Here is a 115,343-nt window from a genome sequence, read left to right as displayed (position 1 = left end):
CGTGCTGAACTAATGGGCCACCCGAGGGTGCTTTAGTATAAACGTTTTTCTTTTCATCTATAGTATGTGGCGCATGGTCGGTGGCAATCACATCAATTCTATCATCTAAAAGGGCCTCCCATAATGCTTCTCTATCCTCTTCACTTTTAACCGCTGGATTCCACTTTATTAAAGTTCCCTTTTTATCGTAATCTTTATCGGTAAACCATAGATGATGAATACAAACTTCAGCTGTAATGTTCTTATCCTTTAATGGCAATTTATTACTAAATAAATCGGTTTCAATACCTGTTGATAGATGAAAAACATGCAATCTTGCTCCCGTTTTTTTTGCCAATTCAATAGCTTTTGAAGAAGACAAATAACAAGCCTCTGCACTTCTTATCTCTGGATGGTATTTTATAGGTATATCATCCCCAAACTTATCTTTATAAATGTCAAGATTTGTTTTTATAGTGGCTTCATCTTCACAATGTACAGCTATTAACAACTTGGTTTTAGAAAATATATTTTCTAAAACTTCGGGATTGTCAACTAACATATTTCCTGTAGATGAGCCTAAAAACAATTTTAATGCCGCTACTTGTTTAGGGTCTACTTTTAAAATTTCATCTAAATTATCATTAGTGCCACCAAACATAAATGAGTAGTTTGCTGATGATGTTTTAGAAGCGATCTCAAATTTTTTCTCTAGTTCTTCTATAGTCGTTGTTTGCGGATTGGTATTTGGCATTTCTATAAAAGAGGTGATACCGCCAGCAATAGCTGCTTTAGACTCTGTTTCTATAGTCGCTTTTTGTGTTAAGCCAGGTTCTCTAAAATGTACTTGGTCATCGATCACCCCTGGCAGTACATATTTGCCTTCAGCATCAAAAACAATAACGTCTGCAGATTTCGCACTTATAGAGTCGTTAATTTCCTTTATATAATCTCCTTCAATTAAAATATCGCCTTTTAATATTGTTCCTTCATTAACAATATGGGCATTTTTTATGAGTATGGTTTTCATCTTCATGGCCTTAATACTTCCTTAAAATACTTCTAAATTTCATAGACATAACTCCAAATATCGCTTCAGAAATAATGCCTTTGCTTAGTTTGGATTCCCCTTTAGTTCTATCTGTAAATATAACTGGAACTTCAGTAATTTTAAATTTTTTAAGGTAGGTTTTAAATTTCATTTCTATTTGAAACGCATAACCAATAAACTTAATTTTATTCAAATCTAAAGCGTTCAAAGTCTCTCTTTTGTAACATACGAAACCAGCTGTTGTGTCATTAATTTTCATACCAGTAATAATCCTCACGTATTTAGATGCCAAATAAGACATGAGGACTCTTCCCATAGGCCAGTTAACGACATTCACTCCCGTTACATATCTAGAACCTATAGACATATCCGCGCCATCTAACGAGCAAGCATCATATAGTTTTATTAAATCTTTAGGATCATGGGAGAAATCGGCGTCCATTTCAAAAATATACTTATAAGTTCTGGCTAGACACCATTTGAATCCGTAGATATAAGCGGTACCCAAACCTTGCTTCTCCTTTCTAGAAATCAAAAACAGTTTGCCTTGAAACTCATTTTGGAGTTCTTTAACCTTCATCCCTGTTAAATCTGGAGAATTGTCATCAATTATAAGCAGATGAATATCTTTTGATTGCGAGAAGACGGCTCTAATAATAGCCTCAATATTCTCAATTTCATTATAAGTTGGTATGATGACAATGGCGTCCTGCATATGGTAATGTAAATAAAACCTACTTTTTTGGCAAATGTACATTATTTATAAGACTCTTTTTTTTAAATATTCCTTAATAATTACATACAATGTGTGAATATTTATAATAATTTTATGGCATGCTTCGAGATGCCACTTCATACGAATTGTTTACCATTTTAATGGTTATTGGCCTTGTTTTTATTGCCATTGCCAAGTTAGTTTCTCCAAAACGTTTTGATGACTTTATAATTGTTTTAGGAAATTCTAAATACCTAAAAATATATTTAAAAGAGCAAAAATTTTTTGACAAATTTGATGCCTTGCTTTTTATAAATTTAGTTATTTCAGCGTCCATTTTTGGATTTTTAATTTATGCTTTTACTATTAAAAACACAGAACCATCAATCAATTTAATGTTTAAATTGGCTGTAGGTATTGGTGTTTTTATATTAATTAAAGTGCTATTTGAACGTTTAATAGGAAGCCTATTTGAAATTGACAAATTAATAGATGACTATCTTTTTCAAAAAATAACCTATAAAAATTACTTAGGTATTTTATTGTTACCCATAAATGCGCTTTTGTTATTCAGTATTAGCCCTAGTTTAAAAATTCTGTATATCATCATTATTTTAATGTTAATTGTTAATATAATTGGCGCGATTACAACAATTAAAGCCCATCAAAGTTTACTAAAAAGAAACTTCTTTTATTTTATTTTGTATCTTTGCACACTTGAAATCGCACCTTATATCATTTTATACAAAGTATTTAATGCCTAAAAACTACTCACGCCCATGAAAGTGAAAACCATTTTGGTATCTCAACCAGAACCGAAAATAGAGAATTCGCCATATTTTGATCTTCAGGAAAAACAAAAAGTTAAAATAGATTTTAGACCTTTTATTCATGTTGAAGGTGTTTCTGCTAAAGATGTAAGACAGCAAAAAGTAGATTTAAATAACTATACAGCTATTATCTTAACTAGCAGAAATGCTGTTGATCATTTTTTTAGAGTTGCTGAAGAAATGCGTTTTAAAATTCCTGATACTTTAAAATACTTCTGCCAGTCTGAAGCAGTTGCTTTTTATTTACAGAAATATGTAGTGTATAGAAAGCGTAAAATATATGTTGGGAAAAGTTCTTTTTCTGAATTGTCGCCTTTAATCAAAAAATATAAGGACGAGAAATTTTTATTACCAAATACAGATAAGGTAAAACCAGAAGTTCCAGACACCTTGAATGCTTTAGGGGTTAATTGGAAGCAAGCTATTTTTTATAAAACCGTTATTAGTGACCTCACAGATTTAGCAGATGTTTACTATGATGTTTTGGTGTTTTTTAGCCCTTCGGGAATAGATTCGTTATTTCATAATTTTCCAGATTTTAAACAAAACGAAACACGCATTGCGGCCTTTGGTCCTACAACTATCAAAGCTGTGGAAGATAAAGGGTTACGAATTGATATTCCAGCACCTACGCCAGACACCCCATCTATGACAATGGCTTTGGAAAAATATATTGAAAAAGTAAATAAAGCCAATAAATAATACTAGTATTATTTATCCTAATAAAAAAGAGCGATTTCTCAAAATAGAAATCGCTCTTTTTACTTTTTTAAAAGGCATAACGTTGTGGGCCTCCACGTCTAATTTCTTCACTACAATGTGATTCAAATTTTTTAAAGTTTTCTCTAAAAGCATTCGTTAATTTAAAAGCCATTGTATAATAAGCCTCATCATTGTTCCATGTTGCTCTTGGACTTAAAACGCTTGCAGGTACGCCAGGACATTCTCTGGGCTGCGCGACTCCAAATACAGAATGTATATGATAGTTATCATAAGAATATAGTCCTAAATCGCCATTTAATACGGCATGAATCATAGCACGGGTATATTTTAACTTCATACGTGTTCCAACACCATAAGGCCCTCCTGTCCAACCTGTATTAACCAACCAAACGTTAACTCCTAAGGCTATCATTTTTTTACTTAACATATCAGCATATTTAGCAGGATGTAATGGCATAAAAGGGGCTCCAAAACATGCTGAAAAAGAAGGTTGTGGTTCTACAATACCAGCTTCTGTACCTGCAACTTTAGCTGTATAGCCAGATATAAAATGATAGGCTGCTTGGCTAGGTGTTAATTTTGAAATAGGAGGCAACACACCAAACGCATCTGCCGTTAAAAAGAAAATGTTTCTTACATTTTTACCAATAGATGGTTTTTGAATATTTTCAATAAAATCAATGGGATAGCTTACTCGTGTATTTTCTGTAATAGAAGTATCTGAAAAATCTACATACTTATTAGCATCTAATATCACATTTTCAAGAATAGCTCCTTTTTTAATGGCATCATATATTTCAGGCTCATGCTCTCTAGAAAGATTGATCACTTTAGCATAGCAGCCTCCTTCAAAATTAAAAACCTTATTATCTGATGTCCATCCATGTTCATCATCACCAATTAAGCTTCTATTGGAATCTGTAGATAAGGTAGTTTTCCCTGTTCCCGAGAGTCCAAAGAAAATAGCAGTGTCGCCCTCTTTACCTACATTAGCACTACAATGCATGGGTAGTGTTTCTTTAAAAACTGGGAGTATAAAATTTAATGCTGAAAAAATACCTTTTTTAATCTCCCCTGTATAGCCCGTACCCCCAATTAAGGCTATTTTTCTTGTAAAATCCAAAATAGCAAAATTATGTTGTCTTGTACCATCTTCTTCAGGATTAGCCATAAAACCTGGAGCATTAATCACTGTCCATTCTGGTTCAAAAGCTTCAAGTTCTTTGTCTGTCGGTCTTAAAAACATATTATATGCAAATTGATTACTCCAAGCATATTCGTTTATAACTCTGATACTTAATTGATAATCCTTGTCTGCACATGCAAAACAATCTCTAACAAAAAGATTTTTGTTTGATAAATAGCTAGAAACCTTCTTGTAAAGTTTTTCAAATTTATCTGAATCAAAGGGAATATTTACCGAACCCCACCAAACTCTATCTTTTGTAAGATTATCTTTTACAATAAACCTATCTTGAGGGGAGCGCCCTGTAAATTCACCTGTATTAACAGCCAATGCACCAGAAGAAGCTTCAACACCTTGCCCCGAAGCTATTGCTATGTCATGAAGTTTTTCTGGTGATAATTGATAGTTTACATGTGCATTTTTGATTCCATGGTTTTCCAACGAAATCGTTTTCGTAAATTGGTTGTAGTTTGCCATAATATTTCATTAATTGAATTATTATGCAAAATTAAATGATTCCATTATAGATTTCGGTATAAAAAATGAAATTATTCATTTTTTTTTATCAAATCCACAAATAAAATTCCCCAAGCAATTATAAAACACAATCCACCAAGTGGTGTAATAAATCCAATACTTTTAAAATTGAAGGCTGTTAAGGTATTTGTTGCCAAACCATAAATAGATCCTGAAAAGAAGATAACACCCATAACAATCAAATAATAAATAATATTTTTTGTTTTATCTGACACAAGAGACGTTGTGCCTATAAACAGTAAAAAAAGTGCATGATACATTTGATATCTTACCCCAGTTTCAAAAGTTTGCTGCATTTCTGGGGAGATCAATTCCTTTAAAGCATGTGCTCCAAAGGCACCCAAAATAATACTCATAATTCCTAAAATAGATGCTGTAATTAATATTCTCTTGTTCATATTATAATGTTTAGACCGTATAATGTTGTGACCGAATACAAAGTTAATTAATAAGGTAATAATAGATTGAATAACATGGTTTCAATTTAAAATCATATGTTTAAATTTATGTTTTAAATTATAACAAAACTTTAAATGAAACCTAAAATTACAAACATTGTTATTGATGGAATTGATAAAAAAATATTACGTTCACTTATGCAAGATGCTAGAACACCTGTTCTTGAAATTGCAAGATTAGTTGGAATTTCTGGTGCTGCCATTCATCAACGTTTAAAGAAATTAGAAAAATCCGGCTTGATATCTGGTTCTCAATGCATTATTGATTATAAAGTTTTAGGCTATACTACTTTGGCTTTTGTTGGTGTTTACTTAGACAAAACCATGAGTCATTTAGATGCTGTAAAACTTCTAAAAAGAATTCCTGAAGTTTTAGAATGCCACTTTACTTCTGGCAATTGGAGTTTATTTATAAAAGTAATAAGTAAGAACAATGCACATTTAATGCATATTTTAAATGAAGATGTTTTAACCATTTCTGGGGTTTTAAGAACGGAAACCTTTGTGTCTTTAGACCAACAGATCGATAGACAATTGCAGATATAAAAAATCCCAAACAGAAAATTGTTTGGGATTTTTTATATCTATGCTTACTGTCTTTTCAGAAATTCATTACATCTTCATTAACCAAGAACGCACATCAACTTCTTTCTTGATAATATCGCGTAAATCTTCAATTTTAACACGTTGTTGCTCCATAGAATCTCTATGACGAATAGTCACTGTATTGTCTTCTAAAGTGTCATGATCGACGGTAATACAAAATGGCGTTCCGTTAGCATCTTGCCTTCTGTAACGTCTTCCTACGGCATCTTTTTCATCATAATCCACATTAAAATCCCATTTCAAATCGTCTATAATTTGTTTGGCGATTTCTGGCAAACCATCCTTTTTAACCAATGGCAACACTGCGGCCTTAATAGGTGCTAAAACTGCAGGTAATTTTAAAACCGTGCGTATTGTATTATTCTCTAATTCCTCCTCCACCAATGAATTGGAAAATACCGCTAAAAACATACGATCTAAACCAATCGACGTTTCTAAAACATAAGGCGTATAGCTGGCATTATCTTCATGGTCAAAATACTGTAATTTTTTTCCAGAATATTTTTCATGTTGGGATAAATCAAAATCCGTTCTTGAATGAATACCCTCTAATTCTTTAAATCCGAATGGGAATTTAAATTCAATATCAGTAGCGGCATCTGCATAATGAGCTAGTTTTTCGTGATCGTGAAAACGATAATTTTCTGTTCCCATCCCTAACGATAAATGCCATTTCATTCTAGTTTCTTTCCAGTGTTCAAACCATTCCTTTTGAGTACCTGGTTTAATAAAAAACTGCATTTCCATTTGTTCAAACTCGCGCATTCTAAATATAAATTGTCTAGCGACAATTTCATTTCTAAACGCTTTTCCAGTTTGTGCAATACCAAAAGGAATTTTTAATCGGCTTGTTTTTTGCACATTTAAAAAGTTCACAAAAATACCTTGAGCAGTTTCTGGACGTAAATATAAATCCATCGCATTTTCTGCAGATGCTCCTAGTTTTGTGCCGAACATTAAATTGAATTGTTTAACCTCGGTCCAATTTCTAGAACCGGTTAAAGGGTCTGCAATTTCTAACTCTTCTATTAAGGCTTTTACATCTGCCAAATCTTCATTTTCTAAAGATTTAGCCATTCGTGAAAGTGTTGTATTTATTTTTTCCTGGTATTCAACCACACGCTGATTGGTTGCTAAAAATTGGCTTTTATCAAAAGTATCTCCAAAACGTTTTTCTGCCTTTTCAACTTCCTTATCTATTTTAGCTTCAATTTTTGCGCAATAGTCTTCAATCAACACATCGGCTCTATAACGCTTTTTAGAATCCTTATTATCTATTAATGGATCATTAAAGGCATCCACATGTCCAGAAGCTTTCCAAGTGGTTGGGTGCATAAAAATAGCGGCATCGATGCCTACAATATTATCGTGCATTTGCACCATGGCTTTCCACCAATAATCGCGTATATTTTTCTTTAATTCCGCTCCATTTTGGGCATAGTCGTAAACGGCACTTAACCCATCGTATATCTCACTGCTTTGAAACACATATCCGTATTCCTTTGCATGAGATATTACCTTTTTAAATTTATCCTCTTGATTTACCATGCTGCAAAAATAAAAAAGCGATTCAAACAAATGGAAGTCTTTGTTAAAAATTATGTTCTTAATTCATTTATTTTTTGACTAAGTTTACTGAAGCTCAATTCTATTCATTAGTCATGCTGAAATCTTTAGTCAATTTATTTTTTCCGAAAGTATGCTATGCTTGTCTTAATTATTTACATGATAATGAAGATACTATTTGCACAAGTTGCCGGCACAATTTACCCATAACGAATTTTCATTTTAATAATGATGATAGTGTCACCAAAATATTTTACGGCAGGGTTAAGGTTGCCTATGGTACAGCTTTATTTCGATTTGAAAAGAAAAGTCTTGTGCAACAGCTTATTCATGGATTAAAATATAAAGGTTATGAGCAAATTAGTCCATTTTTAGGAGATTGGTTGGGTGGCGAATTAAAAACTATAAAGAATTACGAAGATATAGACATCGTGATACCCGTTCCTCTTCATAAAAAGAAATTAAAAAATAGGGGCTATAATCAAGTAGCTGGTTTTGGCAAACAAATTGCAGAGTGCTTACATGCAGATTATCGAGATGATGTTCTTTTAAAAATAACCGATACCACATCACAGACTACCAAAAATCAATTTACAAGATGGAATAAAACCGATGAATTATTTACTATTAAAAACACCTTTTTAATTGAAAACAAACATATTCTTTTGGTAGATGATATTGTAACAACTGGAGCCACTTTAGAAGCCTGCATTACTACTTTAAACCATGCAAAAAATATTAAAGTAAGTGTTGCTTGTATGGCAATCGCTTGATTTATTTTAAAAAAAACCTCGAATATGTTCTAAGCATATTCGAGGTCTTTTATAGGTTTTAGATTTAAACTTAAGATTTTACTCTACTAAGTTTTGTTTCCCCCATGTCTGTTTTAGTTGAAATTTCGTCATCACTAAGAAGTTCCCCTGTAACATTTATTACCATATCACCATTGAAAGAAAGTGTATAAGAAAACTTTTTTCCATCAATTTTTCCATTCTCTATTGGTGTATCACCAAATTCTGTTTTTAAAGCACCTGTAAGCTTATCGCCTTCAGCTTTAAAAGTATAATTTAATTCAAATACGCCGTTTGGAGATTCTGCTGTTCCTTTCCAGTCTCCAGTAATCTTACTTTGCGCAAATGTGGAAAAACATCCCGCAAGAAATAATAAAATAAAAAATTTTTTTGTCATAATTTAGTTTTGTTTAATTGGAATTTGAAATTTATAAAATAAATTCGAATTTTGGTAAAAAATTAAACCTCAAATAAATAATTATTCTTTGAGGTTTAAAAAATCCTTGATTTACTCTACTCTGGTAAGTTTCATCTCACCTCTTTGAGTCTTGATTACAATTTCATTGTCACTTACTAATTCACCATGGTTTTCTATGGTCATGTCTCCAAAAGACATGGTATAAGAGAACTTTTTACCATCAACTTTTCCGTCTTCAATTTTATTCTCACCTCTTGGTGTTACCCAAGTTCCAGTAAGTTTATCACCTTCGACTTTAAAAGTGTAATTTAATTCTATGGTACCATTTTGTCCTTCACGAGTACCTTTCCATTTGCCATCAATTTTGCTTTGAGCAAAAGTGGCCATACTTCCCACAAAGAATAGTAGGATGAAAATTTTTTTTGTCATAATTGTTTTAGTTTAATTGTTGGTAAAATGAATTTTTAATAATGTATAACTTTTCAATCTTTTATTAGACTCCATTCATACGAAATGGTTTAATTGTATAAAATTTAGACTGTTAACATCTAGATTTCAAAAAATCATATAATAAGTGAACGATATAATTAATATGGTATAGCAATCTAGTTATTATATTTTATTTGTTATTTTTATATGTTTTTTAAACTATAATCCAGACTCACTCGTGTTATTAATATATTGCTACAATAAGCTCCATGTTTCTAAAAATTTATTAAAAATCTTATTTCTGTTATTAATAATTACTTCATGTGGTAAAAAAGAAACAACCATGGCCGAGTTAATTAAAAAAACTGGAGAAGAACAATTCTTTGCACATAAAAATTTTTATGCAGCATCAGCTAGAGCCGCTTATTTTGATAGTATTTCTAAAGTAGTTCCTGAGAATCAAAAAGATGGTTTTAATTTAAAAAAAGCAGAGTCTCTTTTATATGCCGGAAAAACAAAAGAAGCCATTAAGGTTTTAGAAACCCTTTTGGAAAAAAGTAATCATGGCTTGTTAAGATACACTTTAGATTCAGAAGAAGAATCAAAAATAGCGCCTTTGCTAGCTCTGTCATATATGCGAATGGGAGAACAAGAAAACTGTATACATCATCATGATGCTTCAGCTTCATGCATTGTTCCCATTGCCCCCAATGGGTACCATCATATGCAAGATGGTTCGAGAAAAGCGATTGCTTTATATGAAAAGATATTAAGTGAAAACTCACACGATTTGGTAAGTCGTTGGCTGTTAAATATCGCCTATATGACATTGGGTGAATATCCTTCTGGTGTTCGTAAAGAATGGTTAATTCCTGAAAGTGCATTTCAATCAGAATATCCATTAAAAAAATTCGATGATATAGCTCCCAAATTAGGCTTGAACGTTAATGAATTATCTGGAGGAGGTATTGTTGATGATTTTAACAATGATAATCTGCTAGATGTCATGGTTTCTAGTTGGTTTCCTAATCAGCATTTAAGATATTTTGTAAATAATGGGGATGGCAGTTTTACTGAAAAATCTGAAACAGCTGGTATCATGGAAACTGGTGGTGGATTAAATATGATACAGGCCGATTATAATAATGATGGTTTTTTAGATGTATTTATTTTAAGAGGTGCTTGGATGGGTGCGATGGGAGAGCATCCCAACTCCCTTTTGCGGAATAATGGAGATAACACCTTTACAGATGTAACTATTGAAGCTGGGTTGCTTTCCTTTAATCCTACACAAACTGCAACATGGGCAGATTTTAATAACGATGGATGGATAGACTTATTTATTGGAAATGAATCAGAAAAAGAAAGTATACATCCCTGTGAATTGTACATAAATAATGGGGATGGGACTTTTTCTAACAAGGCTTTGGACGCAGGTGTTTCTGTTAGTGATGCTCAACAATTCTACTATGTAAAAGGGGTAACAAGTGGAGATTTTAATAATGATGGATGGATGGACATATATGTATCAACACTTCATGCTACGGATAAGAACCTATTATTTTTAAATAACGGTATCGACAAAACTGGAAATCTTACTTTTAGTGAAGTTGGTGAAAGTGTAGGATTGGGAGAAAAAATTTCTAGCTTTCCTACATGGTTTTTTGATTATAATAATGATGGATTGTTAGATATTTTTGTGGCTGGATATGATAGAAATGGCTTCTTTCCAATTGCATCTGATATTGTCCATGAATATTTAAAAGAACCATATAATGCAGAAAACATGCGTTTATACAAAAACAATGGTGGTACTTTTACTGATGTATCTGCTGAAGTCGGGCTTAATCGAATTGGATATGCTATGGGTGCTAATTTTGGTGATTTGGACAATGATGGTTATGTAGATATATTTCTTAGTACTGGCGAAGTTAGTTTTCAATCGACTATTCCAAATAAAGTTTTTAGAAATAATTTAGGAGACACTTTTCAAGATGTGACTACTACTGGAGGATTTGGAAACATACAAAAAGGTCATGCCGTGTCTTTTTCTGACATTGATAATGATGGCGATCAAGATATACATGTTGTTATGGGTGGTGCTATGGAGGGTGACGTATTTTTCAATTCAGTTTATAAAAACCCTTATCAAGATGATAATAAATGGGTGTCGATTAGGTTAGAAGGCACAAAAGCAAATCGATCGGCCATTGGTAGTAAACTAGAAGTAACTATTCTAGAAAATGGGAAACAACGAAACATCTATCATACAATAAGTTCTGGAGGCAGTTTTGGTTGCTCCACCTTAAGAGCCGAAATTGGTTTAGGCAAAGCTTCAGAAATAACCCAATTAAAAATCACTTGGGCTGGTAGTGGCGCTCAACAAGTATTTAAAAACATTCATTTAAATTCCTTTTATAAAATTCTGGAAGGCAATCCGCAACCACAAGTAGTAGATATAAAACCTTTGAATATTTAAAAAATTTATTAATGTTTACAACGTTATATAAATCAAACTTAACCCTTACGTTATATCTTTAAAATTATGTAGGTTTGTGCAAACGTTTCTTTTGGCAATGAATAAGACCCTTTCGAATTTTATTTTAATAATTTTTATAAGCTCACTTTTTATTAATTGTGCTAATCGTGGCACGCCACAAGGAGGTCCTAAAGATCTTGACCCACCTCAGATTACAAATGCTGAGCCAGAAAATTATTCTATACATTTTAATGGGAAAGAAATTAAAATTTATTTTAATGAATATATTAAAATAAAGGATTTACAGAAGCAACTTATTATTTCGCCTCCCATGAATACACAACCAGAAATAACGCCTTTGGGAAGCGCCAGTAAATACATTACCATTAAAATTTACGACACGCTACAACCCAATACTACATATGCATTCAATTTTGGAAATAGTATAACCGATAATAACGAAGGTAATCCGTATCCATATTATAAATATGTGTTTTCTACGGGCGATTATATAGATTCACTTTCAGTTAAAGGGAGCATCTTAGATGCCGAAAAACAAGCTCCAGATACGTTTGTATCTGTGATGTTATATGAAGTAGATTCTACATTTACCGACTCCATTATTTACAAAAAACCGCCTAAATATATTACCAATACTTTAGATAGCACAACTACTTTTTCAATAGACAATGTAAAGGAAGGCAAATACATGCTAGTTGCCTTAAAAGATGAAAATAACGATAATAAATTTCAGCAAAAAACGGATAAAATAGCGTTCCACAAAAGTTTTATTAACGTCCCAACAGATTCGCTATACACCTTAAAACTTTTTAAAGAAGAAACCAATTTTAATGCAACCAGACCACAATTGGTTTCGGGTGAAAAAATTGCTTTTGGCTATGAAGGCAGTTATCAAGACATGCAAATTACTTTAAAATCTGATGTCCCGGATGGTTTCTCTTCTAGAATAACAAAAGATATTAAAACCGATACGCTTTATTATTGGTATCAACCAAAATTAGAGATGGACTCTTTGGTTTTTAATGTTTCTAAACAAAGTTTTGACAAAGACTTTGTTGTGAGATTAAAAAATAACAAAAGAGATACTTTAGTGATTAATGCAGACCCTAAAGGAAATATTGGATATGATCAGGACTTTAAAATTTCTGGAACAACCCCCTTTAAATCGTTTGACATCTCTAAAATAGCTATTATAGATAAAGATTCTACCGAAGTTGTTTTTACTTCAACATTTGATACGATTACAAACTCTCTGGCCTTAAATTTTAAAAAAACCGAAGATAATAATTATAATATAAGCATATTACCAGAAACTTTTACAGATCTTTTTGGAGATTCAAATGACTCGTTAAATTACAAATTAAATACGCCTAAAAAAAATGCTTTTGGCAATGTAAGAATACGGTTAACAAATGCCACTTATCCTATTATTGTGCAATTAACTAACGAAAAAGGGGAGGTTAAATATGAACAGTATTCTACAAAACAAGATGTTTTAGATTTTTTAAATGTAGCACCGGGCAATTATCTTGTTAAAATAACTTTTGATAAAAATGGCAACGGTCAATATGATTCCGGAAATTTTCTTAAAAAAATTCAACCCGAGGAGTCCATTTATTTCAATTTAAACAAAGGAGATGCCATTAAAGCAGATTGGGATTACGAAGACGCTTTCGATTTGATTAAAAGGTAAATTCATCTCTATCGTCCAAAAACCGTAATTTATTTCTATAGAAATTAATATGATTCCTTTCTAAAGTCACAATCTCTGTATGTTCTTTATTGGGCTTTATTGGCGTAATATTATTTCCTAATACATCGTAAACAGCAGAATGCCCACAATGCTCATTATGGTCTTTATCTTCTCCAACTCTATTTACACCAATACAATAACTCATATTTTCGATAGCACGGGCTTTTAATAATGTATCCCAAGCCATGACTCTAGGTTTTGGCCAATTGGCAACATACATCAAAACATCATAATTTTCAGTATTTCTAGCCCAAACAGGAAAACGTAAATCGTAACAAATTAACGGACAGATTTTCCAACCTTTATAATCGATAATAACTTTTTCTATACCAGAAGCAAATACTTTATCCTCACCTCCCAAAGTAAACGTATGCCGTTTATCATAATGTGTGATGGCACCTGAGGGTTCAACAAAAAGCAGTCGGTTATAAAATTTGTTGTCTTCTTTAATAATTAAACTTCCCACAATAGCCGCATGGGTTTCTAAAGCTGTTTTCTGCATCCACATAACGGTTTTACCATCCATGGGTTCTGCCCATTGTACAGCATTCATTGAAAAACCTGTTGAGAACATTTCAGGAAGTATAATAATATCTATCCGGTCACTAATGGCTTCAATTTTCTCAGAGAAATTTTTTCGATTTTGTTTTGGATCTTCCCAAATCAAATCAGACTGAATTATGGCTATGGTAAGTTTATCTTGCATACTCTAAAAATACTTAATTTAAACCTCATCACATGCAAATTATTAATGGTTTTTTAAAGATGCTCAATAATCGTTTTTAAGCCTAAAACATCAAACAATATTCATTTTTTTCAATAAAAATGATGCATTCATGTTTTTACAAACGCCTTCTTTCAGCTTATAGTCAAAATAAAGTTCATCATTAATAATTTCGGCATCAAAATAATAGTTCTTAACTTCATCTAGCTCTTTTTCAATTTCACATAAGCTTAAATCATGTGTTGCAATAATTCCTGTAGCGTTTGAAGCCACTAATTTCTCGACAAACTTGCGTGAACCAATGGCTTTATCGGTGCTGTTCGTCCCTTTCAAAATCTCATCTAAAACGATGAAATAAGGTTCTTTTTGAATAGCATCTACAATGTATTTTAAACGTGTTAATTCTGAAAAGAAATAAGAACTATCATCTGTTAAAGAATCTGTAGTTCGCATACTTGTAATTAATTTTACAGGCGAATAACGACTTGTTTTTGCACAAACGGGCAAACCAACATTTGCCATAACAATGTGTAAAGATATGGTACGTAAAAAGGTGCTTTTTCCAGCCATATTAGCTCCTGTTACAATAAAAAACTGCTCGTTTTTAATAGTGACGTCACTATCCACTCGCTTCTCTTTTTTAAGTAATGGATGCCCCAATCTTTCAGCTTGAATCACTATCCCATCATTTACGATCTCTGGAAACACAAAATCCGGGTGATTAAAAGTAAAGTTTCCCAAAGAATTATAAGCATCGAAAAAAGAAACGACTTCAAACCAATCGGTTACTTTATCGGCATGTAGTTTTATCCATTCTTCTATGCGATAACTGTTTTTGATATCAGACAGGAAAAGGCCATTCCCAAAAATGGCTGAAATTAAATTATTTCTATTATCTAAAGCGTCTAAAGATTTTGAAAGTTCAGAAAAAATACCAGATGCTTTTTTACCTTCTTGCTGAATTTGTTGTTGCTTTTGTTGTAGTAATTGAGAAGAAAACGATTCATTTTCTATCAAATCTAAAAGTAAAGCATATTGTCTAAAAGTATATTTTAATTTATCTGTGTTTGATGAGAGTAAATTTATTTTTTTCACATAAATGCTTGAAAGACCTAACCCTAAAAGCAACCAATAGCCAATAATGGCTTGATTTACTATGATATTAAAAAATATCAATCCGAAAATAAATATCGAAACGATAGAAAAAGCTTTTGGCAACCAATTCATGATTTTTGGTAAAAATGATTGATGGTTTTTCAACCACTTTATAGTTTGTGTCGCTGGTGTTTCAACCAATACAAAACTAGATTTAGCAGCATAAAATTGTCGCCATTCGGGTTTAGAACTTAATTCTTTTATGGCTTCCTGTCTTGAAAGAATATCATCTGTATTATTTGCTTTTAAAGCATCTGCTAATTCTTGAGTGCCTTCTTTAATCGTAGTTCTATTGATGAACTGAAAAAACGAAGCACGTCCAAATAAATCGATATCCAAACTATAAAAGTGATTGGGGTCTTGAAAGGCTAAGCCATCATTCCTATCGTGGAAATTACCGGAAGCAATGCTAATTTCTGCCTCGTTTATTTTCACCAAGGCTTCATTAAAAAGTCTTTCGGCTTTAGCATCATTGTATTTAGACAACAAATAAAGAAAGATAGTAATGCCTATAACTGCTATAAAAACAGCAATTTGCCACGTACTAAATGTGACATATATGCCAACAACTGTTATTACAAAAGCCAAAAGCCTGTAAATACTTAAAGTTGTCATTTTTTTATAAAACTTCTGTGCGCTTGCTTTATAGATTTCTAAATGCTTTTGGTAGTATTCTAAAGGATTCTTCATTTTTTTGTTTTCATAATGACTGAAATAAAAAAGCCCCGAAAAATTCAGGGCTTTGTAATATTCTAATAGTTTTAATCTCTTCCTCCTGCAAACACCCTAAATCCCCAATATACGAGATTCGCTAAAGCACCAATGGCAGCAACCAAATACGTTCTAGCCGCCCATTTAAGTGCATCTTCAGAACCTGCATATTCTTCTTGAGATACCATGTTTTTATTTTTTAACCAAGCTAACGCACGGTTACTTGCATCGTATTCTACTGGCAACGTGATAAAGCTAAATACCGTTGCGAAAGCCATCATGACCAAACCGGCAACAGCTACATAATATCCTAATCCCATACCAGCAGCAGCTCCTAACATCAAGCCACCAAAAACGACCCATTGCGACATCCCAGAGGTGACACTCACAATAGGAACTAAAGCAGAACGCATTTTTAACCATTCGTAAGCTTTAGCATGTTGCACGGCATGGCCACATTCGTGAGCCGCTACTGCCGCAGCCGCTGCATTACGTTGATGGTAAACCGATTCACTTAAGTTAACCGTTTTGTTTTTTGGGTTGTAATGATCCGTTAATTGCCCTGGCGTTGAAATAACCTCCACATCGTAAATACCGTTATCAGACAGCATTTTTTCAGCAATTTCTTTACCACTCATACCATTACGCAATTGCACTTTCGAATATTTTTCGAACTTACGCTTTAACGTACTGCTCACTAACCAGCTAACAAGTGCGATGGCACCAAGTAATATATAATATACTAACATGTTTTTTCTAAATTAAAATTTCGAAATAAATATAGCAATAATAACGCCAAATTCACAATATGAAATTTTGTCAGATAAAAAATATTAGGATACCGAAAATTCTAAATTGAATGCTTCTGCTATTTCTTTATAAACTATTTTTCCTTTTACGATATTTAATCCTTTATTTAAAGGCTCACTGTTTTCGCAGGCTTGTTCCCAGCCTTCATTAGCTAATTTAATAACATAAGGCAAGGTCACATTTGTTAATGCTACAGTAGAGGTGTAAGGAACAGCCCCTGGCATATTCGCTACACAATAATGCACTACATCATCAACAATATACGTTGGTTGTTCATGTGTGGTTGCTTTAGTGGTTTCAAAACAGCCGCCTTGGTCTACCGCTACATCTACAATCACCGTACCTGGACGCATGTCTTTAAGCATGTCTTTGGTAATTAATTTGGGAGCTTTAGCACCTTTGATTAATACCCCACCGATAATTAAATCGGCATCCTTAATATGTTTTCTAATATTATATTCGCTTGAAAATTCGGTCACTACATTAGGTGGCATGATATCGCACACATAACGTAATTGTTTCATATTTACATCTAACACCGTTACATTAGCACCTAAACCAGCTGCCATTTTAGCCGCTTGTATACCAACAACACCCGCTCCTAAAACCAATACTTTTCCAGGGGCAACACCAGGCACGCCTCCCAATAAAACACCGCGTCCTTTTATAGGTTTTTCAAGATATTTCGCCCCTTGTTGAATAGACATTCTACCTGCCACTTCAGACATTGGTATTAATAATGGTAAAGTACCATTAGTATCTTCCACGGTTTCATAAGCAATACAAATAGCATTACTTTCTATCATGGCGTGTGTTAAGGTTTCACTAGAAGCAAAATGGAAATAAGTAAACACCACTTGATTGGGTTTAATTAAATCATACTCCATTTCAATAGGCTCTTTCACCTTTACAATCATGTCCGCTACATCATAAACTTCTTCAATAGTGTCAAGAATTGTGGCACCTGCATCTAGATAGTCTTTATCAAAAAAACCACTGCCAAAACCAGCATTTTTTTGCACATAAACTGAATGATTTCTTTTTGTAAGTTCAAATACACCAGAAGGCGTCATGCCTACTCTGTTTTCATTATTTTTAATTTCTATGGGAACACCAATTTTCATTTGTTAAATTTTATTTGTTTTTAAATGATTCGGATACAGTTTGCCAACAACCCTCCTGATAAGTGTCAAGATTTGTTATAGCGAATTTCATAATTATTAAATATTTAAAATAGTCACTTGTGGTGCAAAATTAAAATATTGAATTGAAAATAATGAAATATATAATGGATTTTATGGATTTTTTTTGACGAAAAGTTAAAATCACTAAAAAAACAATAAAGCCATTTGTTTTTTAGATGTTTTTGGTGTATTTTATTTTGAAATAAATAAGAAAAAATGCTGAAACCAATGTAATGGCATTTGCCATAATCATAGACGGACTTTCTTTATAAAAACCGTACACCAACCAAATAAAAACTCCCGTAAAAAACATCAAGAGCATAGGTAGTGATAAAGCGGAAACGTCTTTGGTTTTCCATGTTTTATACACTTGGGGCAAAAAGGCTGCTGTGGTTAAAAATGCCGCTACAAAACCAATGATTTCTATAAAATTCATATATAATTTATAAGGTGGATTCCTGCTTTACTCCTTTAGTATTATTTAACAATATTGTGTTCGTGAATCTTCGATTTTGCAGGAATGACAAAATTTATACGATCGTTGCAAACACTTAGTACGAAGCCATCTACCTATTCGAAAATTCACCATTCCTATTAAACAGATGGCTTCGTGCCTCGCCATGAGGTTAGCCTACAATATTCACTATTTTCCCTGGGACTATAATCACTTTTTTAGGGGTACGTCCTTGTAATTGCTCTTGGGTTTTTTCGTTTGCCATCACCGCTTCTTCAATTTGTTGCGCATTAAAATCCATGGGCAATTCTAAGGTGAAACGCATTTTTCCATTGAAAGAAATCGGGTAATTTTTACTGCTTTCTACCAAATGACTGGCATCAAATTTTGGAAATGGTGCCGTTGAAATGGATTCGTTATGTCCTAATTGATACCATAATTCTTCTGCAATATGTGGTGCATACGGTGACAATAAAATCAATAACGGTTCTAGAATTTCTTTTGAAGTACATTTTTGAGCCGTCAATTCATTAACGGCAATCATAAAGGTTGATACCGAGGTATTGAATGAAAAATTCTCGATGTCTTCCTGTACTTTTTTTATGGTTTTGTGAAGCGTTTTTAAATTATCTCTTGTTGGTTCATCATCGTTTACATTTAAGCCATCATCACCAACATAAAGTTTCCAAAGTTTTTTAAGGAATCCATGAACTCCTGTAATACCAGCCGTATTCCAGGGTTTGTATTGCTCTAAAGGCCCTAAAAACATTTCGTAAAGACGTAAACTGTCGGCTCCATATTCTTCACAAATTTGGTCTGGGTTGACGACGTTGTATTTGGACTTGGACATTTTTTCGACTTCGCGACCGACTTTGTAAATTCCTTCTTTCGAATCAAATCCCACATTTTTAAAATCAGAATGCCAACTTTTAAACGAATCAATATTTAATTCATCAGAAGAATTAACATATTCTACTGGCACATGAGTTGATGCAATAGGTGTAATTAAAATTAGTTCATCATTATCTAATCTCTTTAGCAATTCTGAATCTATATCATAGCGAACAATATTTTCCAAAAATTCATCTTTACCAGTAGACAATACTTGATAGTATAATTCCTTAGGTATTATAATTCGCTTTCTGTCAATAATAACATTACTTCCATCCTTTTCAATCAAAGAGTAAAAAGTATAATATACAAAAGCACTCGTCCCCAAAATCATCCCTTGGTTAATCAGTTTTTTAGCAAACTCATCAACAGGCACTAAACCTTTATCAAACAAGAATTTTTGCCAAAAACGAGCATATAATAAATGACCTGTAGCATGCTCGCTGCCTCCGATGTATAAATCGACATCTTTCCAATAGTTAAGGGCATCTTGACTTGCGAATTCCTCGGTATTATGCACATCCATATAGCGGTTAAAATACCAAGAACTTCCTGCCCAACCTGGCATGGTGTTCAATTCTAAAGGAAAGACATTTATATTATCAATCAATTCATTAGAGACAACTTCCGCCTTGAGGCGGTTCCAAGCCCAAACGGTGGCATTTCCCAACGGTGGCTCACCGGTTTCGGTTGGTAAATATTTTTCAACTTCCGGCAAACGAATTGGTAAATGTTTGGCATCAATCATATGCGGCATCCCATCTACATAATACACAGGGAATGGTTCGCCCCAATAACGCTGACGACTAAATACGGCATCACGCAAACGATAATTGGTTTTACCTTGTCCTTGACCCAATTTTTCTAATTCTGAAATAACTTTTTTAGTCGCTTCTTTATATGATAATCCATTTAAGAAATCGGAATTTGCAATAATGGTGTTGTCTTTATCGGCAAAGGCTCCTTCAGAAATATCAGCACCCTCAAAAATATTAGGAATTGGGATATTAAAGTGTTTTGCAAAATCGTAATCACGTTGGTCACCACATGGCACAGACATCACGGCACCTGTTCCGTAACCCGCTAATACATAATCGCCAATCCACACGGGGATGGGTTCTTTGGTAAACGGATGTTCTACATACGCGCCTGTAAAAGCACCTGTAATGGTTTTTACATCAGCCATGCGATCGCGCTCACTACGTTTGGCGGTCGCTTCTATATAATTTTCAACCTCAGCTTTTTGTTCTGGAGTTGTTATTTGAGAAACAAGTTCGTGTTCTGGAGCTAGCGTCATAAAACTGACTCCGAAAATAGTATCGGGACGTGTTGTGAAAACCGATATAGTTGTTGGTTGTTGGTTATTGGTTGTTGGTTCTTCAACTTTGAACTTTGAACTTTGAACTTTGAACTTAACAGATGCTCCAACCGATTTTCCAATCCAATTACGTTGGGTTTCTTTTAAAGATTCTGTCCAGTCTATTTTATCCAATCCTTGAAGTAAGCGTTCGGCGTAAGCTGAAATTCGCATGCTCCATTGGGTCATTTTTTTTCGGATAACCGGATGGCCACCACGTTCGGACACGCCATTGACTATTTCGTCATTCGCCAACACGGTTCCCAGTGCAGGACACCAGTTTACTTCGGTTTCGGCTAAATAGGTTAATCTGTATTGTAATAATAGTTGTTGTTGTTTTACCGAATCAAAAGCATTCCATTCTTCGGCGGAAAAGGGTTCAATAGCATCATCACAAACAGCATTGACTTTTGAGTTTCCTTCGGTTTCAAAAATGTTGATTAATTCCGAAATATCTTCTGCTTTATCGGCATCCTTATTATACCAAGAATTGAATAATTGAATGAAAATCCATTGCGTCCATTTGTAATAATTGGGGTCGGATGTACGAACTTCACGAGACCAATCAAATGAAAACCCGATCTGATCTAATTGGCGACGGTAGGTTTTAATATTTTCTTCAGTCGTCAATGCAGGATGTTGCCCTGTTTGAATAGCATATTGTTCAGCTGGCAAACCAAAACTATCATACCCTTGTGGATGCAACACATTAAACCCTTGATGACGTTTATAACGCGCATAAATATCGGACGCAATGTAACCTAAAGGATGCCCAACATGTAACCCTGCGCCACTTGGGTAAGGGAACATATCTAACACATAATATTTGGGTTTATCGCTATTATTTTCTGCTTTAAACGTTTGGTTTTCGGCCCAATATTTTTGCCACTTGGCTTCTATCTCGTTGAAATTGTAATTCATTCTCATTCTAAATATTAACGCCATTGCGAATAAAGGGAAGCAATCTGCTAATTCCATAAGATTACCACGTCGCTTCTCTCCTCGTAATGACGATTTTAAAAATGCAAATTTACGTTTTAAATAGAAAACAGTAAAGGTTTGCCTATAATTAATCAAAGTCATTTTTAACGGAATTAATAACTTAGATTAATATGCCTTTAAAATGCAATTCGTAGTTTTGCAACTTAAACAATTCTTCCTTTTGATAAACAATACAACCAAAGCCCATTTAGCTTTATTAGGAGCCAATACTATTTATGGTGCCAACTATATTATAGCTAAAGGTATTATGCCCGAAAAAATAAATCCGACTGCCATGGTAATGATTCGTTTGGGTGTTTGTTCACTTTTATTCTGGATCATTAAATTCTTATTTGTAAAAGAACGTATAGACCCTAAGGATTTCTTAAGACTTGCTGCCTGTGGTTTATTTGGTGGTGCAGCCAATCAATTATTGTTTTTTCATGGTATTAGTTTAACATCACCTATTGATGCTTCTATTATTATGACTATTACGCCCGTTGTTGTTTTGGTTTTTAGTTTACTTATTTTGAAAGAAGCTATTACAAAAAATAAATTATTAGGTATTACTATAGGTGGTATTGGTGCCATCACACTTATCTTATATGGGAATACGGCTACTGGAACCAGTTCTTTCTCAGGAAATTTGTTAGTGTTTTTAAATGCTTCCTGTTATGGTCTTTACCTAGTGCTGGCAAAAACGTTAATGAAAAAATATCAAGCTATTACCGTAATCAGTTGGGTATTTTTATTTGGTTTAATTTTGGTGTTTCCGTTTGGAATTAATGATTTACTTACCACTAATTTTGAAGCCTTCACTTTAAATACCTACTTTGTTGTTGGTTTTATTGTTTTGTTCACCACCTTTTTAGCCTATCTATTTAATGTGTATGCACTTAATTATGTTTCGCCATCCATAAACAGTAGCTATATTTATTTACAACCCGCTGTTAGTTTTATTATGGTTAGCATTTTTGCTTATACATTAATGGACGACACCTATTCTAAAGATATTAATTTGATTAAAATATTAAGTTGTTTATTAGTGGTTGTAGGAGTTTATATGGTTAGCAGACCACAAAAAACAACTGGTTAATAAACAGACAATAAAAAGCATATCTTAAAGTTTAAAGTTTGAGATAAAAATGATAATGGAAATTTATATGGTAACGCCTGTTTTCTTTAAATAAGATTCCCACTTTTGCGAAAAAGACAATTTTATTTGGAATTAAAAGACTTGTGTCTTTTAAAGTTTCTTTTCATTTTCTTTATTATTTTTACAACTTCAACAGCACCATACTATGAGTTCATCATTTGAAAAAGACCAAAGACGCCGACTTATTTCCTCTTACTTTTCAGTAGTGTTAAGTATCGCTTTGGTGCTTTTTTTATTGGGATTATTAGGATTATTGCTTCTTAATGCCAAAAAAGTATCAGACCATTTTAAGGAACAAGTCGTGCTTACCATTTATTTGAAAGAATCGGCTAAAGATGTTGAAATTAAACAACTTGAGAAAAGTTTGGCTTTGGCAGATTATGTAAAAAGCACAGAGTATGTTTCGAAAGAACAAGCAGCCGAACTTATGAAAGCTGAAAATGGTGAAGATTTCATGGATTTTGTGGGTTATAATCCACTGCAAAATTCCATTGATGTGCATTTAAAAGCTGATTTTGTAACCTCAGAACAACTTGAAAAAATTTCTGAAGAAGCCAGTTCTAAAAACTTTGTAGACGAAGTCGCTTACGATAACGATTTGGTTAATTTAATGAACGATAATGTAAAAAAAATAAGTTTTTGGGTATTGGTTATTAGTGGAATTTTCACTCTAATTGCAGTGTTGCTTATCAATAGCTCTATAAGATTGGCCGTCTATTCTAAACGATTCACCATAAAAACGATGCAAATGGTTGGGGCAACCAAACAATTTATTAGACGTCCTTTTGTTTGGAAAAGTGTCCGTTTAGGAATTATTGGAGCGGTAGTTGCTTTAATTGGCATGGCGATTGTTCTATATTATTTGAATAAAACATTCAGTGAATTACAACTACTTAGCAATCCTCTATTAATTACACTTTTATTTGTTGGTGTGTTTGCTTTAGGAATCATCATCACTTGGATAAGCACACATATAGCAACGCAACGCTTTTTAAATTTAAAGACAGACGACCTTTATTATTAGTTGTTGGTTGATAAAATTCGCAAATTCCATTTTCATTAACACAATAGTTTTAAATAAATCTGTTAATTTGCATATAGTTTTTAAATATTATGGGAGAAAAAAAACGTAAAGAAGACTCTAAAAGCGAATTTGTATTTAGCAAAAAAAATTACAAATTCATGTTTATAGGCTTAGCCTGCATCGCTTTAGGTTTTATATTAATGTCTGGTGGTGGCAGCGACGACCCTAATGTTTTTAATCCAGATATTTTTAGTTGGAGACGTATCCGTCTAGCCCCCACATTAATCTTAATTGGTTTTGGCATTCAAGTGTACGCTATTTTGTTGAATCCAGATAAAGAATAATGGATACATTACAAGCGGTTATTTTAGCAATTGTTGAAGGCTTAACGGAATTTTTACCCGTTTCTTCAACAGGACATATGATTGTTTTATCATCATTTTTTGGTATTGCACACGAAGATTTTACAAAACTCTTTACCATAGTAATTCAATTAGGAACCATTATGTCTGTAATTGTTCTTTATTTTAAACGATTTTTCCAAAGTCTAGATTTTTATTTCAAACTATTTGTGGCTTTTATTCCTGCTGTTATTTTGGGATTATTATTTAGTGATGCTATTGATAGCTTATTAGAAAATCCTATAACCGTAGCTGCTTCACTAATTATTGGAGGGTTTTTATTACTAAAAGTGGATGATTGGTTTGGTGATGAAGAAGGCACAGAAATTTCATATTTAACGGCTTTAAAAATTGGTTTTTTTCAATGTTTAGCCATGATTCCTGGTGTATCAAGAAGTGGTGCCAGTATCGTCGGTGGAATGACACAAAAACTATCTAGAAAAGTGGCTGCCGAATTTTCATTTTTCTTGGCCATACCCACCATGTTTGGTGCCACAGCTAAGAAAAGTTACGATTACTATAAAGACGGTTTTGAATTAACAAACGACCAAGTAAACTTATTAATTATCGGTAATATAGTTGGTTTTATTGTGGCTTTAGTTGCTATTAAAACGTTCATTAATTACTTAAGTAAACATGGCTTTAAAATGTTTGGTTATTATAGAATTATTGCAGGTGCAGCCATCTTAATAATTCATTTCTTTATCCAAAAATTAACTATTATTTAATGACTGTTGAAGACTATCAATCTGGTCAAGTTTTACTCATAGATAAACCACTTCATTGGACCTCTTTTCAGGTCGTCAATAAACTACGCTGGGAATTAAAGCAAGCCTTTAAATTAAAAAACCTTAAAGTTGGACATGCTGGCACCTTAGATCCTCTAGCTACTGGACTTTTAATTATTTGTACTGGTAAAATGACCAAGCAAATTGACACGTTTCAAGCACAAATAAAAGAATATACAGGTACGTTTGTTTTGGGCAGCACAACCCCTTCATTCGATTTAGAAACTGAGGTTAACGAAACCTTTCCTACAGCACATATAACTTCAAATTTAATTGAAGAAACTACACAACGATTTATTGGAGACATCGAACAATATCCACCTGTTTTTTCAGCCATAAAAAAAGACGGTAAACGCTTATATGAATTTGCCAGGGCTGGTGAAGATGTAGAGATTAAACCAAGAACAATTACCATTCAAGACTTTGAAATCACTAAAATTGACAATCTTAATATTGACTTTAGAGTGGTTTGTAGCAAAGGTACTTACATACGCTCACTAGCGAATGATTTTGGCAAAGCTTTACAGTCTGGAGCGCACTTATCCGCATTAAGACGTACAAAAATTGGAGACTTTAATGTTCGTAACGCCACCACTCTTGAAGGCTTTATTAAAACGCTTAACAACTAATTTGTTTAATTTTACGTATATTTCGTAAACGTTACTATCGATTTGAACCTAACAAATCAACATAAAGCCCTACTTATTACCTTTTTCTTATCTGGAACTGTGGTACTTTCTATATTCAATTTCCACTTGAAAAAACATGATGAATTAGCTTCAGAAAGTTACTATGAGATGGAACCTGAAAAAGAATTAACCGAGGAAGAGGTTAAAATTCTTGAAACTTTAGCAAAGCTAAATAATGCCAAAGCTGAAACCAATAGTGCTTTTAACGAAACGGCCGAAAACAAACAATTTGCCCAAGCCTACAAACCTATTGCTCCTCCTGAAGATTATGAATATCCGAAACCTAGTGAGAATAATGACGATGGCGATAGTGATAATTCGAACGCAACAGGAGAACAAAAACCGCTTCAACCAGCTATTAACAAAGAAGAATTATCGTCATTCAGCAAAGTAAAAGATTTATTAAAAAAGCAACAAGCCGAAAGTGTTAATACTAAAAGCACTATTAGTTTTTCATTGGTTAATAGAACAAAAGTATACATTCCTATTCCTGTTTATTTATGCGAAGTGGATGGGAAAATAGTTATAAACATTACCGTAAATGCTGAAGGAAATGTTACCGATGCCTATTTAAATAACTCTTCTACATCAAACAATGAATGTTTAATTGGACATGCCTTAGAATATGCCAAAAACTCACAATTTAGTGCCGACCCATCTAAGAAAACGCAAATAGGATCCATTACTTTTTATTTTATTGGCAAAGATTAGGTTCTAGCCTACAAAGCATTTCCACAATATCTTCCATGACATTTAAACCTTTATTAGTATTGTACCAATGCTGTAAATCTTCTTTAAATTCCGATGTTATGGTTCCGTATTTAGCCTTAAACCTATTAACATAGGCCGTGGCTTCACTTGGTCTGGGGCCATAGGTCTCCAATACACCTCCAGATATTTTTTCAATGACTATCATTTTGGGAATAGACCTAGCTCCGGCTGTTAAAAAAGCATCCATCAATTCAGGATTTTCATCACGAAGTACTACTCTTAAATCAATATGATTGTTTAATTCTGCCAACTTATTAAGAACTGGTAAAACATGAGCGGCATCGCCACACCAACTTTCTGCAATAACTAACCAAGTCACTTTTTCTTTAAATGATTTTACTTTCTTTCCAATATTTTGTGGGACTTTAATAGTTTTATCCCATCGCCTCATTCTGCTATTGTTAAGTATGGTATAGTTGACTAACTCTTCCGTTTTAGAATCTCCAGTTGTAGATTTTTTTTCTGCCATTTCTATTACCAAATTTCTATATTCTTGGTAGGACATACTATTTTGCAAACCATTTTTAATAATTGAATCCATTGTATTAGTCATTTAATAAAAAACAAAATTAGTATCTTGCCCCAGTTTTAAAGATGACTTTTATCATACTTTTATTTTAAATATTCAAGAACTTATTATGGCTAAAAAACACAAATGCGGTTGGTGCCTTGGTGATCCCCTTTATGAAACATATCATGATAATGAATGGGGAGTCCCCGTTTATGATGATGAAACTATATTTGAGTTTTTAATTTTAGAAACCTTTCAAGCGGGTTTGAGCTGGATAACCATTTTACGTAAACGTGAAAATTTCAAAGTTGCTTTCGATTATTTTGATTATAAAAAAATAGCCCAATACAATCAAGCTAAAATTGATAATTTAATACTGGATCCGGGTATTATTAGAAATAAATTAAAAATTAATGCTACCGTTACCAATGCCCAAGCTTTTATGAAAGTTCAAGAAGAATTTGGAAGTTTTAGCAAGTACATTTGGGGATTTGTTGACGGCAAACCCATAAAAAACAATCTTAAAAATTATAAAGAAGCAAAACCCACAACAGCCATTAGCGATGCCTTAAGCAAAGACTTAAAAAAGCGCGGATTTAAATTTGTAGGCTCTACCGTTATGTATGCCCATATGCAAGCGACCGGTATGGTTAACGACCATGAAATGAGTTGTTTTAGGTATCATGAAGTTTAATTAATTTAAAAGAAACTGGCCCCCTTGAATCAATAAACAGATTAAAACTATTAATAATAAATAAAAAGTTTTAATGAAGTTCCTTTTTAAAAGTTGCTTTGCTAGTACCGTACTATTTGAATTTTAGTTTATTAAATTTTTTATACAATTGTATATAGCTGAAAATCATTAATCTTTAAAATGAATTTAATTTATTTTCAATTAATCCAATTCTTTTATTCCAGACCCTTCTTAAAAAATAAATTTGAATACCAATGCTGAATAAAAGCAGGCCTGCAAACAACAAAATTTTATGAAGTTCCCATACTATATTTGAGACTAAAAAACCCAACAATATAGTAACTGCTAATACTCTAGAGAGTATGGAAAGCGTACTGAATTTTTTAATTTTTGTCAAATATTTTTGTAGTGATTCTTTTATATTCTCTCCGAAAATTGGATTTTTCACCAGTATATATCCTAAAATATTGTGGATTAACAACAATAAAATAGAAACGATTAAAAGTCCATTCCATACAATGGATTTCAATTGCCCATCAAAAAAATCATAGTACACAACCAGTAAAATTGTCCAAACAATACTTTCAAAAATTAATTGCTTTTTAATGCTTCTTAAGACAGGATGGTTTCCAGATTGTTTCATTTTTTTTAAACATTCGGTGGTTCTTACATTATCTGTCTCCCCTTTTTTATAATCTGATTTTAAATCTTCTAAATCCATAATTATATATTTATTAATGTTTTTATTTTGTTTTTAATTCGGTTTAAGCGCACACTCACATTATTTTTTGTAATTCCTGTGATATCCGCTATTTCAGTTAAATCATAATCGTCTAGATATAATGATATAATAGCTTTTTCAGCATCATCTAATTGCCTTACAGCCCAAAAAAGTTTTTCTTTTCTAACATCATCTTGTTTTATTTCAGATTGAATATCAGGAAGTTCTTTTACATGAGATATGGGTACTTTTGTTTTTCTAAAACTTGCCATGGCAGTATTCAAAGCAATTTTGTACATCCACGTTGTTATTTTAGATTTACCTTCAAATTTTGGATAAGATTTCCATAATTGATAGGTTATTTCTTGAAATAAATCTTCTTTATCCTCTCTATTATCTCTATAAATATTGCAAACCTTGTGAATTAGCCCTTGATGTTTATGAATAGTCTTTAGAAAATCTTCATTTTGTATAGACACTTTATTAATTTTAAATTCTAATTAGATTATTATACATCACATATGTTGTTTAAAAATCAAAAATATTACAGAATTTATTTTTTATTTACAAAACACTAAATATCAATCATTTAAATAATTAAAAAAAGCCTCCCGAGAAATCTCTTCAGCACCCAAACTTTCTAAATGATTTGTATAAACCTGGCAGTCAATCAATTTGTAATTAGTATTCTGAACAAAAGTTATAAAGGCTGTTTTACTGGCATTACTTTCTTTAGAAAACATACTTTCTCCACAAAACACACCATTGTTTAAATCGATACCATAAAAGCCACCAACCAATTCATCTTCCTTCCAAACCTCAATAGATTTTGCATAACCTAATTTGTTTAAATTCGAGTAAGCCTCCATCATGCTTTCAGTTATCCACGTTCCTCCTTGTCCACTACGTTTTATTTTAGAACATTCGGCAATCACCTCTTTAAAGGCCTTATTTACAGTAACCGTATAATTTTTGTTTCGCAAAATTTGTTTCATGCTTTTAGATATTTTCAACTTTTCTGGAAACAAGACAAAACGTGGGTTAGGAGACCACCATAATATTGGCTCACCTTCGCTAAACCAAGGAAAAACACCATTTTTATATGCTAACAACAATCTCTTTACAGACAAATCACCACCAATAGCCAGCAAGCCATCCTCCGTAGCTTCAGATACATTAGGAAACCAAATTTCTTTTGTGAGATAATGCATAAATAAACATTTTAATAAAAATAAAAAACCTCGAGGTTATTGTAAACATCGAGGTTATATTTAAGAGATTCCTGCCTTCACAGGAAGGCAATTAATTAAAAGGGCAAATCGTCATGGTCCTCTTCATTCAAATTTCCTGCCGGCTCAAAAGCATCCATGGGTGGTACTGGTGGCAAACTTCCGTCTGAAGCATTTGCCTGCAACGCTTCAATTCTCCAGCCTTGAATAGAGTTAAAATATTTAGTTTCACCTTGTGGGTTTACCCATTCTCTACCGCGTAAATTGATACTTATTTTTACTTGTTGTCCTTCTTTATAACTATTCAACAAATCACATTTATCTTGTACAAATTCCACCATAATGTGTTGTGGATATTGCTCTTCTGTAGTGACTACTATCTCTCTTTTTCTAAACCCTCCAGTACCAAAAGTCTGGGTATCACCTATCATTTTTACTCTTCCTTGAACTTCCATTGATTATTATTTAAATCTTATTTTACAATTATATTCGTATTTAACAAATATAGCCATTCTATTAAACAACTAAAAACTGATTTACTAACAAGTTGAACAATAATATTAACAGAATTGCATTATATTACATATTTAAAATAACTATTAGTGATTTTTACAGATTATAGAAATGCGTTACGATGGGCAATGGTCATCCTATCATTTGCTATTGTTTCACTTATATTGTGGAAAACTTATGAGTTTTTTCAATATTTTAAAGATGAAGAGCGCACCAAAATGGAACAATTTTCGTTTGCTCAAATCGATTTAATTCAAAGTGAAGAAACCAATGTTAACCTAAATCTTACCTTAAAAATATTGAGTGGCAATAAAACAACACCCATGTTAATTGTTAATGAAGATGGCAGTTTAGATGATTATAACAATATAGATGAAACTAAAATTTCCGATTCATTATATATTAAAAGCTTAATATTAAAGTTTGAACAAGAAAACAGACCAATACCTATTGAGGTTGGAGGTAAAGTAATTAGTAAAATATATTACGGGAATTCTCCTCTTTTAAATAAACTAAAATACTATCCTTTAGCATTATTACTTATTATATTCTTGTTTTCTGCATTTATATTTTTCTTTTATAAAAGCAACAAAAATGCTACCCAGAATAAACTTTGGTCTGGTATGGCAAAAGAAACGGCCCATCAAATAGGCACCCCACTATCATCTTTAATTGGTTGGACTGAAATTTTAAAAAGTGAAAACTTAAATCCAGATTATATTATTGAAATTGAAAAAGATATAGATAGACTGCAAACAATAACTGAAAGATTTAGTAAAATAGGCTCTGTTCCTACTTTAGAAATGGTAGACATTATCAATGAAACCATTAATTCTTATGACTATTTAAAGTCACGCTCATCTAAACTGGTAGATTTTGAAATTATAATACCGGAAGGCGACATTCCTGTTAACCTAAACAAACAATTATATAGCTGGGTTATTGAAAACTTAGTTAAAAATGCCATTGATGCCATGAAAGGTAGAGGGAAACTTATTGTTGAAATATCTCAATTGGAAGATAATGTAAAAGTAAGTGTGACAGATACTGGAAAAGGGATTCCAAAAAAACTATTTAAAAAGATTTTTGATCCAGGTTTCACAACAAAAAAAAGAGGTTGGGGTTTGGGTTTATCACTTACCAAACGCATTATTGAAGATTTTCATGGAGGAACGATTAAAGTATTACAATCTGAGATCGGCAAAGGAACAACTATACAAATTGCATTAAAAAGAGCTTATAATGGATGAAAATCTTATAACAGTAAAGGAAGTATCTTTAAACAATAATTGTCCTGAATGTTATGGCAAAGAAGGGTTAATACTAACTTTTAAACAAAAGGTTATACAAAATCAATTTTATAAATCCATTACACTTGACATCACGCATAGCATTCATTGTAAAACATGTAATAATGCGATTTATCCTGTGCAGTGGACAGATGATATAGAACGTATTGTAGAATACCAACAAAAGTCATTTACTCCAATGACCCCATCCACTTATATTAAAAAAACATCTTGGATTATAATAGCTTCTGTTTCTCTGATTGCTATCACGATAATTTTATTAGTTACTCTTATGTAAGTCTAATTGAGCTTTAATAGCGTTGGCCGTATCTTCTAATTCTTCTGATGTCATTTTTGATTTTTGAATGAAACGAACATCCTCCATAGTGTGCAACGGAATTAAATGTACATGTGCATGTGGTACTTCTAAACCAATAACAGTCATTCCGATTCGTTTACAGGGAATTGTTTTTTCTATAGCTATGGCAACTTTTCTTGAAAAATTCATTAAGCCATTATAAGTAGCTTCATCTAAATCAAAAAGTTTGTCAACTTCCATTTTAGGAATACAAAGTGTATGTCCTTTACTATTGGGGTTGATATCTAAAAATGCTAAAAACTGATCTGTTTCAGCTATTTTATAACATGGAATTTCGCCATTTACTATTTTAGTGAAAATTGAAGCCATAAAACGAAGGGTTTGAGAGTGTTTTGTAAATATAAAAAGATTCCTGATTTTAACATCTCAGGAATCTTTTAAAATTTATTTTATCGAAAATTTCTATCTGGAAATTTCTATGATATCAAATTTTATCACGCCATTTGGCACTTGAATTTCGGCAACATCACCAACAGATTTACCTAACAATCCCTTACCAATTGGTGAGTTAACAGAAATTTTTCCTGCTGCCAAATTGGCTTCACCATCAGCCACCAACGTATAGTTCATTTCCATGCCGTTGGTTTGATTCTTTATTTTTACTTTAGATAATACCAATATTTTTGACGTGTCCATTTGAGATTCATCAATCACACGTGCACCCGCTAAAGCTTCCTCTAACTTAGAAATTCGCATTTCCAACATACCTTGTGCTTCTTTAGCAGCATCATACTCTGCATTTTCACTTAAATCACCTTTATCTCTAGCTTCAGCAATCGCTTTTGACGCTTTTACACGTTCAACATCTTTCAACTGTTGCAATTCGTCTCTTAATTTTTTTAATCCTTCAGGTGTATAGTAAGATACTTTACTCATAACTTCATCGTTTATTTAATAAAAAGATTCCGAAACACAACCACATTATAGTGCAAGAGTTCGGAATAAAAAAATCCCGTTTCCACGAGATTGAATAACAAAAGTACAAAATTTTTAGTTATATATTGAGGAATAACCTAAAAAGCACTTTCCCTCTTACCAAAACAGAAATGTTAAGAGGACATATACAAAATAATATCTCAATTTGCTTTTTGTTGTAAATTGCGTTTCAAAAATTAATTATTAATGAAATCTTCTTTCTACTTATTATTATTTACTATTATTTTATCTTGTAGCGGAAACTCAGTTGACAATAAAAACTGTAGATTCCTTTTGAATGTTGGAGTTAATGTGAGCATAAACATGAATTTACCGCAGTATAGCCAACTACAATTTATAAGTAATTCCGTATATATTTCTAATGCAGGAAATGCAGGTATTATAGTTACAAATACAGGTTCCGGCTATCTGGCTTGGGATGCTAGCGACCCCAACCATGCACCAAGTTCTTGTTCTGCACTTACCATTTCTGGTTTAAATGGCACTTGTGGTTGTGGCGATGAAAACACTTATAGCCTTGTTACTGGTCAGGCCATAGGCAATGGGGAATTACAATGTCCTTTAAAAAATTACAGGGTTGAACAAAATGGGAATGTTCTTTTAGTTTATAATTAAAAAAGCGACTCAAATGAGTCGCTTTTTATTCATATAATGAAAGAACAAAGCTAAAATTTCAATGTAACTCCTACCAAAAAGTTTGTTGTTGCTTGTGGGTAATAGCCTGCACCCTCAATAGTTGTAATGGTTCCTGGATTCGAAAAATCGTCATCATACGTGTAATAATAACCATTAGAAACATATTTTTCTCCAAAAATATTATTTACCAACCCTGAAAATAAAATAGATTTGAAAATGGAATTTGGTTTAATTTCATAAGTTATATTCAAATCATTAACAAAATAACTATCCAATTTTGAAGCTTTAGAATCTGTATTTCCCATAAACTGTTCACCAACATATTTACTTAAAAATGACATTTGAAAATTTGCTATTGGTTGAAATACTAAAGCATTTGCCGCCACAAAATCTGGTGAGAATGAAATATTGGTTTTTCCAAGATTCACTAAACCTCCATCTTTTTCAATAATAGTTTCTTTGTTTTTATTAGAACTTATGGTAACATTTGGTTGCATTGCAAATTGCTTTGTAATCTGAATAGCCGCATCAACTTCTAAACCTACCCTATAACTATCGCCACTATTTGTTCTTACTGGCGACCCTGTATTATCCAAAGCACCTGTTAAAACCAATTGTTCATTATATAACATATAATAAGCGTTGGCACTTACTCTAAATGTTTCATTCGTATGCCTAAAACCCAATTCAAAATCGTTTAATTGTTCTGGCTTTATGTCGACATTACTTTCAAAATCACTACGACTTGGTTCACGATTGGCTCTAGCATAAGAGAAATAAATATTGTTTTTGGTGTCCAACTCATATGTAATTCCCGCTTTAGGATTGAAAAAATTATAATTTTCATCAATATTAAAAGGAACAACATCTGAACTTAAACCTGTCGTTTTATAATCTACAAATCTCAATTGTAAATCACCGTATAAACTTAGTTTATCATTGAGCTTAAACGTTGCCTTTGTAAATGCACTAAAATCTTTTTTCTTTGCTTTTCCATCATAATAATGATCGCCAATTTCAGAATTACTAGCATATCTTGCCCAAATAATCTCTCCAAAATGTTTGCCATTATAACTACTATAGGATGTCCCAAAAGACATATCTAGATTGTCATTTTTATAATTGGTGCTGGCAGTTACAACATAAAAATCGTTATCTAACCAACGGCGTCTAATTAAGTCGGTTGTATTAATGGTTTCACCACCAATAGTTATGTCGGTTAAACTATAATCGGCAAAATCTTCATCTTCTTTGTATTGTTCAAAAAAGCCCCGTCCAGAGGTATAATTTAATCCTAAATTAGTGGACCAATTATTATTGTAACGCTCATTCCAATGTAATTGATAATGATCTTGTTTATAATCATCTACTTCATTATCATGAAATCTGGTATCGCCATTTTCATCGGTATACATTCCAGATGGATTATAAGTTCTATCGGTGGCCAAAGTGGCTGCGTCTATACCATTCCAAGCTTGATAGGTAACTTCATAACCACCAAAAACCAATGCTTTAATTAAGGTGTTATCGTCTTTATAAGCTCCTTGCAGGAAATACGACTTTAAATCGGAAGATGCTCTATCAATATAACCATCGGAATTAATTTGGGATAAACGTCCAGATAATTCAAAATAATTATTGATTAAGCCTGTGCTGAATTTTACATTATGCCTTCTGGTATTATAGGTTCCAAAAGCATTAGAAATTTCAGCACTTGCTTTATCGGAAATAGCATCTGTTAAAATATTAATACTGGCTCCAAAAGCACCAGAACCATTGGTACTTGTGCCAACGCCACGTTGTAACTGAAGACTTTCTACTGATGAGGAGAAATCTGGAAGATCTACCCAAAAAGACCCTAACGATTCGGCATCATTATAGGGAATTCCGTTGATGGTTACATTGGTAGATTGCGCACTTACCCCGCGCACTCTAATACCCGTATATCCAACGCCAGCACCTGCATCGCTAGTGGTTACAACAGAAGGCAAATAGTTTAATAAAATGGGTAAGTCTTGACCCAAATTACGTTTCTCCAATTCCTTTTTCGTAAGATTGGAATGTGTGATGGGCGAGGTCGCATTCACACGAACTGCTTTAACTAAAACTTCGTCTAAAGTTTCAGTTTTTGTTGAATCTTTTTGAATTTGATTATCTTGTGCATTAGCAAGATATGATAGCACAAAAAGTGCTAAAAATGTGAATAAATTTTTAGTTTCGTTCATTTTATTGTTTAAGACGAAACTGAACCTCCTTAAAAAGTAATTGTAACTTTTTGAAGAAAGAATAAGAAAAATAGATTTCATTACGATTATGTTATAATCGAATAAAAAGAGGTCATTATTCTTTGTTAATAATTAATTTTTGATAAACAAATATTTAAAAAAATATCTCCATGCGCTCATATCACATTTTAATATTATATCTAAACAGTTATTTTATCGTTATCCCTAAACAGCATTACCTGTTCTAGGTTCATTGGGTATGATCTCAGCCGATATAGGCACCCCTTTTTGAGAACGTTGCAAAGGTAATAACCAATTGATAATTGACAATTGATAATCGATAATTTTTTAATCTAAATCTGGTTTTTTCCTATTAGCCTTTTTATCAGATAGGTTACGTTTACTTTTTAAACGTTTTTTTATAACAGCTCTTGGTATTTTTGTCGCAATTCGCTTTTTAGGAATGATTAAACTTTTTTCAATGAGTTCTAAAAACCGTTTAATAGCGAGTTCTTTATTTTTATGCTGACTTCTACTGTCATCGCATTGCAGTATAAGAATACCTTCTTTTGTTAATCTGTTTTGAAGTTTGTTATGTATACGCTCTTTTTGTTCGTCATTAAAAACGTAAGATTCCAAGAAATTAAAAATCAATTCAACTTTTGAAGATACTTTATTAACATTTTGTCCACCAGCACCAGAACTTCTAACGGCTTTAAACGTCAATTCATTCAGTAAAGCATCTTTATCAAACATTATTCAACTTGATGGGCTGGTCTTAATAAGTCATTCACGGTCTTTACTGGATTAAACGTATTTACGGGAACTTCCACAAAAATAGAATTCCAATGTGCCATACTTCCATTCCATAAACCTGGCAATTCATATGCTTTGATATCCACACCTCCTTGAGATTTCATAGTAATAAAAGCCGCTTTGGGATCTACAAATTCTGTGAGATTGAATTTATTTCCTTGATAATCTCTTACACCACAAACCAAATCGGTAGGATTAAAATGGGTAGCACCATTAGTGATTTCTTTTTGTTCTTCGTTATCAAAATCTATTTGGGCAAATTCAATAATTTCTAATGAAATGTTACCTTTTTCATCTTTAACCCAAAAAGGACCTCCCCCAGGTTCTCCTTCATTTTTAACCATACCACAAACTCGAATGGGTTTATTTAATTTTTCTATCAAAAACCCTATTTTTTCTTCCGTCATCAATTGATTATACTCATCACCCAAATCTACATTCAATCTGTTTATTACAAACAATTCTATATTGTTAATTTCCTCTTCCAAAATAGAATCTTCATCTAGTTTATGCAGGTATTTAAAGGCCTGTTCTTGAACTTGTAATAACACACCGGCGAGCAACTTTTTATAATCAGACAATTCTTTGTTCTGTTCAAAAACGACGATATTATCTATGTTCTTGATAAACACTATATCATAATCCAGTGTATTCAAATTTTCAATTAAAGCACCATGACCTGAGGGTCTAAATAATAAACTACCATCATCATTTCTATAAATCTCATCTTTAGAAGTTATAGCAATTGTATCGGTTGATTTACTTTGATATGAGTAAGATATATTAAAACTAGTGTTTGTTTCTTTTTCAAGATTTTCTTTAATCTTAATTAACTCCTTATCAAACATGTCCTTATGAGCTTCTGAAATGGTAAAATGCAAATTAGACTCATTATTTGAAGAAGCATACAAAGTAGATTCCAACAAATGTTCTGCAAAAGCCGTAGAAACTTTAGATGGATACTTATGAAAGGGCAACAGTCCTTTTGGATAAAAACTATAATTTAATTGATTGGCATTTAACATGGTTTTCACAAACAATACACATTGTTCACCTAATGATAATTCATTAAAATTAGGTACAGTCTCCATGGTTTTATTCCTAACAATATCGTAAAAAGGTAATTTTTCCAATCCATTTACAAACACAGAAATATCTTTATTCTTTTGAGTATAAGCTTCAATACTTTCCTTTTTTGGATCGTATTCTTTTAAAAACTGAAATAAAAACTTAAACATTCTTGATGCCGCGCCAGAGGCTGGAACAAACTTTACAATAGAGAGTTTATCCCTCTTACTATCAAATGCATCAATATATTTTTTTTGTTGAACACTATCTTTTCTTAAAATACCGTTACCAATAGTTGCTGCTCCAACTAACTTAGAATATGTCATTCCTGACTTAATAATTTCTATCTGTTTGTTAACCTTTTCAACAGTTAAACCGTAATTATCTATTTGTTTAATATCCTGTTCTGTAAACATTATACGTTGTTTTTTAATAGTTTATCAATATACTTTACAGCCGTTTTTAAACGATCTTTTTTATTCCCTTTTAATAAAACATAAGGCCTATTGTTATCTTTTAATGCACTTTCAAAAGCCTTAAACATTTCCTCTCTATGGTCTGGTTTGTCCCTTAAATCATCTGCCTCCCAAGGCGTATCAATATAAGTCAAAAAATACAAATCATAGGTGTTTTCCAGCGCATATTTTTCTAATACAAAATCACATGAACCTACATAATAAGCCTCTGAATATACTTTGGTCTCTAGTAAATCTGTATCACAAATTAAAACCTTATTTGCTTCTTTTGCTAATTTATTTTCAAGTTTTATTTGACCTTTTGCTATTGGCAATAAATCTTTAGGCTCACAAGTTTTATGTTCTTTATCCCATTTATCTTGAAGATAATCGCGTGCATATTCTGGCACCCAAACTGTCTTGTAATGTTTAGCTAATTGTTGAGACAATGTTGTTTTTCCAGTAGATTCTGGACCAAATAAAACTACTTTTATACAGTTTGCCGGTTGTTGTTTAAACTCTTCTTCCATGCTTTATAGCCATAAATAGCAATAATTGTAAATAATAAATATTGAAATGATGTGAACATCAATCCTTTGTAAAAATATAAGGGTACCGATATAATATCGCCTACTATCCAATATATCCAGTTTTCTAATTTCTTTTTGGCCATTAGCCACATACCAACAAAAAATATAGCTGTGGTTAGGGTATCTACATACGCTGTCCAGCTATTAAACTTAGCATTAACTTCATACACTATAACTACAAACAACATAGCTGAAATGAAAAGAAACACACTCCAAGCATGTTCTTTTCTATGGGTCTTTGTTACAGGAACCTCTTGATTATCCTTATTTTTTCTTGTCCAATAATACCATCCATAAATACTCATAACAAAATAATACCCATTAATAAGCATGTCTCCTAAAAGCCCATAAACTAAAAGAATGTAAACAAATAAAGCAGTGCTTATAATACCTGTTGGATATACCAAAATATTCTCCTGCCTAGAATACCAGACACTTAAAAACCCAAAAAAAGCACCTATAAATTCAAGAATAATTAAATGCGTAGGAGTCTCTTGATACTGTGAAAAAAACCAATCAAAAATGTGGTTCATAATCGTATCTATCTGACTTTACAATTTTCATGTATAGCAAACCACGTTCTACAAGTTCAAAAGCTTCTTTTATTTCGATTGTAAGCACTTGCATCACGTCATCATACTCACCATAAACTTGTGTGCTTAAAGGATTTTCCAAAACCTTTAAATTTGAAGCCCTTAATTTTTTAATAAAATGAATAATTGCAGGTTCGTAAGTGTCTTGTAAAGGCGTTAACGTTAATTCTACCGATATTTTCATACTTCTTTAAGATTATAGAAAATAGAAATAAGATAAAAAGACTCAAAATATCTTTATTCTATCATCCTGATTTTTTATTCTTTTGTTAGCTCTTCAAAAACAGACTCATCTTCTTCAAAAGCATTACCAACAACTACTAAATTGGTTTCAGAATCATAAGCATTTGTCAAGTGTTTTTTATCCCGCCGCCCACAATTAATGGAATTTTCAGCTCTTGCTTTACTAAATTAATTATTTTTTTTGCACAGGCATTTTTACTCCACTACCCGTTTCCAAATATATACGTTTCATGCCTAAAATTCTCCTGCTTTGGCTGTATCAATAATTTGTTTAATGCTTTCTCTTGGTATTATTGGTTGAGTTCCCGTTACTTTTTCTATAGATATTTTTTACTGATTTCTATTAAAATATATCCTGTCGCGATAACCTCCAAATCTGTTTTTCATTTAAGAAATAGCAAAAGCACAGGCAAAACCTTCAAATTCTAAAAATTGGATATGGTATTTACGTTTTTCGTTTTCATAATCAATCCAAGCTACTGTTTCCGCTTCATTGTCAGATACTGGAATCACTAAGCAATGCTTTTTAAAACTTAATCCTGGTGTTGCATAGAGTTTATATAGTGATTCTTTCACACACCAAATCGCTGTTAATTTTTTAATATAATCTGCATCATTTTTATTTAGATATTGATCTTCATAACCAATAAATTTATGAGCAATAATGGTTATTTTATCTCGTTGTTTTTCTATATCAATCCCAATAATTCTATCGCTAATTATAACTGCCGAAAAGTTAAATGAATGTGTTATGGAAATATGTTTTCCATCTTTCAAATGTGGCTTACCACATGCCTCATAAAATAAATCGAAATCTGAATAACCAAATGCTTCTAACAATTTTCTAACACTTAAAAATCCACGTTGGTGCAACTCGCTTTTCATTCCCAAAACACGTTGCAAACTTTCTGGTTTTAGACTTACAGATTGAAACAGGTCATCATAAGATTCCTCAATCTTCCATATTTTTACTGTAGTTTGTGAATTTGGACTAATGGTTCTATAAAGAGGCATTTAATATTTTGAAAGTTATTAGTTATCTTTGCACAGTATAAACTGCTGAGAATTTTTGTTAAGCGAATTTAACCATTTAAGTTCTAATCTCAAGAATGTTTAGTTTTAAAAAAGAAAAAAGAAAATTGATATGAGTACAAAAACAATTCCTTACGTAGCTAATAAAGTAAAAGATATATCGCTTGCAGCTTGGGGTCGCAAAGAAATAGAATTAGCTGAAGCTGAAATGCCGGGACTCATGAGTTTACGTGAAGAATACGGAAATTCGCAACCGCTTAAAGGCGCAAGAATTGCCGGCTGTTTACATATGACTATTCAAACCGCCGTGCTCATTGAAACCTTACAGGCCTTGGGAGCCGAAGTTACTTGGAGTTCTTGTAACATTTTTTCAACTCAAGATCAAGCTGCTGCTGCTATTGCTGCTGCAGGAACATCTGTATATGCCTGGAAAGGTTTAAATGAAGAAGAATTTGATTGGTGCATTGAGCAAACCTTGTTTTTTGGCGAAGATAGAAAACCCCTTAATATGATTCTTGATGACGGTGGCGATTTAACCAATATGGTTTTAGACCGTTATCCAGAATTAGTGGCTGGAATAAAAGGATTAAGTGAAGAAACCACAACGGGAGTTCATAGACTTTATGAACGTGTAAAAAATGGCACATTACCCATGCCTGCTATTAATGTAAATGATAGCGTTACAAAATCTAAATTCGATAATAAATACGGTTGTAAAGAAAGTGCTGTAGATGCCATTCGTCGTGCTACCGATATTATGTTGGCTGGAAAACGTGTTGTTGTTTGTGGTTATGGTGATGTTGGTAAAGGTACTGCAGCTTCTTTTAAAGGTGCTGGAAGTATTGTAACAGTGACTGAAATTGATCCTATTTGTGCGTTACAAGCAGCGATGGATGGTTTTGAGGTTAAAAAATTGGAAACTGTTATTGCTAATGCAGATATTATTATAACAACTACAGGAAATAAAGATATTGTACGTAGCGAGCACTTTGAAGCCGTAAAAGACAAAACCATAATTTGTAATATTGGGCATTTTGATAATGAAATTGATATGGCATGGTTGAACAAAAACTACGGTCATACTAAAAATACGATTAAGCCTCAGGTTGATAAATATACCATTAACGGAAAAGATATTATTATCTTAGCTGAAGGCCGTTTAGTAAATCTAGGTTGCGCTACGGGTCACCCCAGTTTTGTAATGAGTAACTCATTTACCAACCAAACCTTAGCACAAATTGAACTTTGGACGAATAGTGAAGCATACGGAAACGATGTATATATGCTACCTAAACATCTGGATGAAAAAGTGGCAAAATTACATTTGGCTAAAATTGGCGTAGAACTTACCGAGCTTCGTAAAGATCAAGCAGATTATATAGGTGTAACCGTTGGAGGTCCTTTTAAACCTGAGTATTATAGATATTAGACGGTTAGAACGCTTCGGTTTTAGATATTTAGAACCCTTACAGAAATGTAAGGGTTTTTGTTTTTCATCAAAAATCATTAAATTCCATTGTCATTATGGAATATAAAGAACCCAAAATAAAAGTCCCTCGTTTTAACGAAGCTTCTGGTTTTTACACTACCAAGAAACGCTCTAAAATAATGAGCAAAATTAAAGGGAAAAATTCCAAACCAGAATTATTGTTTAGAAAAACACTTTGGGCAAAAGGGATCCGTTACAGAATCAATAACAAAACGCTTCCAGGGAAACCCGATATTTCAATTAAAAAACACAAATTAGCTATTTTTATAGATGGTGAATTTTGGCACGGCTACAACTGGAACGAGCGAAAGGAAACCATAAAAAGTAATCGCGGGTTTTGGATCCCTAAAATAGAACGTAATCTACAACGCGATAAAGAAGTTAACCAAGAACTACAAGAAATGGGTTATATGGTTTTCAGGTTTTGGAGTAAGGAAATCCAAACCGAATTAGGTAAATGTATTAATGATGTGTTGGTTTATATAAGTACTGGAACTATCAATTAAAAATAAGAATCAATCCACCAAATCCTCCTCAAAATACCACCACAAACTAGAATCTATACAGGCTTTCATTTTATTAATATCAATACCGTCTTTTAAAAAAACAGAGAGGCTTTCATTGCTTCTATTTTGTGCAACGGTTTCTCTAACTTCAATAGAATCAATCTCATTAAAGCTTTCTAAATGATGCTTGATTTTCATATCTAAAGATTCATCACTCAAATAAATTTGGATGGTTTGAGCACTTGGGGTATTTCTAATTTCTGATCTAAAAGGTTCCATAAAGCTATTGATTTAATTAAAAACACTGTTTTGAAATAGCCTAAGTTACTAATTTATAACATGATAATCAATTAAAATAATCCTAAATTAAATGAGCCAAGGAATTTTTACTATAAACCAACAGAATCGTAAACAACAACACGCTCCCATAAATGTTGGGATTCTTCCACAAACTTTAAATGCGCTGGTTCTTGTTGATATTTATCTTGAATGTCCTTAGAAGGAAACGTGAGTATCAATGAATAAGTAAAACTGCCATCCACAACATCTCGGGAAGTTCCTGCTGGCTCGCCTATAAACTTGGTTTTGGCATACTCACTTTTAGACATAAACTTTTTAAGGGAGGTTAAAAACGCCTTGTTATCTTCAGCACTATTTGGGTTTTTAAGCCAGAAGTACACCACATGTGCAAAGTTATGGTCGAATGCTGTTTTTTGTTCTTGTGCCTGCATTTTGGAAAAACTCATAATAATTAAAAAAAACAGACCTATTTTTAATAGTTGTTTCATAATTTTAAAATTACTTTTTCCAAAAATATGATATTTTAAAGAAACACAACTGATTATATAATAAACTTTAGCTCAAATAATCCTTTTTTTCTTTGCGAATTCAATAGCTTCTATTTTAGAATGAACCTGTAATTTTTTGTAAATATTTTCTATGTGACGGCGAACCGTTGAAGGCGAAATAAATAAATTTTCGGCAATGGCGGTGTAAGGTAATCCTTTGGAAAGCTGCTCCAGTACTTCGGTTTCGCGTGTGGTAAGGATGATTGCTTCCTGCTTTTCGGGTTGTATCTCTAAAGGATTACGCAGCAGTTTCAAGGTTTTCATTGCAATGGATGGTGTCATTGCAGCGCCGCCTTCCAAAGTTTGCACAATGGCATCGTACAGTTCTTTTGGCGGTGTTTCTTTCAGTAAATAACCATCGGCTCCTGCTTTAATAGCATTGAAAATATTTTCGTCATCATCAAAAACCGTGAGCATGATGATTTTGATTTGCGGGTGTTTCTGCTTGACCAATGCAGTGGTTTCGATACCGTTTTGATTGGGCATTTCGATGTCCATCAGAATGAGGTCGGTGTATTTATCTGTTTGCAATTTTTCCATACACTGAACGCCATCATTAGCCGTAAAAGAAATCTGCATATCTTCAAATAAAGACAATTTATCTTTTACGCTTTTGATCAAGAAGTTGTTATCATCAACGATAGCAGTATGAATATTCATTGGTTATGATTTTTGTGTGTAAGGCTGAACGAAACGCTGGTTCCAAGCCCTGTTTCCGATTGTAGTTCCAACTCGCTGCCCAATTCCAAAGCTCTTTTATGCATATTCAGCAAACCATTTCCGGGTTCGATTTCGTTTTCTGTAAATCCTTTTCCGTTATCTTTTACCTGAAATAGAGTAGCTGAATTTTCTTTGGAAATGATGATTTTAATGTGGCTTGCTTCGGCATATTTAAAGGCATTATTAGTAGCTTCCTGAACAATCCTGAAAATATTCAAGCCCTGAATACCTGTAAAAGCTTCCTCTTCCGAGACCTCATCTGAGATTTGCAATTCAATTTGCGTTTGACTTTGCGATTGTTTGGCTTTTTCAATAAAATTGGCAATGCGGCTTTGCAGATCTTTGATGGTAATGCCTTGTTTGTTCATCGCCCAAATGGTATCCCGCAGTTCCTGAATGGTTTCTTTGGCAAAAGAAACGATGTTGTTCAATCTATTGATGAGATTTTCATCCTTTCCATTCACATAATATTTAATGGTATCAGTGGCAGAAATAATAAAGCTCAATTGCGCACCGATATTGTCGTGCAGATCCCGCGAAATCGACAAACGCTGTTCCTGTAATTTGTTCTGACCTTCAATTTTTTGAAGTGCCAACTTCATTTCGTTTTCCTGTTTTTCACGAAGGTTTTTCAGCACCTGCTGTTTGTACAACAAAAAGCCAATTAACCCAATGATTACCACTAAAGCAGCTAAACCAAAAATCCAGAAATTACGGTTGGTGAGTTTTGCTTGTTGTTGCAGGATTTGATTTTCCTTTTCTGCAGTTTCATATTTGGTGGAAATTTCTTCTACATCTTTCAGTTTTTGAGCGGTGTACAAACTGTCGTTCAATACATTGAATGATTTTAAACTCTCAAAAGCTTTTTGATAATTTCCCAACGCTTCGTAATTTCCGGTAATCTGTTCATAATTGTATTTCTGTATATCGGTAAATTTGATTTTTCTAGCTACGGCATTGCTTAATTCAAAATATTCATTGGAAAGTTGGTGCTGTTGGGTTTCTTTGTAAAATTCGCCCAAAGCCGTATAATTCAACATCAAGGCAAAATCATCTTTCAGCTTTTTACGGATTTCGAGCGCCTGTTTCAGATAGTTTTCCGATTTTTTATAATCTTTAATCAACAGTTGATTGTACCCCAGAAACTCCAATGCATAACCAATCCCTACACTGTCATTTCGCTGTTGCTGGATGCGCAGTGATTTTTCATAACGTCTGTTGGCTTCGGCATAATCTTTAAAATCATCTCTAAAAACCGAACCACTTTCGTTGTTGATGCGGGCAATTCCTTCGAGATTCTTTTCATTTTCATACAATTTCAAAGCTTTATCGTAAAATTCTAAAGCCCTTTTAGGTTGTTTTAATTTGCGGTACATTCTCGCCATATCATCGTACAACAAGCCCAATTTCTCGCTATTGCCTGACTTTTCCAACAAAGAAAGTGCTTGGTAATAATAAACCGAAGCACTGTCCACCTTCCCTTTTCTGCCCATAGCCAGCCCAAGGTAACGCAAAAAATCACCCTGATTGACTTTATCGTTTTCTGCTTTTGCCAGTTCTATCCCCAATTTTGAAATCTGAATGGTCGCATCAAAATCTTTCTGATAAATCTTTTTCAGATGATCCTGCAACACCGAAATTTTCTTGGGATACGCTTTTTGCTGCTGTACGATTTGTTGGATGCTATCGACAGATTTTTGGGTTTGGGCAAAAGTCTGGTTAAACGAAAATATATAAAAACATAGTATTAAAAGTAGAGTTTGTTTCATATTACGAAAGCTTACTTAAGAATTGAATTACCCATCTAATTCATTCCTTTCATTATAAGCTGTTAAATTAATAAAAAAATCAAGGACAACTTTCTTCCGATTTGAACATTTTCAGGATAGATTGCACATAATCTTGCAGCGATTGCAGCATTTCTACCGAATTCTCAGGAACTGACTTCCGGTTTTCTGAGTGGGTCAAAAGTTCATCCAGTTCTTGCCAACGTTGCTCTACCGATTGGTTCATCGCTTGCTGAAGGGCATTTGGCTTTTCTTCAATGAATTTTCCCGAACGGTTTTCCAGCGTTAACTCATAATCATTTAAAACTTTTTTCAACAAAGGAATGAGCAGTAATATCAACCCGATGATCACGATAAAAAACAAAGCCAGCACGACCATCTTAATGACCTTTTTTATTCTTGATTTTCCACCATTTTACAAATGCCCAAATCAAAATGGCAGCCAAAACAACGATAATCAGAAAGGGAGCAATGATAATAAATAGCGTGAGCAAACCTGGAAAAGCACCGCCGATGGTGCTTTTTACTTCGTACGGATTTCCTAGTTCTACTTCGGTGTAAGTAAGGTCATCCAGCGAAATATGGCTTAGTTCATCGATAGTGTTGAACAATTTTTCAGACTGGGCAGTATGTTTTGTGAAGTCGAAATTTTCTATTTTTTCGTAATAAGCAGCTACCAAATTATCGGCAGGGGTGGGAGAAAAGTTGATTTTATTTCCTGCAAACAATTGGTGTTTTTCATTGAATTTGAAATCAAATCCACCAGACAATCCCTGCAAATTTTCCAATGTCAATCCTTCTCTTAACTGCACATAAAAATATCCTTTTTCGATGGGCTGATGCCAAACGCTGCCGCTCTCCAAAAGATAAATAAAAGCATTTCGGTTCTCTAAATTGTAGCCTTTGCGCACTTGTGCATCGTTAGTATTCACGAGGAAATACACTTCCACTGTTTGCGCTTCATTCGGTGCAAAAGCCATTTGCCAAACCATCCAATTGTCGCTAAATGGGGTTACATTTCCATCGTTATGATTTAATTCAGGATGATTTTCTTTGATTAAATTTAAGTAACGCTGATTGGCTTTGATTTTAAAATGGCTTAAACTGTCGAGGGTAATTTGGTTCAGATCCGTTTCTCCGCCCGAATAGATGCCGTTGACCGGATAACCCATTTTGAATTGCAGGTTTTCGCTGCTGGTATTTTTGAAAATGTAGGTTCCTTTCACTACCGCAAAACCTTTGTAAAGCTGAATGTAAATGCGTTCCTGCTGCATCTGCACTTTTTTGAAACTCAGGCTGTCTTCGGGATACAACATCGTAAAAACCGTACCACCAGCATTCCAAATTCCAGGTTGTGAGGCGTTGGCAAGAGCTTTGTGAGATAAGGAAAGGGCAATTAAAAAAAATGCCGTTACTAAAAATTTATGTGCTATCGTTTTCATATAGATATGTGCTTTAAGGTAATTTGGCTTGCTCTAACATGGCTTCAAACAGGTGCATCTTTTTATGTAGGAATTCGGTGGTTCCTATAATTGTACCGTCGGGAAGTTCTGTTTGGAAAAAACCGATGCTGGCAATGTTTTTGGTTTTCAAATCCACTTCGGCTTCGGCTTCGATGTTGTTGTTTTCATCCCGCAAATACATCACTATCCGATAAGGCTTTAGCTCTTTTTTGTTCTTTTCGTAAGCCTGTAAAGTTTGTTCGGAATATTTCTGCAAATTAAAAGGCAGGTTGTCGTTGTGTGCTTCTTTTTCGAACCGTTGTATGCCTTTGAGCAGTTTGTTTTGTATGGCGCTGTCTTCGATGAGCTTGAATTTTATTTCGATAGTATCCGTGGCATCTTTAAGATAAGCCGTGGCATAGAAATAGCTTTGTGGGGCTACGAAAGACAGTATTTCCTTGTCTTCGAGGTAGTAGTAATGGGTTAATATATCGGCTTCGTTCGGTACTTCTTGCCGATGAGTTTCTTTGTACAGTTTGCCATTGGCAGTATAAAACCGCTCTTTAATATATTGTATTCCACATATATACGCTTCTGTTTCAATCAATACACTGCCTTCATACTTGAATTTAATATGGCTTTTGCTACCATCTTTGAGTCGGATTTTTTCTTCGGCTATTCTACCTTGTTTATCGTAATTGTAAGTATGTATTCTGTTTAAATACGGATTACTATGCGTCCAAATTTCTTTTCCTAATCGTTCGTTTTTGTAGATGGTTTGAGATTTTGCCCAAGTATTGTCCAATAAACTTTGACATTCGTAACTTTCGATGTTGCCTTCTGTATTGAAAATTTGGGTCACTTTTTCAACTTCTTCTAAATTTTTCATGCCACCGTCCCTTCCGTAGTCAATACTGTAATACATTTTCGTTACTTTTTTTACCAGCTTGGAATAGCCGCAATCTTTATAACTGATGTTAGGGGGCGATTGTGCATATATATTTGAGGTTATGAGCAGTACACTGCCAAAATAAAGAAGTGAAGCTGTTATTTTCATGATGTATTATTAGTTTGTATTATTAGAAGAATTTAGATACTTATCATAATTTTTGAGAAGTTCGCCCACCTCATTATACTTTAAGCTACTTGCGGGCTTTACAAGTCGAATCATCGATTGTACAAAAACATTATATAAATCATCATACATGGCTTTTTTGGTTGGGTCTGTACTTTTTTTATGAAAGACAATCACAGATTCGCTAGAAGTATATCCTAAAAACCTATCAATATCTATTATAAAATATTTGTCGAAAAACTGATAGTGCATTTGTACCTCTAAATAACCGCTACCTTCTATGTCTTTCCTCCATAAAACAGTGTAATCGTCGGGCGATTTTTCTTCTCTAGCCTGTATTTTGTAGCCAGCCATTTTAAGTATAGTTTCGTAATTTGATATTTCTGTATTTAAGGAAGATCGACTTTGCTCTGGTTTAAAATAAACATAGGTTTTGTCGAATTCATAATCTTGTGCAAAACTGTTTGTTAGTCCAACCGTTACAAAACATATTATAAATAACTTTAGTTTCATTTTATTTTTACATTCATGACTCTATTCAACTAAGCGGAGATATTGTTTATTTATAATATCTGCTTTTGTAATATCGTATCCATTAATCTTATACTTTCTGTCATCAACCCGGTTTATCAGAAAGTTTTCAGTACTATTTGATTCTAATTCCCAATCAGTCTTAGGCTGCACTTTTCCGTTCTCTATTACCACAATCCCACCATTTTCTTCAAACAGTAAAAACGTATCATAATAACTGCTACGCGTGTCGTACGTAACGGTTTCACTTAGTTTAGGGAAGAGAGCTGCATCTGAGATTTCAAATACCAAAGCATTTTGTTTTAGCACTAAAAGGCTGTTTTTAGACCTTGATACAATAAGCTCGTAATCTTGCGGAATTAGTGTTTTGCCCTCAAAAACAAAGGTTTGCTTTTCTTTAGAAACTGAAGAATAGATATAGGAACCTGTATATCTTGTCATTATAACTTTACCATCGGGTTCCGGATTTTGAAAGTTGGCACCAAAGTAATAGTCTTGGTCTGATTTATAATAACAATTCACATTATTATATGGCAAAATAGAGTTTGGCAAAAAGTAAACAGGGTCTTGAATGCGTTTTCCATTTTGATAAAAATAATAGACGCCACTGCTTACCTCTTTGGTATATAGAGGTAATTTAGCATTAAAGGAAGCTACGGGTTTTTCTGCCAGTTCTTTTGCTCTTAACGTTTTTGTGGCTTCGTCCAATACTTCTTCAAAGTTGATAAGCTGTTTTACATTCTGCGACTGGGTATAAAAGGTGTAACCGCTACCATTGCATTTTGGGCAGGTTTCTTCCTTGACACCATCTTCTACTGTTTTATTCCAAAGGTACAAGGTTTTTGTTTCATTGTAATGCGTGATATATACTTTGGCACCATACAAGCTGGATACTTCGTGCCTTTTTGAAACCGGCAGGCTGTATTCCATATTTACAGGGACTTTCTTATATTGTTTTCTATACACAGTAACAGGGCAACTTACTTTTTGACTTTCTCTTGTGGTATATTTTAAATAGATGTTTCCGCTTTCCTTGCCTACACTTATTTCTTCACCCGGCTTATCGCCAACAAAATAAATTCTTCTTTCCTTGGAGTCTAGCCTTGTAATGTCAAAAACGCGTTTGCTTTTGGGTAAAAAGATTTTGTCGCCTACTTTAAGCGAATTAAATGCAACCGTTTCATTTTCTATAAATGGATCCGTTTCATTATAAATAGCTCTGTAATAAATATTGGGATGCTCTGGCCTGCTAAAAACATCCATATACTCCACATTGGCTTTGGTATAAGCAAATTGCCTTCCGCTTACATACACTCCATTGGCAAAAAGCCCCATCTGGTTCTTAATGTCAATGTCTTTAACGTACACTTGCTTATGGTCTTCTCGGTAATACATATTTAAACCTATGAAGAGCTTAACTCCCGGGCCATTCAATTTTCCATCTTTAAAAAAACCGACTTCTATATACCGCTCATCACCAATTAAAATATTGTCTTTTGTGGTAATGCGCATCCCATAACCTGTGTAATTGGCATCTGTAGTACCAAAGTTTAACACGTGAATATCTGCGTATATTTCTTTGGGTGTTTTATAGTCTTTTAATTTATCCTTATAAACCGATTTATTTATTTTATGTATGGTATATTCCTCACCACTATGGTGGGTAAGTACGTCAAAAATATCTAGGGTAGGTAAATTGGGATCATCAAAAACTTGCTCTATTTGGTTGCCCTCTACAATGGCCCAATAGCCTGTTTTACCGTCTTTATTTTTGAAATACAGCAGCGAGGCTTTACCTAAATAGCTATCAGATAAGGGATAAAAAAATCCAGAAATTTCAGAACCATCTGCTCCTAATATTTTTCCTGCATGGAGATAACCGAAATGTGCATTAGCTTCATCTACAGGAAAGAAAGATGGAGATCCAACAGTCAATACAGAACCACCTGCGTATATTTCCCCAAAGGGAGTTTCTTCTAAACTGCCATAGTAACCTTGTTCCTGCGTAATTAGCATACCATTTTCATCATACTGCTCGGTACGCCACATACCTTTTTCAGGCTCGTTCTCAACCTTTTGGTACCATAGTTTACCGTTTTCGTGATATATTTTAGTGTCTCTAAAATATTTGGTATTTTTATCAAAATAAGCGAATACCTGGTTATTGCTCGCGTAACGTATATCGCTCGCAAACCTTATCACAGAGCCGGTTTCTCTGTATTGAGCAATGTCAAAATTTAATTGCTTATCAAAATACATTGCCGATTCTGAAATCTTTTTCTCCTTGAATGGGTTAAATCCATACTTTTTCTGCATTTCATTTTTAAGATCGCTGATATCGGGTTTTTTATAAACAGTATCATCCCTTGTAAAGTAATTAGGAATGGTATCGTTTTCTTGATAGTTGTTTTGGGCAAAGCTAAATGTAGATATAAGTGTTGGTATAAGTATTTGCAAAGCCGTTTTCATTGTTTTAATATGGTGTGTTTTTTAACTTGATTTATACTTGTAAACTATAATATGTCTCTGTTTCAGCATCTACAACCTTAATGCCAAAGGTGATGTTTAAAAACTTAGCAATATGCATTTCTATTACTTGTTGTGGCTGTATTTGTTGGTAAATATTTTGGGAAACTTCTATATTTCCATTATCAGTAACTAAACGATATTTGGTAGAGTTTTTATTAGAACTTGCGGTCACTTTATCTAGCACCTTTGCGATAATGATTTTTTTAGTTTTATAATTTTTAAACTTAGCATAGTTGTTTAGTGACACTAAAAGTTTTACACCTTGGTATAAAAAAACAATAAAAAGGGGGAATGTGAAAAGATAAAATAGTGCTGATGGAGTTGTCCAGAGTAGCAATAGCATTATGGTAGGAAAGGCAAAAAACCAGAGACTCTTTTTTAATTTTTTAAAAAACAGCTTTTTTACAATATCTACATCGCTTTGTTTAGCAGGCTGTTCTTTAATAACATTCCTATAGTTGTTTGTGAATTTGTTTGGCTTTTTGTTATCTTCCTTACTTTTCTCTAAAATTTTAAATTGTAGGATCTCTCTTTTTTTTGGACTTACTTCCAAACAAATGGTATCTCCTGTGTGTGCCTGATTATATTCTTTAAACGATACCGTATGCTCCACATCATTCAGGGTAAGATAATAGGTTTTTTTAACAGTGGTTCTTGAAGACGTGTGTCCTCCTCTGGTGATATGCCTGCTGCTTGTTGAGGTATGGGTATCCAATCGTTTGTTTTTAACCACACCTGTATAGCTGTGCTTTACACCCCTTTTTAAATCCAGATAAGTACTCCAAAACAAATAGAAAATAACCCCAGTAAAAATAAGTGCAATTACACCAAAAATAATGTAGGGCACAATACTCGACATACTTGAAAAGGACATCAACATATTGAATATGAACCAAAAAATGGCCAATACAAAAATGGCAAATACAATGATTAGCCAAAATTGATTATTTAGCTTCTTTCTGTCTTCATCTGTTAATTGTTTTATTTCAAAATAATCTTCCATTATATTTGGCAGGTCTTAGTTATGCATTTATTCACTCTTCAGTTTTAAGTAATTTTGATACACCTGTTTGCAAAAATCAATGAGCTGTTCATCGTTTTGGGATTTATATGCTCGCTCGGGAGTAACCACAGTTCTTGTGATTAGTTTTAATTGGCCAGTTTCTTTTGTGGTATTACTATATTCTATTTTAGCGATCCATATATCTCCATCATATAGATAATCAGTATGATAGGTTTTACTTAATTTTTGTTCTTCTCCATCTTTGGCAGGGTGGTATTCCAACATTACCACAGGGTCGCCTTTGCCGTTGTAAGTAATCTGTTTTATTATCTTAGCCTCTGATTCATTACCAGGCACTTTATGGTCGACTACTTTGTAAATTCTACCTTTTTTATCATATAGATAAATTACATCAGAAACTAACTTTTCATCATAATATTTCTTGATGCGATGCCCTTCCTTACCACCATATTCTATTTGTTTGGTTCTTTGGTTATTGGTATTGTAAAATGACTTGCCGCGCAACTCCCCTTCACCATTAAAAAATTCTATATTTTTCTCTGTTTCACCTGTGTGGTAAATTTTGTATGATGTTGTCTTATAACCTTCGGACTCCGTACGGTATTTAAATGTTGAATATTCCATGCCCATAGTACCGTTTCGTATTATTTCTTTGGTTTTTAGAAGACCATTTTCGTAAGTGTAATTTTCTGTTATCTCTAATTTAGGTTTGTCCAGGTACTGATACTTAGTGATTTCTCCTTCACGAAATGTATAAAGCTCGTTGACTGATTGCATAGTAAAGACTTGTTGCGGTATACTAAAGGTAGCATACATTTTAAAGGCTTTGGTAGTGTTTTCAGGTAAATCGAAATCTTTAGGTGTCGTATCCTCTTGTGCCACCACGCTAAAGCTAAAAACTAGAAGAGTCAATAAGTTTAAGTATGTAACAGTTTTTTTCATTAGTTATAATTTTGTTTTGTGGTTTTATTGTTGGAAGACGTTAGGTATTGCATTCCCATTTTCAGAAATAGAAAAGGCAATGCAATAACGACTGAGCCCCATGGGTTTTCGGGTGTAAAAACTTCAGGATACCTTTTAATGACAAAAAATATTAGCATACCACCCACAACGATGGAAATATGCAATACAATTATATTAGGGCTGAAAGCACCAAAGCAAACTTTTATTGGTTGTTGTTTTTTGTGCAAATACACGCGTTCGAGCAGAACAAAAATCAGGTTGATATTAAAGAACCAATTATGAAAAAACAACACCTGCATATTGGTAATCATAATTTCTGTGTTATCGGAGGCAGCAATAAATCCAAAAAACACCACTAAAAACACCCAATAAATACCCATTAAAAATAAACCTCCTCCAAAATTGACGGAATGTACATTCTCATATAACGCATTACTATTCCGTTTGTAGCAAAGCCTGTCTACCACTAAGCAGAGAAGCTCGTTACACCAAAAGAAATAGATGAGGTAAAAAACAGTTGTTTGTCCATTTAATACCGACAATAAAGTCAACAATGTAAAAATGATAAAATCCCATTGACGATAGTGATGTAAAGGTCTTTCTATGATGGAAAGTATATTCATCATTATAATACGTTTTAAAAACAACTAGTTGGAAATAACTTCATTGTTGTACTTTCTACCTAAATAAATTTTTAAATCATCTGGTTTGGGCACTATTGGAATAATGTATTTGGGCTCGTTATTTTTAAGCATCACGGCCTCACTTACATTGAGGGGTTTAGCCGACCAACCGAAACTACTGGTCTGGTTTTCGCCTTCGAATAAATTAACAGAAGTTTTTTTTGCATAATTTACATACATCAGCACACTTCCTTTAAAGGTTTGTACATTGGCAAGCGTTCCTGCCTGTGAGGTTGTATTTTTTTGTTTATCTACTAAAAAATAGGTATCATCAAAAGGGCTGTAATAAACACTGTAATTTTCATCTCTAAACTTTTTCAGGGAATGATCTGACCCTTTGTACAAGCAATAAAAGTTGCCCGAATCATTTCCCCATATATGTAAATACGGGTTGTTTTCTTGCAGTAGCTCTACGTTAACCGCTTCGTCTTTTTTAATAGTGCTGTTATAAAAATTCTTGGCTATAAAATACTGTTGTGTTGTAGGTATATAAAAAACCACATGATTGCCTACAATTGTTAAATTTACGTTACTAATAATTTTATCGCCCACCGATAATCTGGGTAAATTGTGCCTGTCATAATCATTTTTTTTGGCATTGACCACCACTAAATCTTTGGTGTTTATTTCGTCATTATAAATGACATTGTAATAGTAATTATTTACTTTGTTGGTTTTTATATTTTTCGTTTTTGTAATATTTCCTTTTGCATCGGGCACACCTACATTTTCTTCGCCTAAAACGCTTTTGTAATACATTAGTTTGCCATTTTTATAATGCAATTCATCCTGCTCCTTACCAGTAGGATAAACAGTTTGACGGGTAATTTTAAGCAATCCATCTTCGGTTTTGTAATTATAATTAACAACCACTTTTGTTTTACTAGAACTAAAATAACGTTCTTCTGTAAGCAGTCTATCCTTATTATCATAATGGTAAAACATAGAATCATTGTAGAAAGTAGATTTGGTAAGTAGCCCTTTTTGGTTATAAGTATATGCTCTTGTTAACGTACTAAAGTTTTTATAATCTTTGAGTTTTAATAATTTGCCAGAAGCGTCAAAAGCCATATAAATGCTTTTTGCCTCATAAGCTTCTTTTTCTGTCCAATTTGCGTAGCTCCTAAAGCTTTCACCGTTTTCCAGTAGTTGTTCTCTTTTATCGTTGTAAAAATGACCTTTATAATAGGCAATGTCACCATCTATTAAAGAAGGAACCATATAAGCTAATTCTTCTAAAGGTAAAGGATTTAAAGGTGCTTTTTTTGCAATAGAGTTTTGCCCAAAGACTGCGGTTAGCGACAAAAAAAGACTTATGGAAAGCAGAAGTGTTTTCATATCTTATAATTAAAAATCAATGGATTAAATTTTAAGTTGTTGTTGAAAAATCATTTTTAAAAACTGATGATATACAATATTATTCATAAGGATGACACCAAAAAATAGGGCAAATGCCCTATTTTGACTAAACGTGAAGAGGATAAACCAATCTCTATGTCGTAAAGTTCTCAAAGAGAAAGCTTTGCATGACACATTATTCAGCTTTCTCACAACATATCTATCCAAATGAAAAACAGGAATTTACATTCGATATTTTGGATGCTATTTTTGAACAGTACCCCATGTACTTCTAGTGATGGGTTTATCAATCACCCATGAACGACTGACCGTAGACTTAAGTCATCCCAATGAACGTAAAAGCTAGCTTTTTCATTTCAAAATGAGGTTTGATGAATTGTTTTTAACTCAATTCAGTTTCGTTCTGCAAATGGTTGTTTTGTTTCTTCCGATAACATACATGTGATTATTGGCATCAAACTCTATATCATCTATTTTTCTGCCGTTAGGGTCATTGCCTGTTGTTCCACGATATTTCAATCCATCTAAAAATACAAGCCCATCGTTAAAAGACGTTTGCCCTTCCCAAGTATAAACTGTCCACGAATTGCCTTTTAGTTTTAAGATTTGGTTTCCTCCCGCTGCGATAAGATTATTTTCTCTGTCCACCGCTTGCGGAGCATATTTAAGGTTAGACTCCTGCCAGCTTGTACCTGCATTGTCTGAATAATAAAGTTTAGAAGCAAAGGTTTCTACCCCTGTCCAACCTTCACTAATGGCAAAAAGTCGGTTTCCTTGTTTTGCTATAATATAAGAGGAAGGTTTACTTTCTTTACGGTTCCAAGTAGCTCCACCATCAGAAGAAACTGCAATTAAAAAGTTGTCTTGCAGATAGGCGGCATTATTTGCCTTCTCCATAATATGCGGAAGTATTAAATCGCCATTTGGCATTACGAACATACGATTTACAATTAGGTTCATAAAAGCACCATCAAACCAGCCTGCGGCATAGTTGGTGTATGTACCTATATGGTACTCCATTTGGGTTGCGCCAAAATCATCTGAAACCGCAAAATAGCTGTCGTTATCTCTGACTACATGAAGATATAATATCCCATTTTCAAATTGCAATGGATTTGCATACAATAAGCTTTTTTCTCCAGTAGTTTTATCGATTCGGTAAGCCGTACCCATAGCATTTGTATAAAACAGCCACTTGGCGTCATCTGAAATTTCAAATTTTGTTACAGTTTCTCCGGGTTCAAATTCGTGGAATACTTCCCATTCAATAGTTTTAGTTTGTTCTGTTTGTTGTTCACTTTCTGGATTTTCACCATCCTTGCTGCATGATGTTAACAATAAGGAGGTGGTTAATACCAGAATCATACATTTTGTTCCTTTGGCTATATTCATGATTTTTTTGATTATTGACGTATTAGAAAGCTGGTTTTTATTTTTCTATTTCGTTATTATAATGCAATAATATCTATAATGCCTAGGCCATGAAATAGGGCATATGCTCTATTTTATAGGAAAGAATAGGGAACGAATAAAATGGGTACTAACTTTGGGAACATGAAAGAGAGGTTCGAATATGTGGACTTCAGAATGTCTAGCTCTCTCTGATGAAGATTAAATAAAAAACCCTTCCTGTTTCCAGAAAGGGTTTTTCAAATATTTTAAAGAAATTAATTTATTAAACCTCAAAAGGCTCAATAGAAACATAAGATTTATTATCTTTTTTCTTTGTAAATTTCACAACACCGTCAACATAAGCGTGTAATGTATGATCTTTTGAAGAATATACATTCTCACCTGGATGATGTGTATTTCCTCTTTGTCTTACGATAATGTTTCCAGCTATTGCAGCTTGACCACCAAAAATCTTAACGCCTAGACGTTTTGATTCTGATTCCCTACCGTTCTTCGAACTTCCGACTCCTTTTTTATGTGCCATTGTCTTAAGCTTTTATATTGTTAAACTTATACGGTTTGCTTATTCAGCTACACCGCCATTTAATTCATCTTGCCATTTTTTTAATTCATCCCACTTACCATCAGCAGCTAATTGAGCTTGTGCTGGCCAAGTATCTGTAACGTGATTTCCACGAACACCAGAGATAATTTCAGAAATTTTAGCAGCATCCATTTTTGCTAACTCTGCAAAAGTAGTAATGCCTGCTTCTGCTAATGTTTCAGCAATTTTAGGTCCAATACCTTCAACTTTTTTCAAATCGTCAGCTTTCGCTGTTGCTTTTTTAGCAGTTGGTTTAGCTTCTGCTTTTGGTGCAGCAACTTCGGCTTTTTTCTCAGTTTTAGCTGGTGCAGCTTTTTTAGCTCCTTCGTTTTCAACTTTGGCAGCTTTTTTAGCTCCCGAAGCAGCAATACTTTCAATTATAATTTCTGTTAAAAATTGACGGTGACCGTTTTTAACACGGTATCCTTTACGTCTTTTCTTTTTGAAAACTATAACTTTATCACCTTTAAGGTGCTTTAAGACTTTTGCTCCTACTTGAGCTCCGTCTATAGCTGGGGCGCCTACAGTTACATTGTCACCATCACCAATAAGAAGCACATTATCAAAAGCAACCTGCTTTCCTTCTTCAGTTTGTAAACGGTGAACAAAAACTTTTTGGTCTTTTACAACTTTAAATTGTTGCCCTGCTATCTCTACAATTGCGTACATAGCGTAACGTTTTATTTAATTAATTTTGTTCAAAAATGAGTGCAAATATACTGCTAATTAATTAAACTGCAAATGTTTTATTTATTTTGAAGAATATTTCTGCTGTTTTTAAAAAGTTGCATGCAAGTAAGTGTTAAAACCAGTGTAGAGGACAATCCTTCTATTAAGATAATAAACACCAACATACCACTTCCGTAATCAAATTCAGAGAACCAATTTTTAAGTACATTGTTAGTAAAGGTGGTATCTAGATAAAATATATAAATACACATAAAAAAGGCGAACAAAACCAGTAATAAGTCCGGTTTTAAAACCACTTCCATAATCGAATTCATTACCACTGCCGTTTTTATAATTTTTTAATGGTTATATAAATGGCATAAGCCATAATAGGGCCATTTAGTATTCTAAACCAAGGATTATTATGAAGATCGACTAATTTTAATGCCAAAAAATATATAATTAATGTCATTGCTGTAAAAACCCCATACTTAAGAGCCACTGATGCAGAAGATTTCATAGCACGAAATTTTAAGAATTATTTATCTACTAAAGCTCGTAAAAAAAATATCTTTTAATAATTTTTTTACAATTAAATATTTAATAATGAGCTATTTGCTATTCAATACGGATATTGAAACAAAAAGTTCAATAAATAAAGCATTAAGTCTATCTGCTTTATTTATTAACTTTGCTTTTTAATAAAATTCGATAAAAATGAAGGTTTTAAAATTTACAATTGTTACCATGTTTGTATTACTTACAGCAACAAGCTGTAAAAATGAGAAGAAAGAATCAACTACTGAAAAATCTCAAATGCAAGAGGTTTTGGCTGTTCATGATGAAATCATGCCGAAAATGGGAACCATTGGTAATTTAATAAGCCAAATTGATGTAAAGATAAAGGAAACGGACTCTACTGAAGTGCTTGTAAATGCCAGTAGAGATTTGAAAGACTCTCATAAAGACATGATGGATTGGATGAAAGATTTTGGTGAGTACTTTGATTCTGATGAAATTCTAAACGGAAAAGAATTGAGCAGTGAAAAACAGAAAACTTTAGACGAACAAGAAGCAAAAATAAAAACATTACGAGATAAAATGAATTCAAGCATTACAAATGCCCAAAACCTTTTAAAATAATATAGTTAACTTCCAATTATTTCCACTTTATCGTTTCCATAATGTGCCTAATATCTTTTTCTAAATAATCTGCTGCGGGCAAAATAGAATCATAATTGGGTTTGGCATAAAAATAAAGCGAGCCCGTTAAAAAATGATGGATGCTATCGGTCACATAAAATTGCGCAGGTGATGCTACATTACCCTTTACCTCAGAAAACATTCCATATACTTTTTTTTCTTTGTTTTCGTATGGATACATAGGAATTTCATCTGCTTTTATGGTGTGCTTTTGAGTAAAATTTTGAGCATCCCGTAAAAATGAAATTAAATTATCGGGGTTGTTATCTATAGATTTATAGGTTAAAAATATGGTGCCTTTTAATGATGGATATTCAATATTAACACCATAACTCTCGGTTGTGCTTCTTATGGGTTTAGCTGTTATTTTTGTTGCCAATTTATTTACTTCAAAAGAAAATGGATATTCAACATGAGCTTCTGTATATTGTGCCTCTGGATATTCTAGTCGCAAATAGGCATTAGGCTTTGGCATAACATGATCTCCACAAGAATAACAGATAGTAAGTATTAATAAAAAATAAAAAAATTTAGTCATTAGGAAGGGTCAATTTTACAAGCTTTATTCGTTTTTTATCTAAAGCTTCTATCGCAAAAACGTAATTTTTGAAATTTATTTTAGTGTTTTGTTTAGGAAAACTTCCAGAAATTTCTAGTACAAAACCTGCTATGGTCTCAGCCTCACCTTTGTGATCTTCAAAAATAGCATTATCCTCAATTTTTAAAATTTTATAAAAATCTTTTAATGCTGTTTTGCCCTCAAAAACATAGTTGTTGTCATCTAATTTAGAATAGGTTAAATCTTCATCATCAAACTCATCACTAATATCTCCAACTATTTCTTCAATAATATCTTCCAAAGAAATCAATCCAGATGTGCCTCCATATTCATCAACCACCACAGCTAAGTGCACTTTCTTCTCTTGAAACTCAGCCATTAAATCATCTAACTTTTTCTTTTCTGGAACAAAAAACGGTTCACGCAATAAAGTTGTCCAATCAAATTGTTTTCTATCTATATATGGTAACAAGTCTTTCACATAAAGAATGCCGACAATTTGATCTATATTTTCTTTAAAAACAGGTATTCTTGAGTAACCATTGGCAATTATTTCTGACATAATTTCAGAATATTTTTGATCAATGTTGAGCGCAAAAATATCTATTCTTGGTCGCATTACCTGCTTGGTATCTGTATTACCAAAGGACACAATGCCTTGTAATATTTTTTGTTCTTCCTTAGTCGTATCGTGTTCACTAGTTAATTTAAGTGCTTGCGATAATTGATTCACACTCAAATTAGTTTTTTGCTTGCCTAATTTTTTATGAATGGCAATCGTGACACTTCGCATAGGCAAACTTAATGGGGACAAGACCACATCTAAAACACTTAGCGGATATGCCATAAACGTAGCAAACTTTACTTTGTTTCTACTAGCATAAATTTTGGGTAAAATTTCTCCGAATAATAAGATTAAAAAAGTAACTATAACAACTTCTATAAAAAATCTTAAAACCGTAGATGTAATTTGCTCAAACAACACACTTCCTAAAAAGGAGAACAAAATAACAATGGCAATGTTTATAAAATTATTGGCAACAAGTATGGTGGCCAATAATTTTTTAGGGCGCTCTAAAAGCTTTGATATAATTTGGATGCGTTTGGACTTTTTATCAAGTCCATCCTCAATATCGGTTCTGGTAAGGGAAAACAGAGCTACTTCAGCACCAGAAATAACCGCAGAACACGCCAACAATATAAATAGTAAAACAAATCCGCTAACAGTTGAAAAATCAACAGTCATCATTAATAGTTTAAAACTCAGGGGGTCAGGATCCAAATGTTTGGTTTTAGTTAAACAAATAATAAAAGTAAATCAAATGTTTCAATTTTTAAAAAGGAAGGTCATCATCTTCATCTTCAATGGGTGGCTCGTTAACCTTTAGTTTTACTACATCTGGCTTTTGCACACTTGCAGTATTCGAGGCTGTATTTCCTTCACTCTCTTTTTTAGTGGTTAAAAATGTAAAATCGGTACATTGAATTTCAGTCGAATAGCGATCTTGTCCAGCCTCATCTTGCCATTTTCTGGTTTTCAACCTACCTTCAATATAAACCTTATCTCCCTTACTTAAATACTTTTCACATATTTCAGCACCTTTATTTCTTACCACTATATTGTGCCACTCAGTATTTGTAACACGCTCATTCGTTTGTTTGCTAGTATAGGTTTCATTAGTTGCCAACGGAAAACGCCCAACACAACCGCCTCCTTCAAAATAATGCATTTTCACCTCATCACCTAAATGCCCAATTAGCATCACTTTATTTAATGTACCTGACATAATCGTTTTTTTATATAAAAGCAAAATTACTCAATTGCTTATCATTTTTTTAAAATTAATAAAAAATTATGATTGCTAATGGGAATCTATTGAAAATTAAACGATTCTATGAAATTCCCTATTAATATGGGTACTGCGTAATTACGAACTTCACTTATCTGAATTCCATTAACCAGATGTTGATCAATATCTACAATCCAAAATTTGGTATATAAATGTTGGTGCGATAATTTATGAATTATTGAGTCCTTATTATATAACGAAAGTTCAAAAGAAATTCCCTTTAATAAATGATGCGTTTTAATTAATGCATTAAAAGTTTCAAAATCCATTTCCTGCTCTGTTTCAACCAATGGAAATTGATATAAATTTTGCCAAATACCTTTACCTTTACGCTTTTCTAAAATAGTTTTATTATCATTCGATAAAAAAACCAAAAAATTAAAATACTTCTTTTTAGCTTTGGCTGCTTTAATTTTAACAGGCAATTCAGCAATTCGATTTTTTTGTAGTGCTACACAACTGTCTTTAAAAGGGCAGATGGTGCAGTTAGGATTCTGGGGCTTACATTGCACAGCACCAAACTCCATAATAGCTTGGTTAAATTCGGCAGGATTCTTTTTATCTATAAGTTTTTGCGCCAATTCCTTAAATTCTTTAACTCCTTTACTCGTGTTTATTGGCGTATCGATACCAAAATAACGAGATAATACTCTATATACATTACCATCAACTACAGCCGTTGCCTCATTAAAACAAATAGACGCTATAGCACTTGCCGTATAATCACCAACCCCTTTAAGTTTTAATAACTCTTTATATGTGTTTGGAAAAACCCCATCAAGTTTGTTAGCTATATTTCTTGCAGCAGCATGTAAATTTCTCGCTCTGGAATAATACCCCAAACCTTGCCATAATTTTAAAACTTGGCTCTCTTCAGCACTTGCTAAATGAAAAATAGTAGGAAACTCTTTAAGAAAAGACTCATAATAAGGTAACCCTTGTGCAATTTGAGTTTGCTGTAATATAATTTCTGATAGCCAAATATAATATGGGTCTGTAGTTTGCCTCCAAGGAAGATTTCTCTTATTATTTGAATACCAGTTAGTTATAATTTTTGAAAATGTCATGGACTAAATATATGAAGCAAACAAAAATAAACGTTTATAATCTTAAATTTTAATGAATTAGGTTTGAAATATTGAATTTTTAATTCCTATATTTGCATCCCTTTTAAATATATAATAACTAAAAAAAAATATTAAAAATGACGAAGGCTGATATAGTAGCAAAAATTTCTGAGAAATTAGGAATTGAAAAAGGAGATGTTCAAGCAACTGTTGAGACATTTATGGAAGAAGTTAAAACTTCTTTAGAAAGCGGAGATAATGTTTACCTAAGAGGTTTTGGAAGTTTCATTATTAAAACAAGAGCAGAAAAAACTGGTAGAAATATTTCTAAAAATACAACTATTAAAATTCCTGCACATAATATCCCTGCATTCAAGCCTGCAAAAGTTTTTGTTGAAGGTGTTAAAGGTAATGTAGAAGTAAAATAACGCATTAAAAATAAATTATTAATCAAAAAATATACTATTTATGCCAAGTGGTAAAAAACGCAAAAGACATAAGGTTGCAACGCACAAGCGTAAAAAACGTAGACGCGCTAATCGTCACAAAAAGAAAAAATAATTCGAAGAAGTAGTTTATTAACTACTTTTTTCGATTTAAAAAAATGCTCTTTGAAATGAGGTCTTGAAACGTATTAAACTTTTACGCGAATTGATCTCCACGGACTTAAAAAATCCTGTGAAAATAATGTATAATCCATCTGTACCGTTTGGTTGATGGTTGATGGTTAACGGTTAGTGGTTAACGGTTAGTGATTGATGGTTGATGGTTATAAGCTTTAAAGCTTTGTAACTTGTAACTTTTAATTCTTAACTCTTAACCTTTAACTTTTAACTTTTAACCCAAATCTGAAAGTATGGATAAAAATTAACTCAATGGATAAAGAATTGATCATTAGATCTAGTTCTGAGCATGTTGATTTTGCCTTATTAAAAGATGGAAAACTTATTGAATTACAAAAAGAAGAAGGGGGTAACAACTTTTCTGTTGGTGACGTGTTTATCGCCAAAATCAGAAAATCTGTTCCTGGTTTAAATGCTGCATTTGTTAATGTAGGGTATGAGAAAGATGCATTTTTGCATTATCATGATTTAGGGCCAAAACTTCCGTCTCTTTTAAAATTCACAAAAAATGTAAGCGCAGGTAAACTAAAAGATTTTTCTTTAAAAAACTTCCCATTTGAAAAAGATATTGATAAAGACGGCAAAATTGCCGATGTCTTAAAATCAAATCAATCGCTATTAGTACAAATAGTAAAAGAACCCATATCGACCAAAGGTCCTAGAATAAGCTCAGAGCTTTCGATTGCTGGAAGATATATTGTTTTAGTTCCTTTTTCCAACCGTATTTCTATTTCTCAAAAAATAGAGGACAAAGAAGAGAAAGACAGATTAAAACGATTGGTAAAAAGCATAACGCCACCAGGTTTCGGTATTATAGTACGCACAGTAGCACAAGGCAAAAAAGTAGCCGAATTAGACAAAGATTTACAAAATTTGCTTAGTCGTTGGACCGCAATGTGTAAAAAACTGATTAAAGCCCATCATCCCAGTAAAGTATTAGGTGAAATGAATAAAGCCTCGTCTATATTACGAGACATATTCAATGACACCTTTACAAGTATTCATGTAGATGATGAAGAGCTTTTTTATCAAATTAAAGATTATGTGCAAGAAATTGCACCAAACAAAGAATCAATAGTTAAATTGTATCAATCAACAGTTCCTATATTTGAAAAATTCGGAATTGAAAGACAAATAAAAACCTCTTTCGGTAAAACCGTATCTATGGCAAAAGGCGCCTATTTAATTATAGAGCATACCGAAGCACTACACGTTATAGATGTAAATAGTGGCAACAGATCTAACAAAGCCAATAACCAAGAGGATACAGCATTAGAAGTAAATATAATAGCCGCTACAGAAATAGCCCGCCAATTGCGCTTGCGTGATATGGGAGGTATTATTGTAATTGATTTTATAGATATGACCAATGCTGATAATAGGCAACAGCTCTTTAACCACCTTCGTGATGAAATGAAGGATGATAGAGCAAAACACAAAATATTGCCTCCTAGCAAATTTGGATTGATACAAATTACAAGGCAACGTGTTCGACCAGAAGTGAACATTGAAACCCGTGAGGAGAACCCTGACGGTATTATGAATGGTGCCGAGGTTGAAGCCCCTATAGGAATTGTACTTAAAATAAAACAAGACCTAGAGCAATTACTTAAAAAAGACTATAAAAAGCTGACTTTAAACACACATCCTTTTATAGCAGCCTTTTTAACAAAAGGTTTTCCATCAATACGTTCAAAATGGTATTTTGAACATAAAAAATGGGTTAAAGTTTTACCAAGAGACGCTTACACATATTTAGAATACCACTTTTTTGATAAAAATGGTAATCAAATTAAATAATTTAAAAAAACCCGCTACTTTTTAAAGTTTGCGGGTTTTTTGCTTTTTATGAAAGTTCTATTCTTAAATACCTCCTTCAAGTTTATATTTCCCTCTTTTCAAAATAGTGACAGTAGAACTAGTAAATCTATTACCATTAGTATCCTCTACTTCTAAATATATTTCAAAATAAGACGTTGTACCACTTGAATAAAAGGTGTCTGGTTGTGCTACAAAGTAAGCTGTAGATCCGTACGCTATAATAATGGGTGGTCCAGAACTTCCTATTTTTTTATACCACCATCTATAATATTGTGCATTTGGCACGCCTCCATCGTAAGTCCAAGTTACAGAAGAATTATTTCCCATATTAGTTGGACCAGAAAATAAAACTGTAGTTGCTAATGGACAAGGAAATAAATAATTTATAGCAATCCCATCATAATTGCTAAAATTAGTAATTGTGCGCACACTATTAACATTCATAACCGATTGAGAGTCCGAGGGTGGAGTATTTGGAATTTGTAGAAAGTTACCGTTAATTTCATTTGTATGCACAAGTCCTAAATTATGCCCTAACTCATGTTGTACATTAGTAATCCTGTCATTTTGAGTAACAATTTTAGATGGACGCGGTGAGCCTTGAACAGAAAAGACAATTAATAAAATTCCTAAAAGTAGAATTCCAATTTTTAAATAATTTTTCATAAGTAATAAATTTATAGGTTAATAATTCATTTAATTACTATTAATTATGAGAGAGGGAGAAAAATAGTGAGAGAATTCTAGTAGTAAATTTTAAATGAATTTTATTAAAAAGATTTATACTACTTATAAGAAAATTATGCGTTTTGTCAAAATAATAAAAATGTTGTTGAGGGAAAACCGTAAAAATATTTTTTTTGATAAAAATGGTAATCAAATTAAAAACCCCTTACTTTTTAAAAAGTAAGGGGTTTTTAATTATATCTAAATTAATTTTTATAACGAAGTAGCACTAAACGTATCCCCTTGAGATAAATCTCCAGTATCAAATCCTTTTTTAAACCATCTCATACGTTGTGCCGATGTTCCATGAGTAAAGGAGTCAGGAACGACTCTCCCACTGGATTGCTTTTGCAAGCGATCATCTCCAATCGCATTGGCAGCATTTAAAGCCTCTTCAAGATCGCCAGACTCCATCATCCCTGTCATTTCTTGAGAATAGTGTGCCCAAACACCCGCATAAAAATCTGCTTGAAGTTCTAACATCACCGAGTATTTATTATATTCTTTCTCACTAAGTTGACTTCTTAATCGATTCATTTTATCTGAAGTCCCCATTATTTTTTGGATATGATGTCCAACCTCATGGGCAATTACATACGCTTGGGCAAAGTCTCCAGGCGCATTCAATTGACGCTCCATATCATCAAAAAAACTTAAGTCTAAATACAATTTTTCATCACCTGGACAATAAAAAGGTCCTGTAGAACTAGAGGCAGAACCGCAAGCAGACGACACCGAACCAGTAAAAAGCACTAAGGTTGGCTCTCTATAATTTTTTAAAAGCGTATTCCAAACATCTTCTGTATTAGCTAAAATAGTCTTTGAAAATTGAGCTAACTCTTCATCTTCAGCACTAGGCTGATATGGAGCAGAAGATTCCGTTTGAACACCACCACTTAATAACTGACTTATTAAGGTTAGTGGATTTTTACCCATAATTAATGACACTACCAAAAAGCCACCGACTATAAACAACCCGACTTTTGAAAAAAGAATTTTAATTAAAGGTCCTAATAGTGACGGGCTAAAACCCCCAAAGCCTTGTCCGGAACCACCTTGACCTCTGCGATCTTCCACATTGGAACTTTGTCTCCTACCTTGCCATTTCATATTGCTACAAATTAAATTACGTATGCTTTTTTCAGTGTTTGAATTTACATAATAATTTAAATATGCTTAATACTTTAGAAGAATTAATTTATATCATCTAAAAAGTCTTTTATTTTTAATTGATATTATAGTATTTTTTACAAATAGCAAATCTAAGTCGCTGGATTGGGTATGACTGCATGCACTTTATTAATCTGCTCTAAAACATCTTCATTTAAAGAAATATGTATAGAATCTATATTTTCTTTTAACTGCTCCAAATTAGTGGCTCCAATAATGTTACTTGTTACAAAAGGTTGTTGGGTTACAAAAGCTAAACTCATTTGTGCTAAAGTCATATTATTATCTTTAGCTATTTTAAGGTATTGCAGAGCAGCTTCAGTACATTTTTCACTACTATATCGAGAAAAACTAGGAAATAATTTTAATCTTGAATTATATCCTGCCTGTCCATTAATATATTTCCCAGAAAGCACACCAAATGCCATAGGCGAATAAGCCAATAATCCGATATTTTCACGTAAAGATACCTCAGCCAAATCTACATCAAAAACACGGTTTAATAGAGAATACGGATTTTGAATGGTTATCATTCTTGGCAAATTATTATTTTTAGATTCTTGTAAATAACGCATTGTACCCCAAGAATTTTCATTAGAAATACCAGCAAATCTAATTTTACCAGATTTAATAATTTCATCTAAATTATAAAGTATCTCATAAAAATTATCCTTCCAATTCAAATCTAAATTGAAATTTCTAATTCCAAATCTATTAGTGTTTCGTTCAGGCCAATGTAGTTGAAAAATATCTATATAATCCGTTTGTAATCGTTTTAACTCGCTATTTACAGCATCATGTATAGAACTCTTACTAAATCCTGTGGTTCTAATGTGAGCTGTGTAATCTCCAGTACCAGCAATTTTAGTTGCAACAACAACATTTTCTCTATTGCCTGTCTTTTTTAACCATGTTCCAATTATTTTTTCAGCTCTACCTTGCGTTTCAGCCATTGCTGGAGAAGGGTATATTTCTGCAGTATCAATAAAATTTATGCCTTGCTCAAACGCATAATCTAACTGAGCATGTGCCTCATCTTCACTATTTTGACAGCCGTAAGTCATAGACCCTAGGCATAGTTTACTAACTTTTATATTCGTATTAGGTAATGTTGTGTATTTCATTAGGATTTAAGATTATTTTACAAAACTTGAAAGTTAAAAATATTTAGGCAATTAATATCGTGAATGATTTAAATTAATAATTAAAATCATTCACACCAATTATATGCTCTCTAATTTTCGTTCAATAGTTTAGAAAGCTCATCTAACTTCGGTGTTAAAATAACCTCAATACGTCTGTTTTTAGCTTTTCCTTCAGGCGTACTATTTGTGGCAATAGGAGCATATTCACCACGACCAGCGGCCGTTAAGTTTTCTGGGTTTATAGAGGCATTCTCCCTTAAAATGTTTACGATAGATGTGGCACGTTTGGTCGATAAGTCCCAGTTGTTTGTTAATTGCCCACTGCCTTGGTAGGGCACATTATCGGTATGTCCTTCAATTAAAACAGCAATTTCTGGATTTTCGCCCAAAACACTTCCTAATTGTTGAACGGCTCTTCTACCTTGGGTCCCAACGGCCCAGCTTCCAGATTCAAACAATAATTTATTCTCCATCGACACATATACTTTCCCATTGCGTTGTTCTACTGTTAAACCTTTGCCTTCAAAATCGGTTAAGGCTCTAGAAATCGCATTTTTCAATGCCGTCATAGCAGCATCTTTATCTGAAATTACTTTCTCTAATTCTGCCACTCTGTTCGAACGGTCTTGTAGCTCTTTTTTAAGTTTTTCTAAGCGTGCATTTTCAGCAGCAAGTGCTTGTTCTTTTGCTTCTAATTCTGCCAATAATTCCCTGTTCTTTTTTGTATTCGAAGCAATGGCAGCAGAACTATTCGTTTCCAACGCATCGTAAGATGCTTTTAAGGCATCATAATTGGCTTTACTGGCATTATAGTCGCTTTGCAATCTGTCGCGCTCTGAAACAGCTGCATCGTATTCTGCCTGCAGCTTCTTCAATTCATTTTGAGCAGCTGTTTTTGCACTTAAAAGGGCTTCATTGTCATCTGAAAGTTTTCTGTTTTCTGACTTTAAATCGGCGTATTTTGCTTCTAAATCTTTATACACTTTTGGTGATACACAAGAAGCAGCAACCACTAATATTATTACTGCTAATGAGATTTTTTTAATCATTTTGTTTGGGTTATTAGGTTTGTTGATTTATAAATTAATTTTCAATTTCTATTAGAATAGGACAATGGTCGCTATGCACAGCGTCTGATAATATAACGGCTCTTTTTAATTTTTCTTGTAGCGGCTTTGTAATCATGGCATAATCTAATCGCCAACCTTTATTATTGGCTCTAGAATTGGCTCTGTAGCTCCACCACGTGTAATTATGGGGCTCTTTATTGAGATGTCGGAAAGAATCAATAAAACCATTATTAATAAAATTTCCTATCCATTGACGTTCAACAGGTAAAAACCCAGAAACATTACTTAATCCCTTTGGGTTATGGATGTCAATTTCTTCATGGCAAATATTATAATCTCCACAAATAATAAGATTTGGTATTTCTTGCTTTAGATTATTGATATACTCTTGAAACATATCCATATATTCTAGTTTATGGTCTAAACGCAACTCATTAGTTCCTGAAGGCAAATATAAACTCATTACCGAAAATCCATCGAAATCAGCTCTAAGATTACGCCCTTCAAAATCCATTGAAGCAATTCCTGTGCCATATTCTACATGATTGGGTTTTATTTTACTTAAAATGGCCACACCACTGTAACCTTTTTTTTGTGCGCTAAACCAATAATGGTATGTATAACCTGCTGCTTCAAAAACATCTAAATCTAGTTGCTCTTGTAAGGCTTTAATTTCCTGTAAGCAAATAACATCTGGATTGGCACTTTTCAACCAACTAACAAACCCTTTATTCATCGCGGCACGAATGCCGTTAACGTTGTAAGATATAATTTTCATAACTTTTATTTAGTTTTATGTCTTCCCATTCATCTTTTAAAATACTATAAATATAAGTACCAGTACTTTCTCCATAAGATTGAATATTATAATTTCTAAGAAGCCCTTCTTTAATGGCTCCTATTTTCTCAATGGCCTTCTGTGATCTTATGTTCTTTATATCAATTTTAAATTCAACTCGCCTTAACCTTAGTTCATCAAAACAATAATCTAATAAAAGTTTTTTACACTGATAGTTTATCCCTGTTCCTTGAAACTGTTCTCCTATCCAGGTCCAACCAATCTCTAATCTCTTATGAGGAAAACTAATATTTCCAAACATTGTAATACCTATAGGTTTATTATTTGTTTTATTAAAAATAATAAAGGGATACAATTCCTTTGCTTTTTTAGAGTTAAAACAATAATCAAAATATTCAGCTAAATCTTTTCTACTTTTTACTCTTTTACCAAATTCACCCAATTCATCAGAATAACTTATTGATTCTATGGCATCAATATCTATTTCCGCTAAAGGTTGTAGAATCAATAACTCATTTTCAAGAATAATTTGAGAAGAAAAGAAATTATTTAAGTTCATACTTATTACATACACCAATCCATATTATTTAGATAACAGATTAATTTCAGCTAAAATAAATAATGCGTTGCTTTCACACTATTATTTTTGGGCAGATTTAACAAAATCTATTAACAAAATGTTTTAAGGATATTGTAGTTTAAGTATCAATGAAGCACTTTGCAGCAATTCTTATTTTTTAGTCGCTTTAAACGACATTAATGTTATGATAGTGTGAGTTTAAATCCTAATGCATTTTCATAAAAAACAAAAATAATTTCTTAATAAATTATACTTTTTACTTCATTAATTGTCCTAAAACATTTTCAATTCTGAAAAAACCTTTAGAGACAGATTCTATTATCATTGCTTATTTAAGATTTGCAGATTGTAAACTAAAAAAATATGGCCGCCATAAAGGTTGAATTAAATGCTTTTGTTGTAAACCCAAATACATATATTTCTTCCCAAATTGAAACATACATGCAGAAAGCACCCACTAGAAGCTTATTTTTAATGTATGGTGGTGTCTATTTCTTTAAAAACCGATATGATGGCATTGACCGCTTCTGTATAAAATTGCGGTTGAATATTCTCAAAATCATCTGTGGGCTCATGGTAATCTTTGTGATCTACCACGCCAAAGTATAAAAACGGAATTTTTTCTTTGTAAAAAGAGGCATGATCTGATGAATAGGTCCAATTTTCTTGAAGATTTCCGCCATCGTGTCCTGCTAAAAGCTTCAGGTTTCCTGATGATTTAAAGTTCAAAACAATGCCTTTTAAATAATCATTATATCGCGTTCCTACGGCAAATAATTCGTTATCATCACTTCGGCTAATCATATCCATATTCAAATTAACCTTAATCTTATTTAAAGGAATTATTGGGTTTTTTACATAATATTTAGAGCCTTGAAGTCCCAACTCCTCAGCATCAAAACCAGCTAGAATAACCGAATGTTTTGGTGGATTATCTTTAAAATATTCGGCAAAACTAAACAAGGCACATACACCAGAGGCATTATCGTCAGCACCATTGTATATATTGCCACTTTTAATGCCTTCATGATCGTAATGAGCACTGATTAAAATATAAGTGTTAGGTTGTTCTGTGCCTTTCACAACACCTATTACATTAACTGCTTTGTATTCTTTTCTTTGGTTTACAAATGAAAAAGACTGTTCATAGCTTTTTCCTAAAGGCAAAACATGTAATGAATGAAACTGATTAATAATATACTTCTTTGTTTTAATGCCCCCATTGGCCCCCGTTCTTCTTCCTTCAAAAGCATCAGACGACAGCGTTTTTAAATGCCTTAACAAATGTGTTTCGTTAAAAAATGACTGGGAATTATAAAGAGTATCATTTTGACTTGATTGACCTATAGAACAGCTAAACCAAAAAACACTCAGTAAGACTGCAAAAAATATTTTATCCAAAATGAGGTGATTTTATTATTCAAATCTAATAAAAAAACCCAAGCATTGCTTAGGTTTTAGTTTATCAAAAATAAAATGTTGTTTACTCTTCTTCTGTTGAAGCTACCACTTTGGCAGGCTTTACTGAAGCATCGTGTGAATTATAATACTCTTCTAAAAGATTCATGGTTGCATTTAATAAATCTTTAGTTTCTAACAAAAGACTAAAATATAATGTTGTGTTTTTTGGACTGGTTTCTTCAGATCTTGTTCTGCTAACCTGTTTTTCAATTTTAGATGTTACTAATCCTAAAATCTCTTGTTTTCTCCCTAAAATAACCCCAATTTGTTCAAAAGATCTGGATTCAAAAGCATTTTGAGTATTATTAAAGAAGGTGTCAAATCGTACGTCAATTTCCTTTAATTCTTTTATTTGATTGAACTTTAATTTCTTATGATTATTATTAACGTGTTTATAACTCACTTTTGTTATATATTCTAAAGACTGCACAATGTCTTGCAAATAGCCTAATATATGAATGTAAAAATTACTGGCTCCAACACTAGATTCATCTAAATTTTTAATAAAATAGAAGATATTATCTCGTAATTCGTCTACTTCACCAGATAATTTTACAATTTGCTTTTTGTTCTTTTTTAACAAGGTTAAATCTTGTAATGATAGTCCGTTTATGGCATTGGTATAAATTTTATTCCCACGTTTAACTACGTTAGCAATATTACTGGCACTTTCATGAATAACACCTTGAATAGAACTGCTTTCGGCTTTAATTAAGCTACCTTCAGCTTTAACTTCTTTCGATTTTTTATTATATGCGATTGAACTTTTTACTAGTAAGGCAAAAGCCGTTACTAATAAAAGAGGAAACATAATATTTACATTTAAGCTTAATAGATAGGCTACTACGGCAGAGGCTATGAATGCACTAAATGCCGTGAAAAACCATCCTCCAATAACATTTAACACCCCTGCTACTCTATAAACGGCACTTTCTGCGCCCCAAGCTCTATCTGCTAATGAAGTTCCCATGGCAACCATAAAGGTTACATAAGTTGTGGATAATGGTAACTTCATGGATGTAGCTATCGAAATTAAAACGGCAGCAACCATTAAATTTACAGCTGCTCTGACTAAATCGAAAGCCGGCAATTCATATGTTTTATCTTTTTTTAATACAATAACCGGTTTTTCAAACTGCTTGTCAATTTTAGCCTGCCAAGAATTTGGCAATAGATAAGATGTCATTTGAGATGATAACATGGCGAATCTCACAAAACCACGGGATAAAAAGTTCGGTTCAAAACGCTCCTTTGTATCTTCTTGACTTGATAAATCTATTGACGTTTTAACCACATTTTTGGCCTTTGCAGAAAACCAAAGCGTTAAAACCATAACAAAACCAGCAATAAGCAATAAAAGTGTAGGGGTAGAAGCTTTGGTGCCTAAACTATGCATAGAAAACTCACTAGCCGCCAATCCTAGAGTATTAACCTCTGGATTCATAAAATCTAAATAAGATTGATATGCTCCTATAGACGGCCCTATAAAGTTTACAAGATCATTTCCAGCAAAAGCTAATGCTAATGAAAAAGTTCCGATAAGAATGACTATTTTATAAATATTTGCTTTTGCAAAATGCATCAAAGCATACGATATTGAAAACCAAAACAACAAGCTAATAACCAAAATCAATAAAGCCTGGTCTTGTAAAAAATCCTTAATTGTTTTACCGCCAATAGCATCATAAGATTCTTTAGCAAAGTTAGTACCACCAATGCCTTTCATGAATATGAAATATACAATAGATGTAATGGCGATACCTCCAAATAATGCACCGACCCATTTCGCTTTGCTTTCAAAATTATAAGAAAGTAAAAGTCTTGAAACCCATTGTACAAAAGCCCCTAACGAAAAAGAGAGTAATACAGAGAGTAAAATACTAGATACTATTTCGGTTGCTTTAGAGGTATTTATATAATTAACAACATCGCTAAAATCTCCATTATTATGTCCTATTTTAATTAAAGCAATAGCCACTGAAGCTCCGAGTAATTCAAACACAATGGATACCGTTGTAGAAGTAGGCATACCAAAAGTGTTGAAAAAATCCAATAGTAAAATATCGGTTATCATAACCGCCATAAAAATAATCATGATTTCACTGAACATAAACTCTCCCGGATTGAAAATACCGTTTCGAGCAACTTCCATCATCCCACTTGAGAATAAAGCTCCTAAAGTAATCCCTAAACTAGCAACAATCATGATCGTGTTGAAAGAAATGACCCTAGACCCAATAGCAGAATTTAAAAAATTTACAGCATCATTGCTTACCCCAACTACCAAATCGGCAATTGCTAAAATAGCTAGGGCAATAATCATGTATAAGTATATGTTTTCCATAATCTAAATAAAATAAGTTTGCAAATATCTTTTGTATTTTAAAATGTTAAGTTACGTAATTGTTATATTTTAAAAATAAATATCAAATTGAAGTCTGTACATAATTTTATGAATGTTGTTGGCTTGAGTATCTAAATAACTAATATCTGATTGCACTTTTAAATTATGTCCAACCACATATTTTGAAACCCCTAGCGTATATTGATTTTCTGCATCTTTTCCTGTTATCTCATTATCTAAAGTAACATTTGTATATCTACCTGATATCTCCCAGTTATTTTTAAGCAAATAGCCCGTTTGCAAATTTAAGCCATTACCTATTTGTACCTCATCTCCAGTAAGCGTACCATTATCATTTTTAGCAATTGGATCATCTGCATCTCTATTGGCGTATTCGGCCATAAATGAAAACCCATTGTATTTAAACATGGCATCTATAAACAACGTTGTGATATTGGTTTCATAAAAGCCTTCATTTGTAAACATATAAGCACCTTGATTGCTTCTTGTTCTTACTGCATTATTATTATAATCATAACTAGTCCCTATTGCTAATTTAGGTGAGCTTTCTCTTTTTAGATCACTACCTGAATAGTCTCCTTTACTTTCAAAATTTCCAAATGGCAAGAGTTCTATTCTCCCTGTAAATTCATAGCCGCCCAGATTCCCTGTAGTAACATTTCTACCTTCACCTTGAGCTACTGAAAAAATTTCATTTATTAGAAAATTGTTTGAAAGATTGAAATGATGTCTTAGTTGCAAACCCATATCTCTATCGATATTAAACATATGGTTTAGCAAAGATCTATCTACTAGCTGAAGGTTAGCAGATGATATCACACGCTCTCTATTCCCAGGAAGTTTTGTTTGTCCAACCCATAGTTCTAGGTTCTGTGCAAAATTCCACATTATAACACCATCCATTAGAAACCTTGGGGTATTATTTGTAAATTGAGACGTCCCAGACATATCACTATTTGAGAGCCCTAATTCAATTTTATATTTTAGTTTAGGGCTAAAAGCATAACCATCAAATTTTAGCCTAGATCTGCGTATAAGCACATTTGTTACATTAGCTTTGTCATCTTCCCAAATTGAAGTCCCTAAAAGCTGCATTCGTAGCCCGACTTTCATAGTCCAAGAACTATCTTGTCCAACCAAATTAAAAAGGCCTTTGCCAAATTTAGGAGATTTTATTTCTTGAGCATTAGAAATTATTATAGCCAAAAGGCATATAGCTATAAGGGCAAGCCTTAGTTTCATTAAATCGGTATTAGTTTTTGTCACTGCAAATAACCAAAACCTATGTTAACTTAATGTTTCTTAATTGTTAAATATAAACCATAAAAAAGACTGCCTTGGCCAAGGCAGTCTCATTAGAAATCATAATAATGTAGTCGACAAAAACTAATAGATTATATGAAATACTAATTGTTTGTCTTATAAAAAGACCTTACAAATATCAAAGTTTGAGGTCATTTAATTGTAATGATAATATTAAGTAATTATTAATATTATCATATTAAATACTTTATTAAAAAACTGAATATCAACACATTTAAAACTTTATGTTAATTTAATGTTACGTAAGTGTTGTTTTAATGTTAACAAATTTGTATATTTGAATTATAATGTTAAAAACCCATAATTATGAAGAAATTTATTTTACTTTTCGCCTTTTTAATTACTGCGGGTTCTTTTGCTCAGCAAAAGAGAGATTTAAAACTTAACAAAGACACTAATTTAATTGAAGTTGTTTATTATCATGACAATGGAGCTGTAAGCCAAACAGGGTTTTACACTACAGATGGTAAACTACAAGGTGAGTGGCTAAGTTTTAATGCAGAAGGTGAAAAAATTATTTCTGGAAATTATGATAATGGTAAAAAAGTCGGCAAATGGTTCTATTATACTGATGGAATCTTAAAAGAAGTAGATTATAAGGCAAATGCTATTGCAGGATTAAAAGAAACTGATTCTAAAACAAATCAAGATTTTTAAAGCTAAAAAAGTATTAAACTAAAAAAAGCATCCTAAATTTAGGATGCTTTTTTGTTTTATAATCTCTATCTTAAACTAGTTGTTAGTCCAAGCTGCCCAAGTAGGTAATGTTGCACCAGAACCAGCACCTGTTTGAGTTGTAACATAAGTAGCAACCGTGTTGTTTGCAGTTACAAAATTGATGGTGTTTATTTTAAAGTCCCCTGCAGCAATTCTTGCAGTTGCGCCTGTTCCAGAATCTAATTTAGCAAAAGTAGAAGGCATATCATTAGCAACAAATAAGTTTGTGTAAGTTTGTATCCCTCCACCTTCTTTAAAATTAATCGCTTTTTCAGCAGCTGTGAATTTAGCCTCAGAACCTTTTACGATTGACACGTTTGAAATCTTAGCATTTGTCATAGGTAAAGCTATATCGTTAGCCTGATTGTTAGAACCTTCAATACCTGCGTTAGAAACACCAGAAATGTATACATTCGTAATAGTTCCAATATAACCATCAGCGAAATCTAATGAATCATCATAAGAATTTATTAGTACCAAGTTAGAAGCATTTACTGCACCCCCAAAAAATTCAACAGCATCATCACCGCTTTCATAAGTATAAATATTGTTTACTACAGTTCCACTACCCACACCAAAGAAAGAAACACCGTTATATTCTTTACTATCACTAAATTTTGAACCTGTGTAAGAGATATTTAAGTAAGTAATTGACCCAGATGAATCAGCGTTGTTATTACCTCCATATAATAAACCACCAACTTCAGAAGTTCCATTATCACCAGTGTTTACCTTTGCATCACCGCAAATAATTAAACCACCCCAGTTACCCTCAGCAGGAGAAGCTTTACCAGATGTCATAACTACAGGTTGAGCTGAAGTACCATTAATGAAGATTTTCGCACCTCTTTCTACAGCTATGAAAATTGTTTTTGCTTTTTCAGTATCAGCAGTTGGATCTGATTGAATTTTTGTTCCAGCAGGGATAATTAACGTAGCTGAAGATTTTACAACTAAACCTCCTGTTAGTGTGTATGTTTTTGTAGCATCTAATGTTACAGTTCCATCAGTAATATTACCTTTTAAATCATCTACTTTTACTTCAAAAGAACTACTTGGAGTAGGATTATCGTCATTACTACAGCTTGTTAAACCAAGTGCTAAAATTGCTATTGCTAAAATCGATTTTTTCATTTTTTTTGTTTATTTTTTTAACAGTACAAATGAACATATTTAGTGTTTTTGATGCGTTAAGCCATTATTATCTTGTTGTTAAGGATTCTTAGAAGTTTTTAAATTTAATTAACATTAAATTTACATCTCTATTACAATGAAAAAGAGGCAATTGTTAACAAAAAACAATTACCTCTTTTTCAATAATTAAAGTGTTATTTTTTAGAACTTATAATTTATAGAAAAACTTAAGTTAGACCCTATTTTGTAAGAACTTGCTAAAACATCAGGTGTTTTAATTAGTGGGGCTTTACTTTGATCCGTTTCCCTTTTATAAGTAGGATCTAATATGTTTTTATAAGATAATCCTATTTTTAATTTTTTCGAAAGATTAGATTTTAGAATAAAATCTAATCTACTTATTGATTTATCGATAAGGTTTCCTCTTTCTGAAGTTCCTATTACAGCTAATTTATCTGAAACGTAGGCATATGTAAGTGTTGCTGTAATATCTTTGCCATTTCTAAATTGTTTTAAATAAGAAATGTCTGAATTAGCTAAAAAGTCTGAAGCTCCAGATAATTTAGAGTTTTGATAAGTAAAATTTGCTCCAAAACCATTTTCAGTAACTACTTTTGTGTTATTTAAATCTTGATCTTGATACATGTAAGATCCATTAAATCCAAAAGATAATTTTTCGTTTAAATTATTATCATTATTAAAATTAAAAATATTTTTTCTTAGTTCTATTTCAATACCAGCAATAACTGCTTTTTCACCTGTATTAGCGTATGTAATGTTACCAGAGGATGAATTAGTAAACATTTCATTTATTGGGTTTTGAATTAATTTACCAAAAGCAGTTACGGTAAGTATTTCATCATTGCTAGGGTATAACTCCCAACTTAAATCTGCATTGTAGTTTGTTGAAGCGTATAATTTATCGTTTCCTTCATAAGATTGACCAACTTCTTGAAAAAGTATTTTTACTTTTTCTTTAAATTGAGGTAATGTATAGGTGTTACTCGCTGCAAATTTTAAATTTTGTTTTTCATTTAATTTGTATTTCGCAATTATACTGGGTAAAAACTTTACAGGTGCATACGTATTACCACTTCCATCTGGGAAATCTAAACTATTAAAATAAACATATTGTTCAATTTGTTCAAATCTACCTCCTATAATAACAGATAATTGTTTATTAAAGTTGTATAGTACATTTCCGTATGCGGTATGAATATTTAAATGACCGTTATAAAGTTGAGAGAGCTTACTAGAGCTATCGCCTGCTGATAAATCAAAATTTGTATCATTTAAATATAAATCAGTATTATTAAAACCATCTCTAGTAAAAGTAGTTTTATTTGTTTCTGGGAAAAATGAATATTGTTGAGAATTAAAATCAACATTTTTCATTTTACCTGAATATCCTAGCGTTGCTTTTCCTTTAAATTCGTCATCCACATTTTTATTAAAGTTATAGGATACTGAAAGATTTGCAGAAAATTCTTTTTCATTTAAGCTTTGGAAATATCTATGATTGTTTATGCTAGTATTTTTAAAAAAGGTGTAGCTTGATGATCCATCACTCGTCGGTACAAAGGTATTTTGCATACGGTCTGGAATTGTATTATCCAATATGCTGTAACCAATATTCCATTCAGCATTCCATTGCTCACTATATTTATGCTTACCTAACAATTGGTTCACTAATAATTGCGTTTTGTCAAAAGTTCCGCGCTTAATAAAACCGATTGGATCTAATCCAGGAAACTCGATATTTTTTCCATCATATTCACTATAATCTTGCGAAGATGAGTTTAAAAATAAACCTGTGTAAAGAATAGAGTTATTATTGTTTATTTTGTAATCGGCTGTACCCATTATCGTTGAATTGGTATTGTGTTTATATGATTTTCTAAAGTAATCAGCATTAGCAGTACCTTGTGCCGTAATATTAGTTCTGTAAATACCTTCAATATATTTATTATCTGTATCAAAAGAGGCTGTTAAAAACGTGCCTAAACTGCTTTCGTCACCTAAACTGAATTTTCTTCCACCAGTTAATGAATAGTTATTATTTAACGTGTTTTTACTAGATTTTCTGTCCCAACTTGTTGCGTAATTGTATGGTAATAATGGGTCACTTGGTACTTTCCCATAACCAAACCCAGAATAAGAAGGACCATCTTGTAAATAAAAGTCATCAACTTTTAAAACATTTGTGTTAGCACCCAAGCCTACACCTATAGTAATAAAAGGAGCTCCAGAGAATTTTTTAGCCACAATATCGATATTAGCACCTCCAAAATCTGCATAATTTTGAGATTCAAAAGTTTTGCTAATACCTACATATTCAACAATATCAGTTGTAAAAATGTCTAAAATGATATTTTTATTTGATGGATTGTTTGATGGTAATGGTAAACCATTTAAAGTGGTAATGTTATAACGATCTCCAAGACCTCTTACAAAAATGTTTCCAGATCCTTCTTGTTTAGAAATACCAGAAACTTTGGTAACGGCAGTGGCAACATCGCTAACGCCTTTTCTTGAAAGCTCATCTGCGCCTATAGATGCCTTAAAAGCTACCGCTTTTTTTTGCTCTAATAATAAGGCCGTTTCACTTTCCCTTTTTGTCGTCGTCGTAATAACAATCTCATCTAAAGAGGCTGCACTGGCACCCATAGGCACATTAACTTGTGTTACTTTATTAGCAACAACAGTTACCTGTATTTCTTGAGTTTCATAACCCACAAAACTAAAAGATAGTGTATAAGTTCCAGGGGGTAAGTCAGCAATTTCATATAAACCATCAATATCTGAAGTGGTTCCTTTTGCAGTTCCTTTTATTAAAACATTTGCAAACGCCAAGGGTTCGTCATTATATTCTTTATCTGTAAGCTTACCAACTACAGAACCTGTAGTTTGAGCATAAGAGAATATTGAATAAAAAAGTATAGATAATAGCAGTAATTTTTTCATTAGTTTTTTAGATAATTTCTTGCCGCAAAGGAACTAATGCTATATGAATTTGATGTTACCATTACATTAAAGAACAGTAACAAAAATGTTATGCGAATGTTATGAAACTTTTAATCCGGAAACATTAAATTAACATTGAAAATTAGAATAATTTAGATGTCTAAAAATAACTTGATCAGCTATTCTTAACTAAATCGATAAAACAAACTTATTTTAGTTTAAGGTCGAAAAGGTTTTGTCCTCTGTTTGAGACGTTGAAGTGATAGACGCTAATTCACTTAAAGAAATGGTGCTGGCTCCTAATGGTAGATTAACTTCTGCTGGATTTAAAGCATCTACATGAACATGTATTTCTTGGGTTTCATAACCAACAAAACTACAAACCAAAATATAATCCCCTGATTTTAAATTCTCAATAACAAATAAACCTGTTAAATCTGTATTTACCTCTACTGAAGTTCCTTTAATAGAAACATTCGCCAAAACTAATGGAGTATTATCTAATTCTTTATCCATTACTTTACCAACTATTAAGCCTGTGTTTTGAGAGAAGCCTGCAGTGCTAAATAATATTAAAATTAAGTAAATAAATTTTTTCATGATTTGGATAAACAATTCTACTGCAAATAAAGATGAATAGCATAAATTGAATGTTACTTAAACATTAAGTGTTTATGATGAATATGTTAATTTAATGTTACCAGATTTTTTAAGTCATTTTATTTGGTAACCGTATTATTTTGAGCCAGTTTTTTAATGAATTTAATTATCTTGCCAACACTTAATAATTTACAATGAACTGGGAACAATTATTATCCTTAAAACGCTTTGGCGACACCAATAAACGCATTCGAAAAGAACAAGATGAAACCCGATTAGGTTTTGAAGTTGATTACGATAGGGTTATATTTTCCTCAGAATTTAGAAGTTTACAAGATAAAACCCAAGTAATTCCATTATCGCAAACCGATTTTGTACACACGCGTTTAACCCACAGTTTAGAAGTTAGTGTCGTAGGTAGATCTTTAGGAAGATTAGTTGGGAAAAAATTATTAGAGAAACATCCTCACTTAAAAAATGCCCATGGGTATCAAGCAAATGATTTTGGTGCCATTGTAGCTGCAGCAGCTTTGGCACATGATATTGGAAACCCCCCGTTTGGACATTCAGGAGAAAAAGCGATTGGGGAATTTTTTAAAACAGGCGCAGGTAGCAATTATAAAAATCAACTAACGGCTAAAGAATATCAAGATTTATGTGATTTTGAAGGCAATGCCAACGGATTTAAAATTTTAACCGAAAGTAGAGCCGGCAGGTCTGGTGGCTTACGTTTAAGTTATGCTACACTGGGAGCATTCACTAAATACCCAAAAGAATCATTACCTAAAAAACCCACTAAACATATTGCAGACAAAAAATACGGTTTTTTTCAAAGTGAAAAAGACGCTTTTACAGATATCGCAACTGAATTAGGATTATTAAAACGAAGCCATAAAGATTTAAGTTTTTCTAGACATCCACTCGCTTTTTTAGTAGAAGCTGCTGATGATATTTGCTATACCATTATCGATTTTGAAGATGGCATCAACCTCGGCCTCATCCAAGAAGAATTTGCCTTGGAGTACCTCATCAATTTAGTACGCGATAGAATTAAAACCGAAAACTACTATGCCCTTACTAGTAAAGAAGACCGCGTGAGTTATTTACGTGCTTTAGCCATTGGCACTTTAATTGATGAAGCAGTGACTATTTTTATGAAACACGAAGAAGCTATTTTAAATGGTGAATTCGATTGTGCTTTACTCGATAAAAGCAAGTATGATGCACAAATAAAGGATATTATTAAAATTAGTATTGAAAATATCTATCAATCCACTGAAGTTATAGATAAAGAAATTGCGGGTTATGGCGTTTTAAATACGCTATTAACAACTTACGCCACTGCTGTAAATAATACTTTTAATAATTGCGCCTCCAATTATGACAAACTTATTTTAAGGGGATTTCCAAAGTCCAATAATATAGAAAATTCCACTTTATATGAACGCCTGTCTAGTGTTTGCTATTATGTCTCTTTGTTATCAGACAGTAAAGCTATTTTGGAATATAAAAAAATTAAAGGATTCGAAATTTAAAGATTAGCATTTAAGAATTTAGCCAGACTTTCAACATCCAAACCAACAGATTTTTGCAATTCCTGCACAGTTCCTTGTTCAATAAATTGGTCTGGGATTCCTAATGTATGGATAATCGTTTTATAATTTTTAGCAGACGCAAACTCTAAAACAGCACTTCCAAAACCACCTTTTATAGCATTGTCTTCCATAGTAATAATTGTTTTGTATTTTTTGAAAATAACATCCAGTAACACCTCATCCAGAGGTTTTACAAAACGCATATCGTAATGTGCTATACTTTCAGGGTTGTTTGATTTTCCAATAGCCTCAGTGACATTTTTAGCCATGATGCCAATACTTAAAACAGCTATATTTTTACCTTCTTTAAGCTGAATTCCTTTACCAATTTCCAATTTAGAAAACGGCTGTTTCCAATCTAAAGTCACACCCTGTCCTCTTGGGTAACGAATAGCAATGGGTAATTGTAAACCAAGTTGCGATGTATACATGATGTTTCTTAATTCCACCTCATTTCTCGGAGCAAAAATAATGAGGTTTGGTATACACCTTAAATACGACAAATCGAAAACCCCATGATGCGTGGCACCATCTTCTCCAACCAAACCGGCGCGATCTAAACAAAAAATAACCGGTAATTTTTGTAAAGCTACATCATGAATAATTTGATCGTAAGCACGTTGCAAAAAAGTGGAATAGATGTTACAAAACGGTATCAACCCTTGGGTTGCCATCCCTGCTGCTAATGTGACGGCATGTTGTTCTGCAATCCCCACATCAAAAGCACGATCTGGAAAAACGTCCATCATATACTTTAATGAACTTCCTGTGGGCATAGCGGGCGTGATGCCCACAATTTTATCATTTAATTTAGCCAATTCAACCATAGTATAACCAAACACATCTTGATATTTTGGTGGTTGATCAGAAGTAGATTTTAAAATTAAATCACCCGTTATAGCATCAAACTTTCCTGGCGCATGATATGTTACCTGATTTTCTTCTGCTTGTCTTAAGCCTTTTCCTTTAGTTGTAATAATATGTAAAAATTTGGGGCCTTTTACCGTCTTTAATCGGTTTAATTCTGAAATGATTTTATCAATATCATGACCGTCTATAGGCCCAGAATAATCAAAATTCAGAGCTTTAATAATATTATTTTTTTTCTGAATGCCCTTTTTTACATTAGTTAAATACTGTTTTAAAGCACCAACACTTGGGTCTATTCCAATAGCATTATCATTTAATATGACCAACAAATTAGCATCGGTAACTCCTGCATGATTCAAACCTTCAAAAGCCATTCCACTAGCAATCGAAGCATCACCAATAACCGCGATATGTTGCTTTTCTAAATCCCCTTTTAATTTAGACGCTATTGCCATACCTAGTGCCGCAGAAATGGATGTTGACGCATGCCCAACACCAAAGGCATCATACATACTTTCACTTCGTTTTGGAAATCCACTAATACCCTCAAGCTGTCTATTTGTGTGAAAACTATCCTTTCTGCCTGTTAAAATTTTATGTCCATAGGCTTGATGCCCAACATCCCAAATAAGTAAATCTTCGGGGGTATTAAATACATAATGCAATGCAATCGTTAGTTCCACAACACCTAGGCTAGCGCCTAAATGACCTTCTTTAGTTGCGACAATGTTTATGATAAACTCACGCAATTCTTGTGCAAGTCGTGGTAAATCTTTTTGATTTAAAAGACGTAATTCTTTTGGAGAATTTATATGGTTTAAAATTGACTTTTGCACTTGACAAAAGTACAAGAATGAATTTGTATTTTTGCTATTATGATAGAACCTTTTGACGACATCTACTTTATGAAAAAAGCACTTCAAGAAGCTGAAGCGGCTTATGCTAAAGGCGAAATTCCAGTGGGCGCCGTGATTGTTATTGATAATAAAGTGATTGCTAGGGGGCATAACCTAACTGAAACGTTAACAGATGTGACTGCCCATGCCGAAATGCAAGCCATTACTGCAGCTTCTAATTTTTTAGGAGGCAAATATCTTACTAAATGCACTTTGTATGTCACGTTAGAACCTTGCCAAATGTGTGCAGGAGCTTTGTATTGGAGTCAGATTTCCCATATTGTTTATGGCGCAAGGGATATGGAACGTGGATGTATTCATTTAAACACAAAACTTCACCCGAAAACAACTATAAAAGGTGGCATTTTAGAAACGGAAGCCTCAGAGCTTTTAAAACGATTTTTTATTGAAAGACGTAATTTGAATTAGTTTACTTCTAATACTTTCCTTTTTCTTGTCTATCACGCATTTTATCAAGATTTTCTTTAGTCAGCATGTAATCTTTGATGTCTTTGTCTTTCCATCTGTAATAAGCAAATAAAGGAAATGCAATAAGGAATAATCCAGAAACTCCAAATCCTATAAGTTTCTGTGAATACATGGATTCTATAAAATAGCCTGTTAGGATGCTTCCTAATGCAGCAATAAATAGAAAAATAATGATGTATTTCATGTTACTTAGTGAAATTAATAAGTTGTCTTCTGTATGCTGTCAATAGTTTGGATTTCGAAATGAAACCCATATATATATCGTTTTTCACCACAGGTAAATTCCATGCGCTACTGTCTTGGAATTTTTTCATAATGTCGGTCATTTTATCATTATCTATATCTATAACTTCTGGGGGTGGTTGCATCACATCTATAGCTTTAATTTCAGAATATAATGATTGATCGAACATAATTGGACGTAAATCATCTAAGAGAATAATCCCTTTTAATATTCCTGAAATTGGATCAACTACTGGGAAAATATTTCGGGTAGATTTCACAACAGCTTCATGAACCATTTGTCCTAAATTCATTTTTATTGTAATAGGAACAAAATTGGTTTCTATAACTTTATCAATGTCCATTAAGGTTAACACCGCATGATCTTTATCATGTGTGATGAGTTCCCCTTTTCTCCCAAGTTCCATATTATAAACGGAATGCGGACTAAAATGTTTTGTGATACTAAATGAAATAGTAGCCGTGAGCATTAAAGGAATAAACAATTCATACCCACTTGTTAGCTCTGCTATTAAGAAGATCGCTGTTAATGGTGCATGCAAAACACCTGCCAATACACCCGCCATACCTACCAATGTAAAATTACTTTCGGAAACTGGTGTGTTTACAAAACCACTATAATTAATAATTTTAGCCAAACAGTTTCCCATAATACTACCCATAAACAGCGTTGGCGCAAAAATACCACCAACACCTCCAGCTCCAAAAGTTAGAGAGCTAGCTATAATTTTAAAGAAAATTAAACCCGTTAAAAGACTAACAACCACCCATATATTGGTTAAATCCATTTGCAAAAAATTATTTTCTAAGGCTTTCTCTGGGTTTCCGGCAATTAAATTATTTATAACCTCAAACCCTTCTCCATAGAGCGGTGGTATAAAAAATATTAAAACACCTAAAACTGCACCACCAATAACCAACCGTTTTATTGGAGAATTAATTTTATCGAAAAACTTATGAATGCGATCGTATACCTGAGTAAAATATATAGACGTAAATGCAGCAACCACTCCTAATACAATATAAAAAGGAGCGTCTTCAATGACAAACTTGTCTTCAATTTTAAAGGGCAGCAATATATCATCCCCAAAGAAAAAATAAGAGGTTAATATAGCTGAAAGCGACGCTAATAATAATGGTAACATCGATGCAATAGTAAGATCTAAACTAAATACTTCAATTGCAAAAATAATAGCTGCAATTGGTGCTTTAAAAATAGAAGACATAGCACCTGCCGCTGCACAACCAATGAGTAAACTTCGAGTGGTTTGGTTCATATGAAACATTCTGGAAATGTTTGAACCAATAGCTGCACCCGTTGCTACTGTTGGACCTTCTAAACCAACAGAGCCACCAAAACCTACTGTTAGTGGTGCCGTTAAAATAGAACCAAACATTTGGTATTGTTTCATGATACCTTTCCGTTTAGAAATAGCGTATAAGGTAGATGGGATACCATGGCTTACTTTGTTTCTTATCACATATTTCATAATAAGATACACGAATGTGAGACCAATAATAGGGAATATGAAATAAAAAGCATGGTGGTAATCTTTTACCAAATTACCTTCTAAAAAATGTTGAAAAAAGTGCGTAAGATTTTTTAACACCACAGCCCCTAAACCAGAAGTAAACCCAACAACAATACTTAAGATATATACAAACTGTCTATGGGTGATGTGTTTGGCTCTCCAAATAAGTATGTGTTTTAATATCGTTTCTTTAGGCATAATTAAATCTACTAAAAAATCCTGCTTTATGCAGGATTGGTATTATTTTTTTAAATTAAGCTTTAAACTTAGTTCTTCTAATTGTTTATCGTCTATGGGTGCCGGTGCGTCAATCATGACATCGCGGCCCGCATTGTTTTTCGGAAATGCGATAAAATCACGAATGGTTTCTTGTCCTCCTAAAATAGCTACTAATCTATCCAATCCAAAAGCCAAACCACCATGTGGAGGTGCTCCATATTGAAAGGCTTCCATTAAAAAGCCAAATTGAGCTTTAGCTTCTTCTGGGGTAAACCCTAGATAATCGAACATTAAAGATTGTGTTGCTTTATCATGAATTCTAATCGATCCTCCTCCTATTTCATTTCCGTTAAGAACCAAATCGTAAGCGTTTGCTTTTACATCACCAGGATTGGTTTTCAATAATTCTATTTGCCCAGGTTTTGGTGATGTAAACGGATGGTGCATGGCATGGTAACGACCAGTCTCTTCATCCCATTCTAACAATGGAAAATCTAATACCCAAAGCGGTGCAAACTCATTTGGTTTACGTAACCCTAAACGCTCAGCCAACTCCATACGCAAGGCGCTTAATTGTGCTCTTACCTTATTTTTATCTCCTGAAAGTATACACATTAAATCACCTGCCTTGGCTCCAGTAATTTCAGCCCATTTTGCTAAATCGGTTTCATCATAAAATTTATCGACAGAAGATTTAAAAGTACCATCTTCATTACAACGGCAATACACCATTCCTAAAGCACCAATTTGTGGGCGCTTCACCCAATCAATCAATTGATCTATTTCTTTTCTAGTATAAGTATTTCCACTAGGAACAGCAATACCAACAACCAATTCTGCATTATTAAAAACTCCAAAATCTTTATGTTGAGCGACCTCATTCAACTCACCAAACTGCATCCCAAAACGAATATCTGGTTTGTCATTTCCATATAAACGCATGGCATCCTCGTACAATATCCTAGGGAATTCTTTAACCTCAACACCATTAACTTCTTTAAGCAAATGACGTGTTAATCCTTCAAAAACATTTAAAATATCCTCTTGCTCAACAAATGCCATTTCACAATCTATTTGTGTGAATTCTGGTTGTCTGTCGGCACGCAAATCTTCATCTCTAAAGCATTTTACAAGTTGAAAATACTTATCCATACCACCGACCATTAACAACTGTTTGAACGTTTGAGGTGATTGCGGCAAAGCATAAAACTGCCCTTCGTTCATCCTACTTGGCACCACAAAATCGCGCGCGCCTTCTGGTGTCGATTTTATTAAATAGGGAGTTTCTACTTCAATAAACCCTTCTTTAGACAAATAATTACGAACCTCGTGAGCCACTTTTGCTCTAAATATCAAACTGTTTTTTACAGGATTGCGACGAATATCTAAGTAACGATATTTCATTCGTAACTCTTCACCGCCATCTGTTTTATCTTCAATGGTAAACGGAGGCAATAATGCTTCATTCAATATGGTTAATTCTGAAACCAATATTTCAATATCGCCCGTTGGAATATTGGCATTTTTTGAAGCACGTTCAATTACAGTTCCTTTAACTTGAATAACAAACTCACGCCCCAAATTTTGAGCTTGAGTCATCATTTCCTTTGATGTACGTTCTTCATCAAACACTAATTGTGTAATCCCATAACGATCGCGTAAATCTACCCAAACAATAAAACCTTTGTCTCTAGATTTTTGAACCCAACCGGAAAGCGTTACTTCCTCATTTATATTTGTAGCCCTTAATTCGCCACAATTATGACTTCTGTACATAATTTGAAAATTGAAGTGCAAATTTACGCAAGTTATGTGATTATCAAATAAAAAAAACCTCAAAGTATTTTGAGGGTTTTACTTTAATCAGATTTGAAGATTTTTTATACTTCCTGAACTTTAACCTCTGTTGAACTTGTTTTACTTTTTAACCACATTTTGAATAAGGTTACTAAATAAAACAATATGGGTACCACAACTAGAGTTAAGAATGTTGCTATAAAGAGCCCATAAATAACAGTCCAAGCTAAAGGCCCCCAGAAAATAACATTATCACCACCAAAGTAAATGTGTGGATTAAACTCACTGAATAATGTGAAAAAATTAATGTTTAAACCTGTAGCTAACGGAATCAATCCTAAAATAGTTGTAATAGCCGTTAACAATACAGGACGTAAACGTGCTTTACCAGCAGTAACAATACAATTAAACAAATCGCTTGTTTCTAAATACTCATCATCGTCTAAACCTAATTCATATTTTTTTCTATCTATTAGCAATTGTGCATAATCGAGCAGAACCACACCATTATTTACCACGATACCAGCTAGGGAAATAATCCCCATCATAGTCATCATGATAACAAAGGGAGCTCCCGTAATCACAATCCCTCCAAAAACACCAATGAAACTTAAGAAAACAGCCGACATGATAATAGCTGGCTTAGAAACTGAATTGAATTGGAAAATAAGAATAAAGAAAATTAAAGCCAACCCTTTAAAAAAGGCACTCATTAAAAACGCCTGTTGTTTTTCTTGTTCTTCAATTTGCCCCGTATAATCTATCTTAATAGTACTTGGTAACTCTTCAAAATTTTTCATTTCATTTTGAATTTGCTGTACCACAGCACGGGCGTCGGTATAACCAGGTGATAATGCAGAATAAAGAGTTACAACACGATTAACGTCGCGATGTTTAATAGCACTATATCCCGAATTATTTGTTTGGCTTGCAACTGTAGAAATAGGTATTTCTCTTATCTGTCCAGAAGCCATATCTCTAAAAGTGATTTTTTGATTAAAAAGCGCACTTTTATTATATCTGTTTTCTTCGTTAAAACGTACGTAGATATCATAATCATCGCCATCTTCCTTATAAATACCTGCTTTGGCTCCAAAAACAGAACTTCTTAGTTGTTGGCCAACTTGTCCACTACTAACACCTAATTCACCTGCCTTTTCTCTATCAACAAGCACCTGCATATTCGGTTTATCTTTATTGACATCGATTTTTAATTCATCAATGCCTCCTATATTTCTAGAATTGATGAAATCACGCATTTGTTCAGCTTTTGCAATTAAGTCGGAATAGTCATCTCCTTCTAATTCAATATTAATTGGGGGACCTGTTGGAGGCCCCGCAAGGTCTTTTTCCACAGAAATTAAAACTCCTGGATATACCCCCACCAAAGCTTTTTGTACTTTTTGACGCATCAATTCACTGTCTTTACCATTGCGAAATTTATACTCCCGCATAGAAACTGTTATTTTTCCTTTATGGGGCATTTCCGCAGCCGAACCACCATCAGTTTCAGGATTTCCTGCACCTTCACCTACTTGGGAAACAGCACTTTCTACCATGAAATTTTTATTTCCATCCATATACATGCCATCATTAATCACTGCATAGACTTTGTTTTCTATTTCTTTAGTGATTTCGTTGGTTTTTTTAATATCGGTGCCTTCGGGATATTCTACATATACTACAATTTGGTTTGGTTTATTATCTGGAAAGAACTCCACCTTTGTTCTTTGTGTCGCAAGCGATACTACAAAGGCCGCCATTGAAAGAAATAACAATATTACAGTACCAATAGATATCATATAGGTACGTTTCCCACTCAAAGATGTCCTCAAGGTTTTTTCGTATAAATTTTCTAATTTCACTAAGGTTTTGGCTTGAAAATTATTTGCCATTTTTCTTAATATCAATCTATAAACCCATAGCATGATAGCTGTAAAAATCATAACACTTCCCAATCCTCTATATGCACCACCAATAATTAAAATGATAATCCCTATAATTGAAATTATTGAGGTTATTTTTATGATACGGTCTTTTGGCATATCCTTATCTTCTGTCGTCATAAATTGAGATACCAATACGGAATTGAAAAATATGGCAACAATTAATGAGGATCCTAAAACGACCGATAATGTAATTGGAAAATAAATCATGAATTGACCCATAAGGCCCGGCCAAAGCCCTAATGGAATAAATGCGGCCACCGTTGTTGCTGTTGAAATGATAATGGGATAAGCGATTTCCCCAATACCTTTCTTAGCAGCTTCCACTCGGCTCATGCCTTCGTCTTCCATCAAGCGATATACGTTTTCAACAACCACTATACCATTGTCTACTAACATCCCAAGTCCCATAATCAATCCAAAAAGAATCATGGTATTCATGGTATAGCCCAAACCATTTAATATCATTAAAGACATAAACATGGACATGGGGATGGCAAACCCAACAAATAAGGCATTTTTAAATCCTAAAAAGAACATTAAAACCCCAACAACGAGTATGATACCAAAAATAATATTATTCACTAAATCGTCAACCTGCCCTAATGTTTTAGATGATTGGTCATTGGTTATCGTTACTTTCAAGTTCGAAGGAAACACATTAGCCTTCGCATCGGCAACTATTTTATCAATTTGCTCAATGGCTTCCACCATATTTTTCCCAGAACGTTTTTTAACATCGAGCATAACTACCTGAGACCCTTTACCCATAGAGGCATCATATTCTCTAGCATAGGTAGTTTTATCTTTATCTTTAAAACTTACTGTTGCAACATCTGTTAAATAAATAGGATTTCCGTTTTCAGATTTTACTACAAAATTTTCCAGCTGTTTTGGATTTTCTATTTCCCCAACAATTCTTACAGTTCTTCGTTGTCCACTTGCAATTAGATTCCCCGCAGACATGGTCATGTTCCCATTACTTATAGCACCAATAATATCATCAAAACTTACTTGGGAAGCCATCATTTTGTAAATATCTACCGCAACCTCAACTTCCTTTTCTTGGGCACCGCGAATATCTACTTTTTTAATTTCCATTAAACCTTCAATCTCATCCTGAAGATATTCGCCGTAATCTTTTAATTTATCGATAGGATAATCACCAGAAATATTAATATTAAGAATAGGCACCTCTTCAGAGAGGCTTAGTTCGAACACATTTGGCTCTACTTTGGCATTATTAAATGTTGGCCAATCTTCACTGGAAGTTTCTGTACTTATTTCGTCTTCTACTTTTTGTCTTGCTTGTTCGACAGAAATATCTTCATCAAATTCCACAACAATCATAGAATAATCTTCTTGCGACGTTGAGGTTATCTCCTTTACATTACTAACAGTTTTTAATTTCTCCTCTAAAGGATCTGTAATTAACTTTTCAATATCTTCAGCAGTATTTCCTGGAAAAATAGAACTCACATATATTTTTGTTTCATGTATTTCTGGGAAATTTTCTCTGGGCATACTAAAATATGCCGATGCCCCTAAAAACAAAATAATTAATATGACCACATACATCGTGGTTTTATTATGTATGGCCCACGAGGACAATTTAAATTCTTTATCAACCTGTTTTTTTTGTTTGCTCATAACGCTGGTTTATTGATTGGTGATTTTAACGGTTTGTCCATCTTTAACACTTCTGGCTCCTTCTTTAATAATTTCTGTATCATCATCAATTCCACTTAACACTTCAATAATATCTCCTTGTGTTTTGCCTGTTTTTATAATAACTCTGTTGGCAATGGCGTTGTTGGATTTTTTATCTTTTACAACATAGATATATTGTTCGCCATTAGCGTTTTCAGAAATAATATTTTGCGGAATAAGGATGGCTTTTGAATTTGTGTAATCATTTATTTTAAGCCTTGCCGTAAGATTTGGTTTAATGGATTTATCTTCATTGGGAACTGCTACTTCAATTTTAAATGTTCTATTGGCTGGATTGATATAATTACTAGCTTGTCTAATTTTACCTTTTATAATTTTATTTAATACAGGGAATTCAATTTGCACATCTTTACCAACTACAACATCTCTTATATAGCTTTCTGGCACATCGGTTTCAATATACATGTCGTCCAAATTAACCATACGCATGATTGGTGATTGCGATGCAACGACGCTTCCTTGTTCTATCATCACATCATCTACAATTCCAGAAAATGGTGATCTTAAAGAGTTTTTAGCAAGCTGGCTTTTTAACTGATTTACTGTTTGTTGTTGCGCCTCGTAACTCGATTTAGCTTGTAAATACTGTATCTCACTACCTATTTTTTGGTCCCACAAACGTTTTTGACGTTCAAACGTTGTCTTTGCAAGTTCTGATTGAATTTGAAGTTGCGCTAATTGTTGGCTCAATCCACCATCATCAATAGTAGCTAATAATTGACCTTTTGTTACTTTATCCCCCTCTTTCACATAAACCCTATTTAAAATACCTTGCGTTTCTGGATAAATTACAATGTTTTGTTTTGTATCAACATTTCCTTGTAATTCTAGATAATGATCAAAAAGTTCTGATTTAGAAGTAAAAGTAGTCACCAAAGGCAAGTTTTTTTCTGGATCTAATTCATGGATCTTATCGTCAAGCAATTTTATTTCTTGAGCCAATTCATGCTGTTGATTCACCAAGGCTTCTCTTTTAGATTTAATTTTAACCTCATCATTGGTGGCGATGACATCTGCTACCGTTTCATTTTTATTTCCACAAGAAGTAATTATTAAGGAAAATAATATTATATATATGATATGTTTCATGATACTGTTTTTGTTTGTTGATTAATTGGTTGTGTTTAAAATGGTTTCCAGCACTGCTTTTTTGTTTATAACATCAAGCATGGCTTGCAAATATTCTTGTTGCGAACTGTATAATTGAATTTGTGCTTGCCTTAAATCAAAACTCGAAGAAACACCTTCAAAAAACTTAGTTTGGTTTTTACTTTCAATACGTTCTGCCAATTGTAAATTTTGCTTTTTGTTTTCATATTCTTCGATGGCTAACTGATAATCGCTTTTGGAAGCCGCTATTTCCAGTTTTAATTTTTGCTCGGTTTCTATTAAATCATCTTGAGATTTCTCAAGATTTATTTTAGCACGTTGTGTGGAAGCGCTTCTTAAACCTGAACTAAAAATGGGAATGCTCAAATTAACACCAAAAACCCCATATCCATAATAGGGCTGATCTTTTTCAAAAAAACCAAATGAATCGCTATAGGACAAATAGCCTCCAGACAGCGATGTGCTTAATGTTGGTAAAGCTTTGCTTTTTTCAAGTTTTACAAGTAATTCTTTGGATGTTTTATCATTTAAAGCAATTTTATAATCTGTATTATTATCGATAGATTCTTCAGCACTTAATAAATCTAAATCAATATGCTGTGCCGTAAGACTTTCTAAATTATCTGTCAATTTGGTATTAGAATTAACATCAATACCTAAAGCAATATTTAGCATTTGAGATGCTATCTTTTTTAATCGTTTTGTATTATTCAAATTACTTTCTACACCAGACAATGTTATTTGCAATTGTTCTACACTTTCTTCTTCATCTAAACCATTTTCAAAAATGGCCTTAATATCTTTAAGATTACTTTGCAATACATCGACATTTCGTTGTAAAATATTTTCACTTTCATTAGTAAGCAACACATTTCCATAAGCATTAATGATAGACTTTCTAACTTCTAAATCGGTTTTTTCTTTGGCATTTTTAGATATTTCTAAAAATACTTTGGCAGATTGTAAACCAACTAAATACGAACCATCAAACAATAACTGGTTTATTGTAGCCGACGCATTAAATGTTTGTTTTATTCCAAAGTTAATAGCAGCATACTCTCCAGCAGGGCCTCCAAATGCTTCAGCAGGGACCACTTGTGTTTGTAACTTTAAATAATCCTGATAGCTTGCATTTCCGCTAATCTGAGGCAAACCTGTCGCTATCGTTTCCCACTTTTGTCTTTCTGCAGCTTGTATATCTAAAGCTGCATTTTTTACTGTTCTATTATGTTCCAACCCGTAATTAATGGCTTCTTCTAAAGAAAAACTATAGCTGTTTTCCTGAGCTAAGACTACGGTTGAAATTAACAAACTAAAAATTATAATTAGTTTTCTCTTCATTTTTTATGATTGATTTGATGTTATAAATTTGTTTAATATATGTAAGCCTTTTTCGGTAACAATAGCCCTTAAATGATATTCCAAATAGCTTTCCATTAAATAATCCATACTAAAAATATTTTGGGGGAAAATGGTATCATCCTTTATTCCCATCATGCCGTTAAAGTACATTCTCGAAATAAAATCTATATCGATATTTGACCTAAACAATTGAGTATCTACCCCCTTTTTCAAACTTTCTTTTACCGAACCATGCATTTTTTCAAACTGCTTAATTCTTAAAAGGTCATATATCTGGGGATAATATTTTTTAAGTTGATATTGAGGTGATGACTTTTCATTTTTTAAATGATGCATCACAAACATTTTTATATCGTACAATTGCTCTATAGGATTTATTGATGTATTACAAATACCATCAATCCCTTCGCATACACGACCAAAAAGCTCAAATGTTACGGCTTCAACTAGTTTTGTTTTATTGGCAAAATGGACATATATGGTTTTCTTAGATATACCCATTTCACTAGCTATATCGTCCATGGTAACACTTTTAAACCCAAGGGTTAAAAATAATTCCGCTGCTGTATTTATAATTTGCTCTCTCATTTTGAAGGCACAAAACTACAATAGGAAACTTTAAAAACCAAAAAAGTTTCCATGGTTTTAATTAAAAATAACCATTTAGTAACATTCATGTTAAAACAGAATGTTTTTTAGACTATCATTGATGGCTTTATTATTGATTCCTATTATAAAAACGGCATTTCCATTCTTCTTTAAATTTCATGCGTTCTTCTGGAGACATATTTTTAATTTTATTGATAAACCGCCTTTTTTGCATAGAATGTTTATGATTTCCGCATTTTGAAAAACCTCCGAAAAGAATTTTACTTAATACCAAGATTCCCATGGCTTGCCAATAGGTTATGGAATTAACAAAAATGACTTCTGGTAAAATGGCGTTCCAAAGCCACATGACAATAAAAGACAGTCCAAACAGAATGACTATGGGAACTATAAAAAAGAATTTTCTTTTTTGTTTGAATCTATGGTCCATAATAATATTTTTAATCGTTGTTTAAGTCTTGATATAATAAATTTAGCTTTAGCCTTAAATGCCTGATAGCATAGGTTTTTCTACTTATAATCGTTTTTACGTTTTCCCCTTCATCATCTGCAATTTGTTGAAGTGTTTTGTTGTTAAACTCATTTTCCACATACACCTTACGTTGTTTCTCTGGAAGTTCATCAAGCGCGTTTAAAAGTGCTTGCCAAATATCATCTTGAAAAAGTTTTAACTCTGGAGATGCACTATCTATCAACAAAATATCCTTGATAATAAATGTTTCGCTATCGTCTTCAAAACTGTAATCCTCTAAATTTTTCGTTTTCTTTTTTCGGTAATTATCAGTTATTTTATTCCGCGTTACGGAAAACAACCAACTACTAATATTTACAATGTCCGATATATTGGTAAGATTGCTCAGTTGAAACCAAACCTCCTGCAAAATATCCTCTGCATCCTCTGAACTTCTAACTTTCGGTTTTATGAAAGTCATAAGCTTTTCACCATACTTACTTACAGTATGCGAAATAATATGTTCCTTTTCTTTTTTGGACATAGTAAAGGGTTCAGGTGGCCTCATGTTATATAAGACGAATGAAACCGTGTTTTACTTTAAATTATTTATAAAATTAAAGTAAGTCATTATAATTTTTGTAATTGGCACAATAAATAGGTTGTTATTATTAAGGCTTTTCATGTATTTTTGTCAAATGCAGCGCGTAAAATTTTATCAAGAGACATTTACATCATATTTAGAAGGTTTCACCAAAAAAAGGGAACCAGCTAATTTATATACTCCCATAAATTACATTTTACAATTGGGAGGGAAACGCCTAAGACCTGTTTTAACGTTAATGACCGCCGAGATTTTTAATGGCCATTACACGCAGGCGTTAAATGCTGCTTTGAGCATAGAAGTATTTCATAATTTTTCATTGGTTCATGATGATATTATGGATGACGCACCTTTGCGACGCGGGCATGAAACCGTACATGAAAAATGGGACATTAATACAGGGATTCTCTCTGGCGATGCCATGTTGATTATGGCTTATCAATTATTTGAAAATTATAATGCCCAAACATTTCAAGCACTGGCGAAATTATTTAGCAAAACAGCTATAGAAGTTTGTGAAGGACAGCAATATGATGTTGATTTTGAGATTAGAAATGATGTTACCATTCCTGAATATCTAAAAATGATTGAATACAAAACCGCCGTTTTGGTTGGTGCTGCCATGAAAATGGGAGCAATTGTTGCTAATGCTTCGGAAAAAGACCAAAATAATATTTATGAGTTTGGTAAAAATTTAGGTATTGCTTTTCAGTTGCAAGATGACTATCTAGATGCTTTTGGAGACCCTAAAACATTTGGCAAACAAGTTGGTGGCGATATTATAGAAAATAAGAAAACCTATTTGTACCTTAAAGCTTTGGAGTTTGCTAAAGAGAATGAAAAACACTATTTATCAAAGTTATTTAATGAAAAACCTATTGATAACCTTTTCAAAATTGAGCAAGTAAAAACACTCTTTTTAACAACAGGATCCGCTGAAGCGACTCAAAAAGAAATCAAATTCTATACGACTAAAGCCTTTTCGGTTTTAGATGCTTTGAATATTTCTCAAGACAAAAAAGAACTTTTAAAAGCTTTTGGTAATCAATTAATGAATAGAACTATATAATGCAGTTGCCAACCACCTTTGAAGATTTGGTTAATGAAGCCAATCAATTAAATTTATATAAAAACTTGGTTCTTCAACTTAACAAAGATTTTAAATTTGCCAATGTTGATTTAGATTTTCATGAAGATATATTGCCCACAAGTTTAAAGCTCATGCTTCATGAAACCATTTATAAGCTAATCCAAGAAAAATTTGCCGATTACCTAAACCTACTTTACATTATAGATGTACCTGAAAATAAGGTAAAAGCCTTAAATGGAGATGATACCCTTAAACTATCGGAAGAGGTGTCGTTTTTAATTTTAAAACGCGAATGGCAAAAGGTTTGGTTTAGAAATAAAACCTAACAAAAGGCATCCAAGCATCGGCATAAATACTTCTTTCATCATCATACAAAACGTCATATCTAACACCTAACGTAACGTTGCCACTTCTATAGCCTAAGCCCACAAATAATGCGGGCGACCAATAATTATCCTCTGGAAGATTATAAAAAGCATCATATTTCCGATTCACCCTAAGCTCTTCAAATTCAGCTGAAATTTGTAATTTAGGAATCACATTTACCAAGCTAATGACACTTCCTCCATAAATGGTCGATTTATAAAACCCTTTTCTATTATTTATAGTGCCATTCAATCCCAAACCTAAAGCAAGTGTTTCGTTAAATTCATAAACGGCACTAGGGGCTAAAGTGCCGCTAAAAAAGCCATCACCAAACCCCAATCCTATCCCGCCACCAAATCGTACATGATTCCAAAAATCATTGGACTGTTGAGATTGTATCAAATTATTAAAACAGAAAAAAAGCACACAAATAAAGACTGCTTTTTTATGAATTGTTATTTTTTTATTCATTCAAGTGTGATTTTTTAACAAATTAACTAAATCCCCAACTTATTGATGAAAAGGAATCTAAAACTCTTATAAATATATTAAAAGAAACTTCTATTTTTAGTAAAAGTTGTATTTTTGACGGAATTTTGAAATCACTTTTCTGAAGTATTAATTATAATGGATAAATTTTCATTTTTAAACGCAGCACATACGGCATATTTTGCCGATTTATACGATCAATATTTACAAAACCCTGACTCTGTTGAGCCAAGCTGGCGAGCCTTTTTCCAAGGTTACGACTTTGGTAGTGAGAGTTATGGCTTAACTGGTGAAATTATAGAAGGCGTATCAACACAAATTCCCGAAAAACTAGAAAAGGAATTTAAAGTTGTTAAGCTTATAGATGGTTACAGAATGCGTGGTCATTTATTTACCAAAACCAATCCAGTGAGAGATAGGAGAAGTTATTCTCCAACCCTAGAGATTGAAAATTTCGGTCTGTCCACTAATGATTTAGACACTACTTTTAATGCTGGAGAGATTTTAGGGATTGGCGTGCAAACTCTAAGAGAAATCATCAAACACTTAGGCCGTATTTATTGCAGCTCTATTGGTGTGGAATATATGTACCTGCGTAATCCGGATGTTATCAAATGGTGGCAAGAGAAATTAAACTTAAATGACAATCAACCAAATTTTTCAGCAGAAAAGAAAAAATACATTCTTTCTAAGCTAAACCAAGCAGTCACTTTTGAAAACTTTTTGCAAACCAAATATGTTGGGCAAAAACGTTTTTCTTTAGAAGGTGGAGAATCTTTAATTCCCGCCATAAGTAACACACTTTTTTATGCTGTTGAAAAATACCAAGTTAAAGAATGTGTGTTAGGAATGGCACATCGTGGTCGTTTAAGCACTTTAATAAATATATTTAGAAAACCGGCCCATGAGCTTTTTAGTGAGTTTGATGGTAAGGATTTTGAAGATGAGCATATTGATGGTGATGTAAAATATCATTTGGGATTAACACTTGATAAAACTTATCAGAACGGTAAAAACATTAAGATGAATTTGGTGCCAAATCCATCACACTTAGAAACCGTTGCTTCCGTAGCCGAAGGTATTACCAGAGCAAAAATTGATAGTGATTACGATGGCGATAATTCTAAAATATTACCCATTATCGTCCATGGTGATGCTGCCATTGCAGGTCAAGGCATTGTCTATGAAGTAGCTCAAATGAGTCAACTTAATGGTTATAAAACAGGCGGAACCATCCATATTGTTGTTAATAACCAAATTGGTTTTACAACTAATTATTTAGATGCTCGTTCAAGCACCTATTGTACAGATATAGCTAAAGTAACTTTGTCACCCGTACTACATGTAAACTCCGATGATGCTGAAGCCGTTGTCCATGCTGTAGAGTTGGCATTAGATTATAGAATGCGCTATAAAAAAGATGTTTATATAGATTTATTAGGATACAGAAAATATGGACATAATGAAGGTGACGAGCCTAGATTCACACAACCTAAACTATATAAAGAAATAGCAAAACATCCTGATCCTTTTGATATATATGCGTCAAAGTTAATCGCAGAAAATACTATTGATAAAGATTATGTTCAAGCTATTAACGAAGAATTTAAAAACACTCTTGAAAAAGAATATACCAAAGCAAAAGAGTTAAATGCTTCAAAGGTAAGAGAGTTTATGCAAGAACGTTGGAACGCTTTTACGCGAAAAGGTTTAGATGCGATGCTCATGAATGAAGACACGTCTTATTCAGTAGATAAACTAAAAAACATTGCTAAAATTGTTTCCACTGTTCCACAAGATGTAAAATTTGTTAGAAAAGCCGAAAGAATTCTAGAAGGAAGAGCCAGTATGGTTTTTGAAACCGATACTTTAGATTGGGGCATGGGTGAAACATTGGCTTATGGTAGTTTAATGGAAGAAGGGTTTAATATCCGTATTTCCGGTCAAGATGTCGAGCGTGGTACATTTAGCCATCGTCATGCTATTTTACGTGATGAAATATCTGAAGAACGTATTAACCTATTAAACACCAATCCACATAACAAAGGTAAAATGGATATTTACAATTCACTTTTATCAGAATACGCTGTTCTTGGATTTGATTATGGATACGCCATGGCCAATCCAAATACACTAACTATTTGGGAAGCTCAATTTGGTGATTTTAGTAATGGTGCTCAAATCATTTTTGATCAATATCTTTCTGCTGCAGAAGATAAATGGAAAACACAAAACGGCATTGTAGTATTATTACCGCATGGTTATGAGGGTCAAGGGTCTGAACATTCATCTGCTAGAATTGAGCGTTATTTACAATTATGTGGTAATGACAATATGTTTGTGGCAGACTGTACAACACCTGCTAACCTTTTTCATTTATTGCGTCGTCAAATGAAACTGGATTATAGAAAACCTTTAATTGTGTTTACACCAAAAAGTTTATTGAGGCATCCTAAAGCTGTTTCATCTATTAAGGAGTTGGCAGATGGACATTTTCAAGAAGTTATTGATGATGTTATTGACCCTAAAAATGTAAAAAAATTAGTATTCTGTACTGGTAAATTTTATTATGATTTAGAGGCACAACGTGAAAAACTTGAAAGAAATGATGTGGCATTAGTGAGAATAGAACAACTATTTCCATTACATTTAGAGAAAATACAATCTGTTATAAATAAGTACTCTAACGTAGAAAAATATATTTGGGCGCAAGAAGAACCGAGAAATATGGGAGCTTGGAGTTACATGGTAGAACGTATGCCTTTAGTGAAATTAGAGGTGGCTGCAAGACCATATAGTTCAGTGCCTGCACCTGGCTCTAATACTCGAGATAAAAAAAGACAACAAGCAGTTATCAATACTGTTTTTGATATAGTTTAAAATAGTTAAAATAAAATTATAAAGAATGATTTTAGAAATGAAAGTACCTTCGCCAGGCGAGTCCATTAAAGAAGTGGAAATAGCATCCTGGCTAGTAGAAGATGGTGATTATGTAGAAAAAGATCAAGCTATTGCTGAAGTAGATAGTGATAAAGCAACCCTGGAACTTCCTGCGGAAGCAAGTGGTATTATTACACTAAAAGCGGAAGAAGGGGACGCTGTTGCTGTAGGTGCCATAGTATGTTTAATTGATACGAGTGCAGCTAAACCTGAAGGAGATGCACCAAAAACAGAAAAGAAAGAAGAAGCTCCTAAGGCTGAAACTCCAAAACCAGCAACTTCTGAAACCAAAACATATGCTACTGGTTCTGCTAGCCCAGCTGCCAAGAAAATTTTAGCTGAAAAAGGTATGGAAGCTTCTGCTATTTCTGGAACTGGAAAAGACGGTAGAGTAACCAAAGAAGACGCTATAAATGCCGTGCCTTCTATGGGAACACCTACGGGGGGAAGCAGAGGAGCTACAAGAAGCAAAATGTCCATGTTACGCCGTAAAGTGGCAGAACGTTTAGTTGAAGCTAAAAACACAACAGCCATGTTAACCACATTTAATGAGGTGGATATGTCTGCTATTTTTGCTTTGCGTGATGAGCATAAAGAAACCTTCAAAACTAAACACGGTGTTGGTTTAGGATTTATGAGTTTCTTCACATTAGCTGTAGTAAGAGCTTTAAAAATGTATCCAGCCGTAAACTCCATGATTGATGGTAATGAAATGGTAAGTTACGATTTCTACGACATCAGTATTGCTGTTTCTGGACCAAAAGGATTGATGGTGCCAGTTATACGAAATGCAGAAAACTTAAGTTTTAGAGGTGTAGAATCTGAAGTAAAACGTTTAGCACTACGCGCGCGCGATGGTCAAATTACTGTTGATGAAATGACGGGAGGAACGTTTACAATTACCAATGGTGGTGTGTTTGGAAGTATGCTTTCCACTCCTATTATTAACCCACCTCAAAGTGGTATTTTAGGTATGCACAACATAGTTGAAAGACCTGTTGCGGTTAATGGTAAGGTTGAAATACGTCCTGTTATGTACGTAGCTCTATCTTACGATCACAGAATTATTGATGGTAAAGAAAGTGTAGGTTTCTTGGTTGCCGTTAAAGAAGCTTTAGAAAACCCTACAGAATTATTAATGAATAATGACATTAAAAAAGCATTAGAGCTTTAATATCATATTATAATCAGTTTAAAAAATGGTCAGATTTTAAAGTCTGACCATTTTTTTTGGATTAAAATTTATGGATTTTGACAAGTAAATATTATTATTACATTGAATCCTAAGTTATTCTGTATTAATTGTTTTAAATTAATTTTTCCTAAATTTTTATAGTCAAACATTTACAAAACGCATGCATTCTGAAAAAGTTTAACATCTAAAATTAATTTACAGCCGTAAATAAAATAAATCTAATACATTAAAAATTATGAGAAAAATTTCAATTTTATTACTTGCAATCACTGTAAGTTCATGTGTTGCAAAGAAAAAATATGTAGCATTAGAGCAAGAAAATGGGGAAATAAGAAGTGAACTTCAAAAAACCCGAGTAGCCAAAGAAGACTTAGAAGCTAAATTTGATAAAATTCAAGCTCGTGTAGATGAATATAATTCTAAAATATCGTCCTTGAAAGAAGAAAACGATGCTAAATATGAAGTTGTTGGAGATAATACAGCCATCATGTCCAATAATTCGAAAAAAGTCATGCGAGAAACATTGGCTAAAGTGGATGCCAATAAAGTAAGACAGGCTAGAACACTTAAGGATTCCATGAACTTAGCCATTGCCTATAACTTAGAAAAAACAATAAGTGCCAGCAACATGAATGAAGATGAGGATATTGCGGTTGATATTAATGAAACGGTTGTTATGATTTCCATTTCAGATAATATGTTGTTTAATACAGGAAGTTACCAAATAAGCTCAAAAGCAGATACTATTTTGAAAAAATTAGCTGATGTTATAAATTCTGAGCCTAGTTTAGAAGTAATGGTTGAAGGTCATACCGACTCTAGAACCATAAGCACTGCAAATATTGCCGATAATTGGGATTTAAGTGTTTTAAGAGCCACGTCGGTAGTGAGAAAATTACAAGAAAAATTTGAGGTGGCTCCCGAAAAAATGATTGCTGCCGGAAGAAGTAGTTATCAACCCCTTGTTGAGAACGACTCAAAAGAAAACATGGCAAGAAACAGAAGAACCCGTATTGTTATTCTTCCAAATATTGACAAGTTTTTTGCTTTAATGGCTTCTAATAATTAAAAGAAACATTTTTTGATATACCAATTAAAAAGCACCTATAATAAATAGGTGCTTTTTTTAATGTACACTATTTCAAATAATAATATGCCAATCATTTTTAATAGCTCAATTAAGTTCTTTATTTTCGTAAAAAAATAAGATCTATGATTTCAATAAATGAATATTTTAACGGTAACGTGAAATCTTTAGGATACACGTCTTCAACAGGAAAATCAACCATTGGTGTTATGGAGGCAGGAGATTATGAATTTGGAACTTCAACCCATGAAACCATGATTGTTATTGAAGGTGACATGACTGTTAAATTACCTGGAGAATCTGAGTGGAAAACATTTAAAGCAGGAGAGTCCTATCAAATTGATGCTAATAAAAAGTTTCAGGTAAAAGTATCTGGACAAACGGCTTATTTGTGTCAATATAAATAACATTAGACTTAATATAAGATTAAAACCACTTCAAAAAGAAGTGGTTTTAATGCAGTTCTAAATCAAATTATTAAAAAAAAGAGAAAAATCAAATTTCTCAAGCTATCTAGTGCTTAATGCCGCAAACAATTTTTTTATATTTTTACTAAAGAAATCCATAGTAATTTGTAAAAATAACATAATGTGAATTTTAAGCCAATTGATATTATTCATATTCTTACCATTTTTGTACAAATACCATTAATTGGTGTTTTATTGTATAAAGGGCATCGCTCAGTTTCCAACAAATTAATGGTTTTCTTTTTCTTTGCTCAAATTCTAAGTTCCGTTGATATGCTCTTTTGGTTGCATTTCGACATAACACTTAAATTATATCCGTTTCTAGCATATATATGTACGCCATTTTTTTTAGTATGGGGACCTACCATGTATTTGTATATAAAATCCGAAACCACCAATCCTTTTGTTTTTAAGCGCAAGTACTTACTTCATTACCTTCCTTTTGCTTTATTAAGCATATATTTTCTTGCCTTTTATCATTTTCACTCTCTAGAAGAGAAAAGGGAAATTCTTAATTCTCAGGAATTATTTAATTTATCTTTTAGAAAGATTCTAAGTGTAATCACCGCTCTACAAGTATTAGTATATAATATTACTTCAATTATTACTTTGGAACATTTCTCTAAAGAAACTAAAGTAAAAAGCAGCCACTTTACTATTAAAATGCAATGGAATCGATTTATTATTTATGGATACTTTATTACTTGTTTGTGTAATAATGTGGCAGGGATTGTTTATTTTACTAGTGGATTTAAAGAAACTTCAACCTATTTATTAGTAACCATTCTTTTATATTTTTTATATTTTTCTATCATATTGGTGAAAGCCTTATTGGGATCACATTTGGGCGAACAAACAAAAACTTCCAAGAATTTACTGTTTTCTAAAGATGATGTTGATAATTTAAATAACTTATTGGAGTCCTTCATGAATGAGAAAAAACCTTATCTGGAATTTAATCTGACTCTATCCGAATTGGCTTCAAAAATGAAAATTAAAGAACGTCAATTATCACAGTTTATTAATGCTTGTTATCAAACCTCTTTTCAAGATTACATTAACGGCTTTCGTATTGAAGAAGCCAAAAGATTAATCAAACAAAACAAAAACTCCGGAAAAACCATCTTGGAAATTGTTTATGAATCTGGTTTTAATTCAAAAAGCGCCTTTAACTTCGCATTTAAAAAACACACTAAAACTACACCTACTCTTTACAAAAAAAGCTTAAAGTAAAATTTTTTAATAGTCTTAGTCTTTACTTAACTTTTATAAAAAAATGGAGTTTCTAATATTTTTAGAAATGCGTCCTGTTTCATGAAACCGCACAATTATAAGAAAATATTGCTATTAATTTGTTATGAAGCTTAAACATATTTTTAACTAAACTTACTAACAGATGAAAACTTATCCATTTTTAAAATTTAGAAACCATTTACTAGTTACGACAATCTTTATCTTAACAATTGGTTTAAACACATCCTTTTTAGTAGCTCAAAATTCGCCAAATGATCTAGAGCAGGATGTAACCTATAACCAATACAAAGGACAAATTATTGACAATATCACCAAGAAACCTTTAGCATTTGCTAACCTTTCCCTTGTGGAAACTAATATTACAACTGTAACCAATACCGAAGGCGAATTTGTATTAAAAGTGCCTATTCAAATTAACGAAGGTCGTATAGAAATATCTTTTTTAGGTTATGAAAGTAAAATTATTTCTTTGAAAACACTTATGGAAACAAAAAATAATATAACGCTCGAAGCATCAGCAACAGAATTAGGCGAAGTAAATATTGAAACCCTTAAAAATCCTCGAGATTTAATTATAGAAACTCTAAAGAAAAAAGGAGAAAATTATTTGGATGATCAAATTCTAATGACTGCTTTCTACAGAGAAACCATAAAAAAAAGAAATAAAAGTGTGTCTCTTTCAGAAGCAATAGTAAATATTTACAAAGCGTCTTATACATCTTCAAAAAAAGATGATTTAAAACTCTATAAATCTAGAAAAAGTACAGATTATAAGAAATTGGATACACTTGTTTTAAAATTACAAGGTGGTCCCTTTAATACCATTTTTCTGGATATAATGAAATATCCTGAATACATATTTACAGAAGCGTCCTTAAATAATTATAATTTTAATCTGGATCGCTCTACAAAAATAAATAATAGACTTGTGTATGTTATTAATTTTGAGCAAAATGAATATGCCGAAGGTTCTCTTTACAAGGGTCAACTTTTTATGGATGCTGAAAAAAAGATTCTTACAAGTGCTATTTACTCTCTTAATATTTCCAATAAAAAAGAAGCTGCTAAAATACTGGTAAGAAAAAAACCAGCTCATGCAGATGTTTGGCCAACTGATATTGCATATCGCGTAGATTATCTTGAAAAAGATAATAAATGGTATTATGGCTACAGTAACTTGTTATTGGAATTTAAAGTAAATTGGGATCATAAGTTATTTAATTCTACCTATACCCTTGGATGCGAAATGGCGGTGACGGATTGGGAGAAGAATATAGATAAAGACATACCCAAATTTAAAGAAAGAATACATCCATCAATCATAATGAATGATGAAGCTATGGGATTTTCCGATCCAGATTTTTGGGGAGCATATAATATCATTGAACCAGACAAATCCATAGATTCCGCTATAAAAAAGATTCAAAAACAATTAAAAAAAGCTAAAGCAAACGGCACGGCTTTAACTAATTGAAAATGATGTTTATGAAACCAATTATTTTCTTGTTCTTTCTAATTGCTTTTAAGTTTTTGCCACCAGCTTCATCAGCGGAGGCTAATTTTGAAAACCCTAGGATAAAATGGGAATTTAAAACCGAAGGTCCCATTCGTGGAAGTGCAGTAATTTTTAATGACAAAATTTATTTTGGAAGTTCAGACGGTTATATTTATTCCTTACGCAAGGAAGATGGAAGTCTTATATGGAAATTTAAAACTAATGGTGCTTTAGTTAGCGCACCCTTATTATCTGGTAATTCTCTTTTTATCTCAAGTCGGGACCATTTTGTTTATTCATTGAATATACAAGATGGAAGCTTAAATTGGACATTCGATATGCAAGAGAATATTCCTGATAACCGCCCAGGTTGGTCTTATTTTATGGCCTCGCCCATTATTTTCGAAAACCAAATCTTAATTGGCTCAGGAGATAGTTATTTATATGCTCTTGATTCTAAAGACGGAAAGTTAAATTGGAAATTCAAAACAAAAGGCCGAATAGAAGCCTCTGGTCTTTTAAACAATACCACTATGTATCAGCCAAGCAATGATGGCTATGTATATGCTCTTAATGTTATCAATGGTGAGCTTTTATGGAGATTTGAAACAAGAGGAGCTACTTATAATTCTGACGATTTTAATTTCGACAGAAGTTCTATTATTGCCAAGCCTTTATTAAAAAACAACTTATTAATCATAGCTTCTAGAGACGGAAATACTTACGCTGTAGATTTGGAAACCCATAAAGAAAAATGGAAGTTTAGTTATGATACTACTTGGGCCATGGCTTCAACTATTTCAGAAAACACAGTTTATATTGGTTGGTCTACGAATAATCTTTTTTGTGCACTAGATTTAAATACAGGAGAAAAAAAGTGGCAGTTTAATGCAAATTCTCATGTTTACACAAAACCCTTAGTTATTGATAATGATGTCTATATAGGTTCAGCTGGCGGTAATATTTTTAAAATCAATAAAAATACAGGAGAAAAACTATGGGATTATAATATTGGCAGTGAAATATATTCTTCTTTAATCAATGATGTCAATACCATATATTTTGGAAGTGATAATGGTATATTCTATGCCTTAGAAAACGCAAAAAAGTCACATCTTGCGGTATTTGAACCAGTAAAGATTGAAGGCATGTCAAAATACATTATTTCTGATAAAAAAATCACTCCATATCTAATAGATAAAGGATTTAAACAACTTACTGATAAGGAACATCTCTCCACGTTTATTAAGAATAGAATTGAAGATTTAGAACCAAGCGTTATTGTATTTAATTTTCCAATCATTCCAAAAAATGTTATGGGAAGCTCTCCTGAAAAAGGAATGGTACGACAATATCTTGAAAGTGGCGGAAAAATTATTTGGTTCGGAAGCGTTCCCAATTATTGGGATGTAAACGAAAAAGATGAATTCAAAAGAAATGCCACTGAAGGATCACAAATGTTAGATGTTGAGTTTATAAGTACAACGGACTCTGGTAATTATTATAGTAAAACCACCAAAGAAGGACTTCACATAGGTTTGCCTAAATGGACCAAAACTACAGGTGATTTTATAAATCCTACTAAAAAAGGGGTTATCCCGTTAGCTTTTGATGAATTTGGTCGAGTAAATGCTTGGATGAAAAAATTCAATTCAAAACCAGAATCTGGATTTATTTCATGCCGAACATGGTCTTGGAATGTAGACATAAAAGAAACCGACCTAGAATTAATTTATAAACTAGCAATCCAAACTTATAATTAGTAGCTTCTTTAACATCTCACTGTTATTAATAAAAAAAGCACCTCTTTCGAGGTGCTTTTGACTTTAAACACTTAATTAAAAAATATTAAGACCCACACATTAAGCAATCATCACCTTCGGCGGCTTTAGCTTGGGCGATTAGGGCTCTCATTTCTTCGGCAGACATGGGTTCTACTTCTGTATTTTGTTTAGCAAATTTGTTTGCTGCTTTTACCGCTAACTTTTTTTGTTGTGCTAAATGAGCTTCATCAATGACTTCTTCTACATCAGCATTGGGCTCTAATTTTTGAGCTTTGTCTAAAGTAAATTTAATGGCATCAACAGCACTTTTGGTACGTAAATAGTACATCCCTGTTTTTAAGCCGCTCTTCCAAGCGTAAAAATGCATAGACGTTAATTTCGCCATCGTAGCTCCTTCTAAAAACAAGTTAAGCGATTGTGATTGATCAATAAAATACCCTCTTTGGCGAGACATATCTATAATATCTTTCATACTTAATTCCCAAACCGTTTTGTATAAATCTTTAATATGTTGAGGCACATCGACATGTTGCACAGATCCATTGGCACGCATGATATCTTGTTTTAAAGCATCATTCCAAAGGCCTAATTCTACTAAATCTTCCAATAAGTGTTTATTAACAACAATAAACTCTCCAGATAATACACGACGTGTATAAATGTTAGACGTATAAGGTTCAAAACATTCGTTATTTCCAAGAATTTGAGACGTTGAAGCCGTTGGCATTGGTGCTACCAACAAAGAGTTACGCACACCGTGTTTCATGACTTGTTTACGTAATTTATCCCAATCCCACATACCACTTAATTCTTCATCTTTAATATTCCAAAGATTGTGTTGGAATTGACCTTTACTTATTGGAGAACCTTCATAAGTTTGGTATGGCCCATCTGCTTTAGCTTCTTCCATACTTGCTGTAACAGCAGCAAAATAAAGCGTTTCAAAAATATCTTGGTTTAATTTTTTAGCTTCATCACTTGTAAAAGGCATACGTAATTGAATAAACGTATCTGCCAGTCCTTGAACACCTAACCCTATAGGTCTGTGGCGCATATTAGAGTTTTCGGCTTCTTTTACAGGATAGTAATTTCTATCAATAACTCTGTTTAAGTTTTTAGTGACACGTTTAGTAATTCGGAACAACTCTTTATGATCGAACTCTCCATTTTTCACAAACATTGGTAATGCTATAGACGCCAAATTACATACAGCTACCTCATCTGGAGACGTATATTCTAAAATCTCTGTACATAAATTTGAAGAACGGATGGTTCCTAAATTTTGTTGGTTAGATTTACGGTTTGCTGCATCTTTATATAACATGTAAGGCGTACCTGTTTCAATTTGGGATTCTAATATTTTCTCCCAAAGATCACGTGCTTTAATAGTTTTACGTCCTTTACCTTCGGTTTCGTATTTTATATATAAGGTTTCAAAAGCTTCACTGTGTACTTCATCTAAACCAGGACATTCGTTAGGGCACATTAACGTCCATTGTCCATCTTCTTGTACACGTTTCATGAATAAATCTGAAATCCACATAGCGTAAAATAAATCGCGTGCACGCATTTCTTCTTTACCATGGTTTTTCTTCAATTCTAAAAACTGAAAAATATCGGCATGCCAAGTTTCTAAATATATGGCGAAACTTCCTTTACGTTTTCCACCACCTTGATCTACATAACGAGCGGTGTCGTTAAACACCTGCAACATAGGAACAATACCATTACTAGTACCATTTGTACCACCTATATAACTTCCCGTGGCACGTATATTATGAATTGCCAAACCAATACCTCCTGCAGATTGTGATATTTTAGCAGTTTGCTTTAATGTATCATAAATTCCATCAATGCTATCTTCTTTCATAGTTAGTAGGAAACAAGATGACATTTGTGGTTTTGGTGTACCCGAATTAAACAATGTTGGTGTAGCGTGTGTAAAGTATTTTTTAGACATGAGCTCGTAAGTCTCAATAACCGATTCCATATCATTTAAATGAATGCCAACAGCAACACGCATGAGCATGTGTTGAGGTCGCTCTGCAATCTGACCGTTTAATTTTAAAAGATAGGAACGTTCTAAGGTTTTAAATCCGAAATAATCATAGCCAAAGTCTCGGTTATAGATGATTGTTGAATCTAAGACTTCTTTGTTAGTCATAATGGTTTCATATACATCATCGGCTAAAAGCGGTGCTGGTTTTCCTGTTCTAGGATTGATGTAGGTATACAAATCGTGCATGACTTCACTAAAGGTCTTTTTAGTGTTTTTATGTAAATTAGAAACAGAAATTCTTGCAGCTAGACGTGCATAATCTGGATGAGCTGTCGTCATGGTTGCAGCAATTTCTGCAGCAAGATTATCCAGTTCACTCGTGGTTACACCATCGTATAAACCTTCAATAACTCGCATGGCTACTTTTAATGGATCAACTAATTCATTTAATCCATAACACAATTTTCTCACTCTAGCCGTGATTTTGTCGAACATCACCTGTTCTTTTCTTCCGTCTCTTTTTAGTACATACATTGTTTTACACGTTTTTTAATTTTTCTGATACACCTTCAGAAAATGGGTTAATTGGTCATTCCAAGTTTGGGCTCTAATGGTCAGTTAGATAAAACTTAGTTGGCTTTGGTTACTTTCATAAGCTTAAAAATGAATCTGACATTCAAATTTTTAAAACTTACATTTAATAAAAACTTAATTAATTTTCCATTATAAATGGAAATGTCATTTTAATTGAATTTTCAAAAACTGAACTTTTGAAAATTTAAAATTCAATTAAAAATCGGCGTCAAAGGTAAATTTATCCTTATCTTCTTCTTTATTAAGAACCCCTGCTTTTTGATATTCAGACACTCGTTTTTCGAAGAAGTTAGTCTTACCCTGTAATGAAATCATATCCATAAAATCAAAAGGGTTTGTAGAATTGTAAACTTTGTCACAACCAAATTCCCCTAATAATCTATCGGTTACAAACTCTAAATATTGCGTCATTAATTTGGCATTCATACCTATTAAGCTTACTGGAAGCGATTCGGTAATAAACATACGCTCAATATCTAGTGCATTTGTTAGTATTTCTGTAATACGTTCTTTAGAAACTTTATTTACTATATGGTTATTATGTAGGTGGACTGCAAAATCGCAATGCATACCTTCATCTCTAGAAATCAATTCGTTTGAGAATGTTAAGCCAGGCAACAAGCCTCGTTTTTTAAGCCAGAAAATAGAGCAAAAACTTCCTGAGAAAAAGATGCCTTCCACAGCTGCAAATGCAATTAAACGCTCTGCAAAACTTGGAGAATCAATCCATTTTAATGCCCATTCTGCTTTTTCCTTGATTGCAGGAAAAACTTCAATAGCTTTAAAAAGTTCATCTTTTTCTTTATCATCTTTCACGTAAGTATCAATCAACAGAGAGTATACTTCAGAATGAATGTTCTCCATCATGATTTGGAATCCGTAAAAGAATTTAGCTTCTGTATATTGTACTTCAGACACAAAGTTTTCAGCTAAGTTTTCGTTTACGATGCCATCACTCGCTGCGAAAAACGCTAAAACATGTTTAATAAAATAACGCTCCTCATCTGTTAATTTGGTATTCCAATCTGATAGGTCTTGATGTAAATCAATTTCTTCTGCGGTCCAAATACTTGCTTCTTGCTTTTTATACCATTCCCAGATGTCATGATGTTTGATTGGAAAAATAACGAAACGATCTTTGTTTTCTTGTAAAATGGGTTCAATAGCCTGCGACATTCTTTTTATGTTTTATTATGAAAATTTAAGCGAAAAATAGTTTCAACTTGGGATTAACAAAGATTCAAAAAAGAGTGCTAAAATGAAAGGTATAGTTATAAACATTGTCAACAAGTTTTTAACAAAACTTACCGATAACCTAAAAAACCACAATAATTAGTTAAAACACAAAATACTGGTTATCAATTATTTAAATTTAAAAAAATTGCTAAGACCTTATCAGGCAAGGATTCTTAATTTTAACAAATAGATTAAAATTAATGTGAAAAGACCGTCATTATAAAATACGTTTTTAAGGCTTTATTTTGAGGTGAATGTTTGAGCCATTTTCTCCAATTCCGCATACCAATCTTCTCCAAATTTTCTAATTAAGGCTTGCTTTACAAATTTATAAACTGGCACCTGAAGTTCTTTCCCAAGCGTACAAGCATCATCACATATGTGCCATTTGTGGTAATTTACTGCTGAAAATTCTGTGTAATCTGTCACCCTAATAGGGTACAAATGACAAGAGACCGGTTTTTTCCAAGAAATGTCGCCTTGGTTGTAGGCTTCTTCAATAGCACATAGCGCTGTATTTTTATCATCATAAATGACATATACGCAATCTGCTCCATTTAGTAAAGGTGTTTCAAAATCACCCTGTTTCGTGGTAATAAAAGTTCCTTGGTCTTCAATAGCGTCAATGCTTACTTGACGTAAAAAAGGTTTTACTTTTGGATATATAGACTCCAAAATTTTTGTTTCTTCGGCTTCTAAAGGAGCCCCCGCATCGCCATCAACACAACAAGCACCTTTGCATGCCGATAAATTGCAAACAAAATCCTTTTTTATAATATCTTCCGAAACAATGGTTTTTCCTAACTGGAACATAAATACCTTTTAATTAAGTGAACAAAAATAGACAAACTTTAAATTCTATAAGTATTATTAATTTATAATTATTATCGACCTTTGCATCAAAATTCAAACAAACGACTAGTTATGCAACTTGTTTTTAAAGAAATATTTACAGCTTTTATGGTTTTGTTTGCCGTTGTAGATATTATTGGCAATATACCTATTGTTATAGATTTACGAAAAAAAGTAGGCCATATTGATAGTAGAAAAGCCGCTATTATTTCTGGAGTTATTATGGTTGCTTTTTTATTTCTTGGAAAAAGTATTCTAACGCTTATTGGCATCGATGTCAATTCTTTCGCTGTTGCAGGTTCATTTATTCTCTTTTTTATTGCTTTGGAAATGATTTTGGGCATCACTCTCTATAAACAAGAAGAACATACGGCTAACACCGCTTCTGTTTTTCCATTAGCATTTCCTTTAATTGCGGGACCAGGGAGCTTAACCACTTTATTGTCTTTAAGAGCCGAATTTAGAACAGAAAACATCATTATTGCCATTATTTTAAACGTTATTGTTATCTTTATTGTGTTAAAAACCTCAAAAAGCATTGAACACTTTTTAGGTCAAAATGGTATTAACATTGTTAGAAAGGTGTTTGGAGTTGTTTTATTAGCTATTGCTGTAAAATTATTTGCCCATAACGTCAAAGCCTTGATTGAAATCATTTAAAATACTATCTACATATGAAAATCATAACCATCATTATTAGTTTACTTGCCTTTGTATTAATCGCCTTTAATTTTACTAAAGTAGATTTTAATGCCCCTTTTGAAGGCGAAAGCATCACGGCACTAATTACTATTTTATGTGGACTTTGTGCTATTTTTTTAATGCTTATTTTAAGAATTTCTAAACGTATTGAAGAAAAAGTAAAACAACGTCGTTAATGTTTGATGCTTTAATAATTGGTGGCGGTGCCGCAGGATTATCGTGTGCATTAGTTTTAGGGTCTGCAAAAGACAAACCATTTGCAAAAGACAAGCGTATTGGTATTATTATACATCAAAAAACATCACATTTACAATCTGCTTTATTTAATAATGTGCTAGGGTTTGAAGCAAAAACTACCGGAGCATCCATTCTCAAACAAGGCAAAAAACAACTAGCTTCTCTCTATCCTCATCTTGAACAAATTGACAAAGAAAAAGTTAAAGAAATCGTTTCCACTACTGATGCTTTTAATATTATTACCAATAAAAGTTCCTATAAATCGAAAATTGTGATTGTTGCCGTAGGTTATACCAACTTAATGACCATTAAAGGGTTGGAAGATTATATTGAGCCTCATCCCAGATCGGAAAAAGAAAAAGACCGCATTTGGTTGAAAAATATGGATCATTTAGTAAAAGAAGGTTTGTATGTTGCAGGTTCGTTAGCCGGTTGGAGAAGTCAATTTGCAATATCGTCTGGAAGTGGCGCCCATGTTGCGACGGATATTTTAACACTTTGGAATGGCGGTAAGCATACGAAGGTGCATGATAAGGTTGAGTAAAAATTATTTTATAAAAAACAATTTATTAAATAATTTAAAAACCCTTTACTTTAGGCAAAGGGTTCTTATTTTAGTTTAAAACTTCCCTGTAGGAAGTCTAAATGTTATTTCACTTGTACTATGATTGTACTTTGAAAGAGTTTTTATTTCATATCCTTTTTTTCTCCAAATCATAAACAGAGGGTTGTCTTC

Annotated in this window: 111 protein-coding genes (1 of these 111 running past the window's edge); 36 read left to right on the top strand and 75 right to left on the bottom strand. The window is 32.9% G+C overall.

Annotated features, from left to right (window positions below):
- Positions 1-1,009, bottom strand: partial view of a dihydroorotase gene (locus tag DKT72_RS09650; protein WP_111308530.1) — the 5' portion only. 332 nt of this gene lie to the left of the window's left edge; the window shows 1,009 of its 1,341 coding nt (coding positions 1-1,009); it begins with the start codon at positions 1,007-1,009; its stop codon lies off the left edge, out of view.
- Between the two features lie 10 nt (positions 1,010-1,019).
- A complete protein-coding gene (locus DKT72_RS09645) occupies positions 1,020-1,745 on the bottom strand; it encodes a polyprenol monophosphomannose synthase (RefSeq protein WP_111308529.1) in 726 nt (241 codons plus the stop codon).
- A 119-nt stretch (positions 1,746-1,864) separates the two neighbouring features.
- Here DKT72_RS09645 and DKT72_RS09640 point away from each other — a divergent pair, with 119 nt between their 5' ends.
- Complete coding sequence (locus tag DKT72_RS09640; RefSeq protein ID WP_111308528.1) at positions 1,865-2,509, top strand: DUF4271 domain-containing protein; 645 nt, start codon at positions 1,865-1,867, stop codon at positions 2,507-2,509.
- A 15-nt stretch (positions 2,510-2,524) separates the two neighbouring features.
- On the top strand, positions 2,525-3,277 hold the full coding sequence (locus DKT72_RS09635) for a uroporphyrinogen-III synthase (protein WP_111308527.1): 753 nt from the start codon (positions 2,525-2,527) through the stop codon (positions 3,275-3,277).
- Between the two features lie 67 nt (positions 3,278-3,344).
- Here DKT72_RS09635 and pckA read toward each other — a convergent pair whose 3' ends face one another.
- Together pckA and DKT72_RS09625 are read right to left on the bottom strand one after the other, a co-directional pair.
- Positions 3,345-4,961, bottom strand: coding sequence for a phosphoenolpyruvate carboxykinase (ATP) (gene pckA, locus DKT72_RS09630; protein ID WP_111308526.1), 1,617 nt, complete (start codon positions 4,959-4,961; stop codon positions 3,345-3,347).
- Positions 4,962-5,032: 71 nt separating this feature from the next.
- Complete coding sequence (locus DKT72_RS09625; RefSeq protein WP_111308525.1) at positions 5,033-5,419, bottom strand: DUF423 domain-containing protein; 387 nt, start codon at positions 5,417-5,419, stop codon at positions 5,033-5,035.
- Positions 5,420-5,554: 135 nt separating this feature from the next.
- On the opposite strand from DKT72_RS09625, the gene DKT72_RS09620 reads away from it, so the two are divergent.
- Complete coding sequence (locus DKT72_RS09620; protein WP_111308524.1) at positions 5,555-6,025, top strand: Lrp/AsnC family transcriptional regulator; 471 nt, start codon at positions 5,555-5,557, stop codon at positions 6,023-6,025.
- Positions 6,026-6,091: 66 nt separating this feature from the next.
- On the opposite strand, the gene DKT72_RS09615 is transcribed toward DKT72_RS09620, so the two are convergent.
- A complete protein-coding gene (locus DKT72_RS09615) occupies positions 6,092-7,633 on the bottom strand; it encodes a glycine--tRNA ligase (RefSeq protein ID WP_111308523.1) in 1,542 nt (513 codons plus the stop codon).
- A gap of 74 nt (positions 7,634-7,707) precedes the next feature.
- Between DKT72_RS09615 and DKT72_RS09610 the strand changes: the two genes are divergently transcribed.
- Positions 7,708-8,424, top strand: a complete 717-nt coding sequence (locus DKT72_RS09610; RefSeq protein ID WP_317048433.1) for a ComF family protein — start codon at positions 7,708-7,710, stop codon at positions 8,422-8,424.
- A 70-nt stretch (positions 8,425-8,494) separates the two neighbouring features.
- Here the strand turns inward: DKT72_RS09610 and DKT72_RS09605 are convergent, their stop codons facing one another.
- Both DKT72_RS09605 and DKT72_RS09600 read right to left on the bottom strand, forming a co-directional pair.
- Positions 8,495-8,839, bottom strand: a complete 345-nt coding sequence (locus DKT72_RS09605; protein WP_111308521.1) for a hypothetical protein — start codon at positions 8,837-8,839, stop codon at positions 8,495-8,497.
- A gap of 111 nt (positions 8,840-8,950) precedes the next feature.
- Complete coding sequence (locus tag DKT72_RS09600) at positions 8,951-9,289, bottom strand: hypothetical protein (RefSeq protein WP_111308520.1); 339 nt, start codon at positions 9,287-9,289, stop codon at positions 8,951-8,953.
- A gap of 343 nt (positions 9,290-9,632) precedes the next feature.
- On the opposite strand from DKT72_RS09600, the gene DKT72_RS09595 reads away from it, so the two are divergent.
- The gene (locus DKT72_RS09595) at positions 9,633-11,768 is read left to right on the top strand and encodes a CRTAC1 family protein (protein WP_162623284.1); all 2,136 of its coding nucleotides are present in this window, start codon (positions 9,633-9,635) and stop codon (positions 11,766-11,768) included.
- A gap of 97 nt (positions 11,769-11,865) precedes the next feature.
- Complete coding sequence (locus DKT72_RS09590; protein ID WP_111308518.1) at positions 11,866-13,482, top strand: Ig-like domain-containing domain; 1,617 nt, start codon at positions 11,866-11,868, stop codon at positions 13,480-13,482.
- On the opposite strand, the gene DKT72_RS09585 is transcribed toward DKT72_RS09590, so the two are convergent.
- The 6 genes from DKT72_RS09585 to DKT72_RS09560 form a co-directional block, all read right to left on the bottom strand.
- A complete protein-coding gene (locus DKT72_RS09585) occupies positions 13,472-14,248 on the bottom strand; it encodes an amidohydrolase (RefSeq protein WP_111308517.1) in 777 nt (258 codons plus the stop codon). The two genes, DKT72_RS09590 and DKT72_RS09585, sit on opposite strands and share 11 nt — an antisense overlap.
- 90 nt (positions 14,249-14,338) lie before the next feature.
- A complete protein-coding gene (locus DKT72_RS09580; RefSeq protein WP_111308516.1) occupies positions 14,339-16,111 on the bottom strand; it encodes a MutS-related protein in 1,773 nt (590 codons plus the stop codon).
- Positions 16,112-16,182: 71 nt separating this feature from the next.
- Positions 16,183-16,881 (bottom strand): zinc metallopeptidase, encoded by a 699-nt coding sequence (locus DKT72_RS09575; RefSeq protein WP_111308515.1) that lies wholly within the window; start codon positions 16,879-16,881, stop codon positions 16,183-16,185.
- 84 nt (positions 16,882-16,965) lie between these two features.
- A complete protein-coding gene (ald, locus tag DKT72_RS09570; protein WP_111308514.1) occupies positions 16,966-18,066 on the bottom strand; it encodes an alanine dehydrogenase in 1,101 nt (366 codons plus the stop codon).
- A gap of 232 nt (positions 18,067-18,298) precedes the next feature.
- Positions 18,299-18,562, bottom strand: a complete 264-nt coding sequence (locus DKT72_RS09565; RefSeq protein WP_111308513.1) for a SemiSWEET family sugar transporter — start codon at positions 18,560-18,562, stop codon at positions 18,299-18,301.
- Between the two features lie 190 nt (positions 18,563-18,752).
- Positions 18,753-21,749: a leucine--tRNA ligase gene (locus tag DKT72_RS09560; RefSeq protein WP_111308637.1), complete on the bottom strand. Its 2,997-nt coding sequence runs from the start codon at positions 21,747-21,749 to the stop codon at positions 18,753-18,755.
- Between the two features lie 202 nt (positions 21,750-21,951).
- On the opposite strand from DKT72_RS09560, the gene DKT72_RS09555 reads away from it, so the two are divergent.
- The 6 genes from DKT72_RS09555 to DKT72_RS09530 all read left to right on the top strand — a co-directional run bounded on the left by DKT72_RS09555 (position 21,952) and on the right by DKT72_RS09530 (position 26,578).
- On the top strand, positions 21,952-22,905 hold the full coding sequence (locus DKT72_RS09555) for a DMT family transporter (RefSeq protein WP_111308512.1): 954 nt from the start codon (positions 21,952-21,954) through the stop codon (positions 22,903-22,905).
- 205 nt (positions 22,906-23,110) lie between these two features.
- Positions 23,111-23,989: a cell division protein FtsX gene (locus DKT72_RS09550; RefSeq protein WP_111308511.1), complete on the top strand. Its 879-nt coding sequence runs from the start codon at positions 23,111-23,113 to the stop codon at positions 23,987-23,989.
- Positions 23,990-24,078: 89 nt separating this feature from the next.
- Positions 24,079-24,333, top strand: a complete 255-nt coding sequence (locus DKT72_RS09545; protein WP_111308510.1) for a DUF3098 domain-containing protein — start codon at positions 24,079-24,081, stop codon at positions 24,331-24,333.
- On the top strand, positions 24,333-25,118 hold the full coding sequence (locus DKT72_RS09540; protein ID WP_111308509.1) for an undecaprenyl-diphosphate phosphatase: 786 nt from the start codon (positions 24,333-24,335) through the stop codon (positions 25,116-25,118). Before DKT72_RS09545 ends, DKT72_RS09540 begins: the two co-directional genes overlap by 1 nt.
- Positions 25,118-25,807, top strand: a complete 690-nt coding sequence (gene truB, locus DKT72_RS09535; protein WP_111308508.1) for a tRNA pseudouridine(55) synthase TruB — start codon at positions 25,118-25,120, stop codon at positions 25,805-25,807. The genes DKT72_RS09540 and truB overlap by 1 nt, the downstream gene beginning before the upstream one ends.
- Positions 25,808-25,849: 42 nt before the next feature.
- Positions 25,850-26,578 (top strand): hypothetical protein, encoded by a 729-nt coding sequence (locus DKT72_RS09530; RefSeq protein WP_220628111.1) that lies wholly within the window; start codon positions 25,850-25,852, stop codon positions 26,576-26,578.
- On the opposite strand, the gene DKT72_RS09525 is transcribed toward DKT72_RS09530, so the two are convergent.
- Positions 26,562-27,179, bottom strand: coding sequence for a thioredoxin family protein (locus DKT72_RS09525; protein ID WP_111308507.1), 618 nt, complete (start codon positions 27,177-27,179; stop codon positions 26,562-26,564). The genes DKT72_RS09530 and DKT72_RS09525 overlap by 17 nt on opposite strands.
- A 97-nt stretch (positions 27,180-27,276) precedes the next feature.
- Between DKT72_RS09525 and DKT72_RS09520 the strand changes: the two genes are divergently transcribed.
- On the top strand, positions 27,277-27,843 hold the full coding sequence (locus tag DKT72_RS09520) for a DNA-3-methyladenine glycosylase I (RefSeq protein WP_111308506.1): 567 nt from the start codon (positions 27,277-27,279) through the stop codon (positions 27,841-27,843).
- Positions 27,844-28,018: 175 nt separating this feature from the next.
- On the opposite strand, the gene DKT72_RS09515 is transcribed toward DKT72_RS09520, so the two are convergent.
- From DKT72_RS09515 to DKT72_RS09500, 4 genes are all read right to left on the bottom strand, one after another.
- A complete protein-coding gene (locus DKT72_RS09515) occupies positions 28,019-28,564 on the bottom strand; it encodes a hypothetical protein (protein WP_111308505.1) in 546 nt (181 codons plus the stop codon).
- Between the two features lie 2 nt (positions 28,565-28,566).
- Complete coding sequence (locus DKT72_RS09510; protein ID WP_220628110.1) at positions 28,567-29,043, bottom strand: sigma-70 family RNA polymerase sigma factor; 477 nt, start codon at positions 29,041-29,043, stop codon at positions 28,567-28,569.
- Between the two features lie 102 nt (positions 29,044-29,145).
- The gene (gene aat, locus DKT72_RS09505) at positions 29,146-29,775 is read right to left on the bottom strand and encodes a leucyl/phenylalanyl-tRNA--protein transferase (protein ID WP_111308504.1); all 630 of its coding nucleotides are present in this window, start codon (positions 29,773-29,775) and stop codon (positions 29,146-29,148) included.
- A 95-nt stretch (positions 29,776-29,870) separates the two neighbouring features.
- Positions 29,871-30,248, bottom strand: coding sequence for a DUF3127 domain-containing protein (locus DKT72_RS09500; protein ID WP_111308503.1), 378 nt, complete (start codon positions 30,246-30,248; stop codon positions 29,871-29,873).
- Positions 30,249-30,395: 147 nt separating this feature from the next.
- On the opposite strand from DKT72_RS09500, the gene DKT72_RS09495 reads away from it, so the two are divergent.
- Positions 30,396-31,556 carry a sensor histidine kinase gene (locus DKT72_RS09495; RefSeq protein WP_111308502.1) on the top strand — a complete coding sequence of 387 codons (1,161 nt, stop codon included), beginning with the start codon at positions 30,396-30,398 and terminating at the stop codon, positions 31,554-31,556.
- Entirely contained in the window at positions 31,549-31,893 is a 345-nt protein-coding gene (locus DKT72_RS09490) for a hypothetical protein (RefSeq protein WP_111308501.1), read from the top strand. The genes DKT72_RS09495 and DKT72_RS09490 overlap by 8 nt, the downstream gene beginning before the upstream one ends.
- On the opposite strand, the gene DKT72_RS09485 is transcribed toward DKT72_RS09490, so the two are convergent.
- On the bottom strand, positions 31,876-32,283 hold the full coding sequence (locus DKT72_RS09485) for an HIT family protein (RefSeq protein ID WP_111308500.1): 408 nt from the start codon (positions 32,281-32,283) through the stop codon (positions 31,876-31,878). The genes DKT72_RS09490 and DKT72_RS09485 overlap by 18 nt on opposite strands.
- Before the next feature lie 93 nt (positions 32,284-32,376).
- A complete protein-coding gene (greA, locus tag DKT72_RS09480) occupies positions 32,377-32,850 on the bottom strand; it encodes a transcription elongation factor GreA (protein ID WP_111308499.1) in 474 nt (157 codons plus the stop codon).
- A 246-nt stretch (positions 32,851-33,096) separates the two neighbouring features.
- Here greA and DKT72_RS09475 point away from each other — a divergent pair, with 246 nt between their 5' ends.
- Positions 33,097-33,525: a Rieske (2Fe-2S) protein gene (locus DKT72_RS09475; RefSeq protein WP_111308498.1), complete on the top strand. Its 429-nt coding sequence runs from the start codon at positions 33,097-33,099 to the stop codon at positions 33,523-33,525.
- Positions 33,526-33,575: 50 nt separating this feature from the next.
- On the opposite strand, the gene DKT72_RS09470 is transcribed toward DKT72_RS09475, so the two are convergent.
- The 7 genes from DKT72_RS09470 to DKT72_RS09440 all read right to left on the bottom strand — a co-directional run bounded on the left by DKT72_RS09470 (position 33,576) and on the right by DKT72_RS09440 (position 40,550).
- The gene (locus tag DKT72_RS09470) at positions 33,576-35,771 is read right to left on the bottom strand and encodes a TonB-dependent receptor (RefSeq protein ID WP_111308497.1); all 2,196 of its coding nucleotides are present in this window, start codon (positions 35,769-35,771) and stop codon (positions 33,576-33,578) included.
- Between the two features lie 348 nt (positions 35,772-36,119).
- Complete coding sequence (arfB, locus tag DKT72_RS09465) at positions 36,120-36,527, bottom strand: alternative ribosome rescue aminoacyl-tRNA hydrolase ArfB (protein WP_111308496.1); 408 nt, start codon at positions 36,525-36,527, stop codon at positions 36,120-36,122.
- Positions 36,527-38,071, bottom strand: coding sequence for a DUF4301 family protein (locus DKT72_RS09460; RefSeq protein ID WP_111308495.1), 1,545 nt, complete (start codon positions 38,069-38,071; stop codon positions 36,527-36,529). The genes arfB and DKT72_RS09460 overlap by 1 nt, the downstream gene beginning before the upstream one ends.
- Positions 38,071-38,640, bottom strand: a complete 570-nt coding sequence (locus DKT72_RS09455; protein WP_111308494.1) for an AAA family ATPase — start codon at positions 38,638-38,640, stop codon at positions 38,071-38,073. The genes DKT72_RS09460 and DKT72_RS09455 overlap by 1 nt, the downstream gene beginning before the upstream one ends.
- Positions 38,601-39,233, bottom strand: coding sequence for a nicotinamide riboside transporter PnuC (pnuC, locus tag DKT72_RS09450; protein WP_111308493.1), 633 nt, complete (start codon positions 39,231-39,233; stop codon positions 38,601-38,603). The genes DKT72_RS09455 and pnuC overlap by 40 nt, the downstream gene beginning before the upstream one ends.
- The gene (locus tag DKT72_RS09445) at positions 39,217-39,477 is read right to left on the bottom strand and encodes a thiamine-binding protein (RefSeq protein ID WP_111308492.1); all 261 of its coding nucleotides are present in this window, start codon (positions 39,475-39,477) and stop codon (positions 39,217-39,219) included. The genes pnuC and DKT72_RS09445 overlap by 17 nt, the downstream gene beginning before the upstream one ends.
- Before the next feature lie 446 nt (positions 39,478-39,923).
- The gene (locus tag DKT72_RS09440) at positions 39,924-40,550 is read right to left on the bottom strand and encodes a 4'-phosphopantetheinyl transferase family protein (RefSeq protein WP_111308491.1); all 627 of its coding nucleotides are present in this window, start codon (positions 40,548-40,550) and stop codon (positions 39,924-39,926) included.
- A 130-nt stretch (positions 40,551-40,680) separates the two neighbouring features.
- On the opposite strand from DKT72_RS09440, the gene ahcY reads away from it, so the two are divergent.
- Positions 40,681-41,997, top strand: a complete 1,317-nt coding sequence (gene ahcY, locus DKT72_RS09435; RefSeq protein WP_111308490.1) for an adenosylhomocysteinase — start codon at positions 40,681-40,683, stop codon at positions 41,995-41,997.
- 95 nt (positions 41,998-42,092) lie between these two features.
- Positions 42,093-42,563: a very short patch repair endonuclease gene (locus DKT72_RS09430; protein ID WP_111308489.1), complete on the top strand. Its 471-nt coding sequence runs from the start codon at positions 42,093-42,095 to the stop codon at positions 42,561-42,563.
- Between the two features lie 9 nt (positions 42,564-42,572).
- Here DKT72_RS09430 and DKT72_RS09425 read toward each other — a convergent pair whose 3' ends face one another.
- The 18 genes from DKT72_RS09425 to DKT72_RS18210 form a co-directional block, all read right to left on the bottom strand.
- Positions 42,573-42,842 carry a hypothetical protein gene (locus tag DKT72_RS09425; protein ID WP_111308488.1) on the bottom strand — a complete coding sequence of 90 codons (270 nt, stop codon included), beginning with the start codon at positions 42,840-42,842 and terminating at the stop codon, positions 42,573-42,575.
- Between the two features lie 110 nt (positions 42,843-42,952).
- Entirely contained in the window at positions 42,953-43,351 is a 399-nt protein-coding gene (locus tag DKT72_RS09420; protein WP_370445572.1) for a Dabb family protein, read from the bottom strand.
- Between the two features lie 72 nt (positions 43,352-43,423).
- Positions 43,424-44,071, bottom strand: coding sequence for a response regulator (locus tag DKT72_RS09415; protein WP_111308487.1), 648 nt, complete (start codon positions 44,069-44,071; stop codon positions 43,424-43,426).
- A complete protein-coding gene (locus DKT72_RS09410; RefSeq protein ID WP_111308486.1) occupies positions 44,068-45,900 on the bottom strand; it encodes a tetratricopeptide repeat-containing sensor histidine kinase in 1,833 nt (610 codons plus the stop codon). The genes DKT72_RS09415 and DKT72_RS09410 overlap by 4 nt, the downstream gene beginning before the upstream one ends.
- Positions 45,901-45,979: 79 nt before the next feature.
- Positions 45,980-46,297: a hypothetical protein gene (locus tag DKT72_RS09405; RefSeq protein ID WP_162623283.1), complete on the bottom strand. Its 318-nt coding sequence runs from the start codon at positions 46,295-46,297 to the stop codon at positions 45,980-45,982.
- Position 46,298: 1 nt separating this feature from the next.
- Positions 46,299-47,360 carry a hypothetical protein gene (locus tag DKT72_RS09400; protein ID WP_111308484.1) on the bottom strand — a complete coding sequence of 354 codons (1,062 nt, stop codon included), beginning with the start codon at positions 47,358-47,360 and terminating at the stop codon, positions 46,299-46,301.
- Between the two features lie 13 nt (positions 47,361-47,373).
- Complete coding sequence (locus tag DKT72_RS09395) at positions 47,374-48,417, bottom strand: hypothetical protein (protein WP_111308483.1); 1,044 nt, start codon at positions 48,415-48,417, stop codon at positions 47,374-47,376.
- Positions 48,418-48,426: 9 nt separating this feature from the next.
- Positions 48,427-48,948: a hypothetical protein gene (locus DKT72_RS09390; protein ID WP_111308482.1), complete on the bottom strand. Its 522-nt coding sequence runs from the start codon at positions 48,946-48,948 to the stop codon at positions 48,427-48,429.
- Between the two features lie 21 nt (positions 48,949-48,969).
- A complete protein-coding gene (locus tag DKT72_RS09385) occupies positions 48,970-51,435 on the bottom strand; it encodes a hypothetical protein (protein ID WP_111308481.1) in 2,466 nt (821 codons plus the stop codon).
- Positions 51,436-51,466: 31 nt separating this feature from the next.
- Positions 51,467-52,498 (bottom strand): hypothetical protein, encoded by a 1,032-nt coding sequence (locus DKT72_RS09380; RefSeq protein ID WP_111308480.1) that lies wholly within the window; start codon positions 52,496-52,498, stop codon positions 51,467-51,469.
- Between the two features lie 27 nt (positions 52,499-52,525).
- A complete protein-coding gene (locus tag DKT72_RS09375) occupies positions 52,526-53,461 on the bottom strand; it encodes a hypothetical protein (RefSeq protein WP_111308479.1) in 936 nt (311 codons plus the stop codon).
- Positions 53,461-54,108 (bottom strand): hypothetical protein, encoded by a 648-nt coding sequence (locus DKT72_RS18215; RefSeq protein WP_162623282.1) that lies wholly within the window; start codon positions 54,106-54,108, stop codon positions 53,461-53,463. The genes DKT72_RS09375 and DKT72_RS18215 overlap by 1 nt, the downstream gene beginning before the upstream one ends.
- A 21-nt stretch (positions 54,109-54,129) precedes the next feature.
- The gene (locus DKT72_RS09365) at positions 54,130-55,503 is read right to left on the bottom strand and encodes a hypothetical protein (protein ID WP_111308477.1); all 1,374 of its coding nucleotides are present in this window, start codon (positions 55,501-55,503) and stop codon (positions 54,130-54,132) included.
- 408 nt (positions 55,504-55,911) lie between these two features.
- Positions 55,912-56,916 carry a sialidase family protein gene (locus tag DKT72_RS09360; RefSeq protein WP_111308476.1) on the bottom strand — a complete coding sequence of 335 codons (1,005 nt, stop codon included), beginning with the start codon at positions 56,914-56,916 and terminating at the stop codon, positions 55,912-55,914.
- A 283-nt stretch (positions 56,917-57,199) separates the two neighbouring features.
- Entirely contained in the window at positions 57,200-57,460 is a 261-nt protein-coding gene (rpmA, locus tag DKT72_RS09355; RefSeq protein ID WP_106660099.1) for a 50S ribosomal protein L27, read from the bottom strand.
- Positions 57,461-57,499: 39 nt separating this feature from the next.
- Positions 57,500-58,189, bottom strand: a complete 690-nt coding sequence (gene rplU / locus DKT72_RS09350) for a 50S ribosomal protein L21 (protein ID WP_111308475.1) — start codon at positions 58,187-58,189, stop codon at positions 57,500-57,502.
- A gap of 77 nt (positions 58,190-58,266) precedes the next feature.
- Positions 58,267-58,524, bottom strand: a complete 258-nt coding sequence (locus tag DKT72_RS09345; protein ID WP_111308474.1) for a hypothetical protein — start codon at positions 58,522-58,524, stop codon at positions 58,267-58,269.
- A gap of 14 nt (positions 58,525-58,538) precedes the next feature.
- Entirely contained in the window at positions 58,539-58,709 is a 171-nt protein-coding gene (locus DKT72_RS18210; protein ID WP_162623281.1) for a hypothetical protein, read from the bottom strand.
- A gap of 197 nt (positions 58,710-58,906) precedes the next feature.
- Between DKT72_RS18210 and DKT72_RS09340 the strand changes: the two genes are divergently transcribed.
- The gene (locus DKT72_RS09340) at positions 58,907-59,332 is read left to right on the top strand and encodes a hypothetical protein (protein ID WP_111308473.1); all 426 of its coding nucleotides are present in this window, start codon (positions 58,907-58,909) and stop codon (positions 59,330-59,332) included.
- Positions 59,333-59,348: 16 nt separating this feature from the next.
- Here the strand turns inward: DKT72_RS09340 and gldD are convergent, their stop codons facing one another.
- The 4 genes from gldD to mutY form a co-directional block, all read right to left on the bottom strand.
- On the bottom strand, positions 59,349-59,930 hold the full coding sequence (gene gldD, locus DKT72_RS09335; protein ID WP_111308472.1) for a gliding motility lipoprotein GldD: 582 nt from the start codon (positions 59,928-59,930) through the stop codon (positions 59,349-59,351).
- Complete coding sequence (locus tag DKT72_RS09330) at positions 59,923-61,233, bottom strand: gliding motility-associated protein GldE (RefSeq protein WP_111308471.1); 1,311 nt, start codon at positions 61,231-61,233, stop codon at positions 59,923-59,925. The genes gldD and DKT72_RS09330 overlap by 8 nt, the downstream gene beginning before the upstream one ends.
- A 52-nt stretch (positions 61,234-61,285) precedes the next feature.
- Positions 61,286-61,738, bottom strand: a complete 453-nt coding sequence (locus DKT72_RS09325; protein ID WP_111308470.1) for a single-stranded DNA-binding protein — start codon at positions 61,736-61,738, stop codon at positions 61,286-61,288.
- Positions 61,739-61,824: 86 nt separating this feature from the next.
- Positions 61,825-62,868: an A/G-specific adenine glycosylase gene (mutY, locus tag DKT72_RS09320; protein WP_111308469.1), complete on the bottom strand. Its 1,044-nt coding sequence runs from the start codon at positions 62,866-62,868 to the stop codon at positions 61,825-61,827.
- Between the two features lie 137 nt (positions 62,869-63,005).
- Here mutY and DKT72_RS09315 point away from each other — a divergent pair, with 137 nt between their 5' ends.
- Positions 63,006-63,296, top strand: a complete 291-nt coding sequence (locus DKT72_RS09315) for an HU family DNA-binding protein (RefSeq protein WP_106660107.1) — start codon at positions 63,006-63,008, stop codon at positions 63,294-63,296.
- Positions 63,297-63,743: 447 nt separating this feature from the next.
- The gene (locus DKT72_RS09310) at positions 63,744-65,291 is read left to right on the top strand and encodes an Rne/Rng family ribonuclease (RefSeq protein WP_111308468.1); all 1,548 of its coding nucleotides are present in this window, start codon (positions 63,744-63,746) and stop codon (positions 65,289-65,291) included.
- Positions 65,292-65,354: 63 nt separating this feature from the next.
- On the opposite strand, the gene DKT72_RS09305 is transcribed toward DKT72_RS09310, so the two are convergent.
- The 9 genes from DKT72_RS09305 to DKT72_RS09265 all read right to left on the bottom strand — a co-directional run bounded on the left by DKT72_RS09305 (position 65,355) and on the right by DKT72_RS09265 (position 75,870).
- Positions 65,355-65,978: a reprolysin-like metallopeptidase gene (locus DKT72_RS09305; RefSeq protein WP_111308467.1), complete on the bottom strand. Its 624-nt coding sequence runs from the start codon at positions 65,976-65,978 to the stop codon at positions 65,355-65,357.
- 273 nt (positions 65,979-66,251) lie between these two features.
- Positions 66,252-67,148 (bottom strand): KPN_02809 family neutral zinc metallopeptidase, encoded by an 897-nt coding sequence (ypfJ, locus tag DKT72_RS09300; RefSeq protein WP_111308466.1) that lies wholly within the window; start codon positions 67,146-67,148, stop codon positions 66,252-66,254.
- A gap of 152 nt (positions 67,149-67,300) precedes the next feature.
- On the bottom strand, positions 67,301-68,332 hold the full coding sequence (locus DKT72_RS09295; protein WP_111308465.1) for an aldo/keto reductase: 1,032 nt from the start codon (positions 68,330-68,332) through the stop codon (positions 67,301-67,303).
- A 110-nt stretch (positions 68,333-68,442) separates the two neighbouring features.
- A complete protein-coding gene (locus tag DKT72_RS09290) occupies positions 68,443-69,402 on the bottom strand; it encodes an OmpA family protein (RefSeq protein WP_111308464.1) in 960 nt (319 codons plus the stop codon).
- 34 nt (positions 69,403-69,436) lie between these two features.
- Positions 69,437-70,201 carry an exodeoxyribonuclease III gene (locus tag DKT72_RS09285; protein ID WP_111308463.1) on the bottom strand — a complete coding sequence of 255 codons (765 nt, stop codon included), beginning with the start codon at positions 70,199-70,201 and terminating at the stop codon, positions 69,437-69,439.
- Complete coding sequence (locus DKT72_RS09280) at positions 70,176-70,781, bottom strand: GNAT family N-acetyltransferase (protein WP_111308462.1); 606 nt, start codon at positions 70,779-70,781, stop codon at positions 70,176-70,178. The genes DKT72_RS09285 and DKT72_RS09280 overlap by 26 nt, the downstream gene beginning before the upstream one ends.
- Positions 70,782-71,273: 492 nt before the next feature.
- Positions 71,274-72,203, bottom strand: a complete 930-nt coding sequence (locus DKT72_RS09275) for a M28 family peptidase (protein ID WP_235841685.1) — start codon at positions 72,201-72,203, stop codon at positions 71,274-71,276.
- 82 nt (positions 72,204-72,285) lie between these two features.
- A complete protein-coding gene (locus DKT72_RS09270) occupies positions 72,286-74,607 on the bottom strand; it encodes an inorganic phosphate transporter (protein WP_111308461.1) in 2,322 nt (773 codons plus the stop codon).
- A gap of 69 nt (positions 74,608-74,676) precedes the next feature.
- On the bottom strand, positions 74,677-75,870 hold the full coding sequence (locus DKT72_RS09265) for a porin (RefSeq protein WP_111308460.1): 1,194 nt from the start codon (positions 75,868-75,870) through the stop codon (positions 74,677-74,679).
- A gap of 387 nt (positions 75,871-76,257) precedes the next feature.
- Between DKT72_RS09265 and DKT72_RS09260 the strand changes: the two genes are divergently transcribed.
- The gene (locus tag DKT72_RS09260; RefSeq protein ID WP_111308459.1) at positions 76,258-76,608 is read left to right on the top strand and encodes a toxin-antitoxin system YwqK family antitoxin; all 351 of its coding nucleotides are present in this window, start codon (positions 76,258-76,260) and stop codon (positions 76,606-76,608) included.
- A 75-nt stretch (positions 76,609-76,683) separates the two neighbouring features.
- Here DKT72_RS09260 and DKT72_RS09255 read toward each other — a convergent pair whose 3' ends face one another.
- From DKT72_RS09255 to DKT72_RS09245, 3 genes are all read right to left on the bottom strand, one after another.
- Positions 76,684-77,802, bottom strand: coding sequence for a beta-helix domain-containing protein (locus DKT72_RS09255; protein WP_111308458.1), 1,119 nt, complete (start codon positions 77,800-77,802; stop codon positions 76,684-76,686).
- Between the two features lie 201 nt (positions 77,803-78,003).
- Positions 78,004-80,766 (bottom strand): TonB-dependent receptor, encoded by a 2,763-nt coding sequence (locus DKT72_RS09250; protein ID WP_111308457.1) that lies wholly within the window; start codon positions 80,764-80,766, stop codon positions 78,004-78,006.
- Between the two features lie 213 nt (positions 80,767-80,979).
- Positions 80,980-81,366 (bottom strand): carboxypeptidase-like regulatory domain-containing protein, encoded by a 387-nt coding sequence (locus DKT72_RS09245; RefSeq protein WP_111308456.1) that lies wholly within the window; start codon positions 81,364-81,366, stop codon positions 80,980-80,982.
- Positions 81,367-81,560: 194 nt separating this feature from the next.
- Between DKT72_RS09245 and dgt the strand changes: the two genes are divergently transcribed.
- A complete protein-coding gene (gene dgt / locus DKT72_RS09240) occupies positions 81,561-82,901 on the top strand; it encodes a dGTP triphosphohydrolase (protein ID WP_111308455.1) in 1,341 nt (446 codons plus the stop codon).
- On the opposite strand, the gene dxs is transcribed toward dgt, so the two are convergent.
- Complete coding sequence (gene dxs / locus DKT72_RS09235) at positions 82,898-84,667, bottom strand: 1-deoxy-D-xylulose-5-phosphate synthase (RefSeq protein ID WP_111308454.1); 1,770 nt, start codon at positions 84,665-84,667, stop codon at positions 82,898-82,900. The genes dgt and dxs overlap by 4 nt on opposite strands.
- A 39-nt stretch (positions 84,668-84,706) precedes the next feature.
- Between dxs and DKT72_RS09230 the strand changes: the two genes are divergently transcribed.
- Positions 84,707-85,156 (top strand): nucleoside deaminase, encoded by a 450-nt coding sequence (locus DKT72_RS09230; RefSeq protein ID WP_111308453.1) that lies wholly within the window; start codon positions 84,707-84,709, stop codon positions 85,154-85,156.
- Positions 85,157-85,163: 7 nt separating this feature from the next.
- On the opposite strand, the gene DKT72_RS09225 is transcribed toward DKT72_RS09230, so the two are convergent.
- From DKT72_RS09225 to DKT72_RS09185, 9 genes are all read right to left on the bottom strand, one after another.
- Positions 85,164-85,400: a hypothetical protein gene (locus DKT72_RS09225; RefSeq protein WP_111308452.1), complete on the bottom strand. Its 237-nt coding sequence runs from the start codon at positions 85,398-85,400 to the stop codon at positions 85,164-85,166.
- A 1-nt stretch (position 85,401) separates the two neighbouring features.
- A complete protein-coding gene (locus tag DKT72_RS09220; RefSeq protein ID WP_111308451.1) occupies positions 85,402-87,189 on the bottom strand; it encodes a chloride channel protein in 1,788 nt (595 codons plus the stop codon).
- Between the two features lie 42 nt (positions 87,190-87,231).
- The gene (aspS, locus tag DKT72_RS09215; protein WP_111308450.1) at positions 87,232-88,986 is read right to left on the bottom strand and encodes an aspartate--tRNA ligase; all 1,755 of its coding nucleotides are present in this window, start codon (positions 88,984-88,986) and stop codon (positions 87,232-87,234) included.
- A 104-nt stretch (positions 88,987-89,090) separates the two neighbouring features.
- Positions 89,091-92,603: an efflux RND transporter permease subunit gene (locus DKT72_RS09210; RefSeq protein WP_111308449.1), complete on the bottom strand. Its 3,513-nt coding sequence runs from the start codon at positions 92,601-92,603 to the stop codon at positions 89,091-89,093.
- 9 nt (positions 92,604-92,612) lie between these two features.
- Complete coding sequence (locus DKT72_RS09205; RefSeq protein WP_111308448.1) at positions 92,613-93,773, bottom strand: efflux RND transporter periplasmic adaptor subunit; 1,161 nt, start codon at positions 93,771-93,773, stop codon at positions 92,613-92,615.
- Between the two features lie 21 nt (positions 93,774-93,794).
- Positions 93,795-95,135, bottom strand: coding sequence for a TolC family protein (locus tag DKT72_RS09200; protein ID WP_111308447.1), 1,341 nt, complete (start codon positions 95,133-95,135; stop codon positions 93,795-93,797).
- A 3-nt stretch (positions 95,136-95,138) separates the two neighbouring features.
- Positions 95,139-95,744: a TetR/AcrR family transcriptional regulator gene (locus tag DKT72_RS09195; RefSeq protein WP_111308446.1), complete on the bottom strand. Its 606-nt coding sequence runs from the start codon at positions 95,742-95,744 to the stop codon at positions 95,139-95,141.
- Between the two features lie 130 nt (positions 95,745-95,874).
- A complete protein-coding gene (locus DKT72_RS09190) occupies positions 95,875-96,195 on the bottom strand; it encodes a hypothetical protein (protein WP_111308445.1) in 321 nt (106 codons plus the stop codon).
- Positions 96,196-96,205: 10 nt separating this feature from the next.
- On the bottom strand, positions 96,206-96,760 hold the full coding sequence (locus DKT72_RS09185) for an RNA polymerase sigma factor (protein ID WP_111308632.1): 555 nt from the start codon (positions 96,758-96,760) through the stop codon (positions 96,206-96,208).
- Between the two features lie 154 nt (positions 96,761-96,914).
- Between DKT72_RS09185 and DKT72_RS09180 the strand changes: the two genes are divergently transcribed.
- Positions 96,915-97,889, top strand: coding sequence for a polyprenyl synthetase family protein (locus tag DKT72_RS09180; protein ID WP_111308444.1), 975 nt, complete (start codon positions 96,915-96,917; stop codon positions 97,887-97,889).
- A complete protein-coding gene (locus DKT72_RS09175; RefSeq protein ID WP_111308443.1) occupies positions 97,889-98,236 on the top strand; it encodes a hypothetical protein in 348 nt (115 codons plus the stop codon). Before DKT72_RS09180 ends, DKT72_RS09175 begins: the two co-directional genes overlap by 1 nt.
- Here the strand turns inward: DKT72_RS09175 and DKT72_RS09170 are convergent.
- Positions 98,220-98,747, bottom strand: a complete 528-nt coding sequence (locus DKT72_RS09170) for an alpha-ketoglutarate decarboxylase (RefSeq protein WP_111308442.1) — start codon at positions 98,745-98,747, stop codon at positions 98,220-98,222. The genes DKT72_RS09175 and DKT72_RS09170 overlap by 17 nt on opposite strands.
- Before the next feature lie 156 nt (positions 98,748-98,903).
- On the opposite strand from DKT72_RS09170, the gene DKT72_RS09165 reads away from it, so the two are divergent.
- From DKT72_RS09165 to DKT72_RS09135, 7 genes are all read left to right on the top strand, one after another.
- Entirely contained in the window at positions 98,904-101,645 is a 2,742-nt protein-coding gene (locus DKT72_RS09165) for a 2-oxoglutarate dehydrogenase E1 component (protein WP_111308441.1), read from the top strand.
- A 25-nt stretch (positions 101,646-101,670) separates the two neighbouring features.
- On the top strand, positions 101,671-102,879 hold the full coding sequence (odhB, locus tag DKT72_RS09160; protein ID WP_111308440.1) for a 2-oxoglutarate dehydrogenase complex dihydrolipoyllysine-residue succinyltransferase: 1,209 nt from the start codon (positions 101,671-101,673) through the stop codon (positions 102,877-102,879).
- Between the two features lie 256 nt (positions 102,880-103,135).
- Positions 103,136-103,969, top strand: coding sequence for an OmpA/MotB family protein (locus DKT72_RS09155; protein WP_111308439.1), 834 nt, complete (start codon positions 103,136-103,138; stop codon positions 103,967-103,969).
- A gap of 143 nt (positions 103,970-104,112) precedes the next feature.
- The gene (gene ppnP / locus DKT72_RS09150) at positions 104,113-104,394 is read left to right on the top strand and encodes a pyrimidine/purine nucleoside phosphorylase (protein ID WP_111308438.1); all 282 of its coding nucleotides are present in this window, start codon (positions 104,113-104,115) and stop codon (positions 104,392-104,394) included.
- 183 nt (positions 104,395-104,577) lie between these two features.
- The gene (locus DKT72_RS09145; RefSeq protein WP_111308437.1) at positions 104,578-105,687 is read left to right on the top strand and encodes a helix-turn-helix domain-containing protein; all 1,110 of its coding nucleotides are present in this window, start codon (positions 104,578-104,580) and stop codon (positions 105,685-105,687) included.
- Between the two features lie 163 nt (positions 105,688-105,850).
- The gene (locus DKT72_RS09140; RefSeq protein WP_111308436.1) at positions 105,851-107,182 is read left to right on the top strand and encodes a carboxypeptidase-like regulatory domain-containing protein; all 1,332 of its coding nucleotides are present in this window, start codon (positions 105,851-105,853) and stop codon (positions 107,180-107,182) included.
- Between the two features lie 11 nt (positions 107,183-107,193).
- The gene (locus DKT72_RS09135; protein WP_162623280.1) at positions 107,194-108,966 is read left to right on the top strand and encodes an outer membrane protein assembly factor BamB family protein; all 1,773 of its coding nucleotides are present in this window, start codon (positions 107,194-107,196) and stop codon (positions 108,964-108,966) included.
- A gap of 85 nt (positions 108,967-109,051) precedes the next feature.
- Here the strand turns inward: DKT72_RS09135 and DKT72_RS09130 are convergent, their stop codons facing one another.
- The 3 genes from DKT72_RS09130 to DKT72_RS09120 form a co-directional block, all read right to left on the bottom strand.
- The gene (locus tag DKT72_RS09130) at positions 109,052-111,520 is read right to left on the bottom strand and encodes a ribonucleoside-diphosphate reductase subunit alpha (RefSeq protein ID WP_111308434.1); all 2,469 of its coding nucleotides are present in this window, start codon (positions 111,518-111,520) and stop codon (positions 109,052-109,054) included.
- Between the two features lie 255 nt (positions 111,521-111,775).
- Positions 111,776-112,756 (bottom strand): ribonucleotide-diphosphate reductase subunit beta, encoded by a 981-nt coding sequence (locus DKT72_RS09125; RefSeq protein WP_111308433.1) that lies wholly within the window; start codon positions 112,754-112,756, stop codon positions 111,776-111,778.
- A gap of 300 nt (positions 112,757-113,056) precedes the next feature.
- Positions 113,057-113,629 carry a DUF3109 family protein gene (locus DKT72_RS09120; RefSeq protein ID WP_111308432.1) on the bottom strand — a complete coding sequence of 191 codons (573 nt, stop codon included), beginning with the start codon at positions 113,627-113,629 and terminating at the stop codon, positions 113,057-113,059.
- A 111-nt stretch (positions 113,630-113,740) separates the two neighbouring features.
- On the opposite strand from DKT72_RS09120, the gene DKT72_RS09115 reads away from it, so the two are divergent.
- From DKT72_RS09115 to DKT72_RS09105, 3 genes are read left to right on the top strand one after another with little or no spacing between them, the layout of a single operon-like run.
- A complete protein-coding gene (locus tag DKT72_RS09115) occupies positions 113,741-114,328 on the top strand; it encodes a MarC family protein (RefSeq protein ID WP_111308431.1) in 588 nt (195 codons plus the stop codon).
- A gap of 14 nt (positions 114,329-114,342) precedes the next feature.
- Positions 114,343-114,546: a hypothetical protein gene (locus DKT72_RS09110; protein WP_111308430.1), complete on the top strand. Its 204-nt coding sequence runs from the start codon at positions 114,343-114,345 to the stop codon at positions 114,544-114,546.
- Positions 114,546-115,151, top strand: a complete 606-nt coding sequence (locus DKT72_RS09105) for an FAD-dependent oxidoreductase (RefSeq protein WP_111308429.1) — start codon at positions 114,546-114,548, stop codon at positions 115,149-115,151. Before DKT72_RS09110 ends, DKT72_RS09105 begins: the two co-directional genes overlap by 1 nt.
- Positions 115,152-115,343: the final 192 nt, after the last annotated feature.

It is taken from the genome of Confluentibacter sediminis, assembly GCF_003258355.1.
Lineage (GTDB): Bacteria > Bacteroidota > Bacteroidia > Flavobacteriales > Flavobacteriaceae > Confluentibacter > Confluentibacter sediminis.
Note: the sequence above shows the minus strand (reverse complement) of the source record. Positions and strands in the feature narration are given on the sequence as shown.

Excerpts from the sequence above, each read along its gene's own strand:
- DKT72_RS09545 (WP_111308510.1), top strand. The coding sequence starts at position 24,079 with ATGGGAGAAAAAAAACGTAAAGAAGACTCTAAAAGCGAATTTGTATTT.
- DKT72_RS09410 (WP_111308486.1), bottom strand. The coding sequence starts at position 45,900 with ATGAAACAAACTCTACTTTTAATACTATGTTTTTATATATTTTCGTTT.
- DKT72_RS09440 (WP_111308491.1), bottom strand. The coding sequence starts at position 40,550 with ATGCCTCTTTATAGAACCATTAGTCCAAATTCACAAACTACAGTAAAA.
- DKT72_RS09640 (WP_111308528.1), top strand. The coding sequence starts at position 1,865 with ATGCTTCGAGATGCCACTTCATACGAATTGTTTACCATTTTAATGGTT.
- DKT72_RS18215 (WP_162623282.1), bottom strand. The coding sequence starts at position 54,108 with ATGATGAATATACTTTCCATCATAGAAAGACCTTTACATCACTATCGT.
- rpmA (WP_106660099.1), bottom strand. The coding sequence starts at position 57,460 with ATGGCACATAAAAAAGGAGTCGGAAGTTCGAAGAACGGTAGGGAATCA.
- DKT72_RS09405 (WP_162623283.1), bottom strand. The coding sequence starts at position 46,297 with ATGGTCGTGCTGGCTTTGTTTTTTATCGTGATCATCGGGTTGATATTA.
- DKT72_RS09580 (WP_111308516.1), bottom strand. The coding sequence starts at position 16,111 with ATGAAGAATCCTTTAGAATACTACCAAAAGCATTTAGAAATCTATAAA.
- DKT72_RS09305 (WP_111308467.1), bottom strand. The coding sequence starts at position 65,978 with ATGAAAAATTATTTAAAAATTGGAATTCTACTTTTAGGAATTTTATTA.
- DKT72_RS09205 (WP_111308448.1), bottom strand. The coding sequence starts at position 93,773 with ATGAAACATATCATATATATAATATTATTTTCCTTAATAATTACTTCT.
- ahcY (WP_111308490.1), top strand. The coding sequence starts at position 40,681 with ATGAGTACAAAAACAATTCCTTACGTAGCTAATAAAGTAAAAGATATA.
- ald (WP_111308514.1), bottom strand. The coding sequence starts at position 18,066 with ATGAAAATTGGTGTTCCCATAGAAATTAAAAATAATGAAAACAGAGTA.
- DKT72_RS09380 (WP_111308480.1), bottom strand. The coding sequence starts at position 52,498 with ATGGAAGATTATTTTGAAATAAAACAATTAACAGATGAAGACAGAAAG.
- DKT72_RS09560 (WP_111308637.1), bottom strand. The coding sequence starts at position 21,749 with ATGAATTACAATTTCAACGAGATAGAAGCCAAGTGGCAAAAATATTGG.
- DKT72_RS09190 (WP_111308445.1), bottom strand. The coding sequence starts at position 96,195 with ATGGACCATAGATTCAAACAAAAAAGAAAATTCTTTTTTATAGTTCCC.
- DKT72_RS09490 (WP_111308501.1), top strand. The coding sequence starts at position 31,549 with ATGGATGAAAATCTTATAACAGTAAAGGAAGTATCTTTAAACAATAAT.
- DKT72_RS09520 (WP_111308506.1), top strand. The coding sequence starts at position 27,277 with ATGGCTAAAAAACACAAATGCGGTTGGTGCCTTGGTGATCCCCTTTAT.
- DKT72_RS09620 (WP_111308524.1), top strand. The coding sequence starts at position 5,555 with ATGAAACCTAAAATTACAAACATTGTTATTGATGGAATTGATAAAAAA.
- DKT72_RS09260 (WP_111308459.1), top strand. The coding sequence starts at position 76,258 with ATGAAGAAATTTATTTTACTTTTCGCCTTTTTAATTACTGCGGGTTCT.
- DKT72_RS18210 (WP_162623281.1), bottom strand. The coding sequence starts at position 58,709 with ATGAAATCTTCTGCATCAGTGGCTCTTAAGTATGGGGTTTTTACAGCA.
- truB (WP_111308508.1), top strand. The coding sequence starts at position 25,118 with ATGACTGTTGAAGACTATCAATCTGGTCAAGTTTTACTCATAGATAAA.
- ypfJ (WP_111308466.1), bottom strand. The coding sequence starts at position 67,148 with ATGAAATGGCAAGGTAGGAGACAAAGTTCCAATGTGGAAGATCGCAGA.
- DKT72_RS09135 (WP_162623280.1), top strand. The coding sequence starts at position 107,194 with ATGAAACCAATTATTTTCTTGTTCTTTCTAATTGCTTTTAAGTTTTTG.
- arfB (WP_111308496.1), bottom strand. The coding sequence starts at position 36,527 with ATGTTTGATAAAGATGCTTTACTGAATGAATTGACGTTTAAAGCCGTT.
- DKT72_RS09155 (WP_111308439.1), top strand. The coding sequence starts at position 103,136 with ATGAGAAAAATTTCAATTTTATTACTTGCAATCACTGTAAGTTCATGT.
- DKT72_RS09475 (WP_111308498.1), top strand. The coding sequence starts at position 33,097 with ATGAAATCTTCTTTCTACTTATTATTATTTACTATTATTTTATCTTGT.
- DKT72_RS09315 (WP_106660107.1), top strand. The coding sequence starts at position 63,006 with ATGACGAAGGCTGATATAGTAGCAAAAATTTCTGAGAAATTAGGAATT.
- DKT72_RS09185 (WP_111308632.1), bottom strand. The coding sequence starts at position 96,760 with ATGTCCAAAAAAGAAAAGGAACATATTATTTCGCATACTGTAAGTAAG.
- DKT72_RS09250 (WP_111308457.1), bottom strand. The coding sequence starts at position 80,766 with ATGAAAAAATTACTGCTATTATCTATACTTTTTTATTCAATATTCTCT.
- DKT72_RS09460 (WP_111308495.1), bottom strand. The coding sequence starts at position 38,071 with ATGTTTACAGAACAGGATATTAAACAAATAGATAATTACGGTTTAACT.
- DKT72_RS09195 (WP_111308446.1), bottom strand. The coding sequence starts at position 95,744 with ATGAGAGAGCAAATTATAAATACAGCAGCGGAATTATTTTTAACCCTT.
- DKT72_RS09255 (WP_111308458.1), bottom strand. The coding sequence starts at position 77,802 with ATGAAAAAATCGATTTTAGCAATAGCAATTTTAGCACTTGGTTTAACA.
- DKT72_RS09295 (WP_111308465.1), bottom strand. The coding sequence starts at position 68,332 with ATGAAATACACAACATTACCTAATACGAATATAAAAGTTAGTAAACTA.
- DKT72_RS09550 (WP_111308511.1), top strand. The coding sequence starts at position 23,111 with ATGAGTTCATCATTTGAAAAAGACCAAAGACGCCGACTTATTTCCTCT.
- DKT72_RS09595 (WP_162623284.1), top strand. The coding sequence starts at position 9,633 with ATGGCCGAGTTAATTAAAAAAACTGGAGAAGAACAATTCTTTGCACAT.
- DKT72_RS09140 (WP_111308436.1), top strand. The coding sequence starts at position 105,851 with ATGAAAACTTATCCATTTTTAAAATTTAGAAACCATTTACTAGTTACG.
- DKT72_RS09500 (WP_111308503.1), bottom strand. The coding sequence starts at position 30,248 with ATGGAAGTTCAAGGAAGAGTAAAAATGATAGGTGATACCCAGACTTTT.
- rplU (WP_111308475.1), bottom strand. The coding sequence starts at position 58,189 with ATGTACGCAATTGTAGAGATAGCAGGGCAACAATTTAAAGTTGTAAAA.
- DKT72_RS09635 (WP_111308527.1), top strand. The coding sequence starts at position 2,525 with ATGAAAGTGAAAACCATTTTGGTATCTCAACCAGAACCGAAAATAGAG.
- DKT72_RS09385 (WP_111308481.1), bottom strand. The coding sequence starts at position 51,435 with ATGAAAACGGCTTTGCAAATACTTATACCAACACTTATATCTACATTT.
- DKT72_RS09600 (WP_111308520.1), bottom strand. The coding sequence starts at position 9,289 with ATGACAAAAAAAATTTTCATCCTACTATTCTTTGTGGGAAGTATGGCC.
- DKT72_RS09390 (WP_111308482.1), bottom strand. The coding sequence starts at position 48,948 with ATGAAACTAAAGTTATTTATAATATGTTTTGTAACGGTTGGACTAACA.
- DKT72_RS09360 (WP_111308476.1), bottom strand. The coding sequence starts at position 56,916 with ATGAATATAGCCAAAGGAACAAAATGTATGATTCTGGTATTAACCACC.
- DKT72_RS09130 (WP_111308434.1), bottom strand. The coding sequence starts at position 111,520 with ATGTATGTACTAAAAAGAGACGGAAGAAAAGAACAGGTGATGTTCGAC.
- DKT72_RS09430 (WP_111308489.1), top strand. The coding sequence starts at position 42,093 with ATGGAATATAAAGAACCCAAAATAAAAGTCCCTCGTTTTAACGAAGCT.
- aat (WP_111308504.1), bottom strand. The coding sequence starts at position 29,775 with ATGCATTATCTCACAAAAGAAATTTGGTTTCCTAATGTATCTGAAGCT.
- gldD (WP_111308472.1), bottom strand. The coding sequence starts at position 59,930 with ATGACTAAATTTTTTTATTTTTTATTAATACTTACTATCTGTTATTCT.
- DKT72_RS09645 (WP_111308529.1), bottom strand. The coding sequence starts at position 1,745 with ATGCAGGACGCCATTGTCATCATACCAACTTATAATGAAATTGAGAAT.
- DKT72_RS09485 (WP_111308500.1), bottom strand. The coding sequence starts at position 32,283 with ATGGCTTCAATTTTCACTAAAATAGTAAATGGCGAAATTCCATGTTAT.
- DKT72_RS09170 (WP_111308442.1), bottom strand. The coding sequence starts at position 98,747 with ATGAATAAAAAAATAACAATTCATAAAAAAGCAGTCTTTATTTGTGTG.
- DKT72_RS09290 (WP_111308464.1), bottom strand. The coding sequence starts at position 69,402 with ATGATTAAAAAAATCTCATTAGCAGTAATAATATTAGTGGTTGCTGCT.
- DKT72_RS09415 (WP_111308487.1), bottom strand. The coding sequence starts at position 44,071 with ATGAATATTCATACTGCTATCGTTGATGATAACAACTTCTTGATCAAA.
- mutY (WP_111308469.1), bottom strand. The coding sequence starts at position 62,868 with ATGACATTTTCAAAAATTATAACTAACTGGTATTCAAATAATAAGAGA.
- DKT72_RS09590 (WP_111308518.1), top strand. The coding sequence starts at position 11,866 with ATGAATAAGACCCTTTCGAATTTTATTTTAATAATTTTTATAAGCTCA.
- DKT72_RS09470 (WP_111308497.1), bottom strand. The coding sequence starts at position 35,771 with ATGAACGAAACTAAAAATTTATTCACATTTTTAGCACTTTTTGTGCTA.
- DKT72_RS09395 (WP_111308483.1), bottom strand. The coding sequence starts at position 48,417 with ATGAAAATAACAGCTTCACTTCTTTATTTTGGCAGTGTACTGCTCATA.
- DKT72_RS09210 (WP_111308449.1), bottom strand. The coding sequence starts at position 92,603 with ATGAGCAAACAAAAAAAACAGGTTGATAAAGAATTTAAATTGTCCTCG.
- DKT72_RS09375 (WP_111308479.1), bottom strand. The coding sequence starts at position 53,461 with ATGAAAAAAACTGTTACATACTTAAACTTATTGACTCTTCTAGTTTTT.
- DKT72_RS09565 (WP_111308513.1), bottom strand. The coding sequence starts at position 18,562 with ATGAATTTTATAGAAATCATTGGTTTTGTAGCGGCATTTTTAACCACA.
- pckA (WP_111308526.1), bottom strand. The coding sequence starts at position 4,961 with ATGGCAAACTACAACCAATTTACGAAAACGATTTCGTTGGAAAACCAT.
- DKT72_RS09515 (WP_111308505.1), bottom strand. The coding sequence starts at position 28,564 with ATGGATTTAGAAGATTTAAAATCAGATTATAAAAAAGGGGAGACAGAT.
- DKT72_RS09585 (WP_111308517.1), bottom strand. The coding sequence starts at position 14,248 with ATGCAAGATAAACTTACCATAGCCATAATTCAGTCTGATTTGATTTGG.
- DKT72_RS09345 (WP_111308474.1), bottom strand. The coding sequence starts at position 58,524 with ATGAATTCGATTATGGAAGTGGTTTTAAAACCGGACTTATTACTGGTT.
- DKT72_RS09540 (WP_111308509.1), top strand. The coding sequence starts at position 24,333 with ATGGATACATTACAAGCGGTTATTTTAGCAATTGTTGAAGGCTTAACG.
- DKT72_RS09425 (WP_111308488.1), bottom strand. The coding sequence starts at position 42,842 with ATGGAACCTTTTAGATCAGAAATTAGAAATACCCCAAGTGCTCAAACC.
- dgt (WP_111308455.1), top strand. The coding sequence starts at position 81,561 with ATGAACTGGGAACAATTATTATCCTTAAAACGCTTTGGCGACACCAAT.
- DKT72_RS09340 (WP_111308473.1), top strand. The coding sequence starts at position 58,907 with ATGAAGGTTTTAAAATTTACAATTGTTACCATGTTTGTATTACTTACA.
- DKT72_RS09180 (WP_111308444.1), top strand. The coding sequence starts at position 96,915 with ATGCAGCGCGTAAAATTTTATCAAGAGACATTTACATCATATTTAGAA.
- DKT72_RS09400 (WP_111308484.1), bottom strand. The coding sequence starts at position 47,360 with ATGAAAACGATAGCACATAAATTTTTAGTAACGGCATTTTTTTTAATT.
- pnuC (WP_111308493.1), bottom strand. The coding sequence starts at position 39,233 with ATGAACCACATTTTTGATTGGTTTTTTTCACAGTATCAAGAGACTCCT.
- DKT72_RS09265 (WP_111308460.1), bottom strand. The coding sequence starts at position 75,870 with ATGAAACTAAGGCTTGCCCTTATAGCTATATGCCTTTTGGCTATAATA.
- greA (WP_111308499.1), bottom strand. The coding sequence starts at position 32,850 with ATGAGTAAAGTATCTTACTATACACCTGAAGGATTAAAAAAATTAAGA.
- DKT72_RS09120 (WP_111308432.1), bottom strand. The coding sequence starts at position 113,629 with ATGTTCCAGTTAGGAAAAACCATTGTTTCGGAAGATATTATAAAAAAG.
- DKT72_RS09225 (WP_111308452.1), bottom strand. The coding sequence starts at position 85,400 with ATGAAATACATCATTATTTTTCTATTTATTGCTGCATTAGGAAGCATC.
- DKT72_RS09525 (WP_111308507.1), bottom strand. The coding sequence starts at position 27,179 with ATGGATTCAATTATTAAAAATGGTTTGCAAAATAGTATGTCCTACCAA.
- odhB (WP_111308440.1), top strand. The coding sequence starts at position 101,671 with ATGATTTTAGAAATGAAAGTACCTTCGCCAGGCGAGTCCATTAAAGAA.
- DKT72_RS09615 (WP_111308523.1), bottom strand. The coding sequence starts at position 7,633 with ATGGTAAATCAAGAGGATAAATTTAAAAAGGTAATATCTCATGCAAAG.
- ppnP (WP_111308438.1), top strand. The coding sequence starts at position 104,113 with ATGATTTCAATAAATGAATATTTTAACGGTAACGTGAAATCTTTAGGA.
- DKT72_RS09455 (WP_111308494.1), bottom strand. The coding sequence starts at position 38,640 with ATGGAAGAAGAGTTTAAACAACAACCGGCAAACTGTATAAAAGTAGTT.
- DKT72_RS09310 (WP_111308468.1), top strand. The coding sequence starts at position 63,744 with ATGGATAAAGAATTGATCATTAGATCTAGTTCTGAGCATGTTGATTTT.
- DKT72_RS09220 (WP_111308451.1), bottom strand. The coding sequence starts at position 87,189 with ATGCCTAAAGAAACGATATTAAAACACATACTTATTTGGAGAGCCAAA.
- DKT72_RS09165 (WP_111308441.1), top strand. The coding sequence starts at position 98,904 with ATGGATAAATTTTCATTTTTAAACGCAGCACATACGGCATATTTTGCC.
- DKT72_RS09200 (WP_111308447.1), bottom strand. The coding sequence starts at position 95,135 with ATGAAGAGAAAACTAATTATAATTTTTAGTTTGTTAATTTCAACCGTA.
- DKT72_RS09365 (WP_111308477.1), bottom strand. The coding sequence starts at position 55,503 with ATGAAAACACTTCTGCTTTCCATAAGTCTTTTTTTGTCGCTAACCGCA.
- DKT72_RS09175 (WP_111308443.1), top strand. The coding sequence starts at position 97,889 with ATGCAGTTGCCAACCACCTTTGAAGATTTGGTTAATGAAGCCAATCAA.
- DKT72_RS09555 (WP_111308512.1), top strand. The coding sequence starts at position 21,952 with ATGCAATTCGTAGTTTTGCAACTTAAACAATTCTTCCTTTTGATAAAC.
- DKT72_RS09125 (WP_111308433.1), bottom strand. The coding sequence starts at position 112,756 with ATGTCGCAGGCTATTGAACCCATTTTACAAGAAAACAAAGATCGTTTC.
- DKT72_RS09325 (WP_111308470.1), bottom strand. The coding sequence starts at position 61,738 with ATGTCAGGTACATTAAATAAAGTGATGCTAATTGGGCATTTAGGTGAT.
- aspS (WP_111308450.1), bottom strand. The coding sequence starts at position 88,986 with ATGTACAGAAGTCATAATTGTGGCGAATTAAGGGCTACAAATATAAAT.
- DKT72_RS09110 (WP_111308430.1), top strand. The coding sequence starts at position 114,343 with ATGAAAATCATAACCATCATTATTAGTTTACTTGCCTTTGTATTAATC.
- DKT72_RS09575 (WP_111308515.1), bottom strand. The coding sequence starts at position 16,881 with ATGTTAGTATATTATATATTACTTGGTGCCATCGCACTTGTTAGCTGG.
- DKT72_RS09270 (WP_111308461.1), bottom strand. The coding sequence starts at position 74,607 with ATGGAAAACATATACTTATACATGATTATTGCCCTAGCTATTTTAGCA.
- DKT72_RS09420 (WP_370445572.1), bottom strand. The coding sequence starts at position 43,351 with ATGAAACAACTATTAAAAATAGGTCTGTTTTTTTTAATTATTATGAGT.
- DKT72_RS09625 (WP_111308525.1), bottom strand. The coding sequence starts at position 5,419 with ATGAACAAGAGAATATTAATTACAGCATCTATTTTAGGAATTATGAGT.
- DKT72_RS09115 (WP_111308431.1), top strand. The coding sequence starts at position 113,741 with ATGCAACTTGTTTTTAAAGAAATATTTACAGCTTTTATGGTTTTGTTT.
- DKT72_RS09285 (WP_111308463.1), bottom strand. The coding sequence starts at position 70,201 with ATGAAAATTATATCTTACAACGTTAACGGCATTCGTGCCGCGATGAAT.
- DKT72_RS09230 (WP_111308453.1), top strand. The coding sequence starts at position 84,707 with ATGATAGAACCTTTTGACGACATCTACTTTATGAAAAAAGCACTTCAA.
- DKT72_RS09280 (WP_111308462.1), bottom strand. The coding sequence starts at position 70,781 with ATGAACTTAAATAATTTCTTTTCTTCTCAAATTATTCTTGAAAATGAG.
- DKT72_RS09245 (WP_111308456.1), bottom strand. The coding sequence starts at position 81,366 with ATGAAAAAATTTATTTACTTAATTTTAATATTATTTAGCACTGCAGGC.
- DKT72_RS09105 (WP_111308429.1), top strand. The coding sequence starts at position 114,546 with ATGTTTGATGCTTTAATAATTGGTGGCGGTGCCGCAGGATTATCGTGT.
- DKT72_RS09605 (WP_111308521.1), bottom strand. The coding sequence starts at position 8,839 with ATGACAAAAAAATTTTTTATTTTATTATTTCTTGCGGGATGTTTTTCC.
- DKT72_RS09445 (WP_111308492.1), bottom strand. The coding sequence starts at position 39,477 with ATGAAAATATCGGTAGAATTAACGTTAACGCCTTTACAAGACACTTAC.